The sequence below is a fragment of the Coprococcus sp. RTP31081st1_H1_RTP31081_211007 genome, from assembly GCF_040227275.1.
In the GTDB taxonomy this organism is placed as follows: Bacteria; Bacillota; Clostridia; order Lachnospirales; family Lachnospiraceae; genus Coprococcus; species Coprococcus aceti.
In genome coordinates this window covers 1-97,628 of record NZ_JBEHVP010000005.1, presented here as the reverse complement: position 1 = coordinate 97,628, position 97,628 = coordinate 1, and the positions used below count along the sequence as shown (strand labels likewise).

Below are 97,628 nucleotides of genomic sequence, written 5' to 3'. Positions count from 1 at the left end.
GAATTGGCAGACAGGCTAGACTAAGGATCTAGTGCTGGAAACGGCGTGTGGGTTCAAGTCCCATCTCCCGCATTTTTATTTTGAAAGTCCTATGGAATTTCGGATGTGAGAGAATGGGCGGTTATCAATTACATATAGAATATGCGGGAGTGCTGGAATTGGCAGACAGGCTAGACTAAGGATCTAGTGCTGGAAACGGCGTGTGGGTTCAAGTCCCATCTCCCGCATTTTTTATTTCGAGAGAAAGCTTAAAACATAAGCTTTCTCTTTTTTTTAACTAATATTAACTCCCGGGAGATTTCCTTGATATATGGGCTGACAGGGGGTAGAATCAAATATATTCATAAAAACAGGAGGAATAGAGCGTGTCAAAAGCGATATTCAATAAGAAGGTTCTGGCGGCAGCGATTGCCGGTCTGATGTCCGTGTCGCTGGTTGGCTGTGGAGGCAGTACCGGTGGACAGACAGGAAGTTCCAGAATAAATATAGAGCCGTATAGCAAGGTGGAATTCAATACGGAACAGGTTAAGAGCGGAGATATCCAGTCCTCATTAACATTGGAGCTCAAGCCTGATGGTTACAGCAGCAATGATTACTCGATACAGCAGTCTGACTACAAGGTTCAGGAGGTCAAGGTAAAAGAGGGCGATAAGGTGGCCAAAGGCGATGTGATGATCCAGTTTGAGGCCAAGGATATCCAGAAGACCATAGATCAGTATACGGATCAGAAGGAGCGGGATCAGCTTCTTATAGACCATTACAACAGGCTGGCGAGCATAGACAGCAGCCAGGATTACTCCAGTGACATATCCGCGGCGAAGGAGGATATGGATCTGGCGGATACATACATCAAAGAGCAGAACGAGAGAATGAAGGAGTATCAGGTCATTGCAGACAAGAACGGAACAGTGACTTATGTCAACTCAGATCTGCAGTATGGATATGTCACAGCGGGTGATACGCTCATAACGGTGGATTCGGGTTCGTCTGATTATGTATCAGAGACTGCGGATTCATACGAATTCAAGGAGGGGCAGACCTACGATGCTGATTTTCAGGAGGCAACATTTACACTGAAGCTCACGAAGTGTGAGAAGTATACAAGCTCTGCCACCGGAGAGGAGATGCAGAAACTTACATTTCAGCCTGTCAGTGATATGACCGGAGTGACCGAAGCGGATACCCTCAAGATGGTCATAGATAAGCCGGTTGTAAAGAACGTTGTATATGTGAATAAAAAGGCTGTGTTTGACGGCTCGGGTGAGAAGAAGTATGTGTACACTGTAAATGAGGACGGATACAGGAATGCGGTAGAAGTTACCGTTGGAGATACGGTGGATGATTATACAGTTATCAAATCAGGACTGAAGGCCGGAGAGCAGGTGGTGATAAATTGATGAGACAGAATATTATGCATAAAGGCAGCACACGGACAAAAAAGAATATGACCGCCAGAATAGCATGCCTGGTAATGTCATTTGTCATGGCAGGAGGAATGGCGGGCTGTGGCAAGGAGAACAGCGAGAAGGTTCCTGAGCTCGTTGAACCTGTAAGTACAAATGAGGCATACAGACCGGTCACATATGGAGATATAGGCAAAAAGGTCATCAAGACCGGAACGATAGTCCCAACTGACTATTGTTATTACTATGACACATCTGTGACTCTGTCAAAGGTGTATGTGAATGTGGGCGATGAGGTCAAGAAGGACACGGTTCTTGCAGAGACCGACAGCAATGCATCCACAGCATCGGGAGACGATGGCAGTGGTACAGATTCAGGCTCAATAGTGGATGATTCTTCAACATCGATGGATGGGGACGACAGCTCGGGAGCTGATTCTCAGGATGTGAAGAAGTATTCACATGAGATCAAGCAGAAGATATATGAGCAGAATCAGGCTGAGCTGGACTGGAAGATAAAGGCGTGCGAAGAGATCGGTGATTCAAAGGGCGCTGCAGAGGCCAGAACAGAAAAAGCCATAAATGAGGAGAACAACAGGTACGATAATCTTTTATATGAGTATGAGCAGAAAAAGCTCACACAGCAGGACGAGGATGAGGACAAGGTCAAGCAGAGCGGAACGCTCAAGGCAGACCGTCCGGGTACGGTAACATACGCCAAGAAGATAAGCGGCAGTGAGAATACTGTCGGCGGCGGTGAGAACGTGGTCGTGGTTTCAGATTACAGTGATCCATATATAGAGATAACCGGTGAGAGCTTCAAGAAGAATACATACAGCATGTATAAGAACATGTACACTGTGATAAATGGAAAGCAGTATGACATAGTGCCATACAACTACACCAATCAGGAGATAGCTGTGGCACAGAGCAAGTCAAGTCTTCCATACACAAGATTTAAGCTCAAGGGTGTGAAGGATGCAGATAAGATCCTCAGCGTGGGCAACACGGTGTCACTGTATTTCAGTACATCCGATGCAAAGGACGTACTCACAGTGGGAAATGATTCCATATACGAGGAGAACAACCAGAAATTTGTATATGTCAAGACAGATTCCAGTGAGAAGGAGCGCAGGGATATAGATACCGGTGCCAGCGACAATAACTACACAGAGGTAGTCAGCGGACTCAAGGAAGGCGATCTTGTCTACTACGCTTCAGATGCGGTCATGCCTAGTGATTACACAGAATACACGGTGGCACTCGATTCATATACGAAGACAGCAACGGTGAAGAGCGATTCGTTCTCGGTGGAGGACCTCAACAGTGTCAGCTACACTGCACCATGCGATGGACGTTTCACGTCACTCAACGTCAAGAAGGGCCAGAAGGTTAAGAAGGGGGATGTGCTGTTTGTCATTGACAGTGGCGGCGGAACAGCGGCGGTCAAGGATATAGATAACCAGATCAGCGAGGAGAACCAGACTTACAGTTCGGATCTCAAGGATTTTGATGATCAGATAAATGAGCTTACAAATGAGATCACGAGATACCAGAAGGGTAAGGTGGCAACGCCGACGGATGCAGAGAACACTCTCTACATGGCGGAGCAGCTCGTGTGCCAGAGAAATGTTGTTACATACAACAAGGATCTTAGGATATATACACACAATGCAACCATTAAGAGCTTAAACGCACAGAGAGAAAAGCTCAACAAGAACAATGATGGAAGCGGAAAGATAACTGTCTACGCTGACCAGGCGGGAACAGTCCTCTCGGTTGGCGCGAAGACTGATGTGGCTGTCAAGGAAGGTGCAAATGTACTCACAGTCGGAAGCAACGACAATGTGATCCTGGCGATATCCATATCAGAGGGAAAACTTGCTGTAAACCAGAAGGTTTCAATATCAAATAAGAACAACAGCGGTAAGAAGATAAGCGGAGTGTGTGTCGGAAGCACCGGAGACAGCTCCAAGTCATATATCAGTACTGATTCAGAGGGCGGGGTTCACGTAACCAAGTGTTCAGGCAGTGATGAACTGAAGTATTATATAAAGGTTGATGATGCAAGCTTTTACAAGAAGCCGAAGTCATATCAGGTCAGCTACCCGACAAAGTCCTATGAGAACGTGGTCATGATACCTAACAACATGATCTATCATGAGACGAGCAAGAACAATTCAAATGAGTATGACTATGTATGGCTCATCAAGGATGATGAGATCATAAAGCAGTATGTCACTCTCGGCGAGGCAGACAAGACCAAGACGGTTATACTGTCAGGTCTTTCAGAGGGCGATGTCATAGCTAAGGAATCAGGAGCAACATCCACCGGTGGCTCATCGAGTTCATCAGATGGTTCCGATAATTCAAAGTCAGGCGCAGACAGCCAGTCGGATGGCGGATCGGATTCATCTGGCGGAGATGCGGCGGCAGCAGAGTAGCAGAGAGGAGATATAATGTTTAAATTTTTATCACATAAATTATTGAACAAGAAGTGGTTAAATGCATGTCTCCTGCTTGGAATCATATTGCTGGTGGCTGTTGCATCGTGCAACCCAATGTTCAAAAACGGAGCGCTGGATATGCTCATGTCGTCCAAGTTTGACGCGGCGATGGTAGAGCAGAACAAGTATCCGGCAACTATCGGCAGATCAGGCTCATGCGCGGTAGACGATTATGCCGATGCCGATGCAGTGCTTGGCAGGATCGGCAAATATGAGGACATGTGGAACTACTACATGGAGATAGATGCTCTGCAGAAGCAGACCAGCCTGTCACTTCAGGCGGGGTACACCCAGAGCAACCTGAATCACAGGACCAGCTTCAACATGACATATATGCCACAGATAGAGGATCATGTGAACATAACATATGGAACGTCACTCGAGGATGCCAAGACAGAGGATGGTGTGTATCCTTGTATCATCTCACAGAGAAACCTTGACAAATACGGCCTTGTCGTTGGAGAGGTATTCAGCATAGATACCGGACTCAGCGATGCCGTTGACTCACAGGGCAATCCTATGAAGTATCAGATCGTAGGTGTATTTGAGGAGAAGGATTACTCAGACAGCTTCTGGTATGACCAGCTTGCAGATCTCGACAGCGAGGTATATGTGAAGAAGGATGACTTCAACGACATGATAGGCAAGTACGGCTTCCTCACAATATACTACGTGGATCACGTCATGCTTGACTACTCACAGATAACACACAAGAATGCCATGGACACGCTGTATTATCTCCAGTCATTTGAGAAGTCAGATAAATATTTTGAGCAGAATTTCAGCAGTGTGCTCATAGATTATAAAGGCGATGCAAGAACCATCGGTATAATCATATGGGTTCTGGAGCTCCCAATACTGGTTCTGCTTCTGGCATTCATTTACATGGTATCAAGTCAGATACTTGAGATGGAGGATGGAGAGATCGCCATGCTCAAGAGCCGTGGTACCAGCACGAAGCAGGTTCTCGGAATATACCTTGGACAGTCGGCAATACTGTCGGCGATAGCCATAGTGATAGGAATCCCTATAGGATATCTTCTGTGTAAGCTTGCAGCAAGCACGGATTCGTTCCTGCAGTTTGGATTTAAGGATACACATTTCTATGGAGTAGATCCGTGGATGATAGTATACAGTCTGGCTGCCGCTGTTATAGCTATATTATTTGTGACACTTCCGGTGTTCAAATACGCCAAGAACTCCATAGTAGAGCAGAAGAGCAGAACAGGAAAGGTAAATTACAAGCCATTCTGGGAGAAGTTCTTTGTGGACGTCATCCTTGTGACACTTTCAATATACCTCCTGTACAATTACAACAAGCAGAAATCGACGATAGCACTCGATATACTTGCGGGTTCAAGACCTGATCCGGTCATCTTTCTGAACTCCTCACTCTTTATATTTGCAGTGGGACTTCTGGTGCTCAGACTCATCAAATACCTGATAAGACTGATATACAGGATCGGAAGAAAGAGATGGTCACCGGCTGTGTACGCATCATTCCTGCAGATCACACGTACGGTCAAGAAGCAGGGATTCATATCGGTGTTCCTTGTAATGACAATAGCCATGGGTATGTTCAACTCGAACATGGCAAGAACCATAAATAAGAACAAGACACAGCGAATAGATTACAATCTGGGAACGGATCTTGTGGTACAGGAGCAGTGGACCAGAGGAACATACATAGACAAAGACAAGAAGACCCACTGGTATTACACAGAGCAGGATTTTGAGAGATTTACAAAGCTCGAGGACAGCCTGTGTGACAAGGTGACAAGAGTCATATACGACGATAATGCCGTCATAAAAGCGGGCGGCGAGGAGTTGGCGGGCAGCGTACTCATGGGTATCAACACCAAGGAGTTCGGTGAGACGGCCAGACTGCAGAGCGGACTCAACAAGGAGCACTGGTACAATTACCTGAATGATCTTGCAACAGTGTCGAATGGAGTCATCATTTCATCAAACCTTGCAAAGAAGTACAATATAAAGGTTGGAGATTCAATAAACTATGCGAGATACAGTCCTATTGCAAGCAAGGAGAAGGAGGAGATCGCATCTCCTAGCGGAACGGTATGTGCCATAGTGGATGCATTCCCGGGATTCCAACAGTATGTGTATGAGAAGGATTCCGAGGGAGAGATGCAGGAGGTGGAGAGATACCTCGTAGTTGCCAACTATGCATATGTTGTTGGTGCATTCAGTCAGACACCATACCAGGTATGGATGCATCTCAAGGATGGTGTGGACTACAAGGATGTACTTCAGGCACTCAGTGATGAGGATGTCAATATAGTGCAGTATGAGAGTGTGGATAAGGATGTGTCAGAGATGCAGGAGTCACCTCTGGTGCTCATAACAAATGGTCTGTTCTCACTGTCATTTATCATAGCGATCATACTTTGTACGGTGGGATTCCTGATATACTGGATAACATCCATCAAACAGAGAGAGCTTCTGTTCGGTATATACAGAGCTATGGGTATGAGCATGCGTGAGATCAACAAGATGCTCATAAATGAGCAGATATTCAGCTCGGTACTTGCCAGTCTGGCGGGATACGGAGTCGGAGCTGCGGCTACGGCGCTTTTTGTCAAGCTTGTCGCCGTGGTATATCTGCCGGAATCACACAACATAGCGATATCGATAGCTGTGGATCCTTACGATATCATAAAGCTCACAGCTGTTGTTGTATTTATGTTTGTTGTATGTTTCGTAGTCATAAGAACTATATTGAAGAAGATGAATATAACACAGGCATTAAAGCTGGGGGAGGATTAATCTATGGATGAAATTATGATAGAGGCACATGGAATCAAACGCTGTTTCAGACTTGGAAGCGGAGAAGATTTCTATGCACTCAAGGGAATAGATATAACAGTCCCGGCTGGAAAGCTCACTATACTCAAAGGCCGTTCAGGATCGGGTAAGACAACGCTGCTCAATATCCTGAGCGCGCTGGATGAGCCGACTGAGGGCGAAGTGATAGTCGGCGGCCACGTGTACAGCGAGATGAACGAGAAGGAAAAGGAGAAGCTGAGAAGATACAATATAGGATTTGTATTCCAGTCGGTTGCCCTGATCCCGATCATGAGTGCGTATGAGAACGTCGATTTCGGACTCAGACTTGCGGAATATGAGGGCAACAGGGATGCCCGTATAAAAGAGGTACTCGATCTGGTGGGACTGTCATCCAGAATGACGCATTTCCCAAATCAGATGTCAGGTGGTGAGCAGCAGAGAGTTGCCATAGCCAGAGCGGTGGCTCACAAGCCAAAGGTAATATTTGCGGATGAGCCTACAGGAGCCCTTGATACGGCTTCGGGACTTGCAGTCATGAAGCTGTTCCAGGAGCTGGTGTACAAGGAAGGAATAACGATAGTCATGACGACACATGATCCGAAGCTTATGGAGCTCGGTGATGTAGTATATGAGATAGAGGATGGTGAGATAGTTGAGCGATAAGCATTTATTCAGAAAAAAGAAGAACGATGCTGTGGAGCCTGAAACTATAGCACCGGATGTGGAGACACAGGACATGGAGAACACGGATGGCCAGGAGACGCAGGAGTTCGTGTACGGCATGGATCTTCAGGAAGACGATGGCACTGACAGCGGGAAAGCCGTGGAAGCAGATCCTGAGGCTGGCACAGATAAAGAAGCCGGCGGGGAACGCCTTGGTTCTGAGGAGAATATCATAGAGTGTGACAGCCTTGTCAAGATATACAAGACTGACGATGTGGAGGTTATGGCTCTTCAGGGCCTGGAGCTCAACATCAAATACGGCGAGCTCATGGCGGTCATCGGAAAGTCGGGATCAGGAAAGTCCACACTTCTCAATATGATCGGAGGACTTGAGAGACCTACGGCCGGAAAGCTGTATGTCGACGGCAAGGATCTGTTTGCGATGACGGATAAGGAGCTTGTGGAGTACAGAAAGCACACTGTAGGATTTGTGTGGCAGAAAAACTCCAGAAACCTTCTGCCATATATGACAGCCATAGAGAATGTTCAGGTACCTATGTACTTCGACAAGAGCAACAGGGAAGACAAGTATGCAAGAGCCCATGATCTGCTCTGCAGAGTGGGACTTGAGGACAAGATAAATTCATATCCATCCCAGATGTCAGGTGGTGAGCAGCAGAGAGTTGCCATAGCCATAGCCCTTGCGAATAATCCGAAGATACTTCTTGCGGATGAGCCTACAGGAGCCGTGGACAGCAAGACATCCAACATGATACAGGATCTGTTCAGAAAGCTGAACGAAGAACTCGGGATAACGATAATCATAGTTACACATGATATAAGCCTTGCAAATAAGGTGGGACGTGTGGTTATGATCGCGGACGGTAAGATTAGCACGGAGAAGATCATGAAGGAATCTTACAAGGACAGAATGAACGAGCTGACGACAGACGGCTTCTCATCTGATGATTCACATGAGGAGTTCTCGATACTCGATAAGGCAAATCGTGTACAGATAAGTCCTGATATGCTGGCTGCTGCCGGAATCGACAGCAATAAGGTCAAGGTTCAGGTTGTTGACGGCAAGGTCATCATCACAAAAGAGTGATAGCAGATGGTGTTGTGTCAGCGGGGAAAATATATTATAATTACTTCAATTAAGTAAGGAAAGGTTGGTATTTTATATGAGAAAAGCGGGTTACAAAAAAGCAGCGGCGCTGCTTTTGGTGACATCACTTGTGGCAGGAACTGCGCTCACAGGATGTGGCAAGAAGAAGGTGGATTACAACATGGGAGACGACGAGAACGGCGGTGGCGGCGGTAAGCTGGCATCAAGACTCGACGTACCGGAGTCATACAATGGCAAGCTTGAGGGTATCAATGCAGATACAGGTCTCACAGATGTATCCATAAATGCCACAGAGATAGAGGTGCCTGACACAGATAAGATGTCAGTGCTTTACTATGAGCTTAACAATGTAGACAATGACTACAAGAAGCGTGTGTGCGAGAATATATTTGACGTGAGCGCAGGTGTATATGTATATAACTGGGATAAGCCATACAAGGAGGATGTACAGAGACAGATAGATTCACTTCAGTCCATGATGGATCAGGCTACATCGGATGATGATAAGAGCTATTATGAGGATTACATGAAGTCACTTAAGGATCAGCTCAAGACAGCCACAGACAAGAGAGAGGGAGCTGGAGATTACAGTGGAGACACATTCATCGGATCTGTAGGGGACAACGAGTTCATGGTAACATTCTATGGAAGTGGCGATGATATGTCCACAGGCGGTGGATTTTCTCTGGAGTATTATCCATCGGATCAGCTGATACAGTACAGACCTAAGGATGGCGCAACAAATGTATACTGCTACAGCAGTGAATATTCTGACGAGGAGGCTTCTGCAAACACAGCTTCCATCAGCGCGGCAGATGCTGAGCAGAAGGGAACAGATTTCCTTGCATCATGCGGAATCTCAGATGTTATAGAGACAAGTAATTTTGATTTGCTGTGGGATTACAGCGATGCATCATACAACACAGTTGCAGCAGAGAAGAATGGTTATATGGTAACATACAAGCGTTCTGTGGACGGTGTGGCTCCATATACACCTAATGTATACGGCCTTGATTCCCTTTCGACAGGGGATGACTCAGTATATTATGACACCATGGATGAGACATTCCAGCTCGGTATTGATGACAATGGACTTATCTCAGCATATTGCCTAGATTCCTTCAGGGCAACAGGAGACAAGAAGGACAATGTTGATCTGATAAGCTGGGAAGATGCACTCAAGAAGCTTCCAGAGGCTGTAAATAAGTATTACACAGACAACAAGACACAGTACAGCACCATCGAGTTCAACGATGTAAGACTTACATACTACAAGCTCAAGGATGGAGATAAGTATACATACAGCCCTGTATGGGTATTTGCACAGTGCGACAAGATGGAGGATGGAAGCCTCGATAAGGATTATCCAATACAGCTCATCATGTTAGATGCTACCACAGGAGATATGATAGATCTTAAGGATGTCCTGAACCAGCAGACATATGATTCATCTGTAGTTGATTCTGTTATTGACAGTGATTCAGATTTTGATATAAGTGACGACAGCCTCATTGATGAGACTGATATAACTGATACTGACGATGCAGACAGCAGTGATGAGTCAAGCGCAGATGCGATTGATATCGGAGATGCTGATATCGACATGGGCGATCAGGATACAACAGAGTAAATAAAACTCAGACATATAGGTTAAAGGAGAAAAATCCTCATAGACTGATAAAGTGGTATAAATATTGGTCTATGAGGATTTTTTATTGTTGACACATACCCCTAGGGGGTATATAATCCGTGGATGAAAAGAGAATTTAACAGCCGTAATGTGCAGATAATAAACAGATGGCATATATGCAGCGTCATTTGAAATGTGAACAGAAATGGCTGATGTACAAGGGATGTGTCAAGTTTTCTATGAAAACTTGACATGTAGCTCCAGCCATTTGCCGAAGGCAAATTTTGCATGGCTGGAGTTCAATAAGGCTGGAGGAAAGATATATGGAAGAACAGAAGAAATGCTGCTGTCATCATGGCGGAGAGATAAGCGATGTGGAAGCCAGGGTGAGGACAAGGACAGACGAGGAGTATAAGAAGCTTCTCAACAGACTGAACAGGATAGAGGGGCAGATAAGAGGCGTGAAGAGTATGCTGGAAAATGATGCCTATTGCACAGACATCGTGCTCCAAGTGTCGGCGATCAATGCGGCACTCAACAGCTTCAACAGACAGCTCCTTGCTGAACATATCAGGACCTGTGTTGCAGACGATATAAGAAATGGCAAGGATGATACTATAGAGGATCTGGTAAATACGGTTACCAGACTCATGAAATAGATATGTCAGTTATTGGCAAGTGCAGTTACGAACTGACTGATGCTTGATAAAGAAAGGTGAAATATATGGACAAGTACAATGTGACAGGAATGACATGCAGTGCATGCAGTGCAAGAGTCGAGAAGGCCGTATCCAATGTCGGGGGAGTTACCTCGTGTCAAGTGAATCTCCTGACCAACTCCATGATGGTGGATGGAACAGCCGACAGCGGAACTATAGTGGCTGCAGTTGAGAAGGCAGGATACGGTGCGAGTCTGGCGGGTGGAAGATCTGCTGGCGGAAATACTTCACATTCAGGTGGGAAGAGCAGCGGTTCCGGTGAGAGTGAGGCGGACAAAGAATTCGGAAAAATGAAGAAGAGACTGGTGGCATCAGTTATAATTCTTATTCCCCTCATGTATATATCAATGGGCCATATGATGTGGAACTGGCCGCTTCCAAGCTTCTTTGACGGCAATCATGTGGCGATGGGACTCACGCAGATGCTGCTCACCATAATTGTGATGGTGATAAATCAGAGATTCTTTGTGAGTGGATTTAAGGGAGCTATACACGGCTCGCCAAATATGGATACACTTGTTGCCATGGGCTCAGGTGCCTCATTCATATACAGCGTGTACGTGTTCTATGCCATGACAGCGGCGCAGACAGCAGGTGACGGTGAGCGTGTCATGACGCTCATGCATGATTTTTATTTTGAATCTGCGGCCATGATACTGGCGCTTATAACAGTCGGCAAGACGCTTGAAGCATATTCAAAGGGAAGAACCACGGACGCACTCAAAGGTCTGATGGATCTTGCCCCGAAGACAGCCGTTCTCATCAGGGATGGTGAGGAGGTCACCGTGGATATAGACGAAGTTGCGGTTGGAGATATATTTGCCGTTAGACCGGGTGAGAGCGTTCCTGTGGACGGAGTAGTCCTTGAGGGGGATTCCGCCGTGGACGAGTCAGCTCTCTCGGGTGAGAGCATACCTGTGGACAAAACTGCAGGAAGCCGTGTGTCTGCGGCGACGATCAACCAGTCGGGTTATCTGAAATGCCGTGCTACACAGGTAGGTGCGGATACCACACTGTCCAAGATAATAGATATGGTAAGTGATGCGGCGGCTACCAAAGCTCCAATAGCAAAGCTTGCTGATAAGGTTTCGGGAGTGTTTGTACCTGTTGTCATACTGATAGCATTTATCACGATGATAGTGTGGATAATAGTGGGCAAGGATGCCGGTTATGTGTTGGCGAGAGGAATATCAGTGCTTGTTATAAGCTGCCCATGTGCCCTTGGGCTTGCCACACCTGTTGCGATCATGGTGGGAAATGGAATAGGTGCCAAGCACGGAATACTGTTCAAGACTGCGACTGCTCTTGAGGAGACAGGAAAGAGCAGCATAGTGGTCATGGACAAGACCGGAACGATCACAAAGGGAGAGCCTGTAGTGACGGATATACTGGCAGCCGAGAATGTCAGTGGTGACGAGCTGATGCAGAAGGCTGCGGCTCTGGAGAAGCTGTCAGAGCATCCTCTGGCAAGAGCTGTGGTTGGATACTACAGTGAGAATTACCAGACAGGTGATGCACAGAAGGATAAAAATTATGAGGTATCCGATTTCAAGGCTGTTGCGGGCAACGGTCTGATGGGAAGTTTGAACGGCAGAAAGATCATCGGCGGAAATATGGATTATATAAAGGGATATGCAGATGTACCTGAGACGATGAAGGACAGTGCGGAGAAGGTATCACAGCAGGGAAAGACACCTATGTTCTTTGCCGAGGAGGCTGACGGAGATTACAGAGTCCTCGGAATAATAGGCGTGGCGGATACTGTGAAGGAGGACAGCGCTGAGGCCATATGCCAGCTTCAGTCGATGGGACTTTCAGTAGTTATGTTAACCGGTGATAATGAGAGAACCGCCAAAGCCATAGGAGAGCAGGTCGGCGTAGACAGAGTAATAGCGGGCGTGCGTCCGGACGGCAAGGAGAGCGTTGTGCGAGATCTCATGCAGAAGGGGCATGTGATCATGGTTGGTGATGGAATAAATGATGCCCCTGCACTCACAAGGGCAAATATAGGAATAGCCATAGGTGCAGGCACGGATATAGCCATAGATGCTGCGGATGTTGTTCTCATGAAGAGTGAGCTCACAGATGTTCCGGCGGCCATAAGACTCAGCAGGGCAACAGTTAAGAACATAAAAGAGAATCTTTTCTGGGCATTTATATATAATATAATTGGAATACCACTTGCCGCCGGCGTGTGGATCCCGATATTTGGCTGGACGCTCAATCCTATGTTCGGAGCGTTTGCCATGAGCCTGTCAAGTTTTTGTGTTGTTACAAATGCGTTGAGGTTGAATTTGACAGACATTTATGATAAAAATAAAAGATATAGAATCAAGGAGGACAAAGTTATGACAAAGACAATGAAGATCGAAGGTATGATGTGTGGACATTGTGAAGCCAGAGTCAAGAAGAGTCTTGAGGCCCTTGACCAGGTGCAGGAGGCTGTAGTCAGCCATGAGACAGGAACAGCGGTTGTCACTCTCAAGGCAGACGTTGATGACAGCGTGCTCAAGAAGACAGTAGAGGATCAGGATTATAAGGTGACATCAATTCAGTAAAGGCAGGAAATATATGAAGAAGATACTGAACAGATTGCTAAGCAGAATGGTAATAACGTGCTTTCTTGTGGTCGTCCAGTTGGCGATCATGATACTGGGGGTTGTTTTTCTTCAGGACAGATATATCTATATATCGGGTGCTCTCAAGCTGCTCAGCGTAATAGTTGTAATGTATCTTATAACAAAGGATACTAACCCTATGGTAAAGATGGCATGGATGGTGCCGATACTCATATTCCCGGTGCTGGGAGGTCTCATGTATGTGCTCTATGGACATGTGCTGATACCTAAAAAACTCAGAAAGAATTTTCTGCGGGTTCTCCAGCAGGAGGTATATGAGAACGTCAAGGGGGACAACTGGGTCCCAGCGGAGAATTTAAAGTCGGAGCCTACATACAGGATATGTAATTATATGGAGAATGTGGCTGAGGCGCCTCTGTACAAGCATACCAGTGTAAAGTATTATGCCATAGGCGATGATGTGATGGATGATCTCATCAGAGACCTGGAGAGTGCGGAGAAGTATATATTCATGGAATATTTCATCGTGGACAAGGGTTATATGTGGGATACCATACTTGAGATATTGAAGCGCAAGGCTGCGGAGGGACTTGATGTCAGGTTCATGTATGATGACATCGGATCTGTGTTCAATGTGCCGAAGTATTACTGGAAGGAACTTGAATCCTACGGTATCAAATGTATGGCGTTCAATCAGGTGGTTCCATTCTTTGCCACTATCTTCAATAACAGGGATCACAGGAAGATCACTGTTATTGATGGCAAGATAGCTCACACCGGCGGTTACAACATGGCTGACGAGTATATCAACAAGATAGAGAAGTACGGCAAATGGAAGGACAGTGGAGTGAGACTTGAGGGCGAGGGCGCCTGGAGCTTCACTGTTATGTTCCTTCAGATGTGGAACAGCTTCAGATATTCAGAGGGAAGCTACAACAACTATAGACCGGTGGAGATCGACTATAGTGGCGTAAGTGACGGATATGTTCAGCCGTACAAGTCCAGTCCTCTGAGCGGAGAGAATGTGGGTGAGAATCTGTACATGCAGATGATAAATGATGCACGGGAGTACATTTATATATTTACCCCATATCTTATCGTGTGTAACGAGCTCATGCTGGCACTGAAGCTGGCAGCCAAGAGGGGCGTGGATGTGCGTATTGTTACGCCGGCCATTCCGGACAAGAAATATATATACAAGATGACCCAGTTCAGCTACAAGGAGCTGCTTCTGGCGGGTGTGAAGATATATCAGTACACGCCTGGATTTATACATTCAAAGACTTTGCTCATGGATGGCAAGCTTGCATCTGTGGGATCCATCAATCTGGATAACAGGAGCTTCTATCACCACTTTGAGTGTGGAACTCTCCTGTATGACTGCAAGGCCATAGAAGATGTGAAGAAGGATATGATGGATACATTTGCCGAGTCGGAGGAGATAGATATTCCGTGGTGCAGAAATAACATAAGCAGGGTGAATATACTTGGTGCGATACTCAGATTATTGTCACCGCTTTTATAAAAGGAGTATAGCCGTATGGGCAGAAAAGACAACATTGCAGGAGACGGCAGGCGGGAACTTCAGAACGGAATAACCACATTATTTCTTATATATATGGGGGCTGCATATCCCCTGATAATGCATGACAAATATTTTGATATAACAGTAACCAAGTACAGGGCGTTCTATATTGCGCTGTGCATATATGCGGTGCTCATGGTGCTGGCGGTGCTGGTGGATGTGCTGGGACGGAATGTCAGCACAGGGCATGGGTCGCAGAGCTCAGGCGGGAATGTAGATGCTTCAGCAGGGGCGGCACATGGCAGCAGGTTTATTGGACGCCTGAGACATTTTATGGATATGCATAATATCATGACCATGGATATATTCATGGCAGGATTTGTTCTGGCAAATGTTCTGGCATTCTTTATGTCAGGGAATAAGGCAGCAGCATATACAGGCGAGGAGGGCAGAAGGTGCGGACTTCAGTTCGTGCTGCTGGTCTTTTTCCTGTATGTGTGTATGGCGAGATATTGCAGGATAAGGCGGTATGTGGTGGTCATATTCATGCTTGCGGGCTCATTTGTGGGAATTGTCGGCATATGCCAGTTCATGGGATATGATTTCCTTGGACTCAGGGAAGGGCTGATGCAGAGCATAAGAAATGTATACATATCCACATTGGGCAATATCGACATATTTGCAAGCTTCCTGTGCGTGCTGGTTCCGGTGGCAGCCGGGGCGTATATCAGCTCGGAGGGAAAAGAGAGCATAGTGATACGGATAACAGCAGTCATCGCTGTGCTCACAGGAACAGGTGCGGTGATCATATCCAATGCAAACCTTGCATACGCAGGTGTGGGCGGTGCCATGATAGCTGCGTGGATATGGGCGTCATACCGAGGAAAGATAAAAGAATTTGCGGATGTATGCCTGGTCATGGCGTGCGGAGTCCTGGCGATCAGTATTATTCTGGGACAGACGGACAGTGGATATTCGGAGCTTGACGGACTGAGCTACTTTGTGAGTGACAGCCGGATGGTGTGGATAGTGTCCGTGGTCGTTCTCGTTGTATGGGCGGCCATAAGGCTGGCTTCAAAGTGGACTGTGAAGTTCCGCGGAAAGGCAGCACTTGCTGTATCGGTCGGCGTATCGCTTGCAGGCATAGTGGCTGCAGTGATATATGCGGTGCACAACCACATGGGTATATTTTCATTTGAGGATTCCTGGGGGAATTACAGGGGGTTCGTGTGGAGAAGGCTCATGGAGGCGTACAGGGATTTCAGTGTTCCACAGAGGCTGTTCGGTTATGGAAATGAATCAGTGAAGGCGATCATGACTGACAGGTACTATGACGATATGATGAATACGGTGGGTGTTATATATGATAATGCTCACAATGAGTATCTGCAGTATCTGATAACCACAGGAATATTCGGTGCAGTGAGTTACGTAGGACTGCTGGTTACCACAGGTGGTGCGCTTGTGAGAACTGCGGTATCAGGAGCTGTGATGAATGAGAATGAAAACGCAAGCGGACAATCTGCAGGAAAAAGATCGAAGGAGAAGAAGACATCGAGAGATTCAAGAACTGTAAGAGGTTCAAAGACAGGGACTGGCTTGGAGTGCCTGCTTGGATATGCTGAGGATGAGGGCAGTATGATAGCTGTTCTGCTCGGGATAACCGGGTATGCCGTTCAGGCATTTGTCAATCTTAACCAGTCGCTCACAACGCCATACATATTCCTGCTCATAGCCATTGCAGGAGGACTGTGCCGCAGATACAGGTGTCGATCAGAAATCGGCGGCAGAAAATGATGTGTGAAATATGATTTATAAGAAAATAATACAGGGAATTGTGTGTATATACTTGCCACAGTGCATAGCAAAATGTTATAATATTTGCCTGTGTGGTGCTAGTGAACCGCACATTGAATAAATAAATACAGGAGGTCTAGAGGGACATGCAGATTTATGACGAGCTTGTAGCCAGAGGGCTTATAGCGCAGACAACAGATGAAGATGAAATTAGAGATTTAGTAAATAATGGTAAGGCAGTATTCTATATTGGCTTTGATCCGACTGCTGACAGCCTGCATGTAGGCCACTTCATGGCGCTCTGTCTGATGAAGAGACTTCAGATGGCAGGCAACAAGCCTATCGCGCTGATAGGTGGAGGTACAGCCATGATCGGTGATCCATCAGGCCGTACAGATATGAGACAGATGATGACAAAGGAGACTATCCAGCACAACGTTGACTGCTTCAAGAAGCAGATGAGCAAGTTCATAGACTTCTCAGAGGACAAGGCGCTTCTCGTCAACAACGCAGACTGGCTTCTCGACCTGAACTATGTAGATGTTCTCCGCGATGTTGGAGCATGCTTCTCAGTCAACAACATGCTTCGTGCAGAGTGCTACAAGCAGCGTATGGAGAAGGGACTCAGCTTCCTTGAGTTTAACTACATGATCATGCAGAGTTACGATTTCTACGCACTGTACCAGAAGTACGGCTGCAACATGCAGTTCGGCGGCGATGACCAGTGGAGCAATATGCTTGGTGGTACAGAGCTCATCAGAAGAAAGCTTGGCAAGGATGCATACGCCATGACCATCACACTTCTCCTCAACTCAGAGGGCAAGAAGATGGGTAAGACACAGAAGGGTGCTGTATGGCTTGATCCTAACAAGACATCACCATTTGAGTTCTACCAGTACTGGAGAAATGTGGCAGATGCAGATGTTCTGAAGTGCATCCGTATGCTCACATTCCTTCCACTTGAGGAGATAGATAAGATGGATAGCTGGGAGGGCAGTCAGCTCAACCAGGCAAAGGAGATCCTTGCATACGAGCTTACAAAGCTTGTACACGGCGAGGAGGAGGCTGTGAAGGCTCAGGAGAGTGCAAGAGCACTGTTCTCCAAGGGTGTTGCAGCAGACATGCCATCAGTAACACTCACAGCAGATGACTTCAAGGACGGCGCCATCGATATCGTGTCAGTTCTCGTTAAGTCAGGTCTTGTTACATCACGTAACGAGGGCAGACGTGCCGTAGAGCAGGGCGGTGTTGCTGTGGACGGCGAGAAGATCGCAGATGTCCAGATTACAATTCCAGAGGAGAAGTTCGACGGAGAGGGCGTTGTTGTGAGACGTGGTAAGAAGAACTTCAGGAAGGTTAGTAAGTAAGAGTCGTTGATGCTTTGAGTGATATCAAGGCGAACGGCCAGTGGTTATTCAAAAAGGGAAGCGATGAGCTTCCCTTTTTATGTACTACAGAAGGGGATTAGAACTTGATGAATGACAAAACGGCAGATTCAAATAAAAGACGTTTGGCAGTCGCAGCTATCTCGGCTGTGGCACTCATAATACTTGTACAATTTGTGGATTCCTATTGCACTGAGATGTTCGGCAAGACGCAGTCACTTTCTGTTAGGACATTTCTCATGGATCCGCGTGGGATGAGTTCTGAAGCGGCGGTTGCATATATGAGCAGAGACATGCTGCCATTTTATCTTATCGGAGCGCTCACGCCATTTATCAGGTCATATACGGATATCATAGGCAGGAAGAAGATGATGATCATAAATGTGGCGCTTCTGGCTGTTGGAAGTGCAGTATGCCTGCTGGCAAACAATCTGTGGATATACCTGCTTGGCAATGGAATTCTCATACTGGGATATTCGCTGGACATACATCTGATATACATAGTCGATGCGGTAGATAGAAAACATCGAGGAACTGTCAGAGGAATCTGTGGTGGAGTGTCCATGGCAGCAGCCATGTGTATACCTCTGCTCAGGTCATTGTACGTGGATGGCGGCGGACATAATTGGCAGATCCTTTACGCTGTTGGAATTGTTGGCGGAGTAATAGGTATGGTACTGGTTATGTTGTACAGATTCCCGAATATAACTGGTTCTAAAGCTGCACCGAGTGTTGGCGGATCGGCAAACAGGAGTGAGGGAAAATCTGTGGACAGTACAGAATGTAACACAGATGATGGACATATACATTTTATAAAAACATTCAAAGATATATGCAGAGATCATGCAACCAGAAATCTTCTCATAAGCATAAGCGTGGTGGGGATGGCGACAGCAGGCATAACATATTACAATGAACCTTTGTGTGCCTTCTCAGGTATGGGAGAGGGCAATGTGAATACAGTGTTGCTCATACAGCCCATAGCATCATTGGCTATAAATGTTCTGACAGGAATACTTGCAGACAAAATGGAACGGAGATATGTGGTGCAGATGGGAATAGCGCTTAGCCTCATATCAGGTATGGCATTTACACTTGGAGTAGGGCATGGAGTTTCATCGGTGTTGCTGGGAATACTCTGGGGCTGCATGAATGGATTTTACTTTTCTGCGGAAGAACTGATAAATCTTATGGTCATGGAAAGTGTAGATATATCGGTCAGAGGAAGGGCGTCAGCCATGTCCACACTGTCATATGGAATAGGAGATCAGCTGGGGATATTTGCAATAAGTCTGGTTGTGGGAGCCCTTGGCATGAGATGGGCAAAATTGGTATTTCTCGTGTCGCCTCTTGTCATAGCGATGGTGGTTCTGAGAAGAAAAGAAATAGAAAAGAGAAGGAAACACGCTTAGTTGTTCAGCGTGTTTCCTTATTTTTATGTTCAACATTCAGCTTGCGGATGCTGGATTTGATCTTTCTGTATTTGAATAGTGGATACATTGCAAATGTCCACAGGGCATACACTGCGACAAGAATGGGCAGGCCTATCAGATTTCGGAGATTATTTGCGTGCCATACTGCCGTGCTCAGGTATGCGACAAATATACACAGCGCAACATCTGTGATGAGATGCAGCTTCTGATTCACGATATACATAGGATGATAACGGTCGTCAGGTGGCTGGATGTCCGATGTGGACAGGCTCTGTTCAAATTGACACAAATTGTAGTTATATATTCCTCTGGCAATCGCAAGCTCAGATATGCTGCCTGCGTACAGGTTGTGTCGGAACAGTGTTGCTACTTCATAATTATCAGAGTCAGGATTGCCGGCGTAGAATGAGAATTCGGCCATTTTCTGATAATGGGATCTCGCACGGAGAAGTATAAGTATGTTCAGAACACCGTTCAGCAAAATAAGGATCATTGTGACGGAATAGAGCATGGAAGCATTTGGCATTCTGAAATACTCCAGGTCAGGATTCACAAGCTGAAGGATCTCGGCGATCACACCTATGGATGAAAGAGTGACAATGAAAGCGGTTAGAGTAGCCCAACTGTATTTGGACGAATCCGCTACCTGATCATATATATGCCGGATGCAATCCTCACTGTAGTTTGTGAGCTTGTTGTAGCTGGTGTGTCTGAAAGAGTTCAGTCTGGAATCGTAATCCCATGAGCACATGCGCGCTACTCCGAATCTGGACGCAGGAACATGACCTGGCAGATCCGAGGAGAAGAAAGCATCATACCTTTTGTAGGTAATATGGTCATGAACCATGCTGTCGATAAGCATAACTCCACCAAATGATAAACTGACGAGAGCCACCAGCAGAGGAAAGCTGTTAAATACAAATGACACAACAATATACAGAATACTCACCATACAGAACAAGGTGATGATGACTCGTCTCCCCTGTTGTATATCATTAAAAGATCTCGAACAGTTCTGAAAATGATTATATGTAATGCTATAGGTGTTACTGTTCTCATCAAGCACGGAATGTTCAAGTATCAGGCTTAGCTCCGAATACTTCTTGTGCAATGAGAATGGAATAAATCTCAAAGCTGTCAAAATGATGGATGCACACAGCATGACAATACTGAACAGCGTCCCCTTTGTGCTTGTCGCCTCATAGGAACTGATCCAGGTAGAAGAGAAGATGGTTGCAAGCATCTGTACAGAGTAAAGGACTATCAGTGTATATGTTGCAAATGCCTGTAGCTTGTCAACCCTCCTGGCATCATTCATTAGCTTCTGAAAATGTGGGTTGTTCAGATCAGTCACGGGATGTGCGACCTTAGGTTCTTTGATATTTCTTGTTATTGCAACCTCCGATGCATATGCAGGGAAATTCACATCATCAAAAAGCGCATACAAAAGGATCGTAGCAAGGTATTCTGATGGTGAGGTGCATTTGAACAAAGAGCAATAATGTGTAAGATTGTTGTCGGTTGACAGGACATTGCTCAGATATGACTGCAGTGAAACTATAAAATCAGAGTCCAGTGCGCCTTTTGTTTCTATAAGATTGTCAAGATGAGCACACAGCTTGTCGTAATCTATCGCATTCAGCAGAGCTCTTATAGGAAGAGGCTGCTCGTTTCCGGAAAAGTTCTTATTTGCCAGGTTGGAAAAGAAAACACTAAGCTTCGTGCCTGTAGGATAGCTCTCGTCAGGATGGATGAGATAGTACAGAGGTTTCTGGGCTGAATCTGCATCCTTCTTAAGCCATTCTATATCCGCATCCTTGAAGACGGAAAATGACATTATTTTGTCAATATCGTCATATTGGTTCGGATTCTGTGAAAATAATAATTGGCTGAAAGTATGTTTGTTGGAGTATGAAGACGTCTGTGGAACAATGGGAATGTTAAGCCCCAGATGCTCTGTGAAAAGTTCCTCCAGAGAGCATATGTGTTCCGCCGGTCTGGTACGATATTTCATCTTTTGTTTCCCCCTCATGGAAATGAAATAGGTTGGTTTAGTAAATATATGTGCTAAGCACTATATGAATATATAACAAAAAATGAGCTATTTCAACATAACAAAGGATATATTTCGACAAAATAGAATAAGGAATTTTCAATAACGAAAATAGACAATGAAACATGCAATATAGACAATGGTATGTCTGGAGTGCGGATTACATTGCCTGAAAGTCATATTACTTCAGACTCTATAATATCAGGTAATAATTGATAAAGATCATTTATTTCTTTAAATTGATATGCAATGAGGCGGAGAACCGCATAGATAAATGAGGGGGAGAGAATTCAATATGACAATAGGCGTATGCGATGTAAATCCAGACGAGACGCAGAGAACAGTATATTTCCTGCGCTCTCAAATTAAAAACAACATTATTGATAACGAAAATGTGAGATTTGTTTCATATAACCTTGATTCAGTAATGCTGGATATCGACTATCAGAAGTTCGACTGTGACATCTTTATAACAGAGCTTCTGTATCCAAATGGCAAGAATGGTGTGAACCTGGCAAAGAGGATCAATGCCGTAGCTCCATCTTGCAAGATTCTTTTTTATGTAAACAAAATCCCTGAAGAACTAGACATATACGAGGCGAATCATGTGAATTGTATGCTTAAAGGCAGGCATGATGCAAGACTTGTGACATTCATGAATGATCTTGTGGAGAAGATGAACAATGATGACAAGAAGCAATTCATCAAAATCCGATATGACAGGAACGTCAATATCCTTGATTGCCGCGACATAATGTACATCAAAATAGAGAACAGAGTCACGATATATTACACAAATAGAAAAAATGACCAGCGTGATGGCAAATATTACGAATACAGACCTCTCAGCGAGATTATGAAAGAACTCCCAGATAATTTCGTGAGATGCTCAGCCGCTGCGGTGGTAAACAGGGACTATATCAGTAATTATAATCATCAGACCGTTACGATGGTTGATGGGGAGGAGATAAAGATTGGTAGACGGTATGGAGATGTTAATGCAAATAGAAAGGAGAAAGTAGTTCAATGAAAAAAAGAGAAATAAGAAAGTTTATTGTGATGATTATGGGCATAATACTGCTGGTTTCAGAGGTTCAGTTGTTTAGTGGTGATAATGTATATGCCAGTACAAGAACAAGTAGGTACGAGCAGTTATATGTGCCGTCATATGCGGCAATGAGTGGGAAGATGCTGTATTACGCAGTGGGATCAGGGGCTCAAGGAGGGCGGTTGTATATGTACAATACATCTACAAAACGTCAGAAAAAAATATCTGATTTGCGCTGTACGGATCTGACAATTACAAAAAAAAATATATATTGCACTGTAAATAAATATATTGGTTCCGATGCCCGTAACAGGTATGTATATAGAATGTCAAAGGATGGTAAGAAGACGAAAGTCCTTGCGGAAGGCTATAGCCCTGTTGTTGTCGGAAAGTATATTTATTATATAGGTGTTAAAAAAGGCCCTGCTCCGTGGAATGCAAACGTTAAGGTTGAATATGGCTCTACGGGCATATATAGAATGGATTCCAACGGAAGAAATAAGAAGTGCATTTATCGATTCAGTGGGAAGGTTTCAACAGATAAGCTCATTGCTGGAAAAAATCGAGTCATATTTACTGGAAGTAATTCTGTCACATATGCAATAGGAACAAACGGAAAGATGACTCGCACGAGTATTTCAACTTCAAAAAACAGAATTAGTACATTTACATGGCTTACAAGTTCAACAATTAATAAACTTCCGATATCAAATAATAAATATGGTTACATATATAAGATACAGGGAGCCGCACTTGTCAGGTGTAAAGGAACAAGTCGTAGAACCATATTTAAAGTTCCTGCACAGTATGTTAGAAATGGTGGAATAAATTATGTAATAGATTGTGGAGATTATCTGTTTGTTGTTTCGGGTTACACATATGCGTTCGTTGTTAGTAAGAGTGGAGCGGGCGTAAAAAATGTTGCAGCAGCTTTGATTGGATATTGATGTTGTTATTACGGAGTTTGCCGAAAAAAAGCAAAATACAGACATGGCAAAACGACATACAGACATGCAAAAACGTGGAGATATATAGTATATGATATAATTTCACAAGAGATGGAGGGGATTAGAATGATAACATATAAGGTATATTCCGACATAGGAAACAGGGAGAAAAACGAGGATTCCGTTGGAAATTTCCATGTAAATCAGAGAAATATATTTGTATTGGCTGATGGACTCGGCGGTCATGGACGTGGTGAAGTTGCTTCTTCAAATGCGATAGAAACAGCCAGAGATCTTACACAATTAGTTGGAGACAGTAACGCTGATCTTTTGTCAGATATATTTGAAGAAGCTCAAAAACGAGTAATGAATATTCAAGAGGGTACATTCGCAAATGGCATGAAAACGACACTTGTTGCGTTAGATATATGTCGCGATCAGATCAAATGGGCCCATATAGGCGATTCACGTCTATATTATTTTCAAAATTGTAAGTTGGTTGAAAGAACTTTGGATCATAGCGTTCCTCAGATGTTGGTTCTGGCGCACAAGCTAAAAGAGAAAAAAATCAGAGGGCATGAAGACCGGAATAAATTGCTGAGGGTTATAGGTAGTCCATGGGAGACTAAAAAGTATGATTGTTCTGAGATTATAAATAAAAATGGATTTCAGGCATTTCTTTTGTGTTCAGATGGGTTTTGGGAATTGATAGATGAAAAAGCAATGACTAAGACTTTGAAGAAATCAAACAGTGTTGATGAGTGGTTGGATGCAATGGTTGAGATAGTAAGGCAAAACGGTAAGTGTACGGATATGGATAACAATTCGGCGATTGCCGTTTGGGTTAAGTAGGTAAATATTGTTGGAGGATATATTGAATGCAGAGAAGATGTCTAAATTGTTTTAATTTATTTGACATAGTATATAGCGATAAGGAAGAGAGTGAGGTCTGTCCATACTGTGGATATTGCGAGGGAACACCACCTAAAGAATTATATCATTTATATCCGGGAGTTGGCTTATACAATAACAGGTATGTGATAGGTACATGTATAGGATTTGGCGGATTTGGTATTACATATAAGGCTTGGGATAATGTACTTGAGACGGTTGTGGCTGTGAAAGAGTATTATCCAACTGGTCTTGTGCAAAGGGTTCCAGGAAAGCCACAGGTAATTATTTATACTGGTGAAAGTAAAGAAGAGTATATGCAGGGATTGGAAAGATTCTTGGATGAAGCAAAAAATATGGCGAAATTTGTCGATAATCCAAATATTGTTCATGTTGATGCTTTTTTTGAGGAAAATAATACTGCGTATCTTGTTATGGAATATTTGCCAGGAATGACTTTGAAGAGTTATTTAAAGTCAAAGGGAGGTCGTATAGGCTGTGAAGAGGTTATACCTATAGCTGATGCGGTAATAACAGCTCTCAAGGAGATACATGCTGGCGGAATAATACACAGAGATATCAGTCCTGACAACATAATGTTGTGCAACGATGGGCGGATTAAGCTCCTAGATTTCGGCGCTGCAAGATTTTCAGATGCTGATCAGGAAAGAACCAGATCTATTATTTTGAAACCTGGATTTGCTCCACCAGAGCAGTATCAGGCAAAAAGTAAGCAGGGACCATGGACAGATATATATGCGTTATGTGCAACTGTATATCGCGCAATAACAGGAGTATTACCGGACGAATCTGTTAATAGAGTTATAGAGGATACAGTACAATCTCCAATTCAGATATACAGTGATATTCCTGAAAGAATAAGTAATACTGTTATGAAGGGAATGTCAATATATCCTGAAATACGATTTTCAAATGTAGACGAATTAAAAAAGGCTCTTGATGGAGAAAAGAAAGTTATGGAGCCAAAGAAAGAACTTCGTGTACGCAGAATGAAGCGAACGATAACAGTAGGAATTGCACTTCTTGTCGTCGTGTCAATGTCACTTTATGTGTACAACATGTATAAAAATAAAAAAGCTGATGTGGTTATGAATGCTGCTGATATATCAATCTGGATTGCAGTGGATGATCAAATGAATGAAGATGGCGCAAAGGCAATGATGGATAGTGGAATAGAAGCATTCACAAGTAGTCAAGAGAAGGTAAATGTTAATTATAAATTTATACCAGAAGATCAATATGGCAGTGAATTATTAAAAGCATACGAGAATGGAGAGATGCCTACAATATTCCAGGCTCAATATGCAACAAAAGAGATTATGGAGGATGCGGCCAGCGTAGATAAAGTTTATGAATATATGGAAAAGTCGGGATCTGACGATTGCTATCTGTTAGAAAATTATAAAAATTCTATTGAAGAAAGCAAAAAAATTCCATTAAGCTTTGAGGCACCTGTTGTATATGTAAAAAGAAGCTCAGAAGTTAAGAATATAGATAATCTGACTATAAGCGACTACAAGCAGATAGAAAGCATGAGTGATGATAGTTTCTATATATCAGAATCTGCGGAAGATATTCTTCTGAGTTCGCTGAATAGTAATGAGAATAGTCAGAATATTGATGATAAAAGAAAAAAAGAATGGAAAAAATTAGGTGGAAGTGAAATATATAAGCAGTTTTTATCTGACGATAAATTATTATACTATTTCGGTTCAACGGAGGACTATAAATTTGTAAATGACAGTTGGGCTGGAAGATATAAGATCGTGAAGATAGAAAGTGATTCAGTTTATGTAGAACCAACTAATGAATTGTCGATAAGTGGAACAACCAGTGATGATGAGAGCAGAGCGGCTTCTTTGTTAATAAGCTATATGTTAAAACAGGGAGCTCAGGAAGCGTTGTTCTTAGGAACATCTTATAGCGATAATGGTGTGGATAAATTGCAGAAAATTGAAGGATTACCAGTTAATAAATCTGCGTTGAAGTCATATACGGATACTAATACTGAATTACAGATTATAGATTCTTACACAGATAACATGAAGATAAAACAGCAGTAAAGTGGGAAGGAGAATATACAGATGCCTGAAAGAATATGTATGGGATGTATGGAAAAATACAATGACAAATACAGTATATGTCCGTATTGCGGTTATAATTCCGAATCTTCAGCTCAGGAGCCATATCATTTAACTCCAGGAACTGTTATTGGAGGAAAATATATTGTTGGTAAAGCAATAGGGTATGGAGGATTTTCTGTAACATATATAGGCTATGATTACAGTATTGATAAAAAGGTAGCGATAAAAGAGTATATGCCTTCTGAGTTTGCAACAAGATCTCCAGGATCTTCACAGGTTGTAATTTTCACAGGTGATAGAGAAGAACAATTCCGTGGAGGAATAGAAAAATTTGTTGATGAAGCAAAACGATTGGCAAAATTTCGTGGAACTCCGGGAGTAACAGATGTTTATGACGTGTTGGTAGAGAATAATACTGCATATATAGTGATGGAATTCCTTGAGGGAGAGACACTCAAAGAGTATCTGGAAAAAAACGGAAAGATTTCACCTGATGAAGCGATAGAAATGATGATTCCTATAATAAGAACGTTAAAGACGGTAAATGCTCAGGGAATCTTACATAGAGATATTGCACCAGATAACATTTTTATGACCAATAATGGTGAAGTAAAACTCATTGATTTTGGCGCTGCAAGACAGGCTACATCTACAAATCATAGCAAGAGTTTATCTGTAATAGTGAAGCCGGGATATGCACCACCAGAGCAATATAGAAGTAGGGGAGATCAGGGTTCCTGGACAGATGTATATGGATGCGGTGCCGTGTTATATAAGATGATAACTGGAGTTACCCCTGAAGATTCGATGGATCGAGATTCGAAGGATTCACTGAAAGATATATCAAAATTTAATATAGATATTACGACTAATCAGGAAAATGCAATTATGAATGCTCTGAATCTGGAGATAGAGGATAGAACACCAGATATGGAGAGATTGGAATATGAGCTTACTACGGATGAAGAAGTTGCAAGAATAAAGGCTAAAAAGAAGAAAATGGATTTTGGACGTTGGCCATTATGGTTAAAGATATCGGTGCCTGCAGCGGCTGTTTTACTATTGACGCTGGGAACTTTATTGGTCACAGGCGTGATAAATTGGAAGATGTTTATACCGGGGGCGACATCTAAAGTCAGGGTGCCTAATGTTGTAAATCAAACGCTCAATGATGCAGAGATAATGATTCAAGAAAAGGATATGCTGATTCAGATAGTTGATCAGGTTGAATCTGATACGATTCCTAAAGGTGCGGTTTTGTCACAAAACATTCCTTATGGTACGGAAGTCAAAGGGGGAATGGTGTTAGAGGTTACAATATCTGGAGGCGTAGGACAGGTGTATATGCCTGATGTTGTTGGTTTATCTAAAGAAAAAGCTGAACAGGAATTGAAGGATCTGGGTTTGTTTGTAAAAACAGATACGGCTGAGAGCGAAATAAAGAAGGAATATATTTGCGCACAGCAGTACAAGTATGGCGAGGCTGTAGATAAAGGTTCAGAGGTTAACCTTACGGTGTCATTGGGTAAAAAAGAGTATGACAATTCGAAGAAAACAGAAGTGCCGAATGTTGTAGGTGAAAAATGGGATGATGCAAGAAAAATGGCATCTGATAAAAGAATATACATATATAAATCAGATATAAAGAACAGTGATACTGTTGAGAAAGATATAGTTATGAAACAGTCTTTGAAAGCTAAGTCAAAGGTGGAAGAAGGTTCTGACTTAGGCGTTGATGTGAGCCTCGGAATAAATACAACGCATGTTCCAGATGTTGTATATAAGAGCTTTGATGAAGCTTCAAAACTTATGAATGACAGTAAGATAAAAATAGAGGTTACATACCAGAAGAGTGATGTGGTAGCTAAAGATCATGTAATATCCCAGAGCGTTGAGGCGGGAACAGAGGTGAAAGTATGGTCTACAGTATCGCTGTGTATAAGTGAGGGCAGTGATAAGATTGATGCTGCACCTAGATATGAAGATACTGATAAGAAGAATACAACATCAGAGCAAACAAAAACAACAGAGAAGACAACGGAGAAAAAATCAGAGAGTAAGAAGGAAGATAAGAACACTGGGGACAAAAAAACAGAACATGCTACAGAAGAACAGCGCACAGAGAATAAGACAGAAAGCACAACTGAGAATGTAAAACCATCAAAAGATGATTCTATGGTAGATGTGCCTAGTCTGGTTGGAATGTCTTTGCAACAGGCTGAAGCAATGCTGGAAAGTAATGAATTAAGTGTTGGAAGTGTGGAATATAGATCTTCCTCATCATCTAGTACAGGCATAGTTTTGGATCAGGGTATTGGTTCAAATCAGAAGGTAAAAAAAGGAACTCAGATATCATTGATAGTTTGTTCGAATGATACTGTGACAATGTATAGATATAGAGATGTGCAGGATTATGATATAAAAAAGACTAACAGTAACAGCACTCCAAGTGGTTATACATATTACAAAACCGAAGAAAGTCAGTCTTATGGGAACTGGGGAGGATGGACTGAATGGAGTTCAAACTACGTACAATCCAGTGATACCTGTAATGTAGAAGCGAAAGATGGCGCTGTGTTTGGTCGATATGATACATACAGGGCTGATGGTTCTTATGAAAGAACTGATGATAAATGGCAGAATTCAGGATCTAGAAGGAGGGAATATTATCTTCCGTGGGATGAAGTATCACGTGCAAATCAATTTCAGTGGCCTGGCAGTTCGACTGAAAGATGGGTATTTAATAGTAATGGAGAAGTTAATTACAGAAATGTTTCAGGCACTGGTGAGTGGTCGTGGACGGGTACTGTCTACAGATATCAGACCCGGTCTGTGAATAAGGTATATACATACTGGTACAGAAAACCAATTTATGGTTCGTGGTCTGAGTGGAGCACATCTAGAGTTAGTGAATCCTCAACAAGACAGGTTGAGACAAAACAAGATTATGTATATGAACAATACTAGGAAGTAACAGGAGGCAGTATGGTATGGCGGAACAATTATGTATGGGATGTATGAATAAGTTTGATGAAAATGATAGCGTATGTCCATATTGTGGATATAGGGTGGATACTCCGCCCGCAGAGCCATATCATTTAGCTCCGGGAGTAATACTTGGCGGGAAGTATATTGTAGGAAAAACCATAGGATATGGTGGATTTTCGGTTACATATCTGGCATATGATTATAGTCTTGAGAAGAAAATAGCTATTAAGGAATATCTGCCATCTGAATTTGCAACAAGGGCTGTTGGCTCATCAACGATATCTATCTTTAGTGGAGATAGGACTGACCAGTTTAACGGAGGAATAGAAAAGTTTATTGATGAGGCAAAGAGGCTTGCAAAATTTAAGGGAACAACAGGAATAACAGATGTGTATGATGTGTTCCGTGAAAATAATACAGCATATATTGCTATGGAATATCTGGAGGGACAAACGTTAAAAGAATTCCTCCTAGATAACGGTAAAATAGATTATCAAAAAGCTGTTGATATGATGATACCTATAATAAGGACTTTGAAGAAGGTTCATGAAAAAGGGATATTACACAGAGATATAGCTCCAGATAATATTTTCATAACTTCAAATGGAGAGGTAAAGCTTATTGATTTTGGCGCTGCAAGACAGGCGACATCAACAAATCACAGCAAAAGCCTGTCGGTTATAGTTAAACCGGGATATGCGCCGCCTGAACAGTATAGAAGCCGTGGAGAACAGGGGCCGTGGACAGATGTATATGGTTGTGGTGCAACTTTGTACAAAATGATAACTGGCGTAACTCCGGACGATTCAATGGAGAGATGTTCTAAAGATACACTGGAATTACCATCAAAGTTTGCAGGGAACATATCAGAGAATGTTGAGAATGCTATATTGAATGCTTTAAATATAGAAATCAATGACAGAACTCCGGATATGGAAAGACTGGAATATGAACTTACGACAACGGATGTTGTACACAAAAATCGTGTAACATCAAAATCCAGAGATCTTGGAAGATGGCCAACATGGTTGAAAGCAGTGGTAGCAGCATCAATATTAGCTGTACTGGTAGTTGGGACCTTATTGGTAACTGGTGTAATAAATTGGGATTCATTTATTTCCTCGGATGACAGATCGGATGCAAGAGTGCCAAATGTCATAAATCTTACAGTTGATGATGCTGAGAAAATACTGGCCTCTGAAAATATAGATATGAAAATTGTTGATAAGCAGGAGTCGGAAGATATACCTAAGGACTCAGTATTATCACAAAATATAAGTGGTGGAAGTCAGGTACAGAAAGGTATGACAGTAGAAATAGTTGTATCGAGTGGAAAAGGACAGGTGTATATGCCAGATTTCACTGGATTAGGACAGACTGAAGCCGTGGAACAAGTTGAAAAGATGGGGCTGCATGCGAAGATTGAAACACAAGAAAGTGAAATAGCTCAGGATTATATATGTGACCAACAATATAAAGAAGGAGAAAAAGTAGATAAAGGCTCAGAGATATTATTGAAAGTATCTATTGGCAATAGTAGTTATGATGAGAGCGCAGAAACTACAATTCCAGATGTTGTTGGTGAAACATGGGAGAATGCAAGAAAGTGTGCAAGAGAGAAAAAGATATACATATATAAGGAAGAAACACTTAATGACAGCAAGGTTGCTCAGGGAAAAGTGATAAAGCAGAATCATAAGTCTGGAGAAAAAGAAAAACAGGGGTTTGTGTTGGGGGTAAAAGTTTCTCTTGGTGTAAAAATGACTCATGTTCCTGATGTAGTTTATAAGAGCCTTGAAGATGCCCGGAAACTTATGGATGAGAGTAATCTTCAGATAGAGGTCGAATATGAACAGAGTGATAAGGTTGAGAAGGATCATGTAATATCGCAAAGTATAAAACCAGATACGGAGGTTGAGGAAAAAACAATTATAAAACTTGTGGTGAGTAAAGGCAATGGCTCTGAAGATAATTCAGAAGCAACTAATGATACAGAAGAAACAACAGAAATTACTACAGAGGATACACCTACGACAGCCCAGGAGACTACTACTGAAGAAGAAACGACAGAAGCACCAGAACCAGATGATGAACCGACAAAAGCAATCGTTCCAGATTTATCTGGATGTAGTGAAGATTCTGCTATATCGATGTTGTATGATGCGGGGCTTTCAGTTGGAAGCATAGAGTACAGGTCTGATCCTAATTCATATGATGGTGCAGTCTTAAGTCAAGGTGTTTCTGCATATTCCGAGGTCGATTATGGAACATCGGTTTCACTGATAATTTGTAATAATGAAAAAGATGAGAGCGGAAATTATATTTGCCCAGAATACTAATAGTAGAGGATAAAAATGGAGAATGTTAAGAAAATCAATTCAAGACAGCAGGTTTTAAATCATGTTCCACAGGATGGAGGTGCGATTATCGGTGTCAGAGGGTATCTGGTAGGGGTTATTATTGCTGTGAATTATGGAAATATCATAACTATAGGCAGGGATCCGGCAACATGTAATTTGATCATGGAGGGAGATTTCATCAGTCGTACACATTGCAGACTAAGCTACAACAATGGTACTGGTTTGTACACAATAGAAGACAGATCAACAAATGGAATAATCCTTCCAGGTGGTCAAATAACAAAAAAAGGACAGGTCGTTTCAGTTGCTGGTGGAACACATATATGTATCGGAACATATAGTGAAGAACTTTTATTACGATAAAATTTGGGAAATGGAGAGTGGATGAGATGAGTGAAAGCTGTCTATTCAGATATTTAAAAAAAATAGGCCTGAGCGTGCTGATAACCATGGCCTTTGTTATGAATGGGTTAATAGGTTCGGTCATAACTGCGTGTGCTGAAAACACTATGGTTAGTGAAAGTAATGAAGATGTAACGGATGATAGTGGCGTAAATTATTATATTTTTTGGGATTTTAAAAGATCAATATATCTGGACGAGTATGATGCAAGAAATGACTCAGGAAAAAATCTGGAATATGTTGGAACTCTAATTAGTGATTTTGCAGAGAGAAGCGGAGATCTGACAAGAAATATAGAGGTGTATTATATAACATCTTCTGAAGCTGAAAAGAAAACCGGAGATTTTACGACCATAAAGAATAATACAGGTGTGGTAAATCTGTCGGATGTCATCAGTCAGTCTCGTAATACTAATGATTTTGTGGATTCTGAAAATAGGAATCCTGATGAATTTAATAACGAATTGTATGCAGTATTGGAGAATAAAGAAAATACTGACAATAAAAATGTGTATATATTGCTAACCGATGGTCAGGAAAAGTTACAAAAGAAAAGTAAGGAGCTTTTAAATGAAAGTAATAGTTTAGTGTATTGGGTCGATATATCCAGATATAAGGCTACTCCGGACACTACACGTAAAAGATATGATTCGATGAAGGGGATAGACAACTTCTTTAAAGAGGATTGTATTGATGCGGCACCATTGGATGAAGCTGCTGATGATGTGCTCCTAAATATAGAGACAGATGTAGCAGGAAGATTAAATATTGGTTATTCAATTAATAACGAGGAATCAATAACAGAAAATAGTACAACATCTGGCAATTGGACGGGATATGCAACAACAGAAGTCGTTGAGGTAACATCAGTAGAATTATATGGTGTTGCAACCCCTACAGATGGCGGCGTTGGAAGTAATAACGATGGATTTATCAATAAGCTTAAGTCATGGTGGACGAATGGAATAGTTGGAAAGCTGATAATTATATTTTCAGCTCTAGTTGTGGTTGTTGTTATTACTTTAGTGATTATTTTGACTGTTAATCATAGGCAGAAGAAAAAACGCAAAATAGATCGACACAGAAAAAATGCACAAATAACAAATAATAATGATGTAGGCATGGATAACGGACATAACTACAATAGTTCGATGGATGTACAGATAGAGGTTATAGGAAGAAAGCCTGATGTGAAAAATGTTCATATAAATGGAAGTGCATTTATAGGCAGGGCAAACACCTGTGACGTTTTTATCAATGAAGTTACAGTTTCAAGACAGCATATTGTATTGGAATGCAAAAATGGAGAGTTATTCGTTCAGCCGTTGATGACTGCGACAAACAGTACAAAATTAAATGGCAAGCAGATAACTGACAGACATCAGTTGTTTTCGGGAGATAGACTGATGATCGGTGCAGTAGGAATTATAGTAAGGTGGTGATATGAATGAATATTACATATGCATTGGGTAAAGGAACATATTTATCAAATCGCTATCGTATAGATGAAATTATTGGTCAAGGTGGATTTGGAATAACTTATGTGGCATATGACGAAGCAGAAGGCAAAAAGTGCGCTGTGAAGGAATATTTCCCGAGGGATAGCGCCGTAAGATTATCAAATGGAAAAGAAGTAAAAACAGTATCGGATGAGAAAATAGAAATTTTTAATCATGGCCTTACGAGATTCATGGAAGAGGCAGATGTTCTATGGAAGCTTCAAGGCGTTGAATCTGTTGTATCAGTGTATGACAGGTTTAAAGAAAATGGCACCGGATACTATGTGATGGAATATGTTGACGGAGTTACATTAAAAAAACTTGTTAGGGAAAATGGTAAATTAAAGTTTAAATATGTAAACAAAATTTTATTTGATGTCGGAACTGCGCTTATTCAGGTTCACGCATTGAATATATTCCATAGAGATATAAAGCCAGACAATATTATGGTGGATAGCACCGGTGTAATAAAGCTCATTGATTTTGGAAATGCCAAAAATATAAAAAGACAATCTGGTAATGAACAATTGTCAGTGATGCTTACTCCTGGATTTGCTCCTTTTGAGCAGTATTCATCAAAGTCTGAGCAGGGTACATTTACTGATGTGTATTCACTTGCAGCGACCGTATACTATCTTCTTACGGGAAAGATGTTATTAAACCCTAATGAAAGACTGCTATCCAGTGAAGATATAGTTCTGGATGATGAGGATATTCCAGAGTATGTAACTGATGCTTTATATAAAGCGTTGAGAGTAAATTATAAAGAACGAACACAGACTATTTATGAATTTTTATCAGATATGAGGCTGATAAATGAGACTGTATATTCTCATGATGATAACCAAAATGCGGATATCTTAAAAAAGAATAATGAGAATAAGGCCAACGGAATACATGCGGTTACAGATAACCTTATTTCTGCAACACATGGACGAATTCCGCATCCATACATAGTTATTATTTCTGGAGACAATGAAGGTACTACCATTGATATACCTCTGGACAGAGGAGTAATTGTTGGCCGAACCAAGAATTATGCCCAGATTATATTCAAACAGGATGAATTTATAAGTAAAAAGCACTGTGAGGTATACTACGACAGCCTAGAAGATTTGATATACATTACGGATTTATCTACGAATGGAACATGGGTTAATGGGTACAAGCTTAACCCAAACCAAGTATATTCTGTAGATAAAGGAAGTGTGGTAACACTGGCAAATCAGAAATGTTCTTTTAAGGTAGGAGTGACATATTTATGAGAGAAGAAGCAGCAAGACAAAATGAAGTTACAACAGTCAGACTTACTGAAGAAATAAACTGGGAAAGTATAGATCGTAAAGAAAATGCATTGCATATTGAAATCGGACAGTCATCAATAATAGGAACAAGGAGTTATCAACAGGATGCTTTATTTGTAGCAAAGTATGAAAATGGAATGACTTTAGCTGTAATTTGCGATGGTATGGGTGGTTTGAACGGTGGTGAATTGGCAAGTAATACAGCGGTGAAAATGTTAGTGAATGATTTTAAGTCAGTGAATGATTTTAGTGAGGTTCCAATATTCTTAGAGAGGGAAGTTGTACGTCTCGATGAGTGTGTAGCAGATCTCGAGGATGAGTATGGAAATGCATTGGGAGGCGGTTGTACTTTAGTGTGCGTTGTTACAAAAGGGAATGGTATGTATTTCATATCAGCAGGTGACAGCAGAATTTATATAGTGAGAGACAATGATATACAAGCAATAAACAGAGATCATAATTTCAGACTGCAGTTGGATACAATGCTGAGAAATGGACAGATAACCGAGAAAGAGTACGAGATGCAGGAGAATCAGGCCGAAGCACTTATAAGTTATTTAGGAATGGGCAATATCTCGTTGACGGATAGTAACACTGAGCCATTTTATCTGGAAGAAAATGATCTGATACTATTGTGCAGCGATGGTCTTTATAAGAGACTTAGCAACGAACAGATATTAGATATTGTTTTGGATAATCAGAATAGTATGCAGGTGATAGCTGAACGATTAAATAAGGTTGTTATGCAGCTTACACAGAGAAATCAAGATAATACGTCGGTAATTCTGCTTAGATATGGCAGATAAAGGGCAGAAAGATGCCGTCATAAATATACAATCAAGAGGAGGACAAATTTATGAATTTAACAAGATGTGCGAAAGGTCATTACTATGATATGGACAAGTTTTCAATGTGTCCACATTGTGCAAGTGCAAATGAAGGTATGGGACAGACAATGAGATATACTCAGCCGGTAAATGATTCTGCATTTTCAGGTGGAACATCACTTTCCAGCAATGCGACTGATGATACTGTAAATTATACAGATGCCGATACATCATTCACAGACATGATAAATGATGCAAAAAACAAGCCGGAAAAAGATGATGATGATTCAGTGACAATAGGTTTCAGTGGAAGTTCAGGAAAATCAGAAGTTGTAGGATGGGTTGTATGCATTGAGGGAAGTGATAAAGGAACTGGATTCCCATTAAAGACAGGAAGAAACTTTATAGGTAGAAATGCAAATCAGGATATAGTTCTTGCAAAGGATAGAACAGTATCAAGAGATAAGCATGCGATAATCGTATATGAGCCAAGACAGAGAAAGTTTATTGTTCAGCCTGGAGATTCCAGGGGCCTGTTCTACTTAAATGATGAGGTCGTTTTGGGATCAAAAGAACTCAATGCATATGATGTAATACTTGTGGGCGAGACAAAGCTGGCGTTTATACCTTTCTGTGGAAAGAAGTTTAGCTGGGATGATGGATTACATAGTGAGGAGGAGTAAATATGTATACTGGTAAAATTACATTTATTCAGGGAGAATTACAGGGAAGTAGTATAGATCTTCAGCCTGGTAAGCAGCAGGTTCTGGGACGAAATGGAGCGAATTGTAATATTTTCTTCCAGTCTGACAGAGTAAGCAGGGTTCATTGTGCAATAACATTTGACGAAAATACAGGACGGCTGAGTTTACTAAATTATTCAACATCGGGAACAACAGTAAATGGTAATGAGTTGGGACCACAGCAGACAGTAAATATAGATAATGGAGCAAAAGTTAAGCTTGGTCATTCAGACAATGTGTTTACGTTTTCTGCACAGCTTGTAAATACGAATGTCAGTACACCTAAGAGGACGGGAGTTATCAAAAGATTGTCTAAAAAGTACACACCTCGACCAGATAATGGTGCATCTATATTTGAAGATTATCTGGTAGAAGATGATGAAAAAGAAGTGCTTACATTGTCTAATGATCGTGTACTCAATTTCTTTACTGGAAAAGGTTTGCTTAAGAATAAGGCAGTGCTTACAAATAGAAGATTATACATAAATGAGCATAAAGGAATTATATCATATGCATATTCAAGAGATGTAGTAGAGCTTGATGAGGTTACAGGCACATCGATAGTGAAGAGAAATCCTATATGGAGTCTGGTTATGGCGGGAGTTTGGCTTGTTGTAGGTATTATTTCAATGTCGATTACAGGTGTTGCTGCTACATTTTTGCCATTCCTTGCGCTGACACTTATACAGGCGTATACATACTTAAAACTGTGGGGAAATTGGTTTGTTGTTCATTTCCCAGGAGGAAAATATACATTCTCAATTAAAAATATTTCGTTGTATGAAGTAGCAGAATTTCAGAGAGCAATATGCGCTTTGAAGAGAAAAGAATTTAAATATAGCGATATGTAGGCAATGGGTGTAAGAGGAGAGTATATATGGCGAATAATAATGCAAAGATAAAATTTTTATCCGGGCAGTATGCCGGATCAGAAATCGAATTGACACCGTTTACAGCAATAGTGTTAGGAAGAAATCCCGCAGTATCAAATTTTGTGTTCAGTAATGAAAATATAAGTAGAAAGCATTGCTCGATACAATATAATCCAAATGATAGAAGGTTTGCTGTGAGTGACTATTCTTCATCAGGCACATACATAAATAATGTTAAGAGAATGCAGCAGGGGAGCGTGGAGTATCTGAATGGAGGAGACACTATTAAGTTAGGTCGTACTGATGAGATAATCCAGCTTATCGCACCTCAGAGATTTGAAAATGAACGAGGGGCAAGTGATCAGGATATTTATGATGATGATGACGATGACAGAGCAACTCAGAAGATGTCGGCATCTCAGGCAGCCGCTCAGCCGCAATTAACAGTGAGAGGCGGTTCTGAAGATAGCTATAATGCTGGAAATAGCGAAGCATCTGTTCAAAATCAGGTCAATAATAATCAATATAATGGTCAGTTTGTACAGAAAGTGTCGTGTACATTGGGAACAATTGGTTTAATTTTTGCGGGTGCAGCATTTTTGGTATGTCTTATATCACTTATTTATATCTTGGCTACAGATGCACAACATTTTGCACCAGCATGTGTAGTTTATATAAATAATTGGGGTGGCTCATTTGAATTCATTGCAGTATTTGCCTTTGTCGGTTTAATACTTGGAATAGTTCAATTATCAAAAAATGTTACAAAGGATGCCAAAATAAAAAATATAGGAACGGTTGCTATTGTGTTGGCTGTAGTTGCAATGTTGTTGTTCAGCTATATTTATATGTCTGCTGCATCATGCCCGAAGAGAGAACTTATCGAGTATGGAATTGGACAGGCTGGAGAATCTTTAGATGATATGCTGAATGAGTTGTTTCAGTAAATAATAAAAGATAAAGATATGAGGTGATGGTGACATAAGTGGAATTAATTTGACTGATAGAGGTTTACAAATAGTCGCCATCACCGAATTTATTAAAAAGGGGATTTATTATGAGAATTTTACGAGATGTATTAGGTGCTATTATTACTACTATTATTGTATTTTTTTCAATGTCAGTATGTGCTATGGCTGATGAATATGAAAGTGGTGATTATAAATATGAGATAAATCCAGACGGTAATACAGCAACGATAACGCAATATATGGCTGAAAATGAAATTGTAGAAATTCCAGCATATATTGATAATTATAAAGTGACAATAATCGGTGAGGGAGCTTTTTTTGGTAAATTAATTACAAAAGTGAGTGTACCAGATACTGTTGAAAAAATATCTTCTAGTGCATTTCGCAGTTGCAGTATGGAAGACATACAATTACCAGACAGCTTGAAAATTATAGAGGATAATGCATTCGAACAATGTGTTTATTTGAAAAAAATATATATCCCATCGGGAGTAGAGGAGATAAGAAGCGAAGCATTTTATCATTGTGAAAGTTTAAATGAAATATATATATCTTCTGGTGTTAAGGAAATAGGCTCTTATGCATTCTGTGGATGTGGTAATATAAATTCTATTGTGGTGGATGAAGCAAATACTTATTTTGATAGCAGGGAAGAGTGTAATGCGTTAATTGAAACGAGTAGCAATTCTATCCTGCGTGGCTGTATAAATACGGTAATACCTAAAAGTGTAACGTGTATAGGGGTATGCGCATTTGATCATTGCAATAATTTAAGCAGCGTAGAAATTCCATCAAATATCGTGAAAATAGACAGCGAAGCTTTTTACAATTGCCCAGATCTGAAAAAAGTTGTTATTCCGGAAAACGTAGTAGAAATGGGGGCTGGTGTTTTTTCTCATTGTGAAGCATTAACTAGTGTAGAATTATCAAAGAATATAAAAGAATTACCTAAAGAATTATTTTTTTTGTGTACAAGCTTAGAGTATATAGAATTGCCATCTGGGCTTATTTCTATAGGAACAAGAACATTTAGAGAATGTACGGGGTTAAAAAACATCTATATACCACAAAGTGTTAAATATATAGGAGATGGAGCCTTTGAGGGGTGTTCCTCTTTGAGCTTTGTTAAACTTCCGAATAATATTGAAACAATTGATAGTTGTGCGTTTGCCGCATGCACAAATTTAAAAAACATTACAATTCCAGAGCATGTAAAAAAATTAGGAATGTCAGCATTTGCTTATTCAGCGTTGACTAGTGTAGTAATACCATCGGGGATAGAAATTCTTCAGAGTGATATTTTTAGTAATTGTGTAGATTTAAAAAAAATAGAAATATTAGAGGGATGCTCAGAAATATCAGAAGGGATGTTCAATGGTTGTATAAGTCTGATGGATGTTCAACTTCCGGATGGAATTAAATATATAGGAGAAAAAGCATTTGCAGAATGCAAGAACTTATCAAGTATATTAATTCCGAATAGTGCCATTATAATAGAACCTGATGTATTCAGTCAGCACAATAATATGTTTGAAATTAAATGTTATGATGGTTCGGTTGCATACAAATATGCCGTTAATAATTCAATTAAATACACAATTATAGAGGCTCCACTACTTGATATATCACAGGCAGAGATTTCGGGTATAAAAAATAAGAATTATGATGGAATTTCACAAAAACAGGATAGTATAAGTGTTAAATTGAATGATGTTCAGCTTCTGGAGGGAACGGATTATATATTATCTTATGAAAATAATATATATCCAGGAGAAGCAAAAGTAATAATATCTGGAATTGAAAAGTATTGTGGTTCTATAGAGAAAACATTTTTAATTATAAAGCAGATTGTAAATATCGGGACAAATTCAAATATCAGCATTTCAAATATTCCGAGCAGTGTAACATACAGTGGATCACAAATAACATTCCCTAATTTGAAGGTTACAATATCTGACACTGTTTTGGAGGAGAAAAAAGATTATATTGTTACTTATACTGGAAATATAAATGTTGGAAACATGAATATTATTATCACCGGAATAGGTGATTATACAGGAAGTATTACGAGAAAAGTAAGCATCAAACAGCGAGAAATCTCAGAAAAATCATCTTCAGTAACTGTAGCTGGAATTCCAAAAACTGAGGTATATACAGGCAAAGCGCATACATATTCTAAAATTGTTGTTAGATATAACAATGCGATGTTATCTTTGGGGAAAGACTATGATGTAAGATATTATAATAATAGAAATGTGGGAATTGCCAAAGTTGTAGTGTTAGGGAAGGGAAATTATACGGGAAGTATAACAAAAACATTTATTATAAAAATCCCTGTTGGAAAGGTGTATGTATCGGGTGGACTGAAGTACAAAGTTATGAGTTTTGGTTCTGATGGAAAAGGAAATGTAGCATTGATCGGAAGTGTGGATAAAAAAATTAATAAGAAATTCACAGTATTAAATGTAAAAAAATATGTGAATATTGGTGATGCTAAAATGAATGTGGTCGCAATAGGGGATAATGCATTCAAAGGATATATTTATCTGAAAAAGTTAATAGTAGGATCAAACGTAAAGTCGATAGGAAAAAATGCTTTTTATGGATGTAAATCACTTTCAAATGTGGCGATTGGTAAAAATACAAGGAGAATAGGTGACAACTGCTTTTCGAAATGTTCAAATTTGAGAAAAATGGACATATATTCGACATATCTAACAAAAACGTCTGTTAGAAAATGCGCATTTAAAGGTATATACTCCAAGGCTTTAATAAAGGTGCCAGCAAGATGCTTAAAATCGTATAAGAGTTTAATGGTACTAAGGGGGATATCAAAAAAAGCAAAGATAACAAGTAGATAATGGTTTGAGAACTGTATAAATTGCGATGATATATAGAGGTGAATGATTGTGAAGAAAATTATCAATGTAATATGGGTACTTCTAATATTGGGGGCTGTATTAGATGGAACTCAGATGAGAGTGAAAGCAGGGAATCTAGTATATGGAGATTATGAATATAGCCAAAATCCGAGTGATAAAACAATTTCTATTATAAAATATAATGGAAAAGATAGTGAAGTGGAAATACCTCAAAAGATAAATGGAATGAATGTTGTGAGTATAAGTGAAGAAGCATTTCAGTTTAACGATACTATAGTTGACGTAGTTATACCTGAAGGGGTTACAGGTATAGGTTCTAGTGCTTTTTCATGCTGTAGTAATTTGAAACAAGTTTCATTTCCTGACAGTCTTGAGAAAATTGGATTTACAGCATTTTATAACTGTGAAAGTCTGGAAAACATATATATACCTGAAAATGTTAACACCATTGCAACGGAAGCCTTTTCTGGTTGTTCCAATATAAAAAAAATACAGGTTGCAGTCAATAATAAAGTTTTCGATAGTAGGAATAATTGCAATGCAGTAATAAATACAAGTAATGACGAATTGATTGTAGGGTGTATGAATACAAGGCTTGAATATGGGCTAAAAAGAATTGGGCAGTGTGCTTTTAGAAATGTTACCGGCTTGTATGAAATCAATGTTCCGTCAAGTGTGGCAAGCATAGGAGAATCAGCTTTCTATGGCTGTATAAATTTACATAATATATCATTGTCAGAAAATTTACAGAAAATTGGGGAACGCGCTTTTGGCAGTTGCGAGGGAATAACAAGTATTGAATTACCAGATGGACTCAAAGAAATCGGAAGTTATGTTTTTTCATTCTGCGGAAATTTAAAGAGTATATACATTCCTGCAAGTGTAGAAAGAATGGGCGCAATGGTGTTTGATGAACATAGTGATGATTTGATAATAAGATGTTACAGGTGGTCAAATGCATATAAATATGCAATAGACTGTTCAATACAATATGAAGTATTAGAAGTGGTTAAAACTGATATATCAGATGCTATAATCCAAGGAATAGAAGATAAAACGTATGATGGGGCTTTTCAAAAACAAAGGAGTATTACGATTTTTCTAAATGGGATTCAACTTCAGGAGGGAAGAGACTATACTTTAACATATGAAAATAATAAAAATCCTGGAAAAGCAAAAATAATTATATCTGGTATAGAAAATTACACAGGTACAATAGATAGATATTTTTATATAATAAAACCAATTGTAGATATAGGTAAAATATATGATGTAGATATTATAGGTATACCAAAAAGTGTTATTTATGAAGGTGGAAGAATAACATTCCAAAATGTACAAGTGAAAGTTGAGGGAACTGTTTTAAATGAAAAAACGGATTACATATTGACGTATAATAACAATATAAATGTTGGAAATGCTTCTATAGTTATTACTGGTAAGGGTGATTACAGTGGTACTATTAAAAAAAATTTTTTGATAAAATCTAGAGATATTTCGTTAAAAAATAATCAAATTTCGGTTTGCGGAGTTCCTGATTCTGATATATATACAGGAAAAACATGCGTATATCCTGAAATTGTAGTGAAATGTGGAAATACAATTATGAAGGTCGGAAAGGATTATACTATTGGATATCATAATAACAAAAATATTGGAATCGCAAAGGTAATAATATCTGGAAAAGGGAACTATTCTGGAAGCATTACAAAGAGAGTTAAAATACGAATACAAACCGGAAAAGTATATAATGTAGGAAATTTAAAATATAGAGTTACAGATTCCAGATTAGATGGATGCGGTATGGTATCTCTGACAGGGGCTGCATCGAGAAAAAACTCAAAAAAGATAGTTAAGCTAATTATACCAAACAATGTAGTAATAGGTGGTGTTAGATTTTCAGTTGTTTCAATAGGAGATAATGCATTTAGAGAATATGTAAATATAAAAAGCGTTTCTATTGGTTCTAATGTGAAATCAATAGGTAAAAGAGCATTTTATGGATGTCGAATGTTGAGTAGTGTGAAAATTGGAAATAACGTGTGTGTAATAAACGAAAGAGCATTAGCTGGTTGTAGTGAATTAAAAAGATTAACAATAACAACAACAAAGCTAACGATAAATTCAGTCCGTGCAGGAGCATTAAAAGGCGTAAATAGTAAAATCGTGATCAGAGTACCTGTCAGGAAATTGAAGGAGTACAAAAAAATATTGACATTAAGAGGTGTTTCAAAGAAAGCAAAAATTATAAAATAGAATTATGGAGGATTATACGATAAAGCGTATAATTAATGAACTCATCCGAACAGATATGTGATGGTGAAGCTGGCAGAGGCAACGATAAGGATGGTAGATAAGTATGAGAAGAAATAGGTATTGGCACATAATGGGTTTGATTCTATCTTTGACAGGTACGGCGTGTGTTGCATCAGGCTGTCAGAGCATACATGATAAATTTGATATTATACAATCTCAAATTACAACAAGTGAATCGAACAGTACAGAACCCGGTTTGTATGAGGATAAAGATGCTCAGTATACAGAATCGGAGAAGCAGAGCAGTATATCTGATAAGCCGACGATGGAAGCTTATACGCAAGAAGATAAAAATGCAAGTGAAATCACGAAAACAGAGATAGATGAAGCTGAAGTAGCAGCAACTGAAAAAGAAGTTAATGAGAAGCGTGGACAGACGCTCTCTTATGAGGAAGCCGAGGAAATATACTGTGATCTGATCTATGAGCATGCGTGTAAGAGGGATGTATGCAGAGAGGATGATGGAACCTTGGGAGACTTTTCAATGGATAAATATCCTTATGGGGAAGACACCGATGGGCGGTACAGTATATATATAATGGATAAAGGTTTTTCAGATGTTGGCTATAAAATTTCAGATATAGATGGTGATGGTATATATGAGCTTCTGCTGGCAGATATAAACTCATCGATGATATATGAAGTGTTTACCTTGGAAGGTGACACTCCGAAAATGGTGCTTGACAGTTGGGAACGCTGTAGGATTGATTATTGCGGAGATTTTATATTAAGAACTGGTTCAAATGGGGCAGCTAATCAGGAGATAATTATGTATTCGCTGGATGGAGACATAGAGAGAGCAGAGTTATTAGAAGTTTTAATGGAAGGCAATGCGGGGAGGCCGGATGATTCAATCATGTATGGGTACATGAGTTATAAAAATGATGAAAATGATCTTGGACAAATCACAGAGGATACTTTTGATAATTACCAAAATGAGTGGAATTCACATAAATGTATTGTCCCAGATCTGAAATCTGCCAATGATTATCTCACAGATAGAATTACAAAAGCTGCGGCGGAATTAAACTAATTGTAAGATGATAAAAATAGTAAAACACAAAAATAGACATAAAAAGAGACAATATGGACATGATAGTAAAGATGCATGGGATAATATGGTAAAATATAACAAGACAGATTTAATTTGTTTTATATCGCCAGCTTTGGCATACGGAGACCATAATTATTTAGAATATTAAATATAAGAAATGAGGGAGGATTAAGTTTATGATAATAGAGAAATTAAAGCGGATAACAGAGAATATTGTTGTTGTACTTTGCATATTAGTTGTGTTTATAGGGGGAGGTGCAGTTACTGTTATAGCGTCTGATAATATAGATATAGCGGAAGGTAGAGCAGAGTTGGCTTTATCTGATGAATATCTTACTCTTGGAAAAAGTGTAGATGGAATTTTGACATCGAGTCAGTCAAGTTATGAATATGAATTTAGTATAACAAATGCAGGAAGAGTTTCAATTAAGTTTACAGCATATCAGATGCCATATACAATCAGACTATATGACGATGATGGGGATTGTATTGCATCTGAAAATATGGAATATAATTATGATTTGGAATTCGGAAAAACAAATTTTCATTGGGATTTATCAAAAGGGACATATTATATAGTGGTCTATGGAAGAAAAAATATTTATGATGGGGAAACTGCAAATTATAAGATAGAAACTTCGTATAAAAGTGTGGGAACAAGCGAGGGAGAACCAAATAATAGTTTTGAGGAAGCTACCCTTGTAAAAATACCATCAACAATAACTGGTATGTTGGCTTTAAATGACAAAAAAGATATATACAAATTTTATTTGCAAAAGTCGACAGAAGTTGAAATTATATTCAAAGTTATAGATGCGGATACTTGTGGACTTAGTATCTATGATGAAGAAGGCGACAGAGAGGCATATGAATGGCAAAGCAGAGAAGATAACAAAAAAATATATAGATATATGCTTTCGGCGGGAGTACACTATATAGTTATCGTTCCACCTATGGTGCCTGCAGCCGATTGGTCTGGATCGTATATGTTTACGATTTCCAGTGGTATAGCAATGACTTCAAAGAATGTACGTTTATCCACAGAAAAGTGTATGTATAATGGAAAAGTAAGAAATCCGTCGGTGATCGTTAAGGATAATAGTGGGAATCGCCTTGTAAAAGGAAGAGATTACACAATATATATTCCGTTGGGAAGAAAGAGTATTGGCACATATACATATAAAATTGTGTTTAAAGGTGCATATAAGGGGACAATAAAGAAAAATTTCACAATTGTTCCAGCGAAAACAAAGATTACATCTATAAAGAATAAGCGTGCGGGTATAAGAATCACGTGGAAGAAATCAAGCTCGGCAAATGCAACAGGATATTTAGTATATAGAAGTATAAATGGTGGTGGATATAAGCTTGTAAAGACAATAAAATCCAATCGTATTACATATTATAGTGACAGCAAGGCTAATAGACTATGGTCAAATTACTCGTATAAGGTTGTTGTATACAAAAAAGTTGGACGTAAGACGTATAAGGCAGTTGGTAGTAGTTCCAAGAGGATTTATAGGTATAATTGACGGGATGCATATATTACTTGGTGATTTCATATATAATGATGTCCATATGCTTGGTATTGCAGCAAATAAATGAATTGTGTATTCTAAGAGCCGTAGATTGATTATGCTCTACTACTTTTTGTAAGCAAAGCTATGGTTCAATGAACAGAAATAATATATAAAGCCAGGCTAGCGGAGATAAGTTGGTAAAATCAGAAAAGTACAATAATACCATATTGGCAGTGGCAGAAGACGACAGTGTAGATGAGGTGGAATGCATGATGCGAAACAAAAGTGTACAGATAGTGGGGGTGTTGCTGGCTTTGACAGGAATTACATATGTTGGTTCAGGTTGCCAAAGTATACAGGATAAGTTGGACGTGATTCAATCTCAGACAACGACAAGAGAGGTGAGCATCGCGGAAGAAATGATATCAGAAGAGAAAAATACAGAGAAATCAATTGTGACCGAACAGAAAACAGAGACCGATGTAGCGGATGATATTCCGAGTGAAGAGAATATTGATGATGCTGTTTATTTAACACAATATGAAGAGATAATAAGCAGATATATCGAACTCAATCATCAGAAATTAGAGTATGGGGATTTGACCAATATTGAATTCCCATATGAGACGGCGGATGATGTGTATGCTAGATATAATGTAATGTTAGTATTGGAAGAACTGGACAATGTGGGATATGTAATTGATGACATTGATGGTGATGGGGTAAAAGAACTTATTATTGCAGATATGACATCACCATTGATATACGACATATACACAATGGATGGAGACGTTCCAAAGCTTGTTGCGGCAAGTTGGGAAAGAAGCAATACAACTTACTGTGGAAACCATTTTTGTACAGAAGGATCAGGAGGAGCGGCTAATTTTATAGTATCCTATAAGGTGTTTAAAGGAAACGAAATGCAAACAGAGTATTATCTTTATACAGACTTGTTAGAAAATGGTGAGAGTGTTTTTTTCTACACTACAAATAGCATTATGGACAAAAATAATGATAATCTCATAACACAGGAAGAGTACAATGGTATTAAGGAAGAAACTGAGTCTGGGGGATGTGTATATCCTGGTTTGAAGACTATGGTAGAACAATGAAAGATCTGTGAATGAGGAGGACAATACATATGAGAAAGAAGATTTTGTTGGCAATGGCGCTTACGGGGCTGAGTGCATTGATGATAACAGGATGTGCTTCACCAGTAATAGAAAGTAAAAAAGAAATACTTGAATCAGAACTGGGCAACAAGAATCTGCAGGATTCAGATGAAGACTCAGATGATGGAAAAACTACAGAAGAGACAGAAATGGTTACTACAGAAGATACAACTGTAGAAGAGGAAGCGAGTGCTTCTTATACATCTATAAAAGAACAGGTGCTGCTTGACAAGGATGGTGTAAAGGTTACAGCCACTGGTTATTCTGTAAACGAATACGACGAGGATCAAATAGAGGTTACAGTGGAGAATAATACAGATAAGGACCTGACAATCGGAAGCGAAAAGATAGTTATAAATGGCTATATGGACTGGGTGTTCTGGGGAGTCGATGTGGCTGCTGGAAAGAAATGCAATTCATGTGTAACGCTTTCTGATGATACAACAAAAATTGCAGGGATCACAAACATAGGAACAGTTGAATTCTATTTCTGGGCAGAGGAGAAAGACAAGGACAGTTACGAGGATATTTTCAAGGATGAATATTATAAGCTGGAGACATCGCAGGTTGGCGAAGAAGTGGATGCAAACACGGATAAGCAGGAAATATACAGTGCAGATGGAATCCGAATAACAGCACTTGGAAATGAGACTGATGAATATGGAAATACTAATCTATATTTCTGCATGGAGAACAATACAGGCAAGAATGTGTATATAAATCTGGAGGATATGTCAATAGATGGTCTGATGTTCAATGCATATGTGACGCTTACTGTATTTGATAGTAGGAAGGGAATTGGCGTGATTACCATTTACAAAGATGATTTGGAAGAAAGCAAAATAAGGGAAATTAAGAATGTTGAGTTTAAACTTGAGATGGAAGACACTGATACTATGGATGATATATTGACGACAGATGTTATCAAATTTCCTGTGGAATAATACTGAACGCAAGAATGCTGGTCAGGTTTGGTATTGCGGCAAATAAAATAATTGTGTATTCTAAGAGCAGTAATGGCACGATCGAAACAACTTGGATTACGAGAGACCGTTTCAAGTTTTGTGTAAACGTTAAAAACTGATATAAGATTTGTGAATAGTTACAAATGGGCAGAGCCGATTTTCCGGATTCTGCCCATATCTGCATTATACAGTAGTTTTTAGGCATGTCAATAAAACCTGCCTAAAATTGACTGCTTTACAGGTTCCGTCCTGCCAGACGTTCTTCAAAATAAATTTCAAGCTGGGAATGGATCTGTCCCCAGTCCTGCCTGTGTCCGGTCCATTTTTTCGTGATATCCATGGTTGCCAGATACATACAGCATTTTCAAAAGGCTGTCATCCGACGGAAAAACCGTCTTGCTTTTGGTCACTTTCCGGAGTTGGCGGTTGAATCATTCAATGGCATTTGTGGTATAAATCAGCCGTCTTACTGCCTCCGGATATTTGAAATAAGTGGACAGGGTTGCCCAGTTATCATTCCAGGATTTATAGATTTTCGGGTACTTGGAATCCCATTTATCCTTGAACAGTTCCGGTTCATTTAAAGCGGTTTCTTCCGTTGGAGCTGCATATACAAGCTTCAGATCAGCCATCAGTTTTTTGATGTCTTTGTATGAAACAAACTTCGTTGAATTACGGATCTGATGGATGATACACTGCTGAATCTCTGTTTTTGGATAAACAGCCTCGATTGCCTGTGAAAATCCATTTAAACCATCAACGCATGCAATCAGGATATCCTCAACGCCTCTGTTTTTTTATCCATTCATGATAGAAAGCCAGAATTTCGCACTTTCGTTTTCTCCAACATACATTCCAAGAACATCTTTTTTCCCATTCATATCGATACCAAGGGCAATGTAAACCGCACGTTTTACAATACGTCCTTCACTGCGGACGTGATAGTGGATTGCATTCATAAATACTACAGCATACACTTCTTCCAAAGGGCGTTCCTGCCATTCTTTTACAATCGGCAGGATTTTGTCTGTGATCCGGCTGATTGTGCTGTCAGAAATATCAATATCGTATAATTCACGCATGTGGGATTCAATGTCTCCGGTTGTCATTCCTTTGGCATACATAGAAAGTATTTTTTCTTCCATGTCCTGAGTTGCTGTATTTTGATACTTCTTAATCAGCTGTGGTTCATAATCACCATTACGATTCCTTGAAATGGCTACATCCATATCTCTATAACTGGTATGCATAGTTTTACGGGAATGTCCATTTCTACTATTGTCCGTTTCTTTGTTTCGGTAGTCATACTTGGAATATCCTAACCCCTCATCCAGTTCTTCATCCAAGGCACCTTCCAAAAGGACAGACATCATGTCGCGCATGATACTGTTTACATCGGTGCCGTCTTTGATGCTGATATTATTATTTTTCAGATAGTCACGCATCATTTCTCTCATTGCTGCTTTTTGTGGGCTGTCTTTTCTTCTTGCCATAAAAATAACCTCCAAACTGAGTAATTTTATCTTACATCAGTTTGAAGGTTTACACAAACTTTGGGATGCTCCCGAAAAGCTTTATTTTAAGTATTTTTGAATACCACTCTTGCTTACCGGGTGCATTTTTTTAGACACATTCTTCTTGTTGACCTGGGTTCTAGTTTTTCTGAATGTTGTTAAGCTTATTTTCTTCCCAGTTGAGGATGTGCATTTGTTCTCGATTACTTTTCCGTTTTTATATCTGATATTTCTGTCGATGTCATAATACATGGTGGTTTTGCTAAAAGTATAGTTTTGTGAGATTTTTCCATGCTTACTGAATTTGTATGTGGATAAAGTGTGATAACGTACAGCCCCAGCGGAACTGTAATCATCCTCAATTGTATAGATGCCTGCATTTGACACACCGTACAGGCTTCCTCTTACAGGAATAGCTTTATACTTACCGTTCACATGCATATAAACCTCTGAATAAGTCATAGTTCTGAGACCTAATCGACCTGTTACAATGATATCCTTGTGTCCGTCTCCATTGATGTCATAAACATAGAATTCTGGATTATACATTATTCCTTGGGTTTTGCTTTTGTAATATGTTCCGTATTGAGTTTTGGTGATTCCGTTGAGCAACCACTTGGTATATACTTTCCTTTCAGCTTGTGTCATAGTTGCGGTAGCTGCCTCGCTTTGAGTTATGGATGCAAACAGCAATACACAAGTCATAAGTAAAATACCTAATGTTTTTTTGATTTTGTTCATCTTCATGGCTATTCTCCTTTGTATTATTAGTATTTTTTTATTTTAGCACTCCATCTTAGCGATGCGTTTTTAATTGACTAATCTGCAGAGTTTAATGCTTATAGTTACATTACATTTGAAGATTTCCGAGCTTGAAGTCGGGAAGAAGCCACCAGAGCAGCAGATTTCAATCTTACATTGTTAAGTAATTAAGTTCTGTGTATAATTTAATATATTAAAAAGTGGCGCTTGATTCTATAAGCCACAATACAAAAGAGGAGAGACATATAGTGCAGCGATAGTGAAATTCTTGTCTTAATAAGACAAAAACTAACTACAAAAAACGAGGAAAAGGAGAGAGCAAGTGGAAAAAACCAACGAAGATTCAACAGAGATTTCAAATGAGACTTCAAGCAGAACTTCAACTGAAAAAACGAATGATATATCAGAAGAGATGTTAGATGCTGATGACAGAGTTTGCCAGTTTGATGAAAAAGCTTACAAGGAGAAGCAACCAATAACATCCAGAAGTTACAAGATAAAAGCAGCAGTTATCATAGTACTGCTTTTGGTTGCATTTGTGGTAAAAGACTTTATTATATTCAAGAGAGTATTCAGTTTTAACGCTGAAGCAACCGGACTTGCGCAGTTCCTGCCGTGGTGGATTAGGGATCAATGGCAGATGCTAGTCATCGGCATGGTATTTATTTTGATCCCGTGGGAACTCATGTATAAATTTTATCTTTATATTTGTAAAGAGAGAAATCCGAATCTTAGGCAATCAAGAGTGTTTTTAGTTACCATACTTGTGATTGCCTCGCTGATTGCCATTTTTTGTTATATCCCTTATACGAAGATTAGCCGGGCAGGCTTGTACATATTTTGCGTGATTGCGTTGAGTCTTGCAGTATGTTATATATGCAGGCAATTCTTTGAGAGTGGTATTGTATGGTTTATCTTATCGGTAATTTATCTTGCCGTTATTACATACATATATGCAAACCGGATTTGTGAAAAAGCAGATATGTTATTTGAAACTTCATTATCTTCTGCCTGGCAGATGACTGGATATGCCATATGGGTTCTAATTGTGCTGTTCAGTGCAGCTGTGGAAGTGCTTATGATATATGCATTATATAATAGCGAGTCGATAGGAGAATGGCTGATTTATATAATCATTAATGTGATGCTGGGGATAGCTTATGGATATGTTGTACTTCCTGTAATGGATAGATTCGAGAACGGATTGCGCAGAAATGTATCAGGTGATTATTCGTTTGTGGGCGAACCGTTGAATTCGCCAGTTGTTATATGGATGATTGCATTGCTGGCATTTATTATCGTTCTGCTGGCATGTGCTTCGAAGATAGTTGAACGTTATTCACATAAAAGAATGTGGATGCTGATATGGATAGATGTAAGTGTTTTGGGACTTCTGATATTTGGAATATGTGCAAAGGCAGGAATTGTGGACAACAGTTTCAGCAGTCATTCATTATTTGACATGGGTAGTATGATAGCAGTGTTTATAGCTGTCAGACTATTGATTATTCCCATTAAGCCACAGCTGGATCTGAAGTGTAGGTTCATAAATCCTGATCAGGAGATAATCGATAGCGGGTATGATAGAAAAGTATTGGAGATTCAGATTATCAGCCTTCAGAAGCAGCTTAATGCTCTAGTGAAAATGACAAGGCTGACAGATATAAAGGTAGACATGGCACACAAAGCACTGATGATTCCTGACGATAAAGATGAGGGTGAAGAGGAACGTCACGACCTTCTTGATTTTGTAGAAAAAGCTAATAAGCTTGTGGATGAGAAAAAGAAAAATGGAGAACCGGTAAACTATAGTGAGCTATATAGTAGACTTATGAAGATCAGAAACGAGGAACGTGAGCAGATCTTTAAGATTATGGAAGCGAAATATAATGATGAATGTATGGATCTTGATGATTTTGATGATTTGGACCATACAGATGATGATAGTGATGAGGATGAAAACTAGGAAGACGAACATACACTTCAGGATACAGCACTTGCAGCTTTGACTCAGATAAATGAGAAAGAATATGATACAGAGATTGTGGATGAGGGGATAGACAAAGACCATATTGTACATTACGGATTTGCATTTGAGGGCAAGAAAGTGCTTATTTTGGCGGGATAAAAGGCCTAAAGACTTGTGGCGGAGATTACTGTCACTGATATGTTAGATAGACTGTAAATATTCAACTAATAAGGTGGCGTTAATCTATGATTGATAATAAAGTGAATGATTACAAACAGTATGGAGAAAACAATATAAGAGAGAACTATAGAAAACTTACCAGGTTACTTATTTTCAAAGGACTTACCATAACTACCATGGAATCCGCCACCTCGGGGCAGATTGCATCCCTCATCACAGACACGGAAGGTTCATCTGCTGTGTTTAAGGGGGCATTTGTCACCTACTGCAATGAGGCAAAGATCATGCAGGGAGTTCCGGCGGAGATCATAGACAAGTACACAGTCTACTCAAAGGAAACTGCAGGTGCCATGGCGAAGGCGTGCAGGAAGGCATATAATGCGAATATAGGGATCGGCGTGACTGGAACAATGGGAAATGTTGATCCGGCGAATCCGAACGCTTCAGTTCCGGGACAGGTATACTTTGCCATAGACATAGATGGCGATGTGGAAGCATATTATGTGGAGCTTCCACCTCAGCCGACAAGGCTTGCGTACAAGCTGGCTGTGGCGGAGGAGATTTATGAGGAGCTTGTGAAAAGATTGGTATAATACTGAATTATTTGAAGGCTTTATTTCAGAATGACATAGTAAGTTTTGCGAATAAGGATGATGTTCTCACTTACCTGATCCATCTTGGATATCTGGCTTATCAGAGAAAGAGTAATTCTGCATTTGTGCCAAATGAGGAGATAAGGCAGGAACTTATAAGGTCGCAGTGTATACGGTGACCTTATTTAACCTTATTAAGCCTTTTTAAACCTTTTAAAAAAGGATGATTTACAGGTAGAAAAACTGATATATGGAGGCGGAGAAAGATGAAAAAATACGATCAGAAGATTCTAAAAACGGCAATACCGGCATTTGTGATATCAGCTATATGTTATGCGGCCATGTGGGGAATAATGACGAGAACGGAGAATACATTTTTTGCTGGATACATAGGCGGCGGAGGTGCAGTCAGCCAGATAAGGAATATTCTTATATGTATTCTTGTAGGGGTGATATTTTTTGTTTTACCACTTGAGAAGATATGTGATAAGACATACGGCGCAGTGCGTTATTGTGGATCGCTTTTTACAGATAAAAAGAAATTTAGAGATGCGGCGGCATTGTTTGTGCTTACGCTTCTGTATGCCGTTATCTGCTGGGCAAGTGTGACGTTTTCAATACATACCGACAGTGGACTCGATGATGGAGGACATTGGGGATTATTCGGCTCGGGAAGTGACGAAATATATGCTGTGGTGATAACGATACTAGCTTTTGTGGTTATGGTAAAGGGCGTTGACCTTGTAAAGAAAAGTTGGAGTGGAGTTTTGTTCTGGTTTCTTATCGAACTTGTAAATGTTGTGAGTGTAAAACTTGTGACGGCCAAAGATGATCTCACATTTGCTATCGTGTGTGCAGAAACGATTATGTTTATTGTATACATGGCTGTTCAGCACAGGTTGAATATTGTGACTTGTCTGTTATCACTGCTTTGTGGAGCTATACTTATATTCGCCGGATGTGATGATGTATTTACCAGTAAGAATAAGATTTCAGGTTCGTCGATCATGGATGAACTGGATCAGGCTGGAACTATGCCAGACAGGATTTTTGGAGAAAGATATAATATTACGATAATTGAACATCAGGCTGGGATTGGTTTGTGTATATTGTGGTTCATATTGCTTGTTATTTTGTCAATTGCTGTCATTCTGTCTGCAGCAAAGCTTATGAAGGTATCTGCCAGACGTGGAACGTTTGTGATTGGAATATATATGATAGAAGCATTTCTGATCATATATGCTATATTGGCGGAACTGGGATTTATCAAGCCGGCAGTGACGCTTTTGCTGCATATGAACGAGGTGGTTCCGGTTATGATATTGGGATTTAGAATGTTTTTCATAGAAGATGGCAGCCACAATGAAAAATCCTGCTTCAATGTGTAAATGTCAATGAAAAAGTTTACCAGTTGCATCATTGATTATTACGGAACAAGGAGTATATATGAATAAGCAGATAGTTAATTATAAAAATGATGAAGAAATGCAGAGTATAATAAAAGCAAAACAAAGAAATATCAAAATAATACAAATCCCCATGTATTTGTCGTTAGTGGGAATACTCCTTCCGTTTGTGGGGGTAATATTTGATATATATGGTCCAATTATTGATACTGTTTTTAGAGTGGTGCCTGTAGTATGCATATTTATTGGCTTCTTACTTGCTATACTGTGTAATAAAAAAATGAAAGACCTCAGGGTGTTTATAGGACAGAATATTGTGCTCGGGGTTCTCGAGGAGAGAATTCAGGTTATTGATTATTCGCCAAGTGGTTATGTGGATGAATCTTTTTTAAAAAAATGCAGTATTCTTCCAACTTATAATAGAGCAACAGGTTCAGATTATATTCATGGAATATACAGAAATGTAGAATTTACATACAGTGATCTTGAATTGAAAACAGAAAGTCAGGATTATACTGCAAATGAAAACAACCTGAAAACTACTATTACAGAGTTTTCAGGACAGTTTATGACAATGGCGTTGAGTAAAAGCGTGAATGGATTTGTACAGATAATGGGCAAGAGTAATTCTGGGAAAATGAGGCAAAATAGAAAGGCCGTATACATAGATGAAAAAAACAATATATCAAGCTACTTGAAAACGGGAGATCGCGTATTTGATGACCAGTTTGAGGTTAATGCATCGGGGGATGACCTTGCGTATTCTATTTTGACCCCTCAGTTTATTTCAGGCTTGAAGAAAATGGGAAAACGTACAAGAGTTCAACTTTCTGGAAATATGGGCGTGATTGCCTGCTACAACGAGAAAAATTCATTTGAATTAATTGGAGAAATTAAAGATAATAGCGATATCGAATTATACAGGAAAAAGTTTAGAAAAGAATTATCAGATATTTTAGCGATCCTTGATATAATGATTGATTGTTGCTAAGGGATGATTCGGAATTTAATGTATTATAGAAAACTAGTAAAAGAATCTGTTACACTTATATTTGAAAACAGTCCGAGAGAGTTGAAGGAGAAGCAATTTTTTAATACATATGTCCATATTGGGAAAACAAAATGCAATACCGGATTGGGGTTGGATATGCTTCAGGAATAGTATATCATCTCGTTTGACGAATTTGAGGAAAGTTACTATTCTAAAGGTGAAAAGAAAAAGAAGGAGAATAGACGCTTTATGGAGAATGAATGCAATATAGAGAATAAGATCAGAATGAATTACCGGCATCTCACACAACTTCTTATCTCCCGACACCTAACCATAACCACCATGGAATCTGCCACTTCAGGGCAGATAGCTTCCCTCATCACCGACACGGAAGGATCATCCGCAGTGCTGAAAGGGGCATTTATCACCTACTGCAATGAGGCGAAGATCATGCAGGGGGTTCCGGCAGAGGTTATAGACAAGTATACAGTCTATTCAAAGGAAACTGCGGGTTCAATGGCGCAGGCGTGTAGAAAGGCGTATAATGCGAATATAGGGATCGGTGTGACTGGAACCATGGGCAATGTTGATCCGGCGAATCCGGAGGCCTCAGTTCCGGGACAGGTATACTTTGCCATAGATATAGATGGTGATGTGGAAGAGTATTATGTGGAGCTCCCACCTCAGCCGACCAGGCTGGCGTATAAGCTGGCGGTGGCGGAGGAGATATATGAGGAGCTTATTAAGAGGCTGGACTGATAGGACGATTGTCAAAGGATGTATAAATGTTATATCTCATATCCGACATCCACGGAGATGTCATGTCATTCAGAAAAATGTTGAAAAAGATAAGCTTTGATCCAGCCGTGGACCACATGATAGTCATGGGAGACATATTTGACTGGAACGACGAGGGAATTTCTCTTCTTGAGTTCATGTCGGACTATCTTGTGGGTGGTTCGATGCAGCTCATAAAGGGTAATCATGAACTGTTTGCCCAGATGTACATAGAGGGAAGCATGTCAGAGAGACAGTGGATCATATTCGGCGGTGGTGGAACAGTCAGAGATATCAAGAAGCTCAATGTGGATGATCAGATGAAACTGCATGGGTTTCTGGCACATCTGTCACATTACACAGAGATACATTCGCCAAAGTACGGAGTTTGTGTTGTCACCCATCCGGGCATTCATTGTGGCTCATACATCAGAAATGCTGATAGAACGATCAATATCGCTGAATCTATAACGAATGCCGTGGGAAGAGATGAATACAGATTTCTCATCTCACCTGATATCCACAATGTTCCTTTTTCAGATAAAAAAGCATTTGACAGGTACGTGTTCTGCGGACATGTGACGACGAACAGACTCAATGAAGATCATTCCTACAACGTTTACGTGACACCTTACTATATGGATCTCGACTGCGGAAATGGAGAGAGAAACAGGGGCGGAAAGCTGGCGTGCTACTGTGTGGATGAGAACAGTGCAATATATGTTTGATAAATTTTTTAAAATTAGGGGTTGATTTTTGAAAGAATATGGAGTATTTTATATTCAACAATTAGATGATACGAAATGGACAAAGGTGTTCTCAAGAAGGAGGACACCTTTCTCTTTTTTTGAGGATACGTTAAGGATTCATTTTAATCAGGAAAAGGAGTAGTAATTATGATGAACAAAATTTCAGCCGTATTTGGCTCACACGTATTCTCAGATCAGGTCATGAGAGAGAGACTTCCAAAGGCAGTTTACAAGTCACTCAAGGCGACTATTGACAAGGGCGAGCCTCTCGATACATCAATCGCAGATTCAGTTGCAGCAGCCATGAAGGAATGGGCAATGGAGCTTGGTGCAACACATTATACACATTGGTTCCAGCCACTTACAGAGACAACAGCAGAAAAGCACGACTCATTCGTAAGCACAGTCGGTGATGGCGGCGTTATCCTTCAGTTCACAGGCAAGGAGCTCATCAAGTCAGAGCCGGATGCTTCATCATTCCCTTCAGGCGGTCTTCGTGAGACATGTGCTGCAAGAGGATATACAGCATGGGATTGCACATCACCAGCATTTGTAAAGACAACAGATGAGGGAACATGTATCCTCTGTATCCCGGCAGCATTCACATCATATACAGGAGAGTCACTTGACTACAAGACACCTCTTCTCCGTTCAATGGATGCCATCAGCAAGGAAGCTCTTAAGGCTCTTGCAATGTTCGGCAACACAACAGCCAAGAAGGTTACTTCATCAGTTGGTCCTGAGCAGGAGTACTTCCTGATAGATAAGAAGAAATTTGCAAAGAGAACAGATCTTAAGCTCTGCGGACGTACACTTTTCGGAGCAATGCCCCCAAAGGGACAGGAGCTTGATGATCAGTATTTCGCAGCGATCAAGGATAAGATCGCATCATACATGACAGAGTTGAACGAGGAGCTGTGGAAATACGGCATCCTTGCAAAGACACAGCACAATGAGGTTGCACCTGCACAGCATGAGCTTGCACCAATCTTCTCAACAACCAACATCGCCACAGATCAGAACCATCTGGTTATGGCAACCATGAAGAAGATCGCTGCAAAGCATGACCTTGAGTGCGTACTCCATGAGAAGCCATTTGCCGGTGTAAATGGTTCAGGTAAGCACAACAACTGGTCGATCTCAACAGACGAGGGCGAGAACCTCATCGATCCAGGCAAGCATCCTGAGACAAATCTTCAGTTCCAGTTCTTCCTGGCAGCAGTTCTGGTAGCAGTAGATAACAACGCTGAGCTCCTGAGACTTTCAGCATCATCAGCAGGAAACGATCACAGACTTGGAGCTAACGAGGCACCTCCAGCAATCATTTCAGCATTCCTTGGAGAGCAGCTCCAGTCGATCGTTGAGCAGATTATCGAGAAGGGTGAGGCTACAGAGTCCCCAAAGGGCAAGACATATGTATCAGGTGCATCAACACTTCCTACATTTACAATGGATGCCACAGATAGAAACAGAACATCACCATTTGCATTCACAGGTAACAAGTTCGAGTTCAGAATGGTTGGTTCAACACAGTCCATCGCATTCCCAATGATGGTACTTAATACAATAGTTGCAGATCAGATCAAGAAGATGACAGATGAACTTGAGGGCGCTGACGATTTCGAGACAGCCTGCAAGGCACTCATCAGAAGAGAACTCACAGCGCATCAGAGAATCATCTTCAATGGCAACGGTTACTCAGATGAGTGGGTTGAGGAGGCAGCAAAGCGTGGTCTTCCAAATATCAAGTGTATGGTTGATGCTGTTCCTTATCTTGCAGCAGATAAGAGCGTTAAGATTTTCGAGAACCTTGGAGTTATGGATAAGGCAGAGCTTGAGGCGAGAGCTGATGTAATGCTTGAGAACTATGCAAAGAAGATCAACATCGAGGCACTCACTATGATAGAGATGTCTAATGAGGAGATCATTCCTGCAGTTATGGAATATCAGGCAGAACTTGCAAAGGGTGCAGCTGAGATCAAGGCTCTCGGAATTGATCCTACAGTTCAGGTATCACTTCTGAACACCATCTCAGAGAAGCTCACAGAGCTCAAGAGCGCTACAGTAGCCCTTGAGGAGCTGGTTGCAAAGGCATCAGATTACGAGGGAGATACAGAGGCCTGGGCTAAGTATTTCCACAACACAGTATTTGCAGCATTTGACACAGTGAGAAAGCCTGCTGATGAACTTGAGAAGGAACTTCCAAAGACAGCTTGGCCATTCCCAACATACGAGCAGCTGTTATTCGAGCAGTAAAACATAGATTGAGTTTGCTAATCCTACTAAATTCTATATAAAATAGCTTAGAGGCATCCTGTCTGCGGTATCGCAGGCGGGGTGCTTTTTGCGCGTTATAATCCCGTCAAGCGCGCACATGCGAGAGCTTGCTCGCGGCATGTAGCGCATTTGACGGGATGACGCGACATGAACACGAAGGCCGACAGGCCGGAGTGTGAATGCCGCGTAGAATTGCGGGAGCACGAAGTGCGGAGCAATTCTGTATTAACGCGCAATGCGGTGGAGAAGTGCGAAGCAATTCTGTATTAACGCGCAATGCGGTGGAGAAGTGCGAAGCAATTCTGTATTAACGCGCAATGCGTGTGGAGGGGGGGCAAGTGCGAAGCGGAGGAGCAGGCACCTCCGTCCCCACTTGCTCCACTCCACAAATTCTGCTATTATATACAGATGTGTTGTGATGTATTTTTGCACCGGTCACGGCATAAACAGGATCATGTGTGTGGCGGATGCTGAAAGAATAGGAGCATAATTTGAAGAATTTATATATAGCAGAGAAGCCCAGCGTGGCGAGGCAGTTTGCCGACGTGCTGGGGGTGAAGGGCAATGCGGGAAATGGTTACCTGGAGTCGGATACAGCGGTTGTCACATGGTGTGTCGGACATCTGGTCACCATGAGCTACCCGGAGGTCTACGATCCGAATCTTAAGAAGTGGAGCCTTTCAACTATTCCATTTATTCCAACTGAATACAAATATGAAGTTCTTCCTGACACAAAGAAACAGTTCAATATCGTTGCGGGATTGCTTACCCGCGATGACATAGGCTGTATCTATGTGGCAACGGATTCAGGACGAGAGGGAGAATACATATACAGGCTTGTGGATTCAATGGCTCACGTAACCGGCAAGGAGAAACGCCGTGTGTGGATCGATTCACAGACCGAGGAGGAGATCCTCAGGGGAATCCGTGAGGCGAAGCCGCTCTCAGAGTACGACAGCCTCAGCGACGCAGCGTACCTTAGGGCCCAGGAGGACTACCTTATGGGTATCAACTTTTCAAGGGCGCTGTCGCTGAAGTTTTCAAATGTAGTCCAGAGGTATCTCGGCATGGACAGATGTGTCATAGCCGTGGGCCGTGTCATGACCTGTGTCCTCGGTATAATAGTGAAGAGAGAGCGTGAGATCAGGGAGTTTGTAAAGACTCCGTTCTACAGACTCGTTGCAAATGTGGGCGAGGAAGGACAGACATTTGATGCAGAATGGAAGGCAGTGAAGGGCACAAAGTATTTCGAGTCGCCTCTTCTGTATAAGGAGAATGGATTTAAAGAGAGACCCGCAGCGGAGCAGCTTCTGGCGGAGCTGAAGGCAGGGGAGCCCGAGGCTGTGGCCCAGGCTGTGGAGCGCAAGAAAGAGAAGAAACAGCCTCCGATGCTGTATAATCTGGCGGAGCTTCAGAATGACTGTTCATCACTTTTCAAGATCAGTCCGTCCGATACCCTCAAGATAGTCCAGGAGCTCTACGAGAAGAAGCTGGTAACCTATCCGAGAACAGATGCCAGAGTGCTGTCAACGGCCGTGGCAAAGGAGATAGGACGGAACATATCGGGACTTAAGAATTTCCAGCCTGTGGCAGAATTTGCACAGGGGGCCATGGAGAGCGGCACATATAAGGGAATCGCAAAGACGAAATATGTGAACGATAAGCAGATCACCGACCACTACGCCATCATACCTACCGGACAGGGCTTTGGAGCACTTAGAAGTCTGGCACCTACAGCTCTCAAGGTATATGAGATCATATGCAGGAGATTCCTCAGCATATTTTACCCTGCTGCGGAATACCAGAAGGTTGCAATGACACTCTCCAAGAACGGAGAGAAGTTGTTTGCCAACTTCAAATATTTGATAAACGATGGCTATCTTAAGGTGGCGGCCAACAGCTTTTCCAAGAAGAAGGACGATGTGAAGTACAGCCCTGAATTCATAGCAAGGCTTGCGAAGATAAAGAAGGGTGACAAGCTGAGCGTCCAGGGAATCGACATAAAGGAGGGTGAGACATCCCCACCTAAGAGATACAACTCAGGATCACTGATCCTGACCATGGAGAATGCCGGACAGTTCATAGAGGATGAGGCGCTCAGAGAGCAGATCAAGGGAGCTGGAATCGGAACAAGTGCCACAAGAGACGGGATCATCACCAAGCTGGAGAAGAACAAATATATATCGCTGAACAAGAAGACACAGATAGTGACCCCGACATTCCTTGGGGAGATAATATACGATATAGTATATTATTCCATCAACGGTCTGCTGAGAGCGGACCTGACGGCGAGCTGGGAAAAGGGGCTTGAGGGTGTCGCTGAAGGTCAGATATCCAAGCAGGAATACACGGATAAGATGACTACATTTGTCACCAAATACACAAACCTTGTGAAGCAGATACAGAACCAGAATGGAATAACAGGGGTATTCGACAAAACGAAGGTGTTCTACGCCAAGGGCGGAGGTGCCCAGAAGAAGGAGACAAGAGCCACAGCCAGAACAGGCGCAAAGGCGGAGAAGAATGCGGATACACAGTGATTGCACATACTGATTCAAAGGTGTATAACATAGTATGTATCAGTTATATGTGATAGAAAAGGAGACTATTATTATGGAAGATATACAGTCAGTTGTAACAATAAAGGAGCTCTACAGCCTGGATCAGACCATGGCAAAGCCTCTTCTTGAGAAGCTTACCTATCCATGGGAGGCGCTTCCACTTATCAAGGATTTCGTGCTTGAGCTTGGAAAGAGTCTGGACAAGGATGAGTACAATGAGGTGGATGAGCATGTGTGGATCCACAAGAGCTGTAAGGTGTATGGAACAGCAACCATCCTTGGACCGACAATCATAGGTGCAGGCACAGAGGTTCGTCCGGGTGCGTTCATCAGAGGAAGCGTATTGGTCGGAGAGAACTGTGTGATAGGTAATTCAACAGAGCTCAAGAATGTCATCATATTCAATAACGTTCAGGTTCCTCATTACAACTATGTGGGAGATTCAGTCCTCGGCTTCAAGTCACATATGGGTGCCGGAAGCATCACGTCCAATGTGAAGTCTGACAAGACTCTGGTTCACGTTAAGGGAAATGTGGACGGACAGAGCTTTGACATTGCAACAGGACTTAAGAAGTTTGGTGCAATGCTCGGAGATAATGTTGAGGTTGGCTGCAACAGCGTCCTCAATCCTGGAACCGTAATAGGAAGATTCAGCAACATCTATCCTGTATCAAGAGTCAGGGGATATGTGCCGGGAGGCAGTATTTTCAAGGATAAGGATAACATAGTTGCAAAGCAGTAACGACTGTATAAACGGTGGGATAAATAAAGGACATATGACCGTATATAATACAAGATATATACGGTCATATGTCCTTTTGTTTTGGCAGAAAGCACCGTGACAGCTAGTTGATCACGGCATCCTTCAGGGCATTTCGTATGGAATCTATGATAAGTCTGGTAGTGTATGTGCTGTCTCCGGAAGGTGTTATATCGTCCACGGAAGATATGTAGTGAAGCTGAGTATTGATATCCTCGAGTGCCGTTTCAAGAAGTGGGTACATGGTGGTCACAGTCTCATCCACCTGTTTGAATGACACATCTGTGATGTAGTCCTCATCCACAGTGACCATGACGGACAGAGTGTTTTCTCCCAGAACAAGGGAAGATGAGTATGTCCCCGGTGTGTAATGTATCTCGTCGAGCTTAGGAGACGGATCAGTCTGGGCTGAGGTTGCGATGCTCCTGGCTGAACCACTGGTGTCATCCGAATCTTTGCCGCGGAACATGGTGATAAGTATAATGACAAATACGATCACAAGTGCCAGCAGTATGGCGGTGTATATGAGTTCTTTTGATTTTAATACGATAAGTTTAGTTGATGACATTATTTGCTCTCCCTGTTTTTTATATATTTTATTCACAAGAGAGCGATTTTATGAGAAAATTATTAGCAGATGAAAAAACAGCATAGATAACAGTATATTGAGGTGTAAGGAGAATACAGATGGCAATACAGTTTGTACTGGGACCCGCCGGTTCAGGAAAAACAGAATATGTGATAAAGAAGCTGATAGAGGAGTCGATGGCTCACGGAGACCTGAATTATTTGTATGTGGTTCCAGAGCAGTTCTCCATGGAGGCGCAGAGAGATATAGTGACCATGCATCCGAGGCATGGAACAATGAACATAGATGCCATAGGCTTCAACAGGCTTGCGTACCGGGTATTCGATGAGCTGTCAGTGAATCCGGGAAGGGTTCTGGAGGACTTTGGAAAGAGCATGCTCATCAAGAAGATACTTATGGAGTCACAGGACGAGCTTCTTGTTTATGGAAGCTATATCAACAAGATGGGCTTTATAGATGAGATGAAATCCATGATGTCTGAGTTGTTCCAGTATGCGGTTGACAGGGATTCGATCGACGCAGTCATGGACAAGCTGGATAAGGACAGTCTGGTATACAGAAAAATGCATGACATCAGGCTTATATATAAGAGATTTGAGGAGTACAACAGGGATGGCAGCTATATAGTTGCGGAGCAGCTCATTGAATTGCTGGCTGAATGCGTGGACAGGTCGGATATGCTGGCACACAGCCATCTGTATCTTGACGGATTCACAGGATTTACACCGGTACAGATGGATCTTATCAGGAAGCTCATGACACGCGTTGAGAGCATGATATTTGTATTTACGATAGATGCGTCGCAGATAGGCTTCACAAAGCCGAAGGAGTACGAGCTGTTCAGACTCACCAAGGAGACTATGCAGGCGCTTGTGAAAATGGCGGGTGATGAGCAGGTGGACATACTGGATAATGTCGTTATGTGTCAGGATCGCAGACCGTACAGATTCGAGAAAAGCAAGGAGCTTGCAGGACTTGAGGCCAATCTGTTCAGATACCCCCATGGCAGAGTCACAGGCGATGACGGAGACATACATGTGGTCGCTGTGGACAGGGCGGCAGACGAGGCTGAGTATATAGCGGGAAGAATACGAGAGCTTGTCAGGGACAAGGGATACCGTTATAAGGATATAGCCGTGGTTGCGGGTGATCTGCAGGATGTGGCAAGGTATTACCGTCAGGCGATGGAGGAATACGATATCCCTGTGTTCATAGATGCAAATATATCTCTTAAGGGAGATCCGTGCTCAGACACCATAAGCGCTTTCCTCGGTGTGATGACGGACAACTTCTCATTTGACAGCGTGTTCAGACTGTTAAAGTCAGGAATGACCGGTGTGGATCAGGACGACATTGAGAGGATGGAGAACTATGTGCTTCTCAGGAATCTCAGGGGTTACAGGAGCTGGACGAAGGAGATAACCGATGACAGGAATCCTGACTATGCGGCAGACATGGAGTCTATAAGAGCCCAGATCATGGAGCTTTTCCCGGACAAATGTATCGATGTGTGGAAGCCGGCAAGCCCTGGCTCCAAGAACACAGTGAGAACATATACGGAATCTCTTTACAGCTTCCTTGCGCAGCTTGATGTGTGCGGTAAGCTTGAGGCTCATAAGAAAGTGCTGTATGAGCAGGAGAGATGGGATGAGGGAGATGCATACGGAAGGATATTTGACAAGGTTGTTGCCCTGTTTGAGAAGATGGAGGCTATAATCGGCGATGAGAAGCTTACCGTAAAAGAATATGCGGGAATCCTGGATGCAGGCATAGCGGATATGGAGATCGGTATAGTGCCTCCGACTATAGACCGCGTGGTGGTCGGCGATATGACGAGATCAAGGCTCAACCATATAAAGGTGCTGTTCATGGCGGGAGTGAACGAAGGCATAATTCCGAAACCGGCCAAGAAGGGCAGGATACTCTCCGGTGCAGACCGCCAGAGTCTTGAGGACTACGGTATAGAGCTGGCTCCATCAGATAAGACAAATGCGTATATAGAACAGTTCTATATATACACCACGCTCACCAAGGCATCGGATATGATCTATGTGCTGTGCCGAAAGATCGGAGAGGATCTCAAGTCCATGAAGCCGTCATACCTGATAGACAGGATAAAGAATATATTCCCGGATATACGGACGGAGGAGTATGATGTGGACGGTCAGATGCCGGAGACTGCGGCGGGAGCGCTCAGATACATCATCAGACATTCTGATGACGTTGAAGCCGGGGAGACGTTGGACGCTGTCAGAAAACTGCTTTCGAAGATGGGATATGGCAGACAGCTCAGATCGATCAATTTCGGGCAGAATTATGTTAACTCGTCAAAAAATCTGTCTCCAGATACTGTACGCCTTATATATGGAGAGAATCTGGTGGAGAGTGTGTCCAAGCTTGAGCGGTATGCTGAGTGCCAGTTCAAGTATTTCCTGACATACGGACTTTCGCTCAGAGAGAGGGAGACATACAGGATAGGCGCTGCAAATGTTGGTAATATACTTCACAGCACCATGGAGAAGATATTCTCATTTGTCAGGATGTTCAGGGACAACGACTGGGTACATCTGGACGAGGCGGAGCTGGAACAGAAGGCGGTGGAATTTGCAAATGAATCTGCGGAGGATGAAGCCGGGCTGTACTTTGAGGATTCTTCAAGAGCGGCATACATGAAAAAGCTTCTGGCGGATGTTGCATCGAGGACAGCCAGGACGCTCCGCACATTTATCAGATGTGGGGAGATGGACCCGGAGAATTTTGAGCGGCGGTTCAACACATCGGAAAATGCAGACAACATAGACAGATATATATTCAACCTTCCAAATGGACTCACGATGAGCCTCAAGGGAGTTATAGACAGAATAGATGAATTTACGGATGACAGGGATGCTTATTTCAAGATTATAGATTACAAGTCATCTGATAAGAAGCTGGATATAGACAAGGTGCTCGGAGGACTCCAGATGCAGCTTGTGACATACGGTGCCATAGCCTGCGAGCTTGAAAAGCGCAGGATGGCACAGCTTGGAAGACCTGGTGGTATACATGTGGGCGGACTTCTGTATTATACCTTTGACAATCCGGCATGTGACGTGACGGCAATGGGAGATAAGATCAGATACACTGATGACGGCATGGGATTTGCGGCTGATGACGAGGTGTTCGGGGGAGTGCTTGTGGACACCTTCGAGAAGAAGATACTTGAGGAGTCCAGATATTCAGGCCTGTACAATGGAGATAACAGGGCGCTGAAGGTCATGGACAACAGCTCAGCGACACTCAAGAACGGACAGAGCCTTGAGGAGACTCTTATAACAGATCTCATGGAGGCGAACCGCAGGAACATAGAGAGGCTTGCCGGCAGTATAGCCGAGGGAAGCATCGAGATAAATCCGGTCAATGAGGGCAAGGCAAATGCGTGCAAATACTGTGATTTTAAGGGCATATGTGCATTTGACAGCAAGTATTCAGGCAATTCATACTCCAGGATCTATAGGGGCGAGGCGGAAAATTACAACCGCAAAGCTGAGGATATAAAGAATATCAAGACTGAATACAAGAAGGTCAGGAGCGATATGGAGAAGGCCGTTAAGTCATGTGACAGCGCCCGGAAAAAGTATGAGGATGCAAAGAAGAAGGTAGATGACCGCGGCGATAAGGCAACACAGAAGATGAGGGATACTCTCGAGAGCACCGGCAGGAAGCTTGCGGAGGAGAGGGCGCATCTTGAGGAGCTGAGGGAACTGTCTGAACAGATAGTGAAGAGAGCTGCTGAGTTCGATATAGAGATAAGTGAGGAATGATGACATGGGAAAAGATATGAAGACTGACAATGGAATAAAGTGGACAGACCAGCAGGCGCATGTCATCGACACAAGGCATGGCAATCTTCTTGTATCTGCAGCGGCGGGGTCAGGTAAGACGGCGGTGCTCGTGGAGCGTATCATAGAGATGGTGGCCGGAAGAAATTCGCGTGGTGACAGAATAGAGGGAAGCGAGCCGGTATCTGTGGATGAGCTTCTTGTCGTTACATTTACAAATGCGGCAGCGGCCCAGATGAAGGAGAAGATAGGACAGGCACTGCAGAAAAAGATAGATGAGATGATGGCGAAGGGCGAATATGACGAGCATCTTATAAAGCAGATGACATTGATCAACCATGCTGACATCTGCACCATAGACAGCTTTTGCCTTAGGATAGTGAAGGAATACTTTGCGAGGGTGGAGCTTGACTGTGCATTTGGCATAGCGGACGACACGGAGATGAAGATCATAAAGCGCGACGTGATGGATCAGGTCATGGAGATGTGCTATGAGGATGAATCGGTCGTGCCCGGTTTCGACAGGCTGATAATGACGTTTGCGAGAAATGAGAGTGACAGTGCCGTGCCGGATATCGTTGAGAGGATAATAAAGGTTATATCCAGCTATCCGGAGCCGAAAAAATGGCTTGCGCAGGCGGCGGATGCCATGAAATTTGTCGTGGATACATCATCCACTGAGGAGGAGAAGAGAAGAGAAGTCATGGGGCTTCCGATGGTCAGAACATTTGCGGACAGGGTGTACATGATGCTCAGAACTGCGGATGATATGGTCAGGGAGTGCCAGAAATATGCAACGGAGGCGTATGGCCTTGAGGCGTACGGACTCCGTGTGGATAAGGATGTTGAGTTGATAACACACATGCTCAGAAGCTGTGGCGGGGAAGACGACCTGCATGTTGACCTGTTTGAACTCAGAGATATATACAGATCGTCATTGAGACCGGAGGGACTCAAGATGGAGAAGGATGCCCAGGGCCGGAGTATATGCTATGCATTTGACAGATTTGTGAACCCGGGCGGTGGAGCTGACCCGGAGAAGAAGGAATTTGTCAAATCAAGGCGGGATGTGTATAAGTCGATCATAGACGACATAGTTTCGGTCGTCCTGGATGTGGATGACATTCTGAGGCAGGCAGCCATGACTGAGCCAGTGATATCATCACTTTTGAAGCTCACCGGGCTTTATATGGATGAGCTGATGAAGGTCAAGATGGACAAGAATATGTTCGAGTTCCACGACATAGAGGAGTTCGCGTTCAGGATACTTTGCGATGGAATAGAGGATGGCAGGGCTGTCCCTTCAGAGATTGGAAAGGAAGTCTCAAGGCGGTACAGGGAGATACTTATAGATGAGTATCAGGACAGTAACTTTCTGCAGGAATACATTCTGGCAAGTGTGTCGGGACACGGTGAGGATATCCACAACACATTCATGGTCGGCGATGTTAAGCAGAGCATATACAGATTCAGAATGGCGAGACCGGATCTGTTCATAGAGAAGTATGACAGCTACCGCAGGCTGGGTGATGCTGACATAGCGGACCCGGACATAGATGGCAACAGCATACTGCTGACCAGAAACTTCCGAAGTGAGATAAATGTGTTAAAGACGGTGAACTCAATATTTGCCCAGCTCATGAGGCGAGAGCTAGGAGACATAGAGTACGATGAGGGCGCAAAGCTCAATTCCAGATTTGCCATAAGTGACGGAGAAGGGATGAAGGAGCCGGATGACGTGGATCATGGCCCTGTATCAGAGTTCATACTCATAGACAACAATATGAGAGAAGCGGATGTATCTGAGGAGTATGGCAATCCTGAGGTTGAGGCGAATTATATCGCCGGTAAGATACGTGATATTGTTGACGGAAGTGAACCTCTGTATGTTGGAAGTGGTGCTGACAGGAGACCTGTCAGATATAAGGATATCGTCATACTGCTTAGAAGTGTGTCCACAGCATCCACCATATTTGACAGGGTATTTCAGGAGAAGGGCATACCTCTGTATATTGAGAGTGAGAGTGGCTACTTTGATGCTGCTGAGATACGGACACTGGTCAGCATGCTCTCCATAGTTGATAACAGCTACGTGGATTACGACCTGGCTGCTGTCTTAAGGTCGCCACTGGTGGGCCTTGATGAGGAGGAGCTTGCGGTTATAGTGGGTGAATACCGCAGCAGATACGAGAAGAACGGCACGGACTGGAACGCCAGACTTTATGACAAGGTCATAGATTATATGGACACCCATGTGGGCGAGAAAAAACACGCTGTGGACAGACTGTGGGAATTCCTCCGCATGCTTGACTATCTCAAGAAGAATAAAAATTATATGTCCATAAGCGACATAATAAGATACGTGCTGGACACCACCGGATTTTACTGGTTTGTCGGTGCCAGACCGATGGGAAGAAGACGCCAGGCGAATATCGACATGCTCATCAAGAAGGCGGATGATTTCGAGGAGAACAGCAAGGGCGTGTTCAACTTCATCCGATATGTTGATGAGCTCAAGACAAATGATCTGGATTTTGCAGAGGCTGATGTGGTCAGTGAGAATGAGGACGTCGTCCGAGTCATGACCATGCACAAGAGCAAGGGACTGGAGTTCCCTGTTGTATTTGTGTCTGGGCTCGGCAAGGAGTTTAATCTGATGGACACCAGATCAAATGTGCTTGTCCACCAGGATCATTATCTGGCGTGCGACCAGGTCGACCTCAGAACAAGAGCCAGAAGAATGACATTTTTCAAGCGGATAATGAGTAAGAATATCGTTGCGGAGACCTATGCCGAGGAGATGAGAGTCCTGTATGTGGCGTTAACCAGGGCAAAGGAAAAGTTGTACATGACCGGGTGCGTGAAGGATGCAGATAAATTCAAGGCAGCCTGTGATATGTATATAATCGGAGACAGGATGAATTATGCATCTATCATGAAAGCAAATGGCTATGCCGCCTGGATATATACCGCGCTCAGATATGTGGGAGAGTGCGATCATGTGAAGAGCATCGAGGTGGAGGCCGACAGCTTTATGTCTCCTGAGACTGATCAGGATGAAGCAGAAAATATGACAGTGGAAGCCTCTGAAGCGAAGCTCGACAAAGAACTTTATGACCATGTGAAGAACGGACTGGAATTCAGGTATGGCTACAGACATTCGGGGCTTAAGAGCAAGATGTCCATAACCGAGATAAAAAGACTTCAGGCGCACGGTGAGGATGCCATTACACCGGATATCCTAACCAGCAGGGAGTACAGTGCCAGAAGTGAGGTCCCAATCCCAGCATTCATGAGTGAGGAGAGGATAGTCCATGGAAATGAGATAGGAAACATTTATCACAAGATCATGGAGCTTGCAGACTTCTCAGGGAAAACTGTTGCGGATGCAGAGAAGGATGTCGACAGAGTGTTTGAGCTTGGGTTATTTGATGAGCTGTATAGAGAGCGGATAAGACCAAAGAAGATATATAAGATGATACACAGTGAGATAGGACAGCGCATGGCGGCTGCGGGCAAGTCGGACAGACTGTACCGTGAGAGACAGTTCTACATGATGATGAAGCCCGGAGAAATAATGGGCTCACTTAAGGACTGCGGAGACGAGACGATAGTTGTACAGGGAATCATAGATGCCTACTTCGAGGAGGATGGCGGCATAGTTCTTCTGGATTACAAGACAGACAGCGTGAAGGATGCGTCGGAGCTGGTTAAGAGATACCATGTCCAGCTCGACAAATACGCCGATGTGCTTGAACAGCTCACCGGCATGAAGGTTAAGGAGAAGGTCATATATTCATTCTGTCTTGATACAACGGTAAACTTGTAAACCGTACGCTGAATTGATATAATAAGACCGGGTATGCAAAAACGATATAGTGATGAAAGGACATGCGCATGATAATAGCGGAGAATCTTAAGAAGGTGTATGGCGGAGACATTGTATCAGTTGATGATCTCAGTTTCCATATACACAAGGGTGAGATAGTAGGATTTGTTGGACAGAATGGTGCGGGTAAGACAACTACCATCAAGATGCTGACAGGTATACTTATGCCGACGGAGGGCAGAGTAAAGATAAATGGTTTCGATATGAGAGAAAAGCCGATGGAGGCCAAGCAGTCCATGGGTTATATAGCCGACAATCCTGATATATTTCTCAGACTTACGGGACTTGAGTATGTCAATTTCATCGCTGATATATATGGAGTATCGACCACCGAGAGAAAGCAGAGGATAGAGCAGATGGCTGAACGCTTTGGTATGGAGGACAGCCTGAACAGACAGATGGTCAGCTATTCCCACGGTATGCGCCAGAAGATGATGGTCATAGCTGCGCTTGTGCACAATCCACCTGTATGGATACTCGACGAGCCTATGACGGGACTTGATCCGAATGCGGCATATGAGCTCAAGAAAATGATGCGTGAACATGCCGACGCAGGAAACTGTGTATTCTTTTCAACACATGTTCTCGAGGTTGCAGAGAAGCTCTGCGACAAGATAATCATGATAAGAAAGGGAAAGGATATATACCAGGGAACTCTGGATGAGCTTGAGACACAGCACAGGAACAAATCTCTTGAAGAGATATTTGTGGAGATGACGCATGAAGAATTTTAGGATATTGCTCAGTATGATAAGCAGGAATAATGATATGGAGATGCCGGAGCATGGGGACAAGGCAAAGGCATATAAGGTCATGGGAATCATCGCCATGTGCTGTATCATGATCCCGTGCTGTATCGTTGTGGGATTTATAGTTTACATAATGACTGCAGCACTCATGGAGGCGGGAGGCTGTACAGAGGGACTCAACCTCGTTATCCAGCTCATGTCGGTGTTCGGCGTTATATTCAGTATAATGGTCATATTCAATCTGCTTTATTTTTCATCTGATCTTGATCATTTACTGCCGCTGCCTGTGAAACCGGCAGAGCTTGTGGCCGCCAAGTTTACACACGCATATTTTGCCGAGAGCGTCATGGAGTTTATGGTTCTCTTCTGTGGATTTATCGGTTACTTTGTAGCCGCAGAGATAAAGCCGGTATCCGTGATAACCTCATTACTTGGCGTATTTTTACTTCCGGTTCTGCCGCTGGTGTACTGTGGTATATTTGCACTGATAGTCATGGCGTTTTTCAGCAGACTCAAACTGCTCAGAAATGTGGACTTCATGGTGGGACTTGCGGTTGTAGTGTTTGCAGGCCTTTTCATATGGTCATTTGCACAGATGGACTCTGTGAATATAAATAATTACATAGACAGCCTTAAAAATGGTGACAATATATTCATAAAGGTAATGAACAATATATTTTTCACGGTTCCGCTGTTCCTGAAGGCATTGGGCAGTAACAACATCGTGTATATGTTGCTCTTTGTGCTTGTGAACGCTGGCTGTGTGGCACTTCTGTTTTTCCTTGGAAATCTGCTGTACCTCAGGGGCGTATACCTTGTGTCATCCACCGGAAGGTCAGGACGCCGCCAGAAGGAAGTTGTCGGGCTGCAGGACTTTGCCATAAAGACACCGTTCAGATCATATATGGCAAAGGAGATAAAGACACTGGTGAGGACTCCGGCATACAGGAAGTATTGCGTTGTGGTCAACCTGATATGGCCGATACTCGTTGTGGCATTGTTCAATATACCTGCAACTGCGGATTCGATCAGGGCATTCAGAGACACATTTGGAAGAGGGCTTTTCCTGGCTGACATGGTCATGCTGGTTGCGGTCATCGCCCTGGCATTCTTTGCAACAGCGATGAACAGTATCGCATCCACGGCGTTCACCAGAGAGGGAAGCCATATATCATTTATAAAGCACATCCCGATGACATATGATCTCCAGATCCGCGCAAAGGTCTGGGTTAGCATGCTGTTCAGCGGAGTGACGATCGCGGTTACCACGGTTATCCTCTGTATATATATGGAGTGTAGTGTTATAGACAGTGTGTATTATGTTGTGCTGGGAATCCTCGGCTCGGGCATTTGCACATACACAGGTGTGCTTCTCGATTCAACACATCCGAAGCTTGACTGGGAGGATGAATACGGTGCGCTCAGAGGCAATCTGAATGCATTCTTTAATATGGCTATTGCAATTGTTATAGCAATTGTTTTGTGTGTGGCAGGATATCTTGTTTTCAAGTTTACAATGATCCCGTCATATGCAGTATATATTATTTTCTTTATAATAATGGGAGCTATACTCGTTATCCTGCGCAGTATTACTATGCGCAGGAGTGCGTGGAATATAGACACTGATGTGTACAGTTATTAACAGGAGGCAATGAAAATGGCACAGAAAAATGCGTGGAACAAATACAAGAAGGATGAGATAAAGGAGCTGGAGAGCCTGTGTAAGGACTACAGGGAATTCCTTGACAATGGCAAGACAGAGAGAGAATGCGTTAAAGAGATCGTCAGACAGGCAGAGGATCACGGCTACAGAGATCTGAAGAAGATCATTAAGAACAAGGAGAGCCTTGCAGCTGGAGATAAAGTGTATGCCGTGTGGATGAACAAGACGGTCGCCATGTTCAATATAGGAAAGAAGAAGCTTGAGAAGGGCATGAACATACTCGGTGCACACATTGATTCCCCTCGAATGGATGTGAAGCAGAATCCGCTTTATGAGAAGGGCGGATTTGCATATCTCGACACTCACTATTACGGCGGAATCAAGAAGTATCAGTGGGTAACACTCCCACTTGCCATACACGGTGTTGTTGCAAAGACAAATGGTGACGTTATGACAGTGAACATAGGAGAGGACAAGAATGATCCGGTATTCTGTGTTACAGATCTTCTCATACATCTCTCTCAGGAGCAGCTCAAGAAGAGAGCGGATTCAGTGATAGAGGGAGAGCAGCTTGACATACTGTTTGCAAGCAGACCGCTTGAGGGCAAGGAGAAGGAGGCTGTAAAGGAAGCTGTACTTGCGCTCCTTGAGAAGAAGTACGATATGAAGGAGGAGGATTTCCTCTCAGCAGAGCTCGAGATCGTTCCTGCAGGAAAGGCAAGGAACTGCGGTATAGACGAGAGTATGATCATGGCATATGGCCAGGACGACAGAGTGTGTGCATACACATCCCTTGTCGCCATGCTTGAGGCTGACGATCCGGAGAAGACGACCTGCTGTCTGCTCACTGACAAGGAGGAGATAGGAAGTGTTGGAGCAACAGGAATGCAGTCACACTTCTTTGAGAATACTGTAGCTGAGATCATGAACGCCATGGGTGGCTTCTCAGAGATCTCACTCAGAAGATGTCTTGCATCGTCAAGGATGCTGTCATCGGATGTATCTGCGGGCTTTGATCCTACATTTGAGTCAGCATTTGACAAGAAGAATGCGGCTATCTTCGGTGAAGGAATGGTATTTAACAAGTTCACAGGATCAAGAGGAAAGTCAGGATCAAATGACGCAAATGCAGAATACATGGCGGCTATAAGAAAGATCATGGATGATGCGGAGATCACATACCAGACAGCCGAGCTCGGCAAGGTAGATGTCGGTGGCGGCGGAACCATCGCATATATACTTTCACTGTATGGTATGGAGGTAATAGACTGTGGCGTGGCTGTACTCAACATGCATGCACCATGGGAAGTGACATCCAAGGCAGATATATATGAGACCAAGAAAGGATATGTTGCATTCCTCAAAGAGGCGTAGGAGCGGACATATCTTCGGAGGAAAAAATGAGAGATCATCAAAAGAAACTTATCATATACGTGATAATACTTGCCGTGGCGACAGTGATGTGGCCACGGCTTAGTGTGTTTGCAGATGAGGATTTTACATCAAATTATAACCAGAGGACATTCTCCGATACCGATGGGTTTGACAGTGGAGAGGCAAATTGTGTGTGCCAGTCTGTGAGTGGATACATATGGATAGGTACGGACAACGGACTTTACAGGTATGACGGAAGTGAATTTACACTGTTCTCACTGGACGGTGACGAGGATGCCACGAAATATTCGATCAACTGCATTTATCTCACAAGTGATGAGAAGCTGTATGTTGGAACGGACAACTATGGACTCTACATGTATGATAACGGAACCTTTCAGAGAGTTTCCGAGATGTACAATCTGGGTGTGTCGACCATCAACGCCATGTACGAGGACGATAACAAGAATCTGTGGATAGCGGCCTCGTCGGGAATATTTCGTCTGTCATCTGACGGTGCGGAAGCTCTGGCTGATGATGTCGTGTCAGGACTCAGCGTGGGAAATATATCAGGACATGGGGACTATGTGTATGCAATAGCCAATAATGATATTTTGATAACCGTTGATCCTGAAAGACATGTCTCCATAACCAACAAGTCAGAGTACAGGGTCGACGATATAAACTCACTGTATGTTGACGAGAATGGCAACAGATATTATGGATCCGCCGGATACAGCATCCTTAAGATAGGAACAGACGGCAAGAATGAGATCATCAACACGGGCAACCTTCACGGAATCAACAAGATATATTCGGATGGCGACAACATCTGGGCGCTTGCCGATGACGGTGTTGGATATATCTCATCAAAGGGTAATGTGACAGCCATCGGGGGACTGAGCTTTAACGAGTCGATGAGCGATATGATCATAGACTTTGAGGGCAATTACTGGTTTACGTCATACAGAAAAGGTATTCTTCAGTTGGAGAGGAGCAAGTTCCAGAATGTCACCATGAAGTACGGCATAGACAGCTCCATCGTGAACTGTGTGACGAGCTACAATGGCAACACGTTTATAGGAACTGATGAAGGTCTGTATATCGTAGATTCAAATGGCAAGCTTGTGATGAGTGCGGACAATGAGCTCGTATCAAAGCTCAGCGGTATAAGTATACGAGATCTGTATGTGGATTCGGACGATCATCTGTGGATAGCTACATATAAGATATATGGTGTAATAAAGGTGAGCCGAAACTGGCAGTACAAGAGCTACAGCCGTGGAGAGTCATCACTCATAAGCAATGCCGTGAACTGTATAACTGAGATAAAGCCGGGAACGGTGGCGGTTGGAACAGAGAACGGTATATCTGTGATAGAGGGCGATGATGTCGTAAAGAGCATATCGAGACTGGATGGACTTGATAACCCTGACATAATCAGCCTGTACGCAGACGAGACCGGCGAGCTGTATGCCGGTTCCAACGGCGCTGGCGTGTTTATAGTTGACACGGATTATACTGTCGGCAAGATGAAGCTGGATGATACCCAGAAGATGAGCGTTGTGTCAAGTATGGTCCGCGGAAGCAGCGGTTTGTGGATAGGAACGGACAATGGTCTGTATTATCAGGAGGGAACCGTCAGACAAGTCACCACCGTGGATAACACCAACGGTATATACGATCTCATAATGGACGATCAGGGATACCTGTGGATGTTTGGTTCCAGAGGTTTATACAGATATTATGAGAAGGATATACTGAGCAATGCCTCACCTGAATATATAAGCTTTACGAAGAACGACGGAATAATATCCAACATAACAGAGAAATCAACCAACTATGTGTCAAAGACAGGCGTTGTGTATGTGTGCTGCGATGAAGGGCTGTGCAGGATAAATCTCAATTCAGAGTATGTGAACGAGGTAGCTCCTAGGGTTCGTATTGCCTCCATAGAGGTGGATGGAACTGAGCATCAGTTCTCAGATCTGGACGGACAGATAGATGTGCCGAAGAACACCAACAGAATAACTATCAAGTTCTCAGTCCTTAGTTATGTAAACCGTGCTGACATATCAGTGGAGTATTACCTTGAGGGCTTTGAGAGCGAGAAGAGAACGCTCACGGGAACTGACAAGATGGAGGTCGAGTACACCAATCTTGAGGGAGGTACTTACCGTTTTATGTTAACTGCAAAAAATGCGGACGGCGTGGAGTGTGAACAGCCGCTTACATTTGTCATAGACAAGGAACTTGGTTTTTTCGAGACGAATCTGGCAAAGATGCTCCTTGTGATATTTATAGTTCTTCTTATCTTAGTGGGAATAGCTGTTGCGAGAAGTATCTTCAAGCTTCTCAGAAGACAGAACGAGCAGGTGGAAGAGCTCAGCAAGAAGAGTGAGGAGGCGGAGAAGTCCAATCAGGCAAAGAATGATTATGTAAACTATCTTAATCATGAGATAAGGACTCCACTCAATAACATAATCGCCATCTCAGAGCTTGCCATGAGAAACTGTCAGGATACCCAGAGTGATGAGTATGCACAGTACGGTGCCATGTATGCTGCGGGAAGAGAGATACTCGATATGTCCGATGGAATATCGAAGCTTTCAAACCTCAAGGACGACATCATAGAGCCGGAGTACAAGCAGTATTTTGCCTCGGATCTCATAGATGAGCTCTCCGACGAATTCAAGTCCATGGTGAACAGTGATCTCATCGATCTCAAGGTCAGCATTGAGGACAAGATACCGAACGGACTCATAGGAGATATGACGGCGGTGAGAGAGATTCTTGAGAACATATTTGCATGGTCCGCAAATACTACAAAAGAGGGCTATATAAGCATAGACATTGACTGGCGTATAGCCAGAAGAGCTGACGAGGATGTAGATGAGGCGGAGGCCGAGGATTACACAGTCAGTGAATTCTCGGAGCTCATAGAGGAACCGGAGACTGAGATATCCCGAATATTTGACAGGGATCACGATGAGATATATCTGGACTTCAAGATATCGGATACAGGACTTGGAGTTAAGGAAGAGAGACTTGGAACATTGTTTGAGCTGGATGACTCCTATGAGAGATCAGATATAGGAATGTTCAGAGTCAGTCTTGGCCTTGCCATAGCCAAGGAGCTTGTGCGTATGCTGGATGGAAGCATCAGCGCAGAGAGCATATATGGCGCAGGAACGACCATACGCTTCAGCATCAAGCAGTCAGTGTTTGATTATAGTTATGTCAACTACAATGAGAGAAAGCGCAAGGAGATGGCGAGAAGAAATGCCAATTCACATCTGTGGCTGCCGGATGCCCGCATACTTATAGTGGACGACTCAGAGCTTGCATTACAGGTGGAGAAGACCATATTTGATACATATGGTCTGGCGTGCGACACAGCCACATCGGGATTTGATGCACTTGATAAGGTCATGGTGGAGAATTACGATATGGTATTTATCGACACCGTTATGCCTGTCATGGATGGACTGGATACCGTCAGGGAGATGAGAAATCTTGACGGTGAGGAGTACAAGAAGATGCCTATCATTGCGCTGTCCGCCAACACGGTCGAGACATCCAGAGAGGAGATACTCACATCGGGCTTCAACGATGTCATAGTTAAGCCGATAGAGCTCGATCAGGCAGAATCCATGCTGAGGACTTATATATCGGAGGACAAGATAAAGGAGAGAGACACAGAGCTTTCCCAGTCCGATGATGACATCAACTATATGGAGGATGCAGTCCTGCTTGGAAGATTTGTGTCCGTGGAAGATTCCGTCAAAGCCATGGGTGGAAGCTTCAGAACCTTTAACACATTTGTCAGAAATTACAGGGATGAGTACCGGGAAGAGGTACAGCAGCTCAGAAAATATATAGACGACGATGTGAGAAAGTACAAAAATATAATCCATGACATCAAGAGCAGCAGTGCAAATATCGGGGCTTACGGAATCGAGCGCAAGGCGGCCAACCTGGAGTCTGCGATAAATATCGGAAACCAGCAGTATGCCCGCGATAATACCCGCGATTTTATAGCTATGATGAACGACTTCTTCAAGCAGATAGACAAGTATATGTCAAAGATAAATCATGTGGAGGAGCCTGCTGAGAAGGAAGTCCGGGATGGAATAAACAAGAGCAAGCTCAAGGAGCTCAGGGCATTCTTGAGAGCGGGGGACCGCGAACCTGTGGAGGACCTTATACGTGATATTGACAGGTACTCCTACGGAGATATAGACACAGAGTTCTTCACTGCACTTAAGGAGTATGTGGGAACCGGAGATTACCAGACCTCCAGTGAGATGATAGACCAGTATCTCAACAGTATCTAACATTATATAAAGTGCGCAGGCAAAATAAGCCTGCGCTGCAATATAAATAAACAAGAAAAGAGGAAATGAAAAATGAGAGTAGCAATTATCATGGGATCAACAAGTGATCTGCCAAAGGTTGAGCCGGCAGTATCAATTCTTAAGAATTACGGTGTGGAGGTCGATGTGAGATGCCTTTCAGCACACAGAGCACACGCAGGACTTTCAGAATTCATCGAGGAAGCTAACAATAACGGAACAGAGGTCATAATCGCAGCTGCAGGAATGGCGGCAGCACTCCCTGGAGTTGTGGCATCACAGACAGTTCTCCCTGTTATTGGAGTACCTCTCTCAGGCGCAACTCTTGATGGAATGGATGCACTTCTTTCTATCGTTCAGATGCCTTCAGGAATCCCTGTTGCAACAGTTGCGATAAACGGAAGCAAGAATGCTGCATATCTTGCCCTTCAGATAATCGGTGTCAACAACGAGGCAGTCAGATTAAAGCTTCAGGATGAGCGTAGAGACATGGAAAAGGCTGCCATGAAAGCTAACGAAGAAGTAATAGAAAAGTTTAAGTACTAACTTTACAATTAAAAAGTGGAATGTTAGTATGTTGGATGGATGGTATTCGAAAGAAGCTGTACCTGAATCATGCTTCCACAGGAAGCGCATACACGGATACTGACAACAGATTTAAGCAGGTGATTGTATGAGGATTGGATTTATTGGAGCTGGAAAAGTCGGATTCACATTTGGCAGGTATATCGCAGAGAAGAGAGAGCTTGTCAGAGAGAAAACGGATGGAGCATTGTGCCTGGAGGTTGGTGGATATTTTAGCGCCAGCAGACAGAGTGCGGAGCTTGCAGCAGAGTTTACCGAGACCTGTGTGTACGACAGCCTGGAGCAGCTGTGTGAGTATAGTGAAATTATTTTTCTCACCGTTCCTGACGGACAGATAGGAGAGGTGTGGAAGAGTATAAAGGATCTTGACATTCGTGGCAGGATCATTTGTCACGCCAGTGGGGCGATGACATCAGATATTTTCTCAGGTATAACAGAGGCGGGAGCCTTTGGTTATTCGATTCATCCTATGTATGCAATAAGTTCAAAGTACGAATCCTATAAAGAACTGGACAATTCATTTTTTACAGTTGAGGGAGATGACAGACATGTCGATAAGGTATGTTCTGTCATAAGAGCCCTCGGCAATAGCTGTGTGCGCATTGATGGTACCGACAAGGTGAAGTATCACGGCGCTGCGGTGTTTGCAAGCAATCTGGTAACAGGGCTGCTGGCGGTTTCACAGGAGCTTCTGACACAGTGCGGCTTCTCGGCGGAGGAGGCACAGAGGGCTATAGTGCCTTTGTTCCTCGGCAATGCGAAAGCTGCGGCTGACAGGGGAACGGTTGACAGCCTGACAGGGCCTGTTGAGAGATGCGATACAGAAACTGTGAGAAAGCATCTGAATGCATTGAGCGGAGATGAACGGAGCGCATATGCTGCGGTGTCCAGATGCCTTGTGCCGGTGGCAGAGAGAAAGCACCCGGACAGAGATTATAGCGGTTTGATACGTCTACTGAACGGAATAGGAGAATTTAATTATGAAGAACACGACGGCAACACTCAGGCAGATGAAGGGAACGGACAAGAAGATATCCATGATCACAGCGTATGATTACACCATGGCGAAGATCGTGGATGAGTCAGGAGTCAACACTATTCTTGTTGGAGATTCCCTGGGCAACACTATCCTCGGATATGAGGACACGATCTCTGTAACTGTTGATGATATGATACATCACAGTGCAGCGGTGGCAAGGGGCGCAAAGAATGCTCTTGTTATCACAGATATGCCATTTATGTCCTATCAGACAAGCGTGTATGACGCGGTTGTCAATGCCGGAAGGATCATGAAGGAAGGACGTGCCGGAGCGGTGAAGCTTGAGGGCGGTCAGGACATGTGTCCGCAGATAAGCGCCATAGTCAAGGCGAGCATACCTGTATGTGCACATCTTGGACTCACACCACAGTCCATCAACGCATTTGGCGGATTCAAGGTGCAGGGCAAGACAGAGGCTGCAGCCAAGAAGCTCATAGAGGATGCAAAGGCTGTTGAGGAGGCAGGCGCATTCATGCTCGTAATGGAGTGCGTACCAGAGAAGCTTGCGAAGATAGTCACAGAGACAGTAAGCATCCCTACCATAGGAATAGGCGCAGGCCGTTACTGCGATGGACAGGTGCTTGTAAATCAGGATATGTTTGGCATGTATTCAGACTTTGTTCCAAAGTTCGTAAAGCAGTTTGCAAATGTGGGCGATGTTATGAGAGGTGCGGTTAAGGCTTATATCGATGAGATAAATGCCGGAACATTCCCGGGCCCTGAGCACACATACAAGATAGACGATGAAGTAATAGAGAAGTTATACTAAAGGAGAAAACGATCATGGTAATTTTAAAGAAGATAGATGAGGTAAGAGCGCAGGTTAAAGAGTGGAAGAAGCAGGGACTTACAGTTGGTCTTGTTCCTACAATGGGTTATCTTCACGAGGGACATCAGAGTCTTATCAAGAAGTCAGTGGAGCAGAACGACAGAACAGTTGTAAGCGTATTTGTAAATCCTATACAGTTTGGACCAAACGAGGATCTTGAGAGCTATCCAAGAGATCTTGAGGCTGATGCAAAGCTCTGTGAGAGCACAGGTGCAGACATCATATTCAATCCGGAGCCTGAGGAGATGTACGCAGACGGCTTCGTGTCATTCATCAACATGACAGGACTTCCAAATGCACTCTGCGGACTTACACGTCCAATACATTTCAAGGGTGTATGTACAGTTGTAGGAAAGCTCTTCAATATAGTTACACCTGACAGAGCATACTTTGGACAGAAGGATGCCCAGCAGCTTGCCATCATCATGAGAATGGTCAAGGATCTGAACTTTGATATAGAGATAGTCGGCTGTCCGATCATAAGAGAGGCGGACGGACTGGCAAAGAGCTCAAGAAACATCTACCTCACACCAGAGGAGAGAAAGGCTGCAGTAGTTCTCAGCAAGGCCGTAAAGCTTGGTCAGGACATGATAGCTGACGGAGAGAGAGACGCAGCGAAGATCGTTGGTGAGATGAAGAAGCTCATCTCTGCTGAACCGCTTGCAACTATCGACTATGTAGAGATGGTCAACATGGATACCATGCAGTCCATAGAGAAGGCAGAAGGACATGTACTCTGTGCAATGGCAGTCAAGTTCGGCAAGGCGAGACTGATTGACAACTTTATAGCTGAGTTATAGAATACAGCCTTTGAAGAAAGGATAAAATACACAGTATGTTAAAAGGAAAGACAGTAGTTCTCGGAGTCACAGGAAGCATTGCGGCATATAAGATAGCCAATCTGGCAAGTATGCTGGTGAAAAAGCATGCGGATGTGCATGTCATCATGACGGAGAACGCAACAAACTTTATCAATCCGATCACATTTGAGACGCTCACAGGCAACAAATGCCTGGTCGATACATTTGACAGGAATTTCCAGTTCAACGTGGAGCACGTAGCACTGGCAAAGAGGGCGGATGTGTTCATGGTGGCACCTGCGTCGGCCAATATAATCGGCAAGATAGCGGGGGGAATAGCAGACGATATGCTCAGCACAACGATCATGCCGGCAAAATGTCCTAAGATCATAGCACCGGCCATGAATACTGGAATGATAGAGAATCCTATAGTACAGGACAATATAAAGAAGCTTGAGTCATATGGATATGAGATAGTGGAATCCGCAACTGGATACCTTGCATGTGGAGACACAGGCAAGGGCAAGCTCCCTGATGCGGAGGTTCTTCAGGATTATATCCTTAAGGCCATAGCGAAAGAAAAGGATATGGCCGGGGTGAGACTTCTGGTTACGGCAGGCCCTACCCGTGAGGCCATAGACCCGGTCAGATATATAACGAATCACTCCACAGGCAAGATGGGATATGCCATTGCCAGACAGGCCATGCTCAGAGGGGCGGACGTCACCTTGGTCACAGGCAAGGTGGAGATAGAACCGCCGAGATTTGTCAATGTGGTTGACATAACATCGGCTCAGGATATGTATGAGGCTGTCATGGACAGAAGTACAGAGCAGGACGTGATCATCAAGGCTGCTGCGGTGGCTGATTACAGGCCTGCAGAGGTGGCAGAACACAAGATCAAGAAGGCTGATGGAGACATGAGCATCAAGCTTTCGAGAACGAAGGATATTCTGCTTGCACTTGGAAATCAGAGAATTGAAAAGGGGATACAGGATCAGATCATCTGCGGATTCTCCATGGAGACGAGGGATCTCATAGAGAATTCAAGGAAGAAGATAGATTCAAAGCATATAGATCTTATTGCGGCAAATAATTTAAAGGTCGCAGGGGCGGGATTTGGTGTTGACACCAATGTTCTCACTCTCATTACAAGGGACAGTATCAGTGAACTTCCGATGATGTCAAAGGAAGAGTGTGCAGACATGCTTCTTGACAGAATAATGGAGATGCGTAAAGTTGCAGACCTGTCCTGACAGGAGTAATATTTTGAAGCAGATAGATAGAAAAAAACTCAGGGCTGTGTGCTCTGTGTTGTTTGTGCTTTATATAATCTGTATCGTTTACTTTCTTATTTTCAGCGATATGTTTGGCAGAGGGGGATATGATGAACGCAGATACAATCTTCACCCTCTGCAGGAAATACAGCGATTTATCACATACGGTGATCAGATGTCGCCAATGAGTGTATTTCTGAATCTCTATGGCAATATAATCGCATTTATACCGTTTGGTATGCTGCTCAGATGGGCGAGAAATAAGAACACGACATTTGTACAGGCTCTGCTGTACTCTCTGGGATTTACACTTGTCATAGAGACGGTGCAGTACATAACCAAACTGGGTGTGTTCGATATCGATGACATCATCATGAATACGCTTGGTGGAGTCATAGGATATTGTATATATTACGTTACAGCAAAACTTATCAGGAGATATCATGCAAAGAAGTAAGGAATTCAAAGTTTCGACACCGGGTCTGCCGACGGACACCATAATTGGATACTTTTTGGGCGGATTTGGCGGAGTGTTTGTGGTCATATCCATCATAAAATCCATACTTACCCAGGGAAAGGTACAGAGGGTGTACGGAGTCCTCATGGTCAGCGCGATGCTGATGGCATTTACAGGCTTGGTATTCTCGGCCATAGGCTACAGGGCGGACAACGGAGGTATAACAAACAAGAAGATGGCGATCATACTTAATGTTATAGTTCTTGGAGCGTCTGTTATATTTTTATTGATGGGATTATAGAAAGGGCATGCGATGAATTATTATAAGAATCTTACAGAAGAATATGATGATATAGAAGAGCGCTATGAGCTTATCATGGAACGTGTGAGACAGATAATCCATGAATCACTGGTAAAGGAGCCGTACAGAGATTATTTCAGTCATGTTGCCGGATTTATAGCTAGAATAGGAGATGTTCTGGAACTGGTAAAAAATGACGCACTGCCAGACAGGAGCCTTGATCAGCTTCAGGCGATGAACCATGGGCTGTACAATGATATACTGGGAGACAACTACAATAGAAGCTATGCAAATTACAGATATATCATGGGTGAGTTTTCAAAGGATTACACCCGTGACAAAGAGGAGATAAAGCGCATCGCCCAGCTTCTGGGATTTGTGTACAACGAGATAAGAGGAATGACAGTGTACGCGTTTGAGGGCAGAGTGGTTGACATAACTTTGTTTGCGGAGCTGTTTGTCCAGATATATTTCATGTTTCAGGATGATTTTTCCGTGAAGGATCTGGAATCCGCTGTGTATTATTTTGAGAACGATTATGCCGAGTTTTGGATCACGTACAGGATAAGAGAGCAGCTTGACCCTGATCTCACATTTGCGACGGATATCATTATGAACAGCGATTTGGGCGATGTCACGTATCTGTACAGATATGGAGAGTATGTTGGAAAAAATGAGATCGACACGGCGATTTTCATGAGTACCCTGCCGGATTCAGAGATAGAGGCCATGGCAAAAACATTCACCGAGGGATACAGACTGGGATTCGAGGCTGCCGGAATAGATCTCTCGAAGAAGAAAACTGTAAATATCCGATATTTCCTTGGACAGGAGAGGATGATAAGAGCCGCGATACTGCAGTTTGAGCAGATGGGTCTGAGGCCGATATGCTACCGATATGCGGCAAACAGGATCAACAGGAGACTTATACACAGGATAGGTTATTCGTCAAGCGTTCCTAACAGACAGCTCGAGTACGATCACAGGATGGATGAGGCACTCTTCATGGACAAGAAGCTCATGGAGAGAAAGCTGGAGGTGCTCAGACAGGCATACAAGAATATGGCCTATGAGGCTTCAGTATATGCGGGTCCTGCGGTGGTCGAGGTGTTCGGCGAGAACCCATTTGAGCCGGAGAACAGTGAACTGAATCCTGTGCTCGACAAGAAACAGCAGGAGGCTGCGATCTCATACCGCACAATGAATTCACAGATCGTAAATGAATATATAGCCCAGGATCAGTGCAGCTTCACTATAATAGCATACCCTGTGCCGGAGATCGGAGATAGATACAGAGATATATTCAGGGATACTGTCAGGATCAACACACTGGACAATGATCTGTTCAGGGCAATCCATCAGAGTATGATAGATGAGCTTGATAAGGCTGAACACGTGAGGGTTGTCGGTCAGGGAGCAAATGTGACTGATATGACCGTTATGATGCACGAGATGACAGATCCATCGAAGGAGACCAACTTTGAGAACTGCGTAGCCGATGTGAATATACCTGTTGGAGAGGTGTTCACTTCACCGAAGCTCACCGGAACCCACGGAATATTAAACGTAAGTGAAGTATTCCTGGACGGCCTGAAATATGTGAATCTCAAGCTTACATTTGAGGATGGAAAAATAGCGGACTATACATGTGACAACTATCCGGATACGGAGAAGAACAAGGCGTATATAAAGGAGAATCTTCTGGGCGGAAGGGATACACTTCCTATAGGAGAGTTTGCAATAGGAACAAATACGACAGCATACGTCATGGCAAACAAATATGACATAGTGTATAAACTGCCTATCCTCATAGTTGAGAAGATGGGGCCGCATTTTGCTGTGGGAGATACATGCTATAGCTGGAGTGAGGAAAATGTGCTCCACAATCCTGATGGCAAGGAGATCGTGGCAAAGGACAATGAGTGTTCTATTCTGAGAAAAACAGATGTGTCAAAGGCGTATTTCAACTGCCATACAGACATAACAATACCTTACGATGAGATAGGAGGAATATATTCCGTTCATCCGGATGGAACTGAAGTTCCGATCATCGAGAAGGGCAGATTTGTCCTGCCGGGAACAGAGAAGCTCAATGAAGCGCTGGATCAGGCATAGACAGCCTGGCGATTATGAAAAAAGACCTATAGGACAAAAAGAGACAGATATCTATTTCAGTCGAAATAAATATCTGTCTCTCTTTATGTATATATCTTTGTTCTGATACTGAAGATTACTTCAGTATGGACATTCTCTTGTATCTCTTGTTTGAGTAAAGTGCCGTGTCTGCCTGTGAGAGTAGATCCTCGATGGTCTGTTCTCCATCGCAGACAAATTCAGTAACACCAACGCTCATCTCTATGAAGTATGGCTTGCCACAGGTTGCGTTCAGCTCGGCTGAGAAATCCTTGATCTTGCGCTGCACTTCGGTGACGTAATCGGAGTCGTCTATAAATGCAAAGCATACGAACTCATCGCCGCCTATTCTACCGATGACATCATGTGGACCAAAGCTCTGGGACAGGATGTTCGCGATGTTCTTGAGGGCGAAGTCACCGTCCTTGTGTCCAAATTTGTCATTTACAACTTTCAGTGAATCCATATCAGCGAAGAGAAGTATGGCCTTCATTCCACAGTTTGACGGAATGTTGATATAGTATTCAACCCGCTCCATAAATCCACGTCTGTTATATATACCCGTCAGCTCATCTGATGTCGACAGGTGGTTCAGAAGCTCGTTCTTCTCGTGGATCTCGTTCAGAGACATCCTGAGCTGTTCCTGCGTGATGTTCTGCTCACGGAGCAGCGACATATATTTCAGTGCTGCACCGAGCTGCAGGCTGGTGGAATATATGGAACTGAAGTGAGCCACATCTGTGTTGCATATGAACACTCCGTGGTGATCCTCGTTTGTAAATATAGGAACTATGACGGATGTAAAACGCTTGTCATAGTATGTATATTCGTTGTCAAAAATCTCTACAGAAGGAACCCTTCTGGACTCTCCAAAAAGCACCTGACAATTGTTCGGGTTGAAGAAAGCCTGAAGGAAGACTGACTTTGGAACGATCCAGCTTCCCGTGTCTGTGATGCGCACAGGATCGTCGTAGGTGTAGATGTAAGCTCCTTCGTAATTCAGCCCCTGAAGCTTGTGGAGGATGGATGTGTATGTCTTGCCAAGATCCTCGCCGTATGTCAGGGTGTCACGGGTTATGTATATTGATGACCAGCCCATCATCTTGTTCTCGTATATCGTGTTGTAAAGCTGATTCGAGATGAAGAGTGATATGGTGTTGGTTATGGTCGTGTTAAGTCTGTTGAACTGGAGACTCTTGGCTGCAGACAATTTACAGCTTGAGAAGATGGAAGCCAGTTCACGGAACATGTATGCTGTTTTCTGGACAGAATAAAAATCGGTCAGGTCAGATTCGAGAATACATTTGAGTTCATCGATGATCTTGTTCTGTGGGTACTCCGTATCAATGTCGCTCTTGATCACGGATACTATATCAATGAGTATCCTGTTGTATGCGGACATGACCTTGGAGGCAAAGAAAGAATCTGCGATCTCTCCGAAGAGTCGTCCGTCGAGAATATCGATGATGTCCGGTATGTCAAGATCCAGTAAATGTCTGCCGGCATCTATCAGGTCACTCTCTGTGCACAGGTGACAGCAACAGGACAGTCTGTTTATAAGTCTGGAATCCAGAGTCTCGGATTTCATGTTGCCGGTCTGGGCAAGTCTCACCGCCGCATACACTGCACGGAAACCGAGTTCACAGGAATTGATATTGACTGTGGTGAGGGGGGGATCCATGTTGACGGAAGATGGTGAATCGTCAAAACCGATGACTGACATGGTTTCTCCTATGCGTATTCCTCTGGCCTTGAGCTCTGCGTAACCGCCTATTGCCATGCGATCATTTGCAAATACGATGGCATCCGCATCAGGGTTGGCATCCAGAAGCTGTGCAGTCTCCTCCTGACAGTATTCTGCGAAGTCGCCGTGTATTATCATGCGGTCCTCAACGCTGAGTCCGTTCTCAGAGAGAACCTCTCTGTATATCTTGAGTCTGAGATTGCTGTCGGTGTTGTCATCCTTGCCTGCAACAAAGCATATATGCTTTCTCTTGTGTTCTTTTATGAGATGTTCTATGGCATCCCTCATTCCTCTTGAATTGTCTGTTCTGATGCATGGATATCCCGGAAGCTTCTCCTCCAGTGTGAGGATAGGTATTCCATCAAAATGGGAAAGGAAAGAATTCATGTCCTTCTCCGATAACAGAGATGATATAGCTCCGACGGAGATGATAAGTGCGTCCAGACACTCAGGATGTGCATAGTAGAAAATCGAATTATACTGGTAATCATACAGTTGATTGGCAGGATCATAAAAGGAGGCATTCAGAAACATGCCCGGAAATACGATGAGATTGCAGTCAAGTTCCTTTGCTGCGTATTCAGCTCCTTTGCAAACCTCTGTTGCGTAATCGTTATCAATATGACATGTAAAAATACCGATGTTCAATCTGTTGTTGGTCATGCGGGTGCTCCTTTAGTAACTGCTTTTGCTGTAGTATAATCGACTGTTATATATTGCGGATAGCTATAATCACAATATATTGTGATTATACCACACGTTCACCACATTATCAATTTGTAATCATCTCAATCTTTACAAAGTATTCGATATAATCTATAATTTATTGGAATATTTGAAAAGGTGCCGGTGCGCCTTGTACAAAACAGATAACAGGAGGATAAGAAATTGGATTACAAGAATGCCGGAGTAGATATTGAAGCTGGATACAAGTCTGTGGAGCTTATGAAGAAGCACATCAAGACAACCATGAGACCCGAGGTACTTGGCGGAATTGGTGGATTCGCAGGAGCTTTCAGTCTCGCTAAGATCAAGGATATGGAAGAGCCTATACTTCTGTCAGGAACAGATGGATGCGGAACAAAGGTTCAGCTCGCTTATATTATGGATAAGCATGACACCATCGGAATCGACGCAGTGGCAATGTGTGTGAATGATATCGCATGCTCTGGTGGAGAGCCACTTTTCTTCCTTGACTATATAGCATGTGGCAAGAACTATCCTGAGAAGATTGCAACTATAGTAAGCGGCGTTGCAGAGGGATGCAACCAGTCAGGAGCTGCCCTCGTAGGTGGTGAGACAGCAGAACATCCGGGACTTATGCCTGAGGATGAGTACGACCTTGCAGGATTTGCAGTAGGTGTTGTTGAGAAGAAGGAGCTTATTACAGGAGAGAGCATTAAGCCTGGAGATACACTTATAGGTATCGCTTCAAGTGGAGTGCACAGCAACGGTTTCTCACTTGTAAGAAAGGTTTTCGAGATGACAAAGGAATCTCTTGATACATATTACGACGAGCTTGGCAAGACACTCGGTGAGGCACTTATTGAGCCTACAAGAATCTATGTAAAGGCTCTCAAGTCAGTGAAGGATGCAGGCATTACGATCAAGGGATGCAGTCACATCACAGGTGGTGGATTCTATGAGAATATCCCAAGAATGCTTCCAGACGGAGTTCGTGCTCAGGTTAAGAAGGATTCATATGAGGTACCGGCTATATTCAAGCTTCTCGCAAAGAAAGGCGATATAGATGAGCATATGATGTACAACACATACAACATGGGAGTTGGTATGTGTCTTGCTATAGACCCTGCAGACGCAGATAAGACTATTGCAGCTATAGAAGCTGCCGGCGACAAGGCATTTGTTCTCGGTACAGTTGTAGCTGGTGAAAAGGGAGTAGACTTATGCTAAAGGTTGCAGTTCTGGTATCAGGCGGCGGAACCAATCTCCAGGCCATCATAGATGCCATAGATAATAAAGTCATAACAGATACGGAGATAGTTGCGGTCATAAGCAACAATAAGAATGCATTTGCTCTTGAGAGGGCGAAGAAGGCGGGGATAGCAGCGGAGGTCGTAAGCCCTAAGGATTACGCGGACAGAGCTCGATTCAACGAGGCACTTCTCGCAAAGCTTCAGGAGACCGGAGCGGATCTTATAGTTCTCGCAGGATATCTTGTGGTCATACCTGAGATAGTGATAGATGCATATCCGAATAAGATAGTCAACATACACCCATCACTCATACCGGCATTCTGCGGAACAGGCTACTATGGACTTAAAGTTCATGAGGCAGCCCTTGCAAGAGGTGTCAAGGTAGTGGGAGCTACGGTCCATTTTGTAGATAAAGGCACTGACACAGGTCCGATCATCATGCAGAAGGCAGTTGCAGTACAGAATGGTGATACACCGAAAGCTCTGCAGCAGCGTGTGATGGAACAGGCTGAGTGGAAGCTTCTGCCTGCGGTTATAGACAAGATCGCCCATGGCAAAGTACATGTTGAAGATGGAATTGCAGTTGTAGAAGATTAGGAGGAATATCCATGAAAGTATTGGTAGTAGGAAGCGGCGGAAGAGAGCATGCTATAGTTACAAGTATTTCAAAGAGTGATAAAGTATCCAAGATATATTGTGCACCTGGCAACGCAGGTATCGCAGCACTTGCAGAGTGCGTTGATATAGGTGTGATGGATTTTGACAAGCTGGTTGCATTTGCAAAGGATAAGGCAGTTGATCTGGTTGTTGTTGCGCCGGATGATCCGCTTGTTGCAGGTGCGGTCGATGCATTTGAGGCAGCCGGTATCAGAGCATTCGGACCTCGTGCAAATGCAGCGATCATAGAGGGCTCAAAGGCGTTCTCCAAGGATCTCATGAAGAAGTATGGCATACCTACAGCGGCTTATGAGAACTTTACAGATGCCGATTCAGCGCTCAAGTACCTTGAGACAGCCACATTCCCTATAGTTTTAAAGGCTGACGGACTTGCACTCGGCAAGGGTGTTCTCATATGTAATGACCTTGAGGAGGCAAAGGCAGGCGTCAAGGAGATCATGCTTGACAAGCACTTTGGTTCAGCCGGAAATACCATGGTAATAGAGGAGTTCATGACAGGACGTGAGGTATCAGTCCTTTGCTTCTGTGATGGAACAACGATCAAGCCTATGACTTCAGCACAGGATCACAAGAGAGCAAAGGATGGAGATCAGGGACTCAACACAGGCGGAATGGGAACATTCTCCCCAAGTCCTTTCTATACAAAAGAGATAGACGAGTATTGCATGGAGAACATCTACAAGCCAACCATGGTTGCCATGAAGGCAGAGGGCAGAGAGTTCAAGGGAGTTCTGTTCTGCGGACTCATGATGACACCAAATGGTGTTAAGGTTCTCGAGTACAATGCAAGATTTGGCGATCCTGAGGCTCAGGTAGTTCTTCCTCGTATGAAGAATGATATTATCGATGTCATGGAGGCATGTATCGACGGAACACTTGATAAAGTTGATCTTCAGTTTGAGGACAATGCGGCAGTGTGCGTAGTTCTTGCATCAGACGGATACCCTGTATCATATGAGAAGGGCTATCCTATACATGGACTTGAGAAGTTTGATGGCAAGGATGACTACTTTGTATTCCATGCCGGCACAAAGTTTGACGGTGATCAGATCGTGACAAATGGCGGCCGTGTACTCGGTGTTACAGCAAAGGGCAAGGATCTTTTCGAGGCTCGTGCGAATGCATATGCTGCGACAGAGTGGATCACATTTGACAACAAGTACATGAGACATGATATAGGTAAGGCTATAGACGAGCAGTAATCTATAGATATATATTTACGGAAGAGGTTTTGAGAGAATTTGTCTCAAAACCTCTTTTGTATTCCTGTAATATATATGTTATAATGAAGCACGCTGATGCGTGCGTAGGTCATCGCGCTTACGCACGACGACATATGCTATAATGAAGCGCATAAAATCCTAGATTATTTAGATTTGAGGTGGACTGAATGAAATTACCGTACAGCAAAGAATCTGACATAGTTATAAAAGAGGCAAACAGGGTGGCGAGGAAGCTTGGACAGAATTTTGTCGGAAGCGAGCATTTTATCGTTGCACTGGCATCTGTAGCAGATACAACAGCGTACAGTATTCTGAACGAGAATGGTCTGGATATAGTTAAGATCATAGATGCGTTGAAGTATACATTGGAACCCGGTGGAGTAGTCACAGGGGAGAGAGACAAATATACGATGAGCGCAAGAAGGATTCTCGATGACTCACAGTATGAGGCGAGAAGACTCAATTCCCAGGAGGTGGGAACAGAGCATATCCTTCTGGCACTTATAAAGGAGACAGACTGTGTAGCTGTAAAGCTTATGGCATCAGAGAATGTAAATATCCAGAAGGTGTACACAGACATACTTCTGGCCTGTGGAAGCGATGCGAATACGGCAAAGAGAGAATATGCAGCACTGAAAAAGTCGAGAAATAAGAGCAAGACATCCACACCTACACTGGATCAGTATTCCAGAGATCTGACACAGGAAGCACGGATGGGCAATATGGATCCGGTCATCGGACGTACAAAAGAGATAGAGAGAGTCATGCAGATACTCAGCAGACGAATGAAGAACAATCCATGTATGGTCGGAGAGCCGGGTGTTGGAAAGACTGCTGTTGTGGAGGGCATAGCATATCTCATAGCCCACGATGAAGTGCCGGATACTGTAAAGGGTAAAAGGCTTCTTTCGCTTGACCTTTCAAGCATGGTTGCCGGTTCCAAGTACAGAGGAGAGTTTGAGGACAGGATAAAGAAGGTCATCGGAGAGGTCATATCGGATGGCAATATCATATTGTTTGTGGATGAACTTCACACACTCATAGGGGCAGGCGGTGCCGAGGGTGCAATAGATGCGTCCAATATACTGAAGCCGTCCCTGTCACGCGGCGAGATCCAGATGATAGGTGCTACGACTCTGAACGAATATCGGAAGTATATAGAGAAGGATGCGGCCCTTGAGAGAAGATTCCAGCCGGTGTACGTGGATGAGCCTACAAGGGATGAGGCAGTGGAGATACTCAAGGGACTCAGACCATGCTATGAGCAGCATCACAATGTCGATATAAGCGATGATGCGGTTGAAGCTGCGGTGGATCTGTCCATCAGATATATAACAGACAGATTCCTGCCGGACAAAGCCATAGATCTTATGGATGAGGCATGCTCCAGAAAGAGGCTCGGATTCTCATCGGACAGACATAATTATGAGAAGAAAAAGGCTGTGGAGGCTGAGCTTACAACGCTCAACGACGATCTGGAGAAGGCACTCATGGCTGGCAATATAGAGGCGGCGGCAGAGGTGAGCGCGAGACAGAAGGAGCTTGCAAAGAAGAATGCAAGAAAGCAGTCTTCCAGCCAGAGAAATATCACAGTTCAGGAGAACGATATTGCGGATGTTGTGTCCGTGTGGACCAAGATCCCTGTGAGCAAGCTCACGGAGAAGGAGTCAAAGAAGCTTGAACGCCTTGAGAGTGAACTTCACAAGAGGGTAGTTGGCCAGGAGGAGGCTGTTACAGCCGTATCACGTGCTATCAAGAGAAGCAGAGTCGGACTTAAGGATCCGAAGAGGCCGATGGGATCATTTCTGTTCCTCGGACCTACAGGTGTCGGTAAGACAGAGCTTTCCAAGGCTCTTGCAGATATAGTATTTGGAAGTGAGGATGCCCTGATAAGAGTTGACATGTCGGAGTACATGGAGAAGCACAGCGTGTCCAAGATGATAGGTTCACCTCCGGGTTATGTAGGCTTTGAGGAGGGCGGACAGCTCAGTGAGAAGGTCAGGACCAATCCGTATTCTGTTGTGCTGTTTGACGAGATAGAGAAGGCTCACAGCGATGTGTTCAACATTCTCCTTCAGGTACTTGATGACGGACACATAACGGATTCCCAGGGAAGAAAGGTGGATTTCAAGAACACCATCATAATCATGACCTCCAATACAGGGGCACAGGGTATAGTTGACCCTAAGCAGCTTGGATTTGTCACGGTAAGCGATGAGACAAAGGAACATGAGAAGATGAAGAGCAATGTAATGGATGAGCTCAAGAGAACCTTCAAGCCGGAGTTCCTGAACAGAATAGACGACATAATCGTGTTCCATGCCCTGAGCGAGGCAAATGTAAAGGATATAACCGGACTTATGTTAAAGGAACTTAAGAACCGTGTCCAGACACAGATGGATATTGAGCTTAAGTTCACCGACCATGCAAAGAAATATATCTTTGGAAAAGGCTATGACAAGAAGTACGGAGCAAGACCACTCAAAAGGGCTATCCAGACATATGTGGAGGATGTGCTTGCGGAGGCGATGCTTAGAGGTGATGTCAAAAAAGGTGATACAGTCACAGTGTCAACGAAGAAAAAGAAGGAAGCCGACGGGAAAACCACTGAGAAAATATCACTTACAGCGAAACAAAAGACAGAGGATTGATGTCGGATTAGATATTTGTGATGTGAGCATGATATACAGTAGTGCAAAGTGCGGAAAATTAAGCAGTAGAAATTAATATGAAATATTGGTGAAAATGCATAATTTTGTAGAAAAAAAGGATGCATTACTGTATAATGAAAATCACTAACGGATAGTATACAGAGATTATTGATATATATCAGGATATTATTGCGATAGAGTTCAGATCATACAACAACAACAGGAGGATAAGATCAATGTCAGTAGTAAATGAATTGATAAATGCACAGGGGGAGTCATTGGAATTCGGTAATTATGAGCTTGGAGCAAAGACCAAGAAGGACGGTTTTGAGTTCCAGGGAGATATCTACAAGATAAAGACTTTCAACGAGATCACAAAGCTTGAGAAGAACGGAATGTTCGTATATGAGTCAGTACCGGGAACAGCAGTACATGGTTTCAAGGCTGATGAGAACGATGTTACATTTGTAGTTGAGGGACCAGAGAATGCGTCCATCACACTTGAGCTTGAGCCTGAGACAGAGTACAAGGTTCACGTAGACGATGTATATGTCGGCAAGAACAAGACCAACCTCGGTGGCAAGATGAGCATAAGCGTAGATCTTGAAGAGGGCAGACCAGTCAAGGTTGATGTTAAGAGAGCATTTGACTAATATAGCATACACAGGAGATATTTATGGCAAAAGGAAAACAGGTGTTTTTTTGCCAGGAATGTGGATTCGAATCGACAAAATGGATGGGGCAGTGCCCCGGCTGTAAAGCGTGGAATTCATTTTGCGAGGAGAAAGTGACAGTAGGCGCCAAGAGCCAGTCCGGTAGAAGGGCTGTCGTGGCGCCTACAAGCATTTTGGAGGTGGAGACCACCGACGAGACGCGTTTTACCACAGGAATAGGCGAATTAAACAGAGTATTAGGCGGCGGGATAGTGAGCGGATCCCTTGTGCTGGTTGGAGGAGATCCGGGTATAGGTAAATCCACCATATTGCTGCAGATGTGCAGGAATATGTCAGAGATGGGACAGAAGATACTTTATGTGTCAGGTGAGGAGTCCCTTTCACAGATAAAGATGAGGGCAGAGCGTATCGGAAATTTTACAAAGGATATGCTGCTTCTCTGTGTCAACAATCTCGAGGATGTGGAGGAGTATGTCAAGAAGGACACTCCAAAGGTCATTGTTATAGATTCCATACAGACCATAGTTACGGATGACATGGAGTCTGCACCGGGAAGTGTATCCCAGGTAAAGGAAGTTACAGCCAGACTCATGAGGATGGCGAAGCAGACAGGGATCGCCATATTCATAGTAGGACATGTTACCAAAGAGGGAACCGTGGCAGGCCCAAGAACCCTTGAACATATGGTAGATACAGTTCTCTATTTCGAGGGCGAGCGTAATGCCGGGTTTAGAGTCCTTCGTGCAGTAAAGAACAGATTTGGCTCGACAAATGAGATCGGTGTATTTGAGATGAAGGGAACCGGACTTGCAGAGGTGAAGAATCCGTCACAGCTTATGCTGGATGGAAGACCTGATGACACATCCGGGTCTGTAGTAGTATGTACAATGGAAGGAACAAGACCGATATTGCTTGAGATCCAGGCTCTGGTGTGCCAGTCAAGCTTCAATCTGCCAAGAAGAACAAGTGTGGGACTCGACTACAACAGGGTAAATCTCTTGCTTGCTGTTCTTGAGAAGAGAGGCGGCATAGTTATGGCGGGCTGTGATGCATATGTGAATATAGCCGGAGGTATGCGCCTTGATGATCCGTCGGCAGATCTGGGAATAGTATTTGCTCTTGTATCAAGCTTCAAGAACCGTGCCATACCTTCTGATATGGTCATGTTTGGAGAGATGGGACTTTCAGGCGAAGTGCGTGGAGTGTCAGGTGCTGAGCAGAGAGTACGCGAGGCCGCAAAGATGGGATTTAAGACCTGTATCATACCGAGATCCAATCTGGACAATGTGAAGAAGATGAAAGACCTTGGAGACATGAAGGTGGTAGGTGTCGCAAATATACAGCAGGCACTGGAGTATATATAGAAGAAAATATTCAATCATATAAAGCACGATAATAGCGGTGAGCATGGCCACAGTATCATTTGGTATTGTGGCCAAAATTATTTCGTGTAAAATTCAATAAAAGTGCTTGACTTTGCCAAATGATGGTGGTATCTTATAAAAGCTGTCGCGTGAGACGGTGTCAGAAACATCTATAAAGCATCAGATTTTGAGATTTATTCGTTATATAATCACCCGGTTATGATACGAAATCAGTTCATAAGAGCTGACGAAATGACTTGAAAAAAGATGAAAAAAGTTGTTGACATTAAGAAATGAATGTGATAGTATTTAGAAGTTGTCGCTGAGAGGCGAGGACATAAAGAACCTTGAAAAATTAACAACATGACAACCCTGAAATTCCAAACAAGAATTTCAAGAACGTCGGATCAGAGATGATATCAAAGATCTAACAAACCAATAACAGTAAAGATGGTTAGGAAAA

General features: G+C 42.7%; 65 protein-coding genes, 1 tRNA gene and 2 pseudogenes. 63 read left to right on the top strand and 5 right to left on the bottom strand.

The window, feature by feature from the left end; all coding sequences use genetic code 11:
* The first annotated feature begins 143 nt into the window (after positions 1 to 143).
* The 13 genes from ABUA31_RS09435 to ABUA31_RS09375 all read left to right on the top strand — a co-directional run bounded on the left by ABUA31_RS09435 (position 144) and on the right by ABUA31_RS09375 (position 19,554).
* Positions 144 to 227, top strand: a tRNA-Leu gene (locus ABUA31_RS09435).
* Positions 228 to 365: 138 nt separating this feature from the next.
* Positions 366 to 1,397, top strand: a complete 1,032-nt coding sequence (locus tag ABUA31_RS09430) for an efflux RND transporter periplasmic adaptor subunit (RefSeq protein ID WP_349818726.1) — start codon at positions 366 to 368, stop codon at positions 1,395 to 1,397.
* Positions 1,397 to 3,847, top strand: coding sequence for an efflux RND transporter periplasmic adaptor subunit (locus ABUA31_RS09425; protein ID WP_238051339.1), 2,451 nt, complete (start codon positions 1,397 to 1,399; stop codon positions 3,845 to 3,847). Before ABUA31_RS09430 ends, ABUA31_RS09425 begins: the two co-directional genes overlap by 1 nt.
* Positions 3,848 to 3,862: 15 nt before the next feature.
* The gene (locus ABUA31_RS09420) at positions 3,863 to 6,694 is read left to right on the top strand and encodes an ABC transporter permease (protein WP_173795697.1); all 2,832 of its coding nucleotides are present in this window, start codon (positions 3,863 to 3,865) and stop codon (positions 6,692 to 6,694) included.
* A 3-nt stretch (positions 6,695 to 6,697) separates the two neighbouring features.
* Positions 6,698 to 7,378: an ABC transporter ATP-binding protein gene (locus ABUA31_RS09415; protein ID WP_015533878.1), complete on the top strand. Its 681-nt coding sequence runs from the start codon at positions 6,698 to 6,700 to the stop codon at positions 7,376 to 7,378.
* Positions 7,368 to 8,486 carry an ABC transporter ATP-binding protein gene (locus ABUA31_RS09410; protein ID WP_349818725.1) on the top strand — a complete coding sequence of 373 codons (1,119 nt, stop codon included), beginning with the start codon at positions 7,368 to 7,370 and terminating at the stop codon, positions 8,484 to 8,486. The genes ABUA31_RS09415 and ABUA31_RS09410 overlap by 11 nt, the downstream gene beginning before the upstream one ends.
* Before the next feature lie 76 nt (positions 8,487 to 8,562).
* Complete coding sequence (locus ABUA31_RS09405) at positions 8,563 to 10,137, top strand: hypothetical protein (protein WP_349818724.1); 1,575 nt, start codon at positions 8,563 to 8,565, stop codon at positions 10,135 to 10,137.
* Positions 10,138 to 10,460: 323 nt separating this feature from the next.
* Positions 10,461 to 10,796 carry a metal-sensing transcriptional repressor gene (locus ABUA31_RS09400; protein ID WP_022216248.1) on the top strand — a complete coding sequence of 112 codons (336 nt, stop codon included), beginning with the start codon at positions 10,461 to 10,463 and terminating at the stop codon, positions 10,794 to 10,796.
* Between the two features lie 65 nt (positions 10,797 to 10,861).
* Entirely contained in the window at positions 10,862 to 13,414 is a 2,553-nt protein-coding gene (locus tag ABUA31_RS09395; protein WP_349818723.1) for a heavy metal translocating P-type ATPase, read from the top strand.
* Between the two features lie 13 nt (positions 13,415 to 13,427).
* Positions 13,428 to 14,960 (top strand): cardiolipin synthase, encoded by a 1,533-nt coding sequence (gene cls / locus ABUA31_RS09390; RefSeq protein WP_022216246.1) that lies wholly within the window; start codon positions 13,428 to 13,430, stop codon positions 14,958 to 14,960.
* A 15-nt stretch (positions 14,961 to 14,975) separates the two neighbouring features.
* On the top strand, positions 14,976 to 16,757 hold the full coding sequence (locus ABUA31_RS09385; RefSeq protein ID WP_349093142.1) for an O-antigen ligase family protein: 1,782 nt from the start codon (positions 14,976 to 14,978) through the stop codon (positions 16,755 to 16,757).
* A gap of 146 nt (positions 16,758 to 16,903) precedes the next feature.
* The gene (gene tyrS / locus ABUA31_RS09380; protein ID WP_022216244.1) at positions 16,904 to 18,124 is read left to right on the top strand and encodes a tyrosine--tRNA ligase; all 1,221 of its coding nucleotides are present in this window, start codon (positions 16,904 to 16,906) and stop codon (positions 18,122 to 18,124) included.
* A 107-nt stretch (positions 18,125 to 18,231) separates the two neighbouring features.
* Positions 18,232 to 19,554 (top strand): MFS transporter, encoded by a 1,323-nt coding sequence (locus ABUA31_RS09375; RefSeq protein ID WP_022216243.1) that lies wholly within the window; start codon positions 18,232 to 18,234, stop codon positions 19,552 to 19,554.
* Between the two features lie 4 nt (positions 19,555 to 19,558).
* Here ABUA31_RS09375 and ABUA31_RS09370 read toward each other — a convergent pair whose 3' ends face one another.
* Positions 19,559 to 21,589, bottom strand: a complete 2,031-nt coding sequence (locus ABUA31_RS09370; RefSeq protein WP_349093143.1) for a hypothetical protein — start codon at positions 21,587 to 21,589, stop codon at positions 19,559 to 19,561.
* A gap of 334 nt (positions 21,590 to 21,923) precedes the next feature.
* On the opposite strand from ABUA31_RS09370, the gene ABUA31_RS09365 reads away from it, so the two are divergent.
* From ABUA31_RS09365 to ABUA31_RS09275, 19 genes are all read left to right on the top strand, one after another.
* Entirely contained in the window at positions 21,924 to 22,658 is a 735-nt protein-coding gene (locus ABUA31_RS09365; protein WP_022216241.1) for a LytR/AlgR family response regulator transcription factor, read from the top strand.
* Entirely contained in the window at positions 22,655 to 23,623 is a 969-nt protein-coding gene (locus tag ABUA31_RS09360; RefSeq protein ID WP_349093146.1) for a DUF5050 domain-containing protein, read from the top strand. The genes ABUA31_RS09365 and ABUA31_RS09360 overlap by 4 nt, the downstream gene beginning before the upstream one ends.
* 126 nt (positions 23,624 to 23,749) lie before the next feature.
* Complete coding sequence (locus ABUA31_RS09355) at positions 23,750 to 24,475, top strand: PP2C family protein-serine/threonine phosphatase (RefSeq protein ID WP_055146873.1); 726 nt, start codon at positions 23,750 to 23,752, stop codon at positions 24,473 to 24,475.
* Positions 24,476 to 24,501: 26 nt separating this feature from the next.
* Positions 24,502 to 26,598, top strand: a complete 2,097-nt coding sequence (locus ABUA31_RS09350; protein WP_349818722.1) for a protein kinase domain-containing protein — start codon at positions 24,502 to 24,504, stop codon at positions 26,596 to 26,598.
* A 21-nt stretch (positions 26,599 to 26,619) separates the two neighbouring features.
* A complete protein-coding gene (locus tag ABUA31_RS09345) occupies positions 26,620 to 29,586 on the top strand; it encodes a PASTA domain-containing protein (RefSeq protein WP_349818721.1) in 2,967 nt (988 codons plus the stop codon).
* Between the two features lie 23 nt (positions 29,587 to 29,609).
* Positions 29,610 to 31,946 carry a PASTA domain-containing protein gene (locus ABUA31_RS09340; protein ID WP_349093149.1) on the top strand — a complete coding sequence of 779 codons (2,337 nt, stop codon included), beginning with the start codon at positions 29,610 to 29,612 and terminating at the stop codon, positions 31,944 to 31,946.
* Between the two features lie 15 nt (positions 31,947 to 31,961).
* On the top strand, positions 31,962 to 32,330 hold the full coding sequence (locus ABUA31_RS09335; RefSeq protein ID WP_349093151.1) for an FHA domain-containing protein: 369 nt from the start codon (positions 31,962 to 31,964) through the stop codon (positions 32,328 to 32,330).
* A gap of 26 nt (positions 32,331 to 32,356) precedes the next feature.
* Entirely contained in the window at positions 32,357 to 33,811 is a 1,455-nt protein-coding gene (locus ABUA31_RS09330; RefSeq protein WP_349093153.1) for an FHA domain-containing protein, read from the top strand.
* Positions 33,812 to 33,816: 5 nt separating this feature from the next.
* Positions 33,817 to 35,133 carry an FHA domain-containing serine/threonine-protein kinase gene (locus tag ABUA31_RS09325; protein WP_055146861.1) on the top strand — a complete coding sequence of 439 codons (1,317 nt, stop codon included), beginning with the start codon at positions 33,817 to 33,819 and terminating at the stop codon, positions 35,131 to 35,133.
* Complete coding sequence (locus ABUA31_RS09320) at positions 35,130 to 35,978, top strand: PP2C family protein-serine/threonine phosphatase (protein WP_022216232.1); 849 nt, start codon at positions 35,130 to 35,132, stop codon at positions 35,976 to 35,978. Before ABUA31_RS09325 ends, ABUA31_RS09320 begins: the two co-directional genes overlap by 4 nt.
* A gap of 50 nt (positions 35,979 to 36,028) precedes the next feature.
* Complete coding sequence (locus tag ABUA31_RS09315) at positions 36,029 to 36,682, top strand: FHA domain-containing protein (protein WP_055146857.1); 654 nt, start codon at positions 36,029 to 36,031, stop codon at positions 36,680 to 36,682.
* Positions 36,683 to 36,684: 2 nt separating this feature from the next.
* Positions 36,685 to 37,593 (top strand): FHA domain-containing protein, encoded by a 909-nt coding sequence (locus ABUA31_RS09310; protein ID WP_118758315.1) that lies wholly within the window; start codon positions 36,685 to 36,687, stop codon positions 37,591 to 37,593.
* A gap of 26 nt (positions 37,594 to 37,619) precedes the next feature.
* Positions 37,620 to 38,561 carry an FHA domain-containing protein gene (locus tag ABUA31_RS09305; protein ID WP_022216229.1) on the top strand — a complete coding sequence of 314 codons (942 nt, stop codon included), beginning with the start codon at positions 37,620 to 37,622 and terminating at the stop codon, positions 38,559 to 38,561.
* 110 nt (positions 38,562 to 38,671) lie between these two features.
* The gene (locus ABUA31_RS09300) at positions 38,672 to 41,446 is read left to right on the top strand and encodes a leucine-rich repeat domain-containing protein (RefSeq protein ID WP_055146851.1); all 2,775 of its coding nucleotides are present in this window, start codon (positions 38,672 to 38,674) and stop codon (positions 41,444 to 41,446) included.
* Between the two features lie 48 nt (positions 41,447 to 41,494).
* A complete protein-coding gene (locus ABUA31_RS09295; RefSeq protein WP_172676654.1) occupies positions 41,495 to 43,723 on the top strand; it encodes a leucine-rich repeat domain-containing protein in 2,229 nt (742 codons plus the stop codon).
* Between the two features lie 103 nt (positions 43,724 to 43,826).
* Positions 43,827 to 44,816 (top strand): hypothetical protein, encoded by a 990-nt coding sequence (locus ABUA31_RS09290; protein WP_055146845.1) that lies wholly within the window; start codon positions 43,827 to 43,829, stop codon positions 44,814 to 44,816.
* Positions 44,817 to 45,013: 197 nt separating this feature from the next.
* Complete coding sequence (locus ABUA31_RS09285) at positions 45,014 to 46,369, top strand: fibronectin type III domain-containing protein (protein WP_055146842.1); 1,356 nt, start codon at positions 45,014 to 45,016, stop codon at positions 46,367 to 46,369.
* A 182-nt stretch (positions 46,370 to 46,551) separates the two neighbouring features.
* Entirely contained in the window at positions 46,552 to 47,469 is a 918-nt protein-coding gene (locus ABUA31_RS09280; RefSeq protein ID WP_055146841.1) for a hypothetical protein, read from the top strand.
* A 29-nt stretch (positions 47,470 to 47,498) separates the two neighbouring features.
* Positions 47,499 to 48,473, top strand: coding sequence for a hypothetical protein (locus tag ABUA31_RS09275; protein ID WP_055146838.1), 975 nt, complete (start codon positions 47,499 to 47,501; stop codon positions 48,471 to 48,473).
* A gap of 256 nt (positions 48,474 to 48,729) precedes the next feature.
* On the opposite strand, the pseudogene ABUA31_RS09270 reads toward ABUA31_RS09275, so the two are convergent.
* Positions 48,730 to 49,951: pseudogene (locus ABUA31_RS09270) on the bottom strand (IS256 family transposase).
* 117 nt (positions 49,952 to 50,068) lie between these two features.
* The gene (locus tag ABUA31_RS09265) at positions 50,069 to 50,755 is read right to left on the bottom strand and encodes a hypothetical protein (RefSeq protein ID WP_022216944.1); all 687 of its coding nucleotides are present in this window, start codon (positions 50,753 to 50,755) and stop codon (positions 50,069 to 50,071) included.
* A gap of 337 nt (positions 50,756 to 51,092) precedes the next feature.
* Here ABUA31_RS09265 and ABUA31_RS09260 point away from each other — a divergent pair, with 337 nt between their 5' ends.
* The 11 genes and pseudogenes from ABUA31_RS09260 to ABUA31_RS09210 all read left to right on the top strand — a co-directional run bounded on the left by ABUA31_RS09260 (position 51,093) and on the right by ABUA31_RS09210 (position 63,015).
* Entirely contained in the window at positions 51,093 to 52,736 is a 1,644-nt protein-coding gene (locus ABUA31_RS09260) for a DUF2339 domain-containing protein (protein ID WP_022216945.1), read from the top strand.
* 39 nt (positions 52,737 to 52,775) lie between these two features.
* The gene (locus ABUA31_RS09255; RefSeq protein ID WP_273700849.1) at positions 52,776 to 52,898 is read left to right on the top strand and encodes a hypothetical protein; all 123 of its coding nucleotides are present in this window, start codon (positions 52,776 to 52,778) and stop codon (positions 52,896 to 52,898) included.
* A gap of 86 nt (positions 52,899 to 52,984) precedes the next feature.
* Positions 52,985 to 53,512, top strand: a complete 528-nt coding sequence (locus ABUA31_RS09250; protein WP_022216946.1) for a CinA family protein — start codon at positions 52,985 to 52,987, stop codon at positions 53,510 to 53,512.
* 23 nt (positions 53,513 to 53,535) lie between these two features.
* A pseudogene (locus tag ABUA31_RS09245) lies at positions 53,536 to 53,670 on the top strand (AAA family ATPase); the annotation flags it as partial.
* Between the two features lie 108 nt (positions 53,671 to 53,778).
* Positions 53,779 to 54,900 carry a hypothetical protein gene (locus ABUA31_RS09240; protein WP_349093162.1) on the top strand — a complete coding sequence of 374 codons (1,122 nt, stop codon included), beginning with the start codon at positions 53,779 to 53,781 and terminating at the stop codon, positions 54,898 to 54,900.
* A 58-nt stretch (positions 54,901 to 54,958) separates the two neighbouring features.
* On the top strand, positions 54,959 to 55,909 hold the full coding sequence (locus ABUA31_RS09235; RefSeq protein ID WP_349093164.1) for a DUF3137 domain-containing protein: 951 nt from the start codon (positions 54,959 to 54,961) through the stop codon (positions 55,907 to 55,909).
* A 249-nt stretch (positions 55,910 to 56,158) separates the two neighbouring features.
* Entirely contained in the window at positions 56,159 to 56,668 is a 510-nt protein-coding gene (locus ABUA31_RS09230) for a CinA family protein (protein ID WP_349093165.1), read from the top strand.
* A gap of 26 nt (positions 56,669 to 56,694) precedes the next feature.
* On the top strand, positions 56,695 to 57,414 hold the full coding sequence (locus ABUA31_RS09225) for a metallophosphoesterase (RefSeq protein ID WP_349093167.1): 720 nt from the start codon (positions 56,695 to 56,697) through the stop codon (positions 57,412 to 57,414).
* A 168-nt stretch (positions 57,415 to 57,582) separates the two neighbouring features.
* Positions 57,583 to 59,691 carry a glutamine synthetase III family protein gene (locus ABUA31_RS09220; protein ID WP_349093169.1) on the top strand — a complete coding sequence of 703 codons (2,109 nt, stop codon included), beginning with the start codon at positions 57,583 to 57,585 and terminating at the stop codon, positions 59,689 to 59,691.
* A gap of 512 nt (positions 59,692 to 60,203) precedes the next feature.
* Positions 60,204 to 62,252, top strand: a complete 2,049-nt coding sequence (locus ABUA31_RS09215; protein ID WP_349093171.1) for a DNA topoisomerase — start codon at positions 60,204 to 60,206, stop codon at positions 62,250 to 62,252.
* A gap of 73 nt (positions 62,253 to 62,325) precedes the next feature.
* Entirely contained in the window at positions 62,326 to 63,015 is a 690-nt protein-coding gene (locus tag ABUA31_RS09210; protein ID WP_015535088.1) for an LbetaH domain-containing protein, read from the top strand.
* 103 nt (positions 63,016 to 63,118) lie between these two features.
* Here ABUA31_RS09210 and ABUA31_RS09205 read toward each other — a convergent pair whose 3' ends face one another.
* Positions 63,119 to 63,601, bottom strand: coding sequence for a hypothetical protein (locus ABUA31_RS09205; protein ID WP_055146811.1), 483 nt, complete (start codon positions 63,599 to 63,601; stop codon positions 63,119 to 63,121).
* Between the two features lie 119 nt (positions 63,602 to 63,720).
* Between ABUA31_RS09205 and ABUA31_RS09200 the strand changes: the two genes are divergently transcribed.
* The 14 genes from ABUA31_RS09200 to ABUA31_RS09135 all read left to right on the top strand — a co-directional run bounded on the left by ABUA31_RS09200 (position 63,721) and on the right by ABUA31_RS09135 (position 86,876).
* Positions 63,721 to 67,425 carry a helicase-exonuclease subunit AddB family protein gene (locus ABUA31_RS09200; protein ID WP_349093173.1) on the top strand — a complete coding sequence of 1,235 codons (3,705 nt, stop codon included), beginning with the start codon at positions 63,721 to 63,723 and terminating at the stop codon, positions 67,423 to 67,425.
* A gap of 4 nt (positions 67,426 to 67,429) precedes the next feature.
* On the top strand, positions 67,430 to 71,272 hold the full coding sequence (addA, locus tag ABUA31_RS09195; protein WP_349093174.1) for a helicase-exonuclease AddAB subunit AddA: 3,843 nt from the start codon (positions 67,430 to 67,432) through the stop codon (positions 71,270 to 71,272).
* Between the two features lie 68 nt (positions 71,273 to 71,340).
* Positions 71,341 to 72,066: an ABC transporter ATP-binding protein gene (locus ABUA31_RS09190; protein ID WP_022216895.1), complete on the top strand. Its 726-nt coding sequence runs from the start codon at positions 71,341 to 71,343 to the stop codon at positions 72,064 to 72,066.
* Entirely contained in the window at positions 72,053 to 73,723 is a 1,671-nt protein-coding gene (locus ABUA31_RS09185) for a permease-like membrane multi-spanning protein (RefSeq protein WP_055223398.1), read from the top strand. The genes ABUA31_RS09190 and ABUA31_RS09185 overlap by 14 nt, the downstream gene beginning before the upstream one ends.
* Before the next feature lie 15 nt (positions 73,724 to 73,738).
* Positions 73,739 to 75,118, top strand: coding sequence for an aminopeptidase (locus ABUA31_RS09180; RefSeq protein ID WP_022216893.1), 1,380 nt, complete (start codon positions 73,739 to 73,741; stop codon positions 75,116 to 75,118).
* 26 nt (positions 75,119 to 75,144) lie between these two features.
* Positions 75,145 to 79,455: a hybrid sensor histidine kinase/response regulator gene (locus ABUA31_RS09175; RefSeq protein ID WP_022216892.1), complete on the top strand. Its 4,311-nt coding sequence runs from the start codon at positions 75,145 to 75,147 to the stop codon at positions 79,453 to 79,455.
* 72 nt (positions 79,456 to 79,527) lie between these two features.
* Positions 79,528 to 80,019, top strand: coding sequence for a 5-(carboxyamino)imidazole ribonucleotide mutase (gene purE, locus ABUA31_RS09170; RefSeq protein WP_015535082.1), 492 nt, complete (start codon positions 79,528 to 79,530; stop codon positions 80,017 to 80,019).
* Positions 80,020 to 80,146: 127 nt separating this feature from the next.
* Positions 80,147 to 81,112 carry a Rossmann-like and DUF2520 domain-containing protein gene (locus tag ABUA31_RS09165; RefSeq protein WP_117874935.1) on the top strand — a complete coding sequence of 322 codons (966 nt, stop codon included), beginning with the start codon at positions 80,147 to 80,149 and terminating at the stop codon, positions 81,110 to 81,112.
* The gene (gene panB, locus ABUA31_RS09160) at positions 81,039 to 81,866 is read left to right on the top strand and encodes a 3-methyl-2-oxobutanoate hydroxymethyltransferase (RefSeq protein WP_015535079.1); all 828 of its coding nucleotides are present in this window, start codon (positions 81,039 to 81,041) and stop codon (positions 81,864 to 81,866) included. The genes ABUA31_RS09165 and panB overlap by 74 nt, the downstream gene beginning before the upstream one ends.
* Positions 81,867 to 81,880: 14 nt before the next feature.
* Complete coding sequence (panC, locus tag ABUA31_RS09155; RefSeq protein WP_015535078.1) at positions 81,881 to 82,726, top strand: pantoate--beta-alanine ligase; 846 nt, start codon at positions 81,881 to 81,883, stop codon at positions 82,724 to 82,726.
* A 35-nt stretch (positions 82,727 to 82,761) separates the two neighbouring features.
* Complete coding sequence (coaBC, locus tag ABUA31_RS09150) at positions 82,762 to 83,982, top strand: bifunctional phosphopantothenoylcysteine decarboxylase/phosphopantothenate--cysteine ligase CoaBC (protein WP_055223400.1); 1,221 nt, start codon at positions 82,762 to 82,764, stop codon at positions 83,980 to 83,982.
* A gap of 13 nt (positions 83,983 to 83,995) precedes the next feature.
* On the top strand, positions 83,996 to 84,460 hold the full coding sequence (locus tag ABUA31_RS09145; protein ID WP_055223402.1) for a VanZ family protein: 465 nt from the start codon (positions 83,996 to 83,998) through the stop codon (positions 84,458 to 84,460).
* On the top strand, positions 84,447 to 84,761 hold the full coding sequence (locus tag ABUA31_RS09140; protein ID WP_015535076.1) for a hypothetical protein: 315 nt from the start codon (positions 84,447 to 84,449) through the stop codon (positions 84,759 to 84,761). Before ABUA31_RS09145 ends, ABUA31_RS09140 begins: the two co-directional genes overlap by 14 nt.
* A gap of 12 nt (positions 84,762 to 84,773) precedes the next feature.
* The gene (locus ABUA31_RS09135; protein ID WP_349093179.1) at positions 84,774 to 86,876 is read left to right on the top strand and encodes an aminopeptidase; all 2,103 of its coding nucleotides are present in this window, start codon (positions 84,774 to 84,776) and stop codon (positions 86,874 to 86,876) included.
* A gap of 115 nt (positions 86,877 to 86,991) precedes the next feature.
* On the opposite strand, the gene ABUA31_RS09130 is transcribed toward ABUA31_RS09135, so the two are convergent.
* Positions 86,992 to 89,301 carry a diguanylate cyclase gene (locus ABUA31_RS09130; protein WP_349093181.1) on the bottom strand — a complete coding sequence of 770 codons (2,310 nt, stop codon included), beginning with the start codon at positions 89,299 to 89,301 and terminating at the stop codon, positions 86,992 to 86,994.
* Between the two features lie 225 nt (positions 89,302 to 89,526).
* Here ABUA31_RS09130 and purM point away from each other — a divergent pair, with 225 nt between their 5' ends.
* The 6 genes from purM to radA all read left to right on the top strand — a co-directional run bounded on the left by purM (position 89,527) and on the right by radA (position 97,165).
* Positions 89,527 to 90,552 carry a phosphoribosylformylglycinamidine cyclo-ligase gene (gene purM / locus ABUA31_RS09125; RefSeq protein WP_118758333.1) on the top strand — a complete coding sequence of 342 codons (1,026 nt, stop codon included), beginning with the start codon at positions 89,527 to 89,529 and terminating at the stop codon, positions 90,550 to 90,552.
* On the top strand, positions 90,546 to 91,172 hold the full coding sequence (gene purN / locus ABUA31_RS09120; RefSeq protein ID WP_118758334.1) for a phosphoribosylglycinamide formyltransferase: 627 nt from the start codon (positions 90,546 to 90,548) through the stop codon (positions 91,170 to 91,172). Before purM ends, purN begins: the two co-directional genes overlap by 7 nt.
* 11 nt (positions 91,173 to 91,183) lie before the next feature.
* Positions 91,184 to 92,455 (top strand): phosphoribosylamine--glycine ligase, encoded by a 1,272-nt coding sequence (gene purD / locus ABUA31_RS09115; RefSeq protein WP_349093184.1) that lies wholly within the window; start codon positions 91,184 to 91,186, stop codon positions 92,453 to 92,455.
* Between the two features lie 188 nt (positions 92,456 to 92,643).
* A complete protein-coding gene (locus ABUA31_RS09110) occupies positions 92,644 to 95,127 on the top strand; it encodes an ATP-dependent Clp protease ATP-binding subunit (protein ID WP_022216881.1) in 2,484 nt (827 codons plus the stop codon).
* A 236-nt stretch (positions 95,128 to 95,363) separates the two neighbouring features.
* Positions 95,364 to 95,780 (top strand): hypothetical protein, encoded by a 417-nt coding sequence (locus ABUA31_RS09105; RefSeq protein WP_022216880.1) that lies wholly within the window; start codon positions 95,364 to 95,366, stop codon positions 95,778 to 95,780.
* Between the two features lie 23 nt (positions 95,781 to 95,803).
* The gene (gene radA, locus ABUA31_RS09100; protein ID WP_349818720.1) at positions 95,804 to 97,165 is read left to right on the top strand and encodes a DNA repair protein RadA; all 1,362 of its coding nucleotides are present in this window, start codon (positions 95,804 to 95,806) and stop codon (positions 97,163 to 97,165) included.
* The last annotated feature ends 463 nt before the right edge of the window (positions 97,166 to 97,628 follow it).

Excerpts from the sequence above, each read along its gene's own strand:
- ABUA31_RS09425 (WP_238051339.1), top strand. The coding sequence starts at position 1,397 with ATGAGACAGAATATTATGCATAAAGGCAGCACACGGACAAAAAAGAAT.
- ABUA31_RS09420 (WP_173795697.1), top strand. The coding sequence starts at position 3,863 with ATGTTTAAATTTTTATCACATAAATTATTGAACAAGAAGTGGTTAAAT.
- ABUA31_RS09415 (WP_015533878.1), top strand. The coding sequence starts at position 6,698 with ATGGATGAAATTATGATAGAGGCACATGGAATCAAACGCTGTTTCAGA.
- ABUA31_RS09405 (WP_349818724.1), top strand. The coding sequence starts at position 8,563 with ATGAGAAAAGCGGGTTACAAAAAAGCAGCGGCGCTGCTTTTGGTGACA.
- ABUA31_RS09400 (WP_022216248.1), top strand. The coding sequence starts at position 10,461 with ATGGAAGAACAGAAGAAATGCTGCTGTCATCATGGCGGAGAGATAAGC.
- ABUA31_RS09395 (WP_349818723.1), top strand. The coding sequence starts at position 10,862 with ATGGACAAGTACAATGTGACAGGAATGACATGCAGTGCATGCAGTGCA.
- cls (WP_022216246.1), top strand. The coding sequence starts at position 13,428 with ATGAAGAAGATACTGAACAGATTGCTAAGCAGAATGGTAATAACGTGC.
- ABUA31_RS09385 (WP_349093142.1), top strand. The coding sequence starts at position 14,976 with ATGGGCAGAAAAGACAACATTGCAGGAGACGGCAGGCGGGAACTTCAG.
- tyrS (WP_022216244.1), top strand. The coding sequence starts at position 16,904 with ATGCAGATTTATGACGAGCTTGTAGCCAGAGGGCTTATAGCGCAGACA.
- ABUA31_RS09375 (WP_022216243.1), top strand. The coding sequence starts at position 18,232 with ATGAATGACAAAACGGCAGATTCAAATAAAAGACGTTTGGCAGTCGCA.
- ABUA31_RS09370 (WP_349093143.1), bottom strand. The coding sequence starts at position 21,589 with ATGAAATATCGTACCAGACCGGCGGAACACATATGCTCTCTGGAGGAA.
- ABUA31_RS09365 (WP_022216241.1), top strand. The coding sequence starts at position 21,924 with ATGACAATAGGCGTATGCGATGTAAATCCAGACGAGACGCAGAGAACA.
- ABUA31_RS09360 (WP_349093146.1), top strand. The coding sequence starts at position 22,655 with ATGAAAAAAAGAGAAATAAGAAAGTTTATTGTGATGATTATGGGCATA.
- ABUA31_RS09355 (WP_055146873.1), top strand. The coding sequence starts at position 23,750 with ATGATAACATATAAGGTATATTCCGACATAGGAAACAGGGAGAAAAAC.
- ABUA31_RS09350 (WP_349818722.1), top strand. The coding sequence starts at position 24,502 with ATGCAGAGAAGATGTCTAAATTGTTTTAATTTATTTGACATAGTATAT.
- ABUA31_RS09345 (WP_349818721.1), top strand. The coding sequence starts at position 26,620 with ATGCCTGAAAGAATATGTATGGGATGTATGGAAAAATACAATGACAAA.
- ABUA31_RS09340 (WP_349093149.1), top strand. The coding sequence starts at position 29,610 with ATGGCGGAACAATTATGTATGGGATGTATGAATAAGTTTGATGAAAAT.
- ABUA31_RS09335 (WP_349093151.1), top strand. The coding sequence starts at position 31,962 with ATGGAGAATGTTAAGAAAATCAATTCAAGACAGCAGGTTTTAAATCAT.
- ABUA31_RS09330 (WP_349093153.1), top strand. The coding sequence starts at position 32,357 with ATGAGTGAAAGCTGTCTATTCAGATATTTAAAAAAAATAGGCCTGAGC.
- ABUA31_RS09325 (WP_055146861.1), top strand. The coding sequence starts at position 33,817 with ATGAATATTACATATGCATTGGGTAAAGGAACATATTTATCAAATCGC.
- ABUA31_RS09320 (WP_022216232.1), top strand. The coding sequence starts at position 35,130 with ATGAGAGAAGAAGCAGCAAGACAAAATGAAGTTACAACAGTCAGACTT.
- ABUA31_RS09315 (WP_055146857.1), top strand. The coding sequence starts at position 36,029 with ATGAATTTAACAAGATGTGCGAAAGGTCATTACTATGATATGGACAAG.
- ABUA31_RS09310 (WP_118758315.1), top strand. The coding sequence starts at position 36,685 with ATGTATACTGGTAAAATTACATTTATTCAGGGAGAATTACAGGGAAGT.
- ABUA31_RS09305 (WP_022216229.1), top strand. The coding sequence starts at position 37,620 with ATGGCGAATAATAATGCAAAGATAAAATTTTTATCCGGGCAGTATGCC.
- ABUA31_RS09300 (WP_055146851.1), top strand. The coding sequence starts at position 38,672 with ATGAGAATTTTACGAGATGTATTAGGTGCTATTATTACTACTATTATT.
- ABUA31_RS09290 (WP_055146845.1), top strand. The coding sequence starts at position 43,827 with ATGAGAAGAAATAGGTATTGGCACATAATGGGTTTGATTCTATCTTTG.
- ABUA31_RS09285 (WP_055146842.1), top strand. The coding sequence starts at position 45,014 with ATGATAATAGAGAAATTAAAGCGGATAACAGAGAATATTGTTGTTGTA.
- ABUA31_RS09275 (WP_055146838.1), top strand. The coding sequence starts at position 47,499 with ATGAGAAAGAAGATTTTGTTGGCAATGGCGCTTACGGGGCTGAGTGCA.
- ABUA31_RS09265 (WP_022216944.1), bottom strand. The coding sequence starts at position 50,755 with ATGAAGATGAACAAAATCAAAAAAACATTAGGTATTTTACTTATGACT.
- ABUA31_RS09250 (WP_022216946.1), top strand. The coding sequence starts at position 52,985 with ATGATTGATAATAAAGTGAATGATTACAAACAGTATGGAGAAAACAAT.
- ABUA31_RS09240 (WP_349093162.1), top strand. The coding sequence starts at position 53,779 with ATGAAAAAATACGATCAGAAGATTCTAAAAACGGCAATACCGGCATTT.
- ABUA31_RS09235 (WP_349093164.1), top strand. The coding sequence starts at position 54,959 with ATGAATAAGCAGATAGTTAATTATAAAAATGATGAAGAAATGCAGAGT.
- ABUA31_RS09230 (WP_349093165.1), top strand. The coding sequence starts at position 56,159 with ATGGAGAATGAATGCAATATAGAGAATAAGATCAGAATGAATTACCGG.
- ABUA31_RS09225 (WP_349093167.1), top strand. The coding sequence starts at position 56,695 with ATGTTATATCTCATATCCGACATCCACGGAGATGTCATGTCATTCAGA.
- ABUA31_RS09220 (WP_349093169.1), top strand. The coding sequence starts at position 57,583 with ATGATGAACAAAATTTCAGCCGTATTTGGCTCACACGTATTCTCAGAT.
- ABUA31_RS09210 (WP_015535088.1), top strand. The coding sequence starts at position 62,326 with ATGGAAGATATACAGTCAGTTGTAACAATAAAGGAGCTCTACAGCCTG.
- ABUA31_RS09205 (WP_055146811.1), bottom strand. The coding sequence starts at position 63,601 with ATGTCATCAACTAAACTTATCGTATTAAAATCAAAAGAACTCATATAC.
- ABUA31_RS09200 (WP_349093173.1), top strand. The coding sequence starts at position 63,721 with ATGGCAATACAGTTTGTACTGGGACCCGCCGGTTCAGGAAAAACAGAA.
- addA (WP_349093174.1), top strand. The coding sequence starts at position 67,430 with ATGGGAAAAGATATGAAGACTGACAATGGAATAAAGTGGACAGACCAG.
- ABUA31_RS09190 (WP_022216895.1), top strand. The coding sequence starts at position 71,341 with ATGATAATAGCGGAGAATCTTAAGAAGGTGTATGGCGGAGACATTGTA.
- ABUA31_RS09185 (WP_055223398.1), top strand. The coding sequence starts at position 72,053 with ATGAAGAATTTTAGGATATTGCTCAGTATGATAAGCAGGAATAATGAT.
- ABUA31_RS09180 (WP_022216893.1), top strand. The coding sequence starts at position 73,739 with ATGGCACAGAAAAATGCGTGGAACAAATACAAGAAGGATGAGATAAAG.
- ABUA31_RS09175 (WP_022216892.1), top strand. The coding sequence starts at position 75,145 with ATGAGAGATCATCAAAAGAAACTTATCATATACGTGATAATACTTGCC.
- purE (WP_015535082.1), top strand. The coding sequence starts at position 79,528 with ATGAGAGTAGCAATTATCATGGGATCAACAAGTGATCTGCCAAAGGTT.
- ABUA31_RS09165 (WP_117874935.1), top strand. The coding sequence starts at position 80,147 with ATGAGGATTGGATTTATTGGAGCTGGAAAAGTCGGATTCACATTTGGC.
- panB (WP_015535079.1), top strand. The coding sequence starts at position 81,039 with ATGAAGAACACGACGGCAACACTCAGGCAGATGAAGGGAACGGACAAG.
- panC (WP_015535078.1), top strand. The coding sequence starts at position 81,881 with ATGGTAATTTTAAAGAAGATAGATGAGGTAAGAGCGCAGGTTAAAGAG.
- coaBC (WP_055223400.1), top strand. The coding sequence starts at position 82,762 with ATGTTAAAAGGAAAGACAGTAGTTCTCGGAGTCACAGGAAGCATTGCG.
- ABUA31_RS09140 (WP_015535076.1), top strand. The coding sequence starts at position 84,447 with ATGCAAAGAAGTAAGGAATTCAAAGTTTCGACACCGGGTCTGCCGACG.
- ABUA31_RS09135 (WP_349093179.1), top strand. The coding sequence starts at position 84,774 with ATGAATTATTATAAGAATCTTACAGAAGAATATGATGATATAGAAGAG.
- ABUA31_RS09130 (WP_349093181.1), bottom strand. The coding sequence starts at position 89,301 with ATGACCAACAACAGATTGAACATCGGTATTTTTACATGTCATATTGAT.
- purN (WP_118758334.1), top strand. The coding sequence starts at position 90,546 with ATGCTAAAGGTTGCAGTTCTGGTATCAGGCGGCGGAACCAATCTCCAG.
- purD (WP_349093184.1), top strand. The coding sequence starts at position 91,184 with ATGAAAGTATTGGTAGTAGGAAGCGGCGGAAGAGAGCATGCTATAGTT.
- ABUA31_RS09110 (WP_022216881.1), top strand. The coding sequence starts at position 92,644 with ATGAAATTACCGTACAGCAAAGAATCTGACATAGTTATAAAAGAGGCA.
- ABUA31_RS09105 (WP_022216880.1), top strand. The coding sequence starts at position 95,364 with ATGTCAGTAGTAAATGAATTGATAAATGCACAGGGGGAGTCATTGGAA.
- radA (WP_349818720.1), top strand. The coding sequence starts at position 95,804 with ATGGCAAAAGGAAAACAGGTGTTTTTTTGCCAGGAATGTGGATTCGAA.